At 44.2% G+C, this 89,746-nt stretch carries 69 protein-coding genes, 7 tRNA genes and 1 pseudogene; 35 read left to right on the top strand and 42 right to left on the bottom strand.

Annotation, left to right across the window (positions count from 1 at the left end; all coding sequences use genetic code 11):
• The first annotated feature begins 409 nt into the window (after nt 1-409).
• From RH949_RS05305 to RH949_RS05295, 3 genes are all read left to right on the top strand, one after another.
• Nucleotides 410-922 carry an NfeD family protein gene (locus RH949_RS05305; RefSeq protein WP_446352151.1) on the top strand — a complete coding sequence of 171 codons (513 nt, stop codon included), beginning with the start codon at nt 410-412 and terminating at the stop codon, nt 920-922.
• A gap of 16 nt (nt 923-938) precedes the next feature.
• The gene (locus RH949_RS05300) at nt 939-1,514 is read left to right on the top strand and encodes an NfeD family protein (protein ID WP_446352150.1); all 576 of its coding nucleotides are present in this window, start codon (nt 939-941) and stop codon (nt 1,512-1,514) included.
• 125 nt (nt 1,515-1,639) lie between these two features.
• The gene (locus RH949_RS05295; RefSeq protein ID WP_446352149.1) at nt 1,640-2,581 is read left to right on the top strand and encodes an SPFH domain-containing protein; all 942 of its coding nucleotides are present in this window, start codon (nt 1,640-1,642) and stop codon (nt 2,579-2,581) included.
• Nucleotides 2,582-2,896: 315 nt separating this feature from the next.
• On the opposite strand, the gene RH949_RS05290 is transcribed toward RH949_RS05295, so the two are convergent.
• From RH949_RS05290 to RH949_RS05255, 8 genes are all read right to left on the bottom strand, one after another.
• Nucleotides 2,897-3,802, bottom strand: coding sequence for a Dam family site-specific DNA-(adenine-N6)-methyltransferase (locus RH949_RS05290; protein ID WP_446352148.1), 906 nt, complete (start codon nt 3,800-3,802; stop codon nt 2,897-2,899).
• 250 nt (nt 3,803-4,052) lie between these two features.
• A tRNA-Lys gene (locus RH949_RS05285) sits at nt 4,053-4,125 on the bottom strand.
• A gap of 160 nt (nt 4,126-4,285) precedes the next feature.
• Nucleotides 4,286-4,372 (bottom strand) — tRNA-OTHER (locus tag RH949_RS05280).
• A gap of 7 nt (nt 4,373-4,379) precedes the next feature.
• Nucleotides 4,380-4,454 (bottom strand) — tRNA-His (locus RH949_RS05275).
• Nucleotides 4,455-4,459: 5 nt separating this feature from the next.
• A tRNA-Ala gene (locus RH949_RS05270) sits at nt 4,460-4,532 on the bottom strand.
• Between the two features lie 54 nt (nt 4,533-4,586).
• Nucleotides 4,587-5,030, bottom strand: coding sequence for an NADAR family protein (locus RH949_RS05265; RefSeq protein ID WP_446352152.1), 444 nt, complete (start codon nt 5,028-5,030; stop codon nt 4,587-4,589).
• A gap of 335 nt (nt 5,031-5,365) precedes the next feature.
• Nucleotides 5,366-5,438, bottom strand: a tRNA-Arg gene (locus RH949_RS05260).
• 24 nt (nt 5,439-5,462) lie between these two features.
• Nucleotides 5,463-6,305 (bottom strand): TIGR02452 family protein, encoded by an 843-nt coding sequence (locus RH949_RS05255; RefSeq protein ID WP_446352147.1) that lies wholly within the window; start codon nt 6,303-6,305, stop codon nt 5,463-5,465.
• 220 nt (nt 6,306-6,525) lie between these two features.
• On the opposite strand from RH949_RS05255, the gene RH949_RS05250 reads away from it, so the two are divergent.
• Nucleotides 6,526-10,455 (top strand): DUF2157 domain-containing protein, encoded by a 3,930-nt coding sequence (locus tag RH949_RS05250; protein WP_446352146.1) that lies wholly within the window; start codon nt 6,526-6,528, stop codon nt 10,453-10,455.
• 720 nt (nt 10,456-11,175) lie between these two features.
• Here the strand turns inward: RH949_RS05250 and RH949_RS05245 are convergent.
• Together RH949_RS05245 and RH949_RS05240 are read right to left on the bottom strand one after the other, a co-directional pair.
• A complete protein-coding gene (locus tag RH949_RS05245; RefSeq protein ID WP_044207692.1) occupies nt 11,176-11,805 on the bottom strand; it encodes a hypothetical protein in 630 nt (209 codons plus the stop codon).
• Nucleotides 11,806-11,895: 90 nt separating this feature from the next.
• A tRNA-Thr gene (locus tag RH949_RS05240) sits at nt 11,896-11,967 on the bottom strand.
• A 102-nt stretch (nt 11,968-12,069) separates the two neighbouring features.
• On the opposite strand from RH949_RS05240, the gene RH949_RS05235 reads away from it, so the two are divergent.
• A complete protein-coding gene (locus RH949_RS05235) occupies nt 12,070-12,675 on the top strand; it encodes a macro domain-containing protein (RefSeq protein WP_006101659.1) in 606 nt (201 codons plus the stop codon).
• A gap of 608 nt (nt 12,676-13,283) precedes the next feature.
• Here the strand turns inward: RH949_RS05235 and RH949_RS05230 are convergent.
• Together RH949_RS05230 and RH949_RS05225 are read right to left on the bottom strand one after the other, a co-directional pair.
• Nucleotides 13,284-13,356 (bottom strand) — tRNA-Asp (locus RH949_RS05230).
• Nucleotides 13,357-13,640: 284 nt separating this feature from the next.
• Nucleotides 13,641-13,805, bottom strand: coding sequence for a hypothetical protein (locus tag RH949_RS05225; RefSeq protein WP_157453197.1), 165 nt, complete (start codon nt 13,803-13,805; stop codon nt 13,641-13,643).
• Nucleotides 13,806-14,126: 321 nt separating this feature from the next.
• Between RH949_RS05225 and RH949_RS05220 the strand changes: the two genes are divergently transcribed.
• A complete protein-coding gene (locus tag RH949_RS05220) occupies nt 14,127-15,668 on the top strand; it encodes an FAD-dependent oxidoreductase (RefSeq protein WP_446352145.1) in 1,542 nt (513 codons plus the stop codon).
• Between the two features lie 116 nt (nt 15,669-15,784).
• Entirely contained in the window at nt 15,785-17,446 is a 1,662-nt protein-coding gene (locus RH949_RS05215; protein WP_446352144.1) for an adenylate/guanylate cyclase domain-containing protein, read from the top strand.
• Between the two features lie 39 nt (nt 17,447-17,485).
• Here RH949_RS05215 and RH949_RS05210 read toward each other — a convergent pair whose 3' ends face one another.
• The 10 genes from RH949_RS05210 to acpP form a co-directional block, all read right to left on the bottom strand.
• Nucleotides 17,486-17,704 carry a hypothetical protein gene (locus RH949_RS05210; RefSeq protein WP_446352143.1) on the bottom strand — a complete coding sequence of 73 codons (219 nt, stop codon included), beginning with the start codon at nt 17,702-17,704 and terminating at the stop codon, nt 17,486-17,488.
• Between the two features lie 159 nt (nt 17,705-17,863).
• Complete coding sequence (locus tag RH949_RS05205; RefSeq protein WP_446352142.1) at nt 17,864-18,754, bottom strand: MazG nucleotide pyrophosphohydrolase domain-containing protein; 891 nt, start codon at nt 18,752-18,754, stop codon at nt 17,864-17,866.
• Between the two features lie 3 nt (nt 18,755-18,757).
• On the bottom strand, nt 18,758-19,930 hold the full coding sequence (locus RH949_RS05200; protein WP_446352141.1) for a nucleotide kinase domain-containing protein: 1,173 nt from the start codon (nt 19,928-19,930) through the stop codon (nt 18,758-18,760).
• A 35-nt stretch (nt 19,931-19,965) separates the two neighbouring features.
• Entirely contained in the window at nt 19,966-20,760 is a 795-nt protein-coding gene (locus RH949_RS05195; protein ID WP_446352140.1) for a thymidylate synthase, read from the bottom strand.
• Nucleotides 20,753-21,634 (bottom strand): ImmA/IrrE family metallo-endopeptidase, encoded by an 882-nt coding sequence (locus RH949_RS05190; protein WP_446352139.1) that lies wholly within the window; start codon nt 21,632-21,634, stop codon nt 20,753-20,755. Before RH949_RS05190 ends, RH949_RS05195 begins: the two co-directional genes overlap by 8 nt.
• The gene (locus tag RH949_RS05185; RefSeq protein WP_446352138.1) at nt 21,631-21,981 is read right to left on the bottom strand and encodes a helix-turn-helix domain-containing protein; all 351 of its coding nucleotides are present in this window, start codon (nt 21,979-21,981) and stop codon (nt 21,631-21,633) included. The genes RH949_RS05190 and RH949_RS05185 overlap by 4 nt, the downstream gene beginning before the upstream one ends.
• Before the next feature lie 2 nt (nt 21,982-21,983).
• Nucleotides 21,984-22,277 (bottom strand): hypothetical protein, encoded by a 294-nt coding sequence (locus RH949_RS05180; RefSeq protein ID WP_446352137.1) that lies wholly within the window; start codon nt 22,275-22,277, stop codon nt 21,984-21,986.
• A 260-nt stretch (nt 22,278-22,537) separates the two neighbouring features.
• Nucleotides 22,538-24,556 (bottom strand): transketolase, encoded by a 2,019-nt coding sequence (gene tkt / locus RH949_RS05175; protein ID WP_446352136.1) that lies wholly within the window; start codon nt 24,554-24,556, stop codon nt 22,538-22,540.
• 363 nt (nt 24,557-24,919) lie between these two features.
• Nucleotides 24,920-26,176: a beta-ketoacyl-ACP synthase II gene (fabF, locus tag RH949_RS05170; protein ID WP_006101680.1), complete on the bottom strand. Its 1,257-nt coding sequence runs from the start codon at nt 26,174-26,176 to the stop codon at nt 24,920-24,922.
• Nucleotides 26,177-26,239: 63 nt separating this feature from the next.
• Nucleotides 26,240-26,488, bottom strand: coding sequence for an acyl carrier protein (gene acpP / locus RH949_RS05165; RefSeq protein ID WP_006101784.1), 249 nt, complete (start codon nt 26,486-26,488; stop codon nt 26,240-26,242).
• Between the two features lie 200 nt (nt 26,489-26,688).
• On the opposite strand from acpP, the gene RH949_RS05160 reads away from it, so the two are divergent.
• From RH949_RS05160 to RH949_RS05150, 3 genes are all read left to right on the top strand, one after another.
• Entirely contained in the window at nt 26,689-27,285 is a 597-nt protein-coding gene (locus RH949_RS05160) for a hypothetical protein (RefSeq protein ID WP_446352135.1), read from the top strand.
• 321 nt (nt 27,286-27,606) lie between these two features.
• Complete coding sequence (locus RH949_RS05155; RefSeq protein ID WP_446352134.1) at nt 27,607-28,203, top strand: hypothetical protein; 597 nt, start codon at nt 27,607-27,609, stop codon at nt 28,201-28,203.
• A 484-nt stretch (nt 28,204-28,687) separates the two neighbouring features.
• Nucleotides 28,688-29,194, top strand: coding sequence for a hypothetical protein (locus RH949_RS05150; protein ID WP_006101850.1), 507 nt, complete (start codon nt 28,688-28,690; stop codon nt 29,192-29,194).
• Between the two features lie 202 nt (nt 29,195-29,396).
• Here RH949_RS05150 and RH949_RS05145 read toward each other — a convergent pair whose 3' ends face one another.
• A complete protein-coding gene (locus RH949_RS05145) occupies nt 29,397-30,458 on the bottom strand; it encodes an adenosine deaminase (protein ID WP_006101736.1) in 1,062 nt (353 codons plus the stop codon).
• Nucleotides 30,459-30,637: 179 nt separating this feature from the next.
• On the opposite strand from RH949_RS05145, the gene RH949_RS05140 reads away from it, so the two are divergent.
• Complete coding sequence (locus RH949_RS05140) at nt 30,638-33,751, top strand: protein kinase domain-containing protein (RefSeq protein ID WP_446352133.1); 3,114 nt, start codon at nt 30,638-30,640, stop codon at nt 33,749-33,751.
• A gap of 144 nt (nt 33,752-33,895) precedes the next feature.
• Here RH949_RS05140 and crtA read toward each other — a convergent pair whose 3' ends face one another.
• On the bottom strand, nt 33,896-34,726 hold the full coding sequence (gene crtA / locus RH949_RS05135) for a cyanoexosortase A (RefSeq protein WP_006101826.1): 831 nt from the start codon (nt 34,724-34,726) through the stop codon (nt 33,896-33,898).
• Nucleotides 34,727-34,988: 262 nt separating this feature from the next.
• On the opposite strand from crtA, the gene RH949_RS05130 reads away from it, so the two are divergent.
• Nucleotides 34,989-35,120, top strand: coding sequence for a hypothetical protein (locus tag RH949_RS05130; protein ID WP_006101779.1), 132 nt, complete (start codon nt 34,989-34,991; stop codon nt 35,118-35,120).
• 148 nt (nt 35,121-35,268) lie between these two features.
• On the opposite strand, the gene msrA is transcribed toward RH949_RS05130, so the two are convergent.
• Nucleotides 35,269-35,931 (bottom strand): peptide-methionine (S)-S-oxide reductase MsrA, encoded by a 663-nt coding sequence (gene msrA, locus RH949_RS05125; RefSeq protein ID WP_006101852.1) that lies wholly within the window; start codon nt 35,929-35,931, stop codon nt 35,269-35,271.
• A gap of 706 nt (nt 35,932-36,637) precedes the next feature.
• On the opposite strand from msrA, the gene RH949_RS05120 reads away from it, so the two are divergent.
• The gene (locus RH949_RS05120; RefSeq protein WP_006101695.1) at nt 36,638-37,312 is read left to right on the top strand and encodes a hypothetical protein; all 675 of its coding nucleotides are present in this window, start codon (nt 36,638-36,640) and stop codon (nt 37,310-37,312) included.
• Nucleotides 37,313-37,421: 109 nt separating this feature from the next.
• On the opposite strand, the gene RH949_RS05115 is transcribed toward RH949_RS05120, so the two are convergent.
• Both RH949_RS05115 and RH949_RS05110 read right to left on the bottom strand, forming a co-directional pair.
• Nucleotides 37,422-38,348, bottom strand: coding sequence for a histone deacetylase family protein (locus tag RH949_RS05115; protein ID WP_006101836.1), 927 nt, complete (start codon nt 38,346-38,348; stop codon nt 37,422-37,424).
• A 243-nt stretch (nt 38,349-38,591) separates the two neighbouring features.
• Nucleotides 38,592-38,885 carry an NACHT C-terminal helical domain 2-containing protein gene (locus RH949_RS05110; protein WP_006101625.1) on the bottom strand — a complete coding sequence of 98 codons (294 nt, stop codon included), beginning with the start codon at nt 38,883-38,885 and terminating at the stop codon, nt 38,592-38,594.
• Between the two features lie 371 nt (nt 38,886-39,256).
• On the opposite strand from RH949_RS05110, the gene RH949_RS05105 reads away from it, so the two are divergent.
• Together RH949_RS05105 and RH949_RS05100 are read left to right on the top strand one after the other, a co-directional pair.
• Nucleotides 39,257-39,457, top strand: a complete 201-nt coding sequence (locus RH949_RS05105; protein WP_006101743.1) for a hypothetical protein — start codon at nt 39,257-39,259, stop codon at nt 39,455-39,457.
• Between the two features lie 266 nt (nt 39,458-39,723).
• Nucleotides 39,724-40,338, top strand: coding sequence for an alpha/beta hydrolase (locus tag RH949_RS05100; RefSeq protein WP_044207813.1), 615 nt, complete (start codon nt 39,724-39,726; stop codon nt 40,336-40,338).
• Nucleotides 40,339-40,467: 129 nt separating this feature from the next.
• Here RH949_RS05100 and RH949_RS05095 read toward each other — a convergent pair whose 3' ends face one another.
• Nucleotides 40,468-41,091 (bottom strand): Uma2 family endonuclease, encoded by a 624-nt coding sequence (locus tag RH949_RS05095; RefSeq protein ID WP_044207811.1) that lies wholly within the window; start codon nt 41,089-41,091, stop codon nt 40,468-40,470.
• 478 nt (nt 41,092-41,569) lie between these two features.
• Between RH949_RS05095 and RH949_RS05090 the strand changes: the two genes are divergently transcribed.
• From RH949_RS05090 to RH949_RS05080, 3 genes are all read left to right on the top strand, one after another.
• Nucleotides 41,570-45,670 (top strand): PAS domain S-box protein, encoded by a 4,101-nt coding sequence (locus tag RH949_RS05090; RefSeq protein ID WP_006101662.1) that lies wholly within the window; start codon nt 41,570-41,572, stop codon nt 45,668-45,670.
• Nucleotides 45,671-45,788: 118 nt separating this feature from the next.
• Nucleotides 45,789-47,000, top strand: coding sequence for a hybrid sensor histidine kinase/response regulator (locus RH949_RS05085; RefSeq protein WP_006101822.1), 1,212 nt, complete (start codon nt 45,789-45,791; stop codon nt 46,998-47,000).
• The gene (locus tag RH949_RS05080) at nt 46,993-48,396 is read left to right on the top strand and encodes a hybrid sensor histidine kinase/response regulator (protein ID WP_006101605.1); all 1,404 of its coding nucleotides are present in this window, start codon (nt 46,993-46,995) and stop codon (nt 48,394-48,396) included. Before RH949_RS05085 ends, RH949_RS05080 begins: the two co-directional genes overlap by 8 nt.
• A gap of 70 nt (nt 48,397-48,466) precedes the next feature.
• On the opposite strand, the gene RH949_RS05075 is transcribed toward RH949_RS05080, so the two are convergent.
• Nucleotides 48,467-48,964, bottom strand: a complete 498-nt coding sequence (locus RH949_RS05075) for a hypothetical protein (protein WP_006101824.1) — start codon at nt 48,962-48,964, stop codon at nt 48,467-48,469.
• A 183-nt stretch (nt 48,965-49,147) separates the two neighbouring features.
• Between RH949_RS05075 and RH949_RS05070 the strand changes: the two genes are divergently transcribed.
• From RH949_RS05070 to RH949_RS05055, 4 genes are all read left to right on the top strand, one after another.
• Nucleotides 49,148-50,548 carry a serine/threonine protein kinase gene (locus RH949_RS05070; protein ID WP_006101626.1) on the top strand — a complete coding sequence of 467 codons (1,401 nt, stop codon included), beginning with the start codon at nt 49,148-49,150 and terminating at the stop codon, nt 50,546-50,548.
• Nucleotides 50,549-50,695: 147 nt separating this feature from the next.
• Nucleotides 50,696-52,063 (top strand): protein kinase domain-containing protein, encoded by a 1,368-nt coding sequence (locus RH949_RS05065; RefSeq protein WP_446352132.1) that lies wholly within the window; start codon nt 50,696-50,698, stop codon nt 52,061-52,063.
• A gap of 157 nt (nt 52,064-52,220) precedes the next feature.
• Nucleotides 52,221-53,174 (top strand): hypothetical protein, encoded by a 954-nt coding sequence (locus RH949_RS05060; protein ID WP_446352131.1) that lies wholly within the window; start codon nt 52,221-52,223, stop codon nt 53,172-53,174.
• A gap of 40 nt (nt 53,175-53,214) precedes the next feature.
• Nucleotides 53,215-54,069: a sulfotransferase family protein gene (locus RH949_RS05055; RefSeq protein WP_446352130.1), complete on the top strand. Its 855-nt coding sequence runs from the start codon at nt 53,215-53,217 to the stop codon at nt 54,067-54,069.
• Nucleotides 54,070-54,104: 35 nt separating this feature from the next.
• Here RH949_RS05055 and RH949_RS05050 read toward each other — a convergent pair whose 3' ends face one another.
• The 5 genes from RH949_RS05050 to RH949_RS05030 all read right to left on the bottom strand — a co-directional run bounded on the left by RH949_RS05050 (nt 54,105) and on the right by RH949_RS05030 (nt 62,483).
• On the bottom strand, nt 54,105-55,745 hold the full coding sequence (locus tag RH949_RS05050) for a glycosyltransferase family 39 protein (RefSeq protein WP_446352129.1): 1,641 nt from the start codon (nt 55,743-55,745) through the stop codon (nt 54,105-54,107).
• 17 nt (nt 55,746-55,762) lie between these two features.
• Nucleotides 55,763-56,497 carry an FkbM family methyltransferase gene (locus RH949_RS05045; protein ID WP_446352128.1) on the bottom strand — a complete coding sequence of 245 codons (735 nt, stop codon included), beginning with the start codon at nt 56,495-56,497 and terminating at the stop codon, nt 55,763-55,765.
• A gap of 12 nt (nt 56,498-56,509) precedes the next feature.
• Complete coding sequence (locus RH949_RS05040; RefSeq protein ID WP_446352127.1) at nt 56,510-57,616, bottom strand: glycosyltransferase family 61 protein; 1,107 nt, start codon at nt 57,614-57,616, stop codon at nt 56,510-56,512.
• A gap of 96 nt (nt 57,617-57,712) precedes the next feature.
• Nucleotides 57,713-60,088 carry a WD40/YVTN/BNR-like repeat-containing protein gene (locus RH949_RS05035; protein WP_446352126.1) on the bottom strand — a complete coding sequence of 792 codons (2,376 nt, stop codon included), beginning with the start codon at nt 60,086-60,088 and terminating at the stop codon, nt 57,713-57,715.
• A gap of 415 nt (nt 60,089-60,503) precedes the next feature.
• Nucleotides 60,504-62,483, bottom strand: coding sequence for an AAA-like domain-containing protein (locus tag RH949_RS05030; RefSeq protein ID WP_446352125.1), 1,980 nt, complete (start codon nt 62,481-62,483; stop codon nt 60,504-60,506).
• A gap of 291 nt (nt 62,484-62,774) precedes the next feature.
• Here RH949_RS05030 and RH949_RS05025 point away from each other — a divergent pair, with 291 nt between their 5' ends.
• Complete coding sequence (locus RH949_RS05025) at nt 62,775-63,122, top strand: hypothetical protein (RefSeq protein WP_006101610.1); 348 nt, start codon at nt 62,775-62,777, stop codon at nt 63,120-63,122.
• 124 nt (nt 63,123-63,246) lie between these two features.
• Here RH949_RS05025 and RH949_RS05020 read toward each other — a convergent pair whose 3' ends face one another.
• Nucleotides 63,247-63,627: a lipopolysaccharide assembly protein LapA domain-containing protein gene (locus RH949_RS05020; protein ID WP_006101732.1), complete on the bottom strand. Its 381-nt coding sequence runs from the start codon at nt 63,625-63,627 to the stop codon at nt 63,247-63,249.
• Nucleotides 63,628-63,754: 127 nt separating this feature from the next.
• Between RH949_RS05020 and RH949_RS05015 the strand changes: the two genes are divergently transcribed.
• On the top strand, nt 63,755-64,459 hold the full coding sequence (locus RH949_RS05015) for a PRC-barrel domain-containing protein (RefSeq protein WP_006101777.1): 705 nt from the start codon (nt 63,755-63,757) through the stop codon (nt 64,457-64,459).
• 166 nt (nt 64,460-64,625) lie between these two features.
• Here RH949_RS05015 and RH949_RS05010 read toward each other — a convergent pair whose 3' ends face one another.
• A complete protein-coding gene (locus RH949_RS05010; RefSeq protein ID WP_446352124.1) occupies nt 64,626-65,756 on the bottom strand; it encodes a CapA family protein in 1,131 nt (376 codons plus the stop codon).
• A 10-nt stretch (nt 65,757-65,766) separates the two neighbouring features.
• Nucleotides 65,767-66,648: a LysM peptidoglycan-binding domain-containing M23 family metallopeptidase gene (locus RH949_RS05005; RefSeq protein ID WP_446352123.1), complete on the bottom strand. Its 882-nt coding sequence runs from the start codon at nt 66,646-66,648 to the stop codon at nt 65,767-65,769.
• 15 nt (nt 66,649-66,663) lie between these two features.
• Here RH949_RS05005 and RH949_RS05000 point away from each other — a divergent pair, with 15 nt between their 5' ends.
• From RH949_RS05000 to RH949_RS04975, 6 genes are all read left to right on the top strand, one after another.
• Nucleotides 66,664-66,801 carry a hypothetical protein gene (locus RH949_RS05000; RefSeq protein ID WP_006101631.1) on the top strand — a complete coding sequence of 46 codons (138 nt, stop codon included), beginning with the start codon at nt 66,664-66,666 and terminating at the stop codon, nt 66,799-66,801.
• Nucleotides 66,802-67,362: 561 nt separating this feature from the next.
• Nucleotides 67,363-67,770, top strand: a complete 408-nt coding sequence (locus RH949_RS04995) for a CAAD domain-containing protein (protein ID WP_052307489.1) — start codon at nt 67,363-67,365, stop codon at nt 67,768-67,770.
• 210 nt (nt 67,771-67,980) lie between these two features.
• Nucleotides 67,981-68,364 carry a DUF2358 domain-containing protein gene (locus RH949_RS04990; protein WP_446352122.1) on the top strand — a complete coding sequence of 128 codons (384 nt, stop codon included), beginning with the start codon at nt 67,981-67,983 and terminating at the stop codon, nt 68,362-68,364.
• A gap of 53 nt (nt 68,365-68,417) precedes the next feature.
• Nucleotides 68,418-69,605 carry a TRC40/GET3/ArsA family transport-energizing ATPase gene (locus tag RH949_RS04985; protein WP_446352121.1) on the top strand — a complete coding sequence of 396 codons (1,188 nt, stop codon included), beginning with the start codon at nt 68,418-68,420 and terminating at the stop codon, nt 69,603-69,605.
• Between the two features lie 485 nt (nt 69,606-70,090).
• Complete coding sequence (locus RH949_RS04980) at nt 70,091-71,416, top strand: hypothetical protein (protein ID WP_446352120.1); 1,326 nt, start codon at nt 70,091-70,093, stop codon at nt 71,414-71,416.
• A 58-nt stretch (nt 71,417-71,474) separates the two neighbouring features.
• Complete coding sequence (locus tag RH949_RS04975; protein WP_446352119.1) at nt 71,475-73,322, top strand: DUF6798 domain-containing protein; 1,848 nt, start codon at nt 71,475-71,477, stop codon at nt 73,320-73,322.
• A gap of 74 nt (nt 73,323-73,396) precedes the next feature.
• Here the strand turns inward: RH949_RS04975 and RH949_RS04970 are convergent, their stop codons facing one another.
• The 3 genes from RH949_RS04970 to RH949_RS04960 all read right to left on the bottom strand — a co-directional run bounded on the left by RH949_RS04970 (nt 73,397) and on the right by RH949_RS04960 (nt 77,856).
• Nucleotides 73,397-73,651 carry a hypothetical protein gene (locus tag RH949_RS04970; RefSeq protein ID WP_006101696.1) on the bottom strand — a complete coding sequence of 85 codons (255 nt, stop codon included), beginning with the start codon at nt 73,649-73,651 and terminating at the stop codon, nt 73,397-73,399.
• A gap of 181 nt (nt 73,652-73,832) precedes the next feature.
• The gene (gene metK, locus RH949_RS04965; RefSeq protein ID WP_446352118.1) at nt 73,833-75,089 is read right to left on the bottom strand and encodes a methionine adenosyltransferase; all 1,257 of its coding nucleotides are present in this window, start codon (nt 75,087-75,089) and stop codon (nt 73,833-73,835) included.
• An 856-nt stretch (nt 75,090-75,945) separates the two neighbouring features.
• Nucleotides 75,946-77,856, bottom strand: a complete 1,911-nt coding sequence (locus tag RH949_RS04960) for a pentapeptide repeat-containing protein (protein ID WP_006101754.1) — start codon at nt 77,854-77,856, stop codon at nt 75,946-75,948.
• Nucleotides 77,857-77,996: 140 nt separating this feature from the next.
• On the opposite strand from RH949_RS04960, the gene RH949_RS04955 reads away from it, so the two are divergent.
• Nucleotides 77,997-79,487, top strand: coding sequence for a GAF domain-containing sensor histidine kinase (locus tag RH949_RS04955; protein WP_446352117.1), 1,491 nt, complete (start codon nt 77,997-77,999; stop codon nt 79,485-79,487).
• Nucleotides 79,488-79,617: 130 nt separating this feature from the next.
• Here RH949_RS04955 and ppc read toward each other — a convergent pair whose 3' ends face one another.
• Both ppc and RH949_RS04945 read right to left on the bottom strand, forming a co-directional pair.
• Nucleotides 79,618-82,731 (bottom strand): phosphoenolpyruvate carboxylase, encoded by a 3,114-nt coding sequence (ppc, locus tag RH949_RS04950; RefSeq protein ID WP_446352116.1) that lies wholly within the window; start codon nt 82,729-82,731, stop codon nt 79,618-79,620.
• Between the two features lie 96 nt (nt 82,732-82,827).
• Nucleotides 82,828-83,070 (bottom strand): hypothetical protein, encoded by a 243-nt coding sequence (locus RH949_RS04945; RefSeq protein WP_006101634.1) that lies wholly within the window; start codon nt 83,068-83,070, stop codon nt 82,828-82,830.
• A 270-nt stretch (nt 83,071-83,340) separates the two neighbouring features.
• On the opposite strand from RH949_RS04945, the gene RH949_RS04940 reads away from it, so the two are divergent.
• The 4 genes and pseudogenes from RH949_RS04940 to RH949_RS04925 form a co-directional block, all read left to right on the top strand.
• Nucleotides 83,341-84,624 (top strand): RNA-guided endonuclease InsQ/TnpB family protein, encoded by a 1,284-nt coding sequence (locus RH949_RS04940; protein ID WP_006101765.1) that lies wholly within the window; start codon nt 83,341-83,343, stop codon nt 84,622-84,624.
• 11 nt (nt 84,625-84,635) lie between these two features.
• Entirely contained in the window at nt 84,636-87,722 is a 3,087-nt protein-coding gene (locus RH949_RS04935) for a DUF1574 domain-containing protein (protein WP_446352115.1), read from the top strand.
• Nucleotides 87,723-87,879: 157 nt separating this feature from the next.
• A complete protein-coding gene (locus RH949_RS04930) occupies nt 87,880-89,397 on the top strand; it encodes an MBOAT family O-acyltransferase (RefSeq protein ID WP_446352114.1) in 1,518 nt (505 codons plus the stop codon).
• Between the two features lie 142 nt (nt 89,398-89,539).
• Nucleotides 89,540-89,746: pseudogene (locus RH949_RS04925) on the top strand (photosystem II q(b) protein); the annotation flags it as partial.

Here is an 89,746-nt window from a genome sequence, read left to right as displayed (position 1 = left end):
TGCTCGCTACCCATTCATCTTGCTCGCTACCCATTCATCTTGCTCGCTACCCATTCATCTTGCTCGCTACCCATTCATCTTGCTCGCTACCCATTCATCTTGCTCGCTACCCATTCATCTTGCTCGCTACCCATTCCCAACTTAAATGCGTGACAGCTTAATCAGGACTTACGCAGCAACACTACTTATGGGGGTAAAGGTGCGTTACGCTACGCTAACGCACCCTACGAGTCTTTACCTCCTTAACGGTTAAATAATGACGATTGACTAATGACTGACTTACTGGAAAGTCGATGAGAACTCGATAAGAACTCAAATAACTCCATCACGAACTCAAATCACCACCGGATTTAATAGCAATTAGCAAGAGAAAACCCTTGCTATTAACCGAGTTCACGAGGACATTCATGTGTTATCCCAAGTTTTGGCACAGGCGACGACTCAATCAACCTTTCGGATTACTCCCCCTATATTTTGGCTGATTGTAGGTGTTCTACTTTGCCTAGTTGAATTCTTTATCCCCAAATCTTGGGCGAAGCGATTCCGGTTTATTGCCCTGATGATGGGTGTAGGTGCGCTACTTGTCTCATTTATTGTATGGCAGGGCGCGATCGCACTGGGGTTTGAGTGGCAATTCCTGATGTATGACGGGTTTAGCTTACAGGTGATGTATTGGATGGGATTATCCTTTGCGTTTGCGATCTGGTTGCGCCCTATGTTGATTCGACGTCCTAAATATACTATCCCAGAGGCGACTCAAGCCCAGGTGTTAACCGAGATATTACCAGGAGAAACAGGACGAGTGATGTATGAGGGTTCCTCTTGGCAAGCCTGTTGTGCCGATCCCGAACTTGCGATCGCACCTAACCAAACGGTGTATGTGGTGCGACGAGAGGATAATACCTTGATTGTCATGCCATGAGTTGGTCATTCGTCTTATGTCATTCGTCCTTCTATTTGAAAATAGTCAGATGTTCACATTGCTGTTAATGCAGACAGAAGTGAATCGCATTGATGCCCAAACAATTCTGGCACAAGCGACTACGAAGTCAGCCTTTATCCCTCATCCATCCCTATTCTGGTTAGGTAGCGGTGTTGTACTTTGCCTACTGGAGTTGTTTCTGCCGAAAGCCTTCAGCCAAAAATTCCGACTTGTGCCTCTATCAATGGGAATTATTTCCCTAATCATAGCGTTTAGCTTGTTTAGAATGACAAGATTTGTCGCATTTCGCTGGCAGGTGGCTTACTGGATGCTACTGTCTACCGCCTCGGTTATCTGGATACGTCCGATGTTGCTCAAGCGGAAAAAATTTAAAGTTCCAGAAGCAACGGAAGCCAAAACATTAACGGAAATTTCACCAGGAGAAACGGGACGAGTTCTCTATGAAGGCAGTTCTTGGGCAGCGCGTTGTCAAGAACGGCAAATGAGTATTCCTGCCAATCTAACCGTTTATGTTGTCGGACAAGAGGATAACACATTAATTGTTCTGCCAGAACATTTGTTTCGGTCTTAATTGATTCAAAGTTCATAGTTCATGGTTTATTGTACTCGCGCAATGCCCAGGACTCTACAAGACTGATTGATGCCTGAGGCGTTCACGTTCAATTGAATTTCATTGTACTCAAGAGGAGAATTAAAATGTATCAGTGGTTTTTTATGGCATTTATCGCGCTAACAGGTACAACTTTAGCGGGGAGTGTCAAGATTATTAAACAAGGGGAAGAGGCGTTAGTTGAAACCCTGGGTCGATATGATGGTAAAAAACTAGAACCAGGTCTAAATTTTGTTATCCCATTCCTGGATCAAATTGCTTGTCAGGAAACGATTCGCGAACAAGTTTTAGAAATACCACCACAAAATTGTATTACTCGTGATAATGTGTCAATTAGTGTAGATGCTGTCGTTTATTGGCGGGTAATTAATCTGGAAAAATCTTATTACAAAGTTCAGGATCTGCAAGCCGCGATGGTGAATTTAGTTTTAACTCAAATTCGCTCAGAAATGGGTAAACTTGAACTGAACCAAACCTTTACCGCCCGCACTGAAGTGAATGAAATGCTATTGCGGGAATTAGATATTGCCACAGCACCGTGGGGAGTCAAGGTAACACGGGTAGAATTGCGGGATATTGTGCCATCTAAAACCGTGCAAGGGGCGATGGAATTACAGATGTCAGCGGAACGGAAAAAACAGGCAGCAATTCTGACATCGGAAGGAGAACGAGAAGCAGTAGTTAATAGTGCCAGAGGGGAAGCTGAGGCACAAATTATTGATGCAGAAGCCCGTCAACGAGCCGCTATATTAGAGGCGGAAGCGCAACAAAAGCAGCAAGTTCTCAAGGCGCAAGGGACAGCCGCCGCGATGGATATTCTTAGCAAAAAGTTAAACACTGCTCCCTCATCAGCCCAAGCACTACAGTTTTTATTGGCACAAAACTATTTGGATATGGGGATAAAAATTGGTAGTAGTAACAGCAGCAAGATCATGTTTATGGACCCGCGCACGATTCCAGCGACGTTAGATGGGATTGGTTCGATAATCACAGAGGAGAGTAATGGAGAGTTGAGTAAGTTGGCTTAGAATTAATTTCATCGGGTGCGTTACGCTTCGCTAACGCACCTAAAATGCTGATTTTTTATGGGCTAATTGTAAAGGCTTAATCCCAATGAATATTCATTTTAAGACTCTGCCGATGAGTCGATGAGTTCACACTCTTGAAAGGATGGCTATTTCTAAGCAAACCTATCGGGTTGTTTGCACTCCTTGTTCTTAAACGCCCACTGTTATTGGAACAACTGCATAATGTGATCAATAACCGATCTAGGTCTTTTGGCTGTTACTGACTGACAAATTTTTATAAAATCGTCAGGTAACTGTTGAGAATTATCCATGTTGCTATAGAAGCGTCAATTGCTTAGGAAATCCAAGAATATAATTTTCTATTTCTGGTGAGCAATCCCTGAGTAAAGTTGGTGACAAATATAATGACTCTACTGTTATTTCCTGTTTACCTAAAAGTGTTGCCTGTGATGAACGTCCTACCTCGATTTGAATTTTCTTAAGACCCAGATATTCCGGTAGTTTCTTACCAAATATTTTATTGCCCCGTTTACCATCGTAACTAATTGCAAATTTTATTGCTTTTCTGTTTAATACTTCTATAGCTGAAACAAATTCATCAAAACTAGTCCCAGAGCAGTATCTAGAGTCTCTATTCCCACATACTCCTTGGTAGGGAGGGTCCATGTAGACAAAATCAGTATTGTCAACCTTGGCTAAAACATCTTTATAATCGAGAGCCGTAAATAAACATTTATTTTTTAGCAAATGAGAAACTCCTTCAATATTCTGTCGCATTTTTTCAGGGCGGGTACCTTTCCTACGCTTATCTGGGCTTTGATTAAATAAACCATCGCTATTGTATCGGACAGAACCCTTTACACATCGGGAGAGCAGATAGAGGAACAAGAAAGGGTCATTTGTTTTATTAAATTCATCTCTAATCTTATAATAGTGTTCTACCGAGTTTCCATGTTGTTCATTCCATATTTTTGTATATAAATATGCTATTTTGTCGGGCTGTTCAATAATTAACTCTAGTAACTTAATTAAAGGCAGATTCAAATCATTAATCCAAAACTTTTGACTAACCTGCCGTGCAGCAGCAGCGATACTAATCGCGGCAGTTCCTGAAAATGGCTCTACTAACCTTCCTATTTTATTAGGCAGAAACCTGAGAATGTCTGAGGCAAGATTCCTTTTACTTCCCTGATACTGGATTGGATGCGGAAGATTAGCCATCTTAATCTAAGGAGAAATGCGTGAGTACACTGCGGCAGTAATTTATACCTATCTCTATAGTAATTAAGTTTACCATTTACAGAGGTAGTTCTACGAATTGTCTTTCTGAGAAAAGGTGGAAAATTGCGATCGCGTCCGTGGCTCTCGATGAGTGTATCCCTGGCGTCCCCTGGCTCACGTTTGCCAAACAGGAAATATCGGTCACTCCGTTATACAATTAGCTAGTTAAACTACGCCACACTTGGACAAATGGGAATGACAGGAATCGAACCTGCAACCCAGTGATTAAGAGTCACCTGCTCTGCCAATTGAGCTACATTCCCTGATTAAACCCCTCTGGATGGAATCGAACCACCGCATCCGATATTCGTAGTATCAGTGCCAGAATCCACTGGCAGAGGGATGAATCCACCGGGAAGGTACTGCCCCTTCTACCTCTGCGTTATCAGCACAGCGCCTCACTTTTCGGCTTCCGGTGGATAGAGGAAGATGGAGGAATCGAACCCCTACGACATCGCTGTCGTACCACGGTTTTCAAGACCGCTTGCCGTCCATTCAGCGGCATCTTCCAGTTAAGGGTGTCTGACGGGACTTGAACCCGCTATTGACTTGTTCCACAAACAAGCGCCGCGACCACTTTGGCTTCAGACACCATCATGGATCTGGCGGGGGTCGAACCCGCAACCTCCTGTGTGCAAAACAGGCGTTCTCCCATTAGAACTACAGACCCAGGTTAAATGAATTGATATTCTTCGGCATTAAACCCAAATTTTTACTCAACTTATCATTGACGCAATATCTCTCGCACTGCCATTAAAATCTTTCCCAATTTATTTTGACCACTGCCATCTTTACCGCATCCCCAGTAGTAATCACTGGGGGAATTTTCGACAATTAACTCATCCCCTGTCGCCAAAAGTATTTCGCGGATATCAGCATGAGTTTCAAACTTCTGCAAAACTCCCCGCTTCATAATTTCATCCTTGACCTGTTCCCAATCACTTCGGATAGGGTGTTCCCGACTTCTGCCCATCTTGGCAGCGTCTTTGGGCGTCTTCACCTCGCGGATTTTGTCGAACCAAGGACGATCCGTCTCGACAAATTTCTGTGCCTGGAAGTAATGTTCACTCGTTGCCCACCAACAACCATCTAACTCAAAACCATGGCGAGAGAAGTTGGAAAAGCAACCGTAGGGTTTTTCACGGGTGCTGTAGAAGTAGACAGGCATATTTTTAGTTGGTATTTTTGTACTATTATAATCCATGTCCTGTAATTGTGCGATCGCCCTCGCGTGCAAGTTACTAGAGCGTTGTGATGCGCCTTCTCAGTTACTAGAGGGACTCCGCCGATGAGTTATTACACACTCTTTAAAGGATGGCTACCTCTAAGCCAACCTATCGGGTTCTTCGCACTCCTCGTTCTCAAACGCCCACTGTTAATAGAACAGCGTTACTCTTCCTCTCGTACTAAGTATGTAGGCTCTTAGACGTCAGGACACGCAAGGCGCGATCGCACAGTCTGTTGAGTCAAAGAAAATAACCTCCTTTTTGAACAGTATTTAAACGCCCCCACCAGGATTTGAACCTGGAACTCTCAGCTTAGAAGGCTGCTGCTCTATCCCTTGAGCTATGGGGGCTTATATTTCGTCATTGGTCATTTGTCATTCGGCTGAAAAGCGATTGTGGAATTCGGTGATTATCCTTTTTTGTTGGGTTGAATCAAGGACAGAAAATAACACATTTTTGAATTGTCCCCAAAATTGACCATTGGATAATAAAAAATCAGCAAACATTTGGGCAACTATTGAGGGTTCATTCTGAAAAACGCCACACCCCCAAGCGCCTAAAACGAGTGCATCACATCCCTGCTCAATGGCTAAACTCAATACTTTAGCACCGCGACTATACAAAACATCGCGTATTCTTGCCCCATTTTTCGGTTGATTGCGCCAAATTGCACCCGCATTGGGAGCAGGACTGGTGATAAAATCGACACGATAGGGTTGCTCTAGTAAAGTGCCATCATCTTTACGGAAAATTGGACAACCTGGGGAATAAATGATCCGATCTGAGTAGAGGAGTGATTTATGGGAACGATGATAGTCATAATAGTCTGGACATTTTAACAAGCTTTTATAGAGGGCAGAACTTCTAGCTAGACTTTCTTCCTGGGCTTGTGCGCCCTTGATAAAGCCACCGCCAGGATTTTTAGCTGAAGCAAAGTTGAGGACGCCAATCTTGTGAAACTGTCGGGATTGTGCCATACGTTCTGATCCGATTAACGTCGTTTCATTCCTGACTTCAAATTCAGTTGTAGAGAATTTGGGAGTGCTGGAGAGAACATTTTGTTCGAGAGTCGAGAGGCTATCTGGGTCATAGTATTTTGTCTGCGCCAAACAAGCGTTTAAATCTTGAGTAATATCAACCCGTTGACCCGTCGGAGAGTCGTAATAGCCAGCATTAAGAATCTTGAGTGTATCTTGCGCGATCGCTATCCTGTTCATAAGTAATAATTTATACCTTATACGTCAATTGTCAGAGCGGGTTTAGGGAATCTGTAGGGGCGGGTTTAGGGACTCAATTAGATGGTCACCGATAAATGAACAACAAAACCCGCCCTCCCCACCGATAAATGAACTAGGATTAATTAATCTGTTTGTAGTAAGCGCTTCAGCGCTTCTTCTGGCACGAAGCGTGCCTACTACGAACGAACCCCCGAAAACTATGTCCTCGCCACGCCCTGTGAGAATTGAACTCACTGTTTCAGCCTCCAATCCCAAGTTACTCGAAGGTCTAGATACCTGGTTGCGCTTGGGTTTAATCAGTGATGCCCAAGTGAAGCAACTCGGTCGAATCTATCTATCTTGTCGCCTCCCTGAACCAGAGATTGCGCCCCTGCCCTCTCGCCCCCCATCCCGGAAGGTGGAACCCAAGGTCGAGGAACCCGTTCCTACAGTGTCGCCTTTATCCCGGATATGGCAGTCATGGCAAGAAGAACTGAGTGTACGCTGGCTGCTGTTTCTGGGTGTCTTTCTGGTTGTTGTCTCTTCCGGTGTCTTGGCGGCAACTCAATGGCAGAATTTTCCACCAGCGGGACAGTATGGTGTGTTATGGGCATATACCGTTGTCTTTTGGGGCATTAGCCTGTGGGCGGGAAAACGTTCTAATTTAAAGTTAACCTCTCAAACCTTACAACTGATTGCCCTGCTTTTAGTCCCGGTGAATTTTTGGGCAATAGATGGTTTTGGGTTATGGCGTCATCCCTGGGAATGGATTGTTGTTGGGGTGGCGGCGTTAAGTTTAACGGGAATTACGGTTATCAATCCGTCTATCCAAACCAACTCATTTCGGCTTACCTCCCGTGCTTCTCTAGTTTTATGGTTGAGTTATCTACACTGGGGTTGGAATTGGTCACAGGTTCCATTAGTCGCTGTTTATTTAGGCGTAATCGGAACCGCGATTTTTCTCCCCTCCGCCGCTGCAACCCCTCGCGCATCCCCATCTTTGCCGAATAATGCACCCACAGGTAGTTTAGTGGTTATTTATGCCCTCACGGTGTTATTAGGACGGGCAATTTTCGTGATGAATGTGCCAATTACCCAACTCGGTTTGGCAATGGGAATTTGTGGTTGGTTGTTGGCGCGACAGGGAAAGCCTCCAGCCGTCTCACGAGAGTCTGTTTCCTCCTTTAGCACAAAAGTCTGGGATGGAATTGGTGGCGGGTTACTGTTGATGGGTTGGTTGGTTTCGGTAGGAGAAGACATTCCTTGGCAAGCCACGGCGGTTAGTGGGTTGGCGATTGGGTTTTTCGCCCAGCGCTTACAGTATTCTCGGCGGCGTCTGGATTTAGCTGCTATCTTTATCATTGGCTTGCAAACGCTGTTTTTACTATGGCGATTAATCCCGTTGGCGGTACAAGAGGAGGTAATCAGTTTCCTCTCTCAACAGATGGGTTCAAACGTGGAAGCTTGGTGGGGTGTCGTCCTATTTCCCTACATTATTCTGTGGGTAGGTTTGACCGATTGGCTTTATCGGAAGTCGAACCCTAAATTAGCCCGGTTTGGGGAAGGACTCACATTAGGATTGGGTGTGATGTTAACGGTAATCAGTAGCCTGAATCCGACGGCGCGATCTCTTAATCTATTACTCTCCACTGTTACCCTAGCTATTGTTACTCATCGCCGCCCTCCGCTGCGAATTCCTTTAGTTTATCTCACCCATATCGCCGGATTATTAACCCTCTGTTCGTTTATCGATGGATGGTTTCCAACTCTCAGCGAACCCCTCTGGGCAAGTTTATTGTTAGCGCTAATGGTGGCAGAATGGAGTCTGAGTATAAGGCAGGAAGGGCAAACGGTAGCAGCAAATCCTCCATCTCCTATCCCCCAACAGAGTTGGTATCGCAGTTGTTGGCACATTGGTTTTGTCCTCGCTGGAATTAGTTATGTATTACTGGCTGGGGAAAGTATTACTTATGTAATTCCCTTTCCCATGCACCCTTCGACTTCGCTCAGGGTTAACCCTTGGGGACTTTTATGGTTACTCACCCCATTAACCTTAACTGGAGTTGCCAGTCTTAGTCAGCGATCGCGGCGCATTCAGGCTACTTCGTGGAGTGCGATCGCTTTATTTCTTGCCCAGTGGCTAACCCTATTCCAACCGGAGATTCGACTGATTGGCTTAGGGGTTGCCACAGTGTTAATGTTCCTGAATAGTCGCTATTTACGCCAAACGGTAGCCGCCGCGATTACAATTGGTTTTGCCCTCAGCTTTTTTAGTGCATGGCTGTGGCAAGGAATTCCCGGATTACCTCCCTTATCCGTCGCCGATTGGTATTTGGTTGGTGCGATCGCAAGTTTGGGATTATGGCTGCTACGGGCTAGCTTAATTCCCCAGTCTGGTGATTTAGCCCAGTTATACGCCCAAGCCTCGGATGGATGGGCAATTGCCCTGTCTTCTACAGAATTAGGCTTGCTGACGCTGCATAGTACCCAGAGTTACGTCGAACTAATTCCATCCAGTTGGCATTACCTCGCCGCATCTATATTAATTGGTGGTGCGATTTGGTTTCGCTGTTGGCGATCATTTACAACATTTGGTGTCTATGGCATTAGCTGGACAATCGAATTAGCGATCGCGAATACGATTCTGTTACGAAATGGTTCAACCCTAACCTTAGCCACCGCCAATATTATCCTGGCACTTGTGATACTATTCCTCACCGATTGGTGGTTTGCCCGTTTAGATGGAGACACCGAGGAACCTGTAGAGACGCCCCATGGCGCATCTGGCACGTCTAGGGATGCACTGGAGATTTTACCCTTAATTTATGCCCTAATTGGCATTTGTTTGCGCTGGACGTATTTCACCCCGTATACCGGGTTACTCACTCTTGGTGCAGCGTTAACCGGGATAGGCGTAGGGCGTCGCCGTTTTCCCTGGAAAGGGCTCACCTATCTTTCCCTAGCGGGTATTTCTATTGCTTGGTATGAACTGGTGATCTACCAGATGCTGCAAGCCGATGGCGGCAATCCGGCGGATGGCTTTACCATTCTAGCGGGTGTCGCGGCTGCGATCGCGGTTATTTATCGAGTGTTGGCTTGGTTTTGGCAATCGCGCGATCGTTCCACCCTTCTCAACCTCAGTATCACTGAAATTAAAATCACCGCACATATTCACTGGGCAATTGCCAGTTGTTTGATGGTGTTAACGGTGGGAATGTCTGTATTTACCACACCAAATCTGAGAACCATCGGACTTGTCATCAGTTGGGTACTGGCTATCTATGCCTTATTACAGGGGCGTACAAGACAAAAACGCCAGTTATCTCCCTCATCACCCCCATCATCTAACCTCTGGATATACGCCGGATTAACCGAAGTCGCCGCCACTGGTGTTTATGCACGTTTGACATGGACACAGTTGAGTATATTTGACTCCTGGAGAGGGGTAATGGCTTGTTTATTCGCGATCGCGCTTTTTCAACTACCCTGGCGACGGTGGGGATGGAATGATAAACCTTGGCAACATTACGCCATCATCTCTCCTTTGCTAACCGTTTGCCTCAATTATCAAACCCTATCTTCAATCAATTTACTGGCGGTTGCCGGATTTTATGCCTGGGTTGCCAACCGCCAGTCTAATTTACGCTGGACATATTTGAGTCTATTTTTTGTTGATTGGGCAATCTGGCGGCTTTTAGTTAATCAACAGATCACTGAACCCTTATGGTATGCTGCCATAATTGGCGGCTCTTGCCTCTACATCGCCCAAATTGATCCAGAATTAAGACGTTCCCGAACACGACAAACTCGTCATTATCTCCGCTTACTGGGTAGTAGCATAATTTGTTTAGCTGCGTTCTTTTTCCATCAAGAGACTGGACTCATTCCAGGAATAATTAGCCTGATTGCCATATTTGCCGGATTAGGACTGCGAATCCGGGCATTCTTAATGGTTGGAACTGCCACATTTGTGCTAACGGTTTTTTACCAGTTAGTTGTTTTGAGTTTTCAGTATCCCTTTTCCAAATGGGTAATTGGCTTAATCGTTGGCATCATTTTTATTAGCATTGCCGCTAACTTTGAACAGCGACGGGAGCAAATTTTGGGCATTTTCCAAAACTGGGCGAACCAGTGGCGAGAATGGGAATAGACACAAGCAATTTTAGATCCTCCTTCCATCCCCCTTAAAAAGGGGGAGACCAAAGGATGCTTCGCTTTTTGTTCCATGGGGGAGCCTGAAAGCCCCTCCAAATAAGAAATATAGCAATCGCCATAGCAGTTAGGACGCATCTTATGGTAGAGACGTTGCATGCAACGTCTCTACAACAGTTCGGAAAGTCCTAATCGATGTGTCTACTGCTATATATTCCACTTCCCTCCCCTCGTAGGGGAGGGCTAGGGAGAGGTTCGGGGAGAGGTTCGGGGAGAGGTTCGGGGAGGGGTCTTTCCCCTAGTTAATTAACCAACAGGAGCATAAATTTCCGCGTCAAAGCCAAAGTAAGAATCGAGCTTACAGGGGAAGCCTTTGAACCCGTTTCAACGGGTTTAAGCTTTTAGCCCCAACTTTAGTTGAGGGCTTAAGTGAGTGCTGACCACTCAGCCAGGTGGGAACCTCAAGGTTTTATGGAACCTACAACCAACACCCTGGATTTTATCGATCGTTAACCTTTATGGTTTGAGAGTTAATTGTCTAACCTTTAACGATTGAACTTTAAGCGTTAAGCGTTGAGCGTTAAGCTTTAAAGGTAGTGGTAGATGGAGTCGGTTGCGAATCGACACCTCATGCTTCTAATAGCATGTGCTCTACGCTATTGAGCTATCCATCTAAATCCATAAATTTAAAGGTTTTCGAGTGACCAGCAATTCTAGTTTAGTCGGGAATCTCAATCATGGTGCGGGCATTGCTAATTGACAGTACCCGGTCAACCGTTGATTTAAACTCTTCAACAAACTCTTGTCGTCTCTCAATTGCTTCTGCCAGATTAGTGGGGTCGAGCAATTCGACGCCTTCTCGTTCTAAGAAGCTATCCGCCAGAGATTGATATTTTTCAGACGCAGCATTTTTACCCAACACCTCCTTGGCTAACTTATCCAGTCGATCTTTCACTCGCGTTTGAGCGGCTTTGTACTCATTCTGAGTGCGAGTATACGCCGACACCATCGTGTGAAAAACTGCCTCATAGTACAAGATAAAATTCTTCATCTCGATAGCTTCAGCCACCGTCATTTCTTCACCCGCGACGGAAACCATAGTGGAGGCATTCGACAAAACAACAGCTCGTTTAATAGTGCGTCGTCTGTCAATTAAAGCATCAACTCGTTGTAAAGCCGCGCGTGCTTTAGAGGCATGGTCTTCTCTTGATTTATAGCCTGTTGGCACTTTGCCGACTTCCACAACAGCAATTAACGTATTATTATCTAAATTCGCTCGTGCCGAATCAATCCGTTTTTCCAACAGTGTTAATTCTGCCAAAGTATCAGTTACCGTCATCGTAGTCATTTCTACACCTCCTCTTCTATAAAAATTACGGATAAACAGGTGGCAAGATTTGCCCAGGTAAAAAGGCTTTACTAAACACCTGTATTCAAAAGCAGATGGCGGGAATCGAACCCACATCGAGGATTTACCACACCCTTGTGTTGCCATTTACACCACATCTGCATGACTAGCTATTTTCATAACTGCCAATAACCACTCTAGTACGTTGACACTCCCCTTAGTTTGCCTCTAAAATAGCGTTCTAAGCGGAGGTCAGTTTACAACTTGAAGCTAATACTTGTAGCTCCCAGCTCACAACTGTTTGCAGCGTTTCAACAGTATTTCAGCTATTTACCCAATGTGGAAATCGTCAACGACTATTTCCAATGGTTGCCCGAATTTGACTGTTTAGTCAGCCCTGCCAATTCATTTGGCATGATGGATGGGGGCATGGATGCAGAAATTTTACAGTTTTTTGGTCGTTCCCTGATGACAAAAGTACAGCAGTACATCCTGGAAGAATTCCTGGGTGAACAGCCTGTTGGCACATCATTCATCTTGGAAACGGGTCATCCCAAACACCCTTTTCTGGCTCATACACCCACCATGCGAGTACCCATGTCTATTGCTGGTACGGATATCCCCTACATAGCAATGTGGGCAATGCTTTTAGCCGTTCGACGACACAATCAAAATGCCACCCGAAAAATTGATCAGATTGCCTGTCCTGGGTTAGGCACAGGAATAGGGCGAATTCCCTATGATGAAGCAGCTAGACAGATGGCAGTTGCTTATGACAACTTCTTACATCCACCCAAATTTCTCAATTGTATCGTTGCGGCTGAACGACAACTTCAGATTTGGGAAGGTGAACATTCAAGCTTTGCCTGAGTCGCGAGTCGGTGTGTACTTTGGAGCAGGTGGCGGGGGCAATAGTAGCATTTGCTGATATCCAGGTTATGAAATTGAAAGCCACTCTTGCTTCATCCGTTACATAAGACTTACCCAAAGTTACCTAAAAATAGATTTCTTTGGTGCTTACTTCCTGCTTCATCCTGGCAGTGACGGCACTTAACCAGTCCACTGGCTTAACATTGGGTGTAACTCACCCTAGAAAGATGCCATGCTTGGTTTTTGCTTGTTTCATCTCTTGTGTATTATACATACTTCATGTTTCCAATTACATCACAGGGTTTGAATCTAGACCGTCTGAGTCAAAGTCAGATATGCTGCCAGTTACACTACAGGGCAATAAATGGCTGCCCCAGTAGGACTCGAACCTACAACCCCCGCGTTAACAGCGCGTGGCTCTACCAACGATAGTGAACGGATAGCGACAGAGCCTAAAACTGGCACGCATTCTAGGGTGTCATGACTCAAATAACGGAGTTCCTAATAGGAACTAAAGCTGGTCAACACGGCTTACAATTTCTTGCAAGCCTACGCTATACCCCCAAGGGGTTAGCGTAGGTAGTTGACTAGACGATGGAGCCAGATAGCGGGAGCGACGAGATTTGAACTCGCAACCTCAGACTCGACAGGTCTTTGCTCTAGCCATTGAGCTACGCCCCCACATTGATAAAAAAATGTGTTACATATTCAGTTTTCAAGGTTCGGTATGAGCGCTTGGAGTTAAGCTGTTTGGCTCTTTCACCTTCGCTCTTAAGTATATACTACAAATATACTACAGGTTCGTCAAGGGTTTGAGCAAAAAATTTTTTGGACTTGGCTCAAAACCTGATGGAGAGGACGATTCGAGCGCGATCGCACAACCCATGCCCCCACTAAAAAGCCCGGAACGATTCCGGGCAACTAACAGGGAACTTTTCAGGGTTACAGCTCAACTCGGCGGGTTCTTAGCCCGTTCTCATGATGGCGAACTCTAAACAAAAGTCTTGGCTTTGATAGGAAAAATCAGCTCGAACGTTTCCTGATTCGGCGGTTTTAGTTTCGGCTACAGCCGGAGTCGCGAATCCCATAGAGCCGATAACGATAATAGCTAATAAAAATAGTTTGTTCATTTTTCAGATTTAAAACAAGGGAACAGCGAACAGACGAAATTGAGGGTTCAACTTGAGAGTTTGTAGTCAGCGCTAAAGCGCTGCTGGCACTAAAGTGCCTACTACGAACCCCGTTTAAATCGAATGTCAACTAACTTCAGAGATTGTAGTCAGTGCTTTAGCGCTACTGTCACTAAAGACCCTACTACGAACCCCGTTTAAGTCAGTGTCATTTTGCCTCGGTCATGTTTTACTGAACCGTTATATCATTGCCTTGTTCCTTGCCTCCTGCCCCTCGCAGATTAGGATGTAGAGGGAGCATCTGTGCCAAACGAGAGAGTCATGAGTCAAACTGAACACATTCTTTCCCAACTACCGGGAGACGTCTTGGCAGGCTTGCGGAAGGCTGACCAATTCTGGCAAGCGTTGCGAGACGATACCACGTCGATTCCTCAGGTGGTTAAGGAATCAAAAGAACCTTTAGGAACCGTCGATTGGGATATCGTTATCTGTGGTGGTACCTTAGGCATTTTCCTGGGTGCTGCTTTGCAAAGGCGAGGCTGGCGCGTCGCCCTATTGGAACGGGGAATTCTGCGAGGGAGGGATCAAGAGTGGAATATTTCCCGCCCAGAACTTGAGGTATTCCTGGAACTTGACCTATTATCGCCTGAAGAATTAGAGGACGCGATCGCATCTGAGTATAACCCAGGTCGGGTTAGTTTTTTGGGGGGAGAGGATGTCTGGGTGCGGGATGTCTTGAATATTGGCGTTGACCCGGTTTTCCTTCTAGATACCCTCAAGTCCAAGTTTATCGAGGCTGGGGGTCAGCTTTTGGAAAAAACGGCATTCGAGGGGGCGGTGATTCATCCTGATGGAGTGCGCGTCGAGGCGGCGGGTGGGTTAAACACTCGGTTACTGATTGATGCGATGGGCAACTTTTCTCCCATTGTTAAACAAGTGCGACAGGGGGAAAAACCGGAAGGGGTTTGTCTGGTTGTGGGTAGTTGCGCTCAAGGCTTTACCCAGAATGATACAGGAGATTTAATTGTCTCTTTTACACCCATTCAGAATCAGTGTCAATACTTTTGGGAAGCGTTTCCCGCCAGAGATGGCAGAACCACCTATTTATTCAGCTATCTCGACGCCCATCCCCAACGCCCCAGTTTGGGTTTTTTTATGGAGGAATACTTCCGGCTATTGCCCGACTATCAGGGGGTAGAACTCTCCCAACTTGATTTTAAACGAGTGTTATTTGGCTTTTTCCCATCCTACAAAGAAAGCCCTATCAGAATGCCCTGGAATCGAATTCTGCCCGTGGGTGATAGCAGTGGCGCTCAATCCCCCGTCAGTTTTGGCGGGTTTGGTTCGATGGTACGTCACCTCAAACGTTTAACAGAAGGCATCCAGGAAGCCCTTAGCGGCGACATTTTGACCCAAGACGCCTTGAGTCTACTGCAACCCTATCAGCCGAATATTGCCGTTACCTGGATGTTTCAACGGGCAATGAGTGTGGGCGTTGAGCAAAATATACCCCCCAATCAAATCAATGAGTTGCTGAGTGGCGTTTTTCAAACAATGGCACAGTTGGGGGATGACGTACTGCGTCCTTTCCTGCAAGATGTGGTGCAGTTTTCTGGATTATTCCAAACTCTAACACTGATTTCCCTAACTAAACCCGGACTGGTGACGCCTGTGATTCCCCAAGTTGGGTTAACCACCCTGTTAGATTGGATGGTGCATTACATAAATCTGGGTGTCTACAGTGGCTTATATCCATTAGGACAATTCATGAGTAAACCCGTACATCAATTACCCCCAACCCCCCAATACTATTACCACCGTTGGCTGGATGCATGGCGCTATGGTTCTGGGGGGGATTATTGAGTAGAGACGTAGCATGCTACGTCTCTACAAATTAATGGCTGGGTCATTGGTTATTGGTTATTGAAAGGCGACTTCGGACTAAGGACAAATGACGAAGGACTAAATAAGAAAGGATTATGAAGATATGGAAGCGCCTGACTGGAGGTGGGCGCAAACTTAGCATCACAACCAAGTTTGCGTTGGCATTTATTGCGCTACTGTTGTTGATTGGTATTGTGTCAATGACAGGCTTTGTCTCTCTGCGGCAAATGCGTAATGAGACCAAAGCGGTGCTTCTGACCAGTATTGAAGTTCAACGACGCGGGTTTGAAATGGATGCCGCGTTACGTAATGCTCGTCGCGTGGAAATTGATTTCTTTTTACGGTGGCCCAGCATTAATTTTTCCAGTACCAATCTGAATGAATTTCGCGACAAACACCGCCAAGAAATTGAAAAAGTTATCGATATTAGTAGCCAACTGCAAGAGCTTCTGGCTCAGGTTCAGGGGGGGATATTTAAACGGCAGAGTAATCCGGATTTAGTCGAGTATGTGGAAATTGTTGAGCAATATTCTCGCAGTTTCCAGGAAACGGTGGGTTTGGTGAGTAATTTGGGAATTGATAATGTTGGTGTACTCGAACAACTGGAACAAAATTTAACTCTATTGCGGAATCGCTTGGAACTAGCAGAGGCTCAAGAGTTTCTCGGATTAGTTAATCAAATGCAGTCCTATGAAAAGGAATATTTATCCACTCGTGAACCTGCAAGAATGGAGTTACTGACTAAAACAGCGCAACAATTACGTGAGCAAATTAACACCAGTGCTAAATTTAATGAAACGGAACGGAGACAGGCATTAAGATATCTCGATGCTTATCAATCGGTTGCTAAAGATATCGTTCGACTCGACAAGGAAATTCAGGACAAAATTCGCAATTTTGATCAACAGGCACAGGCACTAGCCGATAAATTAATCGACTTGGCAGATGCGGAGGCGGATCGAGCGCGTCGAACGATTAATGACACTAGTGAGACGGCGACGGTATTATTAGTGGCGGCTGTGTTAGTAGCATTAATTGCGGCAGTAATTATTGCCAGACAGTTTGCTTCGGCGTTAACAACATTGGATCGGGAAACAGCGAAATCAGAACACTTACTACTGAATGTTTTGCCAGCACCCATTGCCCATCGTCTGAAGCGAGAAGAACGGACGATCGCGGATCACTTTAATGAGGTGACGGTACTCTTTGCCGATATTGTCGGGTTTACCGAGTTGGCGTCTCACACCTCGCCGATTGAGTTGGTTGAGATTTTGAATGTAATCTTTTCAGAGTTTGATCAACTGGTTGAGGAACACCATTTAGAAAAGATTAAAACGATTGGTGATGCCTATATGGTGGTTGGGGGGCTACCGATGCCGATGCTCAACCACACGGAAGCGATCGCGGATATGGCGTTGGATATGCAACGGGTGATTGAGCAATTTTGTCAAGAAACTGGGAAATCTTTTAGTATTCGCATTGGTATTCATACTGGACCGGTGATTGCAGGGATTATTGGGATTAAAAAGTTTATTTATGATTTGTGGGGAGATACGGTAAATATTGCCAGTCGTATGGAATCCCACGGCTTACCAGGGAGTATTCAGGTAACGGAAGACACCTATAAGCGCCTCAAGCATCGCTATCATTTTGACGATCGCGGTCCGATTCAAGTCAAAGGGAAGGGGCAAATGAATTGTTATTTGCTCACGGGGAGAAAGCAGAATTCGCCAACGATTGAATATATTGACTTATGAGCATCGATGGTTGACTGAGTATTATTACTTTATGAATCATTAGCGGCGACAGAACCACCTAAACAGGTTGATGTCACCTTGCATTTTTTGGAGTTCCTGTTGGTGGCGTTGGGCAGTTTGGCGATACCATTGGCAGTAGGACTCGAATTCTTGACGATACTGCGTTTCTCGGTGGAACTCTTGAGCGAGTTGGTAGGTGGCAAAACTATCTACAGCAGGCGGAGGGGTGGGGACAATTTGGCGGAATTCCTGTGACATGGGGATGAGAGGGTATGGAGTTGGGTTCAAGTCAAATCGCCCACGGCGTTTAGTTTAGGGTACTCTATATCCGGCTGAGTGTCCAAGGCGCGATCGCTGTTGCTTCAAATCGTGAGTGAGAAATCCTTAAATTTGAACATTCTTTTACGAGTTAAGCTGTCACTGTGGCTGATAAGTTATGGAACGTATATCGAGATCGACAATAACTTCTCCCCCTCGATTTTTCTCTACTTGACGCCATACATCGTAGCCCATAAGAATGGCTTTTTCCCAATCACCGAGCGAACATCGATCAACTTCTAGGTGAGAAGTTATATTTTTAATTGTTTTGAGCAGTTGGTAATCAAGTGCGGAAATTCCTTCCAAGTAATTATGAGCCTTAGCATAACTGAAAACAAGTGCTGATATACCCTCTTCAATTGCCTTAGCGCGACCACCGTCTTCAACCTCATCAACTTTAGGATTACTTTTACGTTTACATCCAAGTAGTTGACGAGTAACCGGAGACCAACCTAAAACCCCAGCATAGGCGAGGTGGAAAACATCGTGAAAGCGGTAACCATCATTAGCGTAGGAGTTGTCAGTGAGGTTGTTTCCAATCTGTTTTTCGTTGACAAATGCTTGCATTTTCACTGAGTTATCATGGCTCACCTCAGTAATCTCTACTGCAAACTGTCTTGGTAAACATTCGTGTTTGGGAAAGTCCCTGTCGAATATATATCCTATAACGTTAATATCTGTATGTTCTGCATCTCTCCATCCCCAACGGTCATGACACTTTTGAAGATTGCTTTCTGCAATTTCTCCTAAATCAAGCTCAAATTTGCTGGCTACGTTGGCAACATACCAAAGTAAATCTCCTAATTCTTCTGCAATACCCTCTTTGAATAGTTTGTGAGCGTCTCCATCACGGAGGTATTTCTTGTATTCAGTAAGCAGTGAACCTGCTTCACCAACTAAACCCAACAAGGGTACGATTATTTCATTTCCACTATTGGTAGGAATCCGATCGCTCTTCAATGCTTGCTCTTGATAAGTGCGAAACTCCATTATTCACTCCTTGAAGTTTGATTTTGATTTAGCTTGGGTAGCCGCTTTGGTTATTCTGTATTCTCTGTATTCTTTAATCGCTTGATTAATTCCCCACTTACGTGGATACCAGTAATCAATTGGTTCTCCACGAGCCGAATACTTTTGCTTTATACGAGTTCGACCTGATATTCCGGAAATTTCTGGATGCCTAATCCGAGAATACTTATCAACTTCACAAAATAGATTTTGGCAATCGATTAACTGCAATGGTCGTCCAAATAGGGACTGAAAATCAAGACCTAATCGCTCGAACTCTGATTGTTGAAGTTCCGCCATAAACTTGATTATTTCTGGCTCATTTAGACCACCAAGATCGGCAAAACATTTCCGAATACCATCAAGCGCACCTGGACCAGGAACGACGAAACTCATTTCATCGAAATTCGTAATTTCGCTGTAATTGACATCTGTTATAAACTGGTATGCCAGAAAGTCACCGATAGTAGGATATTCACGCAAGAGGTCAAATCCTCTGTGCATATTTGCTGCATCTGCGAGTTTCTTTGGTAGTTCATCAACCATCATCCGCTCAATCAACTTGAGATGGTTACGGTGCTTTCTTGTATGCCCCAGTATTTTGCCTCCTGACGGCATTATATAAGCGGCTGAATAGATGCGTTGACTGTTTTCTATGGCTTCGGTAAGAATTTTGTCATAGCGTTTAAAAGAATAGTCTGCGTAGATAATATTGCCAAGCTTATTTTCTAAAAGTTGCCATGTTTCAATCTTATTGAAAATCTTAAACAGAATAATTCTGAAAAAGACTTCTTCCGGAGTGTCAGGAAGATCTGCTCGGTAGATAACATGACGGATCAAGTATTGGCTGGTGCGATCTGATGCTCGGTAGGCATTGGTAAATTTGAAGGTAGAAAGGATTGGATCGTTAGTCCAAGGCATTGGTTCTCCCTGCAACTTTTTGAAAAAGATTTTCTGCCTTTCTGCTGCAAAACGCCAGTATGTATCAAAAACAACGGTGGGTTTTGCAGGCAGAATGTGGGAGTATGCAGCAATATCTATACTGTCATTTATTTTGGGTTTACCATAGTTACCTAAGTCAAGACTTAGTTGTTCATCAATAGGTTTGTTTTGGCGATCGCTTTTCAATTTTCCCCGCGTTGGTTGTTTGGCTGCCATACTATGTTCCGTCCGTTGCTGGCGTCCGTTGCTGGTTAGTCTGTCTTTGAAGACAGTGCTTCTCGACAAGCCTCCTTGACTGGAGCGAGAGTATCTGAAGTCTTGGTAATGTTATCCAGTTTAGCTACACCAACAAAGCAATTCATACGGCTAAACGTTAGTTCCATTTCGTGAGCCATAAAATCCCCCAGCCTGCATAACCCTAAGTAGTTACCATAGGCTTTATTGAATAGCTGCTGGGTAGCATAAAAAGCATTCATCGTAAGCGTTTTTTCCTGTGGAACAAAGCTAACGTGTTGCAGACAGGGAAACGGAAGTTGAGCGTCACTAACATGATCTCTCCGAGGATCAAAAATTGATGCCTGAAACATCGATCTCCTAACCCCTTTGCGTTTCTGATATTCAGAAATAATGAACTCAAGTTGGTTGATTTTAGGTGAATTATCAGAATCAAAGGCAATAAGTCTTTCAAAGTAAAGACCACGGCTATTTTTCTTTTTACAATGTTTTATTGCCTTAGCCCTGGGAAGAAAATTGAGATACCGTTCAAACAATTCATGGCGTTGGTACTTAGACCTTCTCCAAAGGGAATCCGGGAAAATTGTATTGGCAACCGTGTGGATTTTTTGCTCGTCATTATCAGCAAGACACTTATCAAGCGATTGTCGAATATCGATATCCTCATTTGGAATACCATCATTAAAACCTGTGATGCTCACCACAAGAGGGGAAATTTCCTTGCCTGGATTATCAATAATATGCAAAAATGCTTTTGCCCAAGCATGGGAAAGGTTGTTTTCATCAATCAAAAGAGGTGAACTGTTACTCATCTTCCACCTCCTCAAGATGTCGATATTGACTTAGACCAATAAACTGATAGCGCGAGACACGAACAAAGACAGCCCATCCGGTGTCACGGCAATAAACCCGCACAACACCGGGACGGTTAGCCTTGAATAGGCGTCCTTTCGGGTGATTTTCTTCAAAGGTGATAGTATCATTTGCTGCTTCCGCACCAGTTGGAAGCAAAAGGAGACTTCCAACTTCGGCATCAATTGTGGGCATTGACCAGTGTTCGTCAGCGATAATCAATGGGTCACTAGATGGACGCTCAAGCACCTTCTCACGGATAGCCTTGGGCTTTGTTTTGAGAAGCGTACTAGCCCTTGAAGAAGAGAGCATTTTGAGAGAGTAAGCTATGTGAGTAATTAGGGTTTCGTACCCGACACCAAAACTACAGGCAATTGTAAAAACTTGTTCTGGGGTTGCTGAATCCGCATTCCATCCCCGCGAAACAAATGCTTTCCGCACGCCTAAAACTGGCATAAGCAAGAATCCAGCAAATGAGTTAGCTAAAAACTCCTCTGGTTGAAAAGCCGTAGAGCTTTTTGATTCTTCTATCAGTTCATCGATAGTTGAACCATGTCCAAAGACGTGATGACCGAGTTCGTGAGCGCAGGTAAAGATGCGTCTGGGGAGAGGGCGTAATGCAGAAAGCAAGATTATCGGCTCTGCTTCTCGGAGATAGATACCCTCCATGCTAATGTCAACAAACTTGACCCTCACATTAAGCTTATCGCACAAGCCGTAAATACAGAGTGGGCTTTTGTTGTCAAAACCTGCATTCCTCCGCACATCGATTGCCTTCTGCTGGGCTTGTTGTGCCAACACCTTTCTCTGATTTCTCAAAGTCTGATTTCTCAAAGTACTTCTCCCCCTCTACGCATCGAGGCAAGTATTGTTAAAAGTCGATCAAGGTCATCTGGCTTAAGCTTTCGGAGTTCTCTAGCGGCAAGCTGAATCTTGTCGTCATGGATATCAAGCTTGTCTGCACCCTCTCCAAGTAACCATGACACACTTACGTCATAAATTTCAGCCAGCTTCGTGATCTCATCAGCAGAAACCTTTCTATTTCCAGCTTCCGCTTCCGTAATTGAAGGGCGATGAAGACCAAGCATCTTAGCCACTTGAGCTTGGGAAAGTCCCGCCATCTTGCGAGCTTCACGCAAGCGGGCTGCAATAATTGACCTCTTCTGTTCTTGATGACTCATACCTAAGTCTCTCCTGTGTTGACAATCTTACAGACTACCTCAACGGACTCATCAATGGTGAGCCACTGCTTGCCGTCCTGTGAAAGACCTATTTTGTGAATCTGGTTACTGGGAATCTCCACGTTGAGTTTGTCAGATAGCATATTAATCGCCTCAATACACAGGAGACTATCAAACCCTTCCAGGTCAGTCATGGGACAGGTTTTTCCTGAGATTGGTGTTTCTCCATAGCCACTATCTGTCTGAATCTCTGTGAGTACTTCTATAAACTGGTCTTTTACATCCTCTGGATTCATGATAAGGATTTGTCTATTACGCTTAGTAAGATTATCTTACCAAATTAAATATGAACTGCCTACCTCAGGCAAGCAAAAACATCGTAGAGACGTTCTGGCGGTTCAGCAAAACCCTTCCTACGGGGTCTGTCTCTACAAACTGAAGTACAAGGGAGCTATACTACCAGGCTTGGTATTATAGCTCCCACACCCAAAAAGGCTCCCTAGAAATAGAGAGCCTTTGTGATTACAGTAGACTGACTACTGCGAGATAATTATCCCTAAAGCGCCTTAGCCTTAGCCACGATATTATCCACCGTGTAACCAAACTTCTCTAAAGCCACGTCACCGGGAGCCGATGCGCCAAAGCGATCAATACTAATCGTGTCACCTTCAGCGCCAACATAGCGACACCAGCCAAAGCTAGAACCCGCTTCCACCGCTAACCGCTTGGTTACCGCTTTGGGTAATACAGATTCGCGATAGCTTTCATCTTGTTCCTCAAACAGTTCCCAACTTGGCATGGAAACCACGCGAACTTTCTTGCCATCACCCCGGAGTTGTTCTGCTGCATCAACGCAGATGTGAACTTCGGAACCTGTGCCAATTAAAATGATGTCAGGTGTGCCATCGCTATCCGATAAGATGTAAGCACCTTGGGCAACAGCATCAATTGAACTTCCCTCTAAGTTAGGTAGCCCTTGCCGAGACAGTGCTAACAGACTGGGTGTTGCTAAACCCTGGGCAGGTTTTGCCTTCTCAACCGCTACCTTATAAGCACCAGAGGTTTCATTGCCATCTGCTGGACGCAGCACGATTAAGTCGGGAATCGCTCGCAGAGTAGGAATATGTTCAATCGGCTGGTGCGTCGGACCATCTTCCCCTAATGCCACGGAGTCATGGGTCATCACCCAGATTACCCCAGCGTGGGATAGGGCGGAGAGGCGAATTGATGCCCGCATGTAGTCGGTGAAGACTAAGAATGTGGCACCATAAGGAATTAACCCAGACTTATGCAGGGCAATCCCATTACAAATCGCTCCCATACCATGTTCGCGAACCCCAAAGCGGAGGTTGCGATTTTCATAGGCACCTTTTTGGAAATCCTTGGAGGATTTGAGCAAGGTTTTGTTGGACGGGGCTAAGTCAGCCGAACCACCAATGAGTTCTGGTAGTACCCCAGCCATGGCGTTGAGGGTTGCGCCCGATTGATTCCGAGTGGCATCTTTCTTATCCTGGGGGGTGTAGGCGGGTAGGGCTTTCTCCCAGTTTTCGGGCAACTTACCGCTAGCCATCCGTTCCACTACGGCAGCTTCTTCTGCGTATTCAGTTTTATAACGGGTGAAGAGTTTGTTCCACTCTTCTTCGTACTCAGCGCCGCGATCAACTGCCTTACGGAAATGCTTCAGGGCGTCTTCGGGTACCTCGAATTCTGGATACTTCCAATCCAGATGTTCACGAGTGGCTTTCACTTCGTCTGCACCTAACGCCGCACCATGGACACCGTGGGTATTGGCTTTGTTGGGGGAACCGAAACCAATGGTGGTGGTGACTTTAATTAAGGAGGGCTTATCGGTAACTGCTTTCGCTGCTTCAATTGCTTTGTGAATCGCGTCCAAGTTGGTGTTACCATCGGGAACATGCTGGACATGCCACCCATAAGCCTCAAAGCGCTTGCCCACATCTTCGGTAAAGGCAAGGTCGGTGGAACCATCAATGGAGATATGGTTATCATCGTAGAGGGCAATCAGTTTGCCCAGTCCCAGGTGTCCGGCTAGAGAACAAGCTTCCCCAGATACGCCCTCCATATTGCAACCATCACCTAAAATGACGTAGGTGTAGTGGTCGATAATTTGGCAATCGGGTTTATTAAACTTGGCAGCTAAATGTGCCTCTGCCATCGCTAACCCCACACCATTGGCGATCCCTTGTCCTAAAGGTCCGGTGGTGACTTCTACCCCTTGAGTCATGAAGTTTTCTGGGTGACCGGGAGTCTTGGATTCCCACTGACGGAACTGCTTGAGATCATCAAGGGTAATGTCATCATAGCCGGTCAGATAGAGCAAGGCGTACTGTAACATACAGCCATGACCCGCTGACAAAACAAAGCGATCGCGGTTTAACCAGTTAGGGTTTTTCGGGTTGTACCGCATCAGCCGATCCCACAGCACAAACGCCATCGGTGCTGCGCCCATTGGCAATCCGGGATGACCGGAATTAGCTTTCTCTACGGCGTCTATCGCCAGAAAGCGGATGGAATTAATACAAAGTTCTTCGAGAGATTGGGTTGCAACGACCATAGGTGTTATCTAATGACTCCAGGAAACTAGGGTTTAACGCAAAATTTTTTCCGTAAAGCGAGGGTTACTCTTTCCCCAAGGATACACTTATCATCCCATTAGGGGGATCGATGATCAAGACTGCTTGGTATAAGCTTGGCTAAAATTTGGCGATTGGGGTGTTGGGTCAGCTGAGATAGTGCCGATGAATTGACACTCTCCGCCCTTCAAGGACGGAGATTCTTCATTCCATTGCTGGGAAGTGTAAGCAGGATTAACCGCAATGGTTTTCGGTCAAAAAGGATGCGATCGCACAATATTTTTTTTCGCAACGTTTCGACTGACTCATCCCCGAATCACTACGAGACGTAGCATGCTACGTCTCTACAAAGGTTTGTATTTCTTGAAGACTAAGGTGACATTATGACCGCCAAAGCCAAAGGAATTGGATAGCGCCACATCGACGGTTTGCTGACGGCTTTGATTGGGGACATAATCAAGATCGCAGTCTGGATCAGGATTTTCTAGATTAATCGTCGGCGGAATTTGGTCATGGGCTACCGCCAAGACTGATGCCACGGATTCGATGCCCCCAGAACCTCCTAACAGATGACCTGTCATCGATTTGGTGGAACTCACGGCAATCTTGTAGGCATGATCGCCCAAAACCTTTTTAATCGCAGTGGTTTCTGTGGGATCATTAACGGGTGTACTCGTCCCGTGGGCATTAATATAGCTGACATCTTCAGGCTGCAATCCCCCATCCTTGAGTGCCAACTGCATTGCCCGGACTGCCCCTTCACCACCGGGTACGGGTGAGGTTATATGATAGGCATCACAGGTCATGCCATACCCGACCATTTCGGCATAAATCCGCGCCCCTCGACTCAAGGCGTGTTCTAGTTCTTCCAGGATTAAAATGCCTGCCCCTTCACCCATGACAAAGCCATCGCGATCGCGATCAAAGGGGCGACAGGCGTGTTCCGGGTCATCATTGCGAGTAGACAGGGCTTTTGCCGAAGCAAACCCCGCTACGGATAACGGAGTTACAGCGGCTTCGGTTCCCCCACAAATCATCGCCTGGGCATACCCCCGTTGAATCAAGCGAAAGGCATCTCCTACCCCATGGGCGCCAGAGGCACAGGCGCTGACTGTACAGGTATTTGGTCCCTTTGCCCCGGTATGAATTGCCGTAAGTCCGGCTGCCATATTGGCAATCATCATCGGAATCATAAACGGACTACAGCGATCGGGACCGCGATTCAAGTAGACCTCTTGTTGGTCTTCCATGACTTTAATCCCGCCAACCCCGGTGCCAATAACGACACCCACCTGTTCTGCGTTCAGTTCATTAATGACAAACTTCGCATCCGCGATCGCTTGTTTGCTAGCCGCGACTCCAAATTGGGCAAAGCGATCCATCCGCTTAGCTTCTTTGCGATCCATATAGTCATGGGGATTAAACCCCGTGACTTCGCCAGCAATTCGACAGGCATGGCGAGAGGGATCAAACCGGGTAATTGTACTAATCCCATTCCGCCCACCTAAAAGTCCATCCCAATACTCCGCCAGGGTATTGCCGATGGGAGTGATCGCGCCTAAACCTGTAATAACAACGCGCTTGAGTTCAATGTTTGTCATGATGCCAATAAAACAGGGAAACTGCCCGATAACGCAGAACTTGGTCGAGAAGACAACCGCTGATTAAGCCGCCGCTTCTGTTTTTGAGCTGATATAGTCCACAGCCGCTTGGACTGTGGCAATCTGTTCGGCGGCTTCGTCTGGAATCTCGATATCGAACTCTTCCTCTAAAGCCATAACCAATTCCACCACGTCCAAGGAGTCGGCGTTGAGATCATTGGCAAAGTTAGCTTGAGGGGTTACGTCACCGGGTTCAACTTCCAGTTGTTCCGCAACTATTTTTTTGACTCTATCGAAAATTTCTTGGTTCATTTACTTGTATACCTCAACCGAGTTGCTAGAACGTTATCAAGTTATGTTACTTGGTTCCTTTGCACTTTCTCATCTTATCCGAAAGGGGGATCATCCAACCCATCGGTAGTCGCTTCGCCAACTGGCATCCAGTTGGGCTAATCATCATATCATGTTCATGGTACTGGCGAAGCAAAAAGCTAGCGACGTGGCAATTAACCATGAACATCAACACTCTGATTCTGTTCACCGCACTTACGGTCATTCCCTGGCAGACGATTAGGTTTATTCTCGGCAAGCTGGCGATCGCCGCCCTAGGTGCCTGTCTCCTTTATGTCCTCCTATTTTATGGGCTGCGCTCCATTTTTCGGAAGTTTGAGAGCGATATTGCCCTCGTCACCCTGAATGTCTCCGCCTATCCCATCCTGAGCATTTTCATTCTGGTCAGTTTAAAGTTTTCCTTTGCCGATCTTGATTCTGGGGATACCATCGGCTGGTTTGATCGCCTGCTGACAGCCAGCATTATTATCGCAGTCAGTTATTGGTTCATTCAGTTATTTATTCAAGTTTTTGTCTACTACCTCAAAGATTACGCCCGACAAACAGAAGCGATGTGGGACAACGTGCTGCTGCCTCTCCTTGAAGGGGTTGTCCCGTTTGTGATTTTTCTGCTGGCTAGTGCTTTTGTTCTCCAATCTTTTGGTGTTGATTTAACTGGGATTTGGGTCACCTTTACAAGGTCAATTGATCACCAATTTAAGTCTCCCGATCCCCCATTAATTCTACGCTTTGCCAATAGAAATACCGCCGGAATGTGATTTAGAGGCAAGTCAGCATCTCATGTGGGAAATTGTTTTTGCTCACCCGGATACATTAGGAGATTTTGAAAAAAAGTTAAGCCATATCGATAAGTTTTACATTGTTGATAATTTAGGCACAAATTTTGCCTATAAAAAATAAATTGGTCGTCAGCGTCTAAGTCTGGAAAATGATGTCAACCTCAAACTCGAAGATATTGAGCAAGCGTTAAGCTGTTCGGCATTTAAACCTTAATGTCAATAATGGCGAAAGCCTTGTAGTGCGAGCATCTTGCTCGCTACTAATACCCAATTTAAATGCATGACAGCTTAGAAGCTCTGATGGTAATAATTCAATTTGCAGAAAAAGGCGGTCTAAATGCTGAAGAAATTGAAACGATACAACAAGAATATGATGGCATTCTTCAAGAAGTGGGTCTAGAAATTGTGCCAATACGGCAGACTAAACGGATTATTTTTGAATTAGAAGAAAATGAATCGCAAGACACATTAATTGGTTTGGTGCGGGAATGGTATCGCATTTGGTTAAGAGATCCAGATTTGCGCGATGAAGATCAATATATTTTACCTGACGAATGGGAGCGAAAAATTGAACTGTTAAAACGACGATTTCAACGAGTTTTTCAGAAAATTAGTAATCCTCATCGGGAAGAAACGCGGCTCGATGATTATGTCATGGATTTAGTGAAATGGTTGCGGGAGCGATTTAAACAAGCTAGAAGTCAACGGCAAGAACCGAAAATTAGGATGAAGGGAACATCCCAATATGAGGGGTTTACTTTAATTCAATTCACCATTGAATTCTATTTGGATAATGCCAAGCTAGAAGACTTTAGACGGGGTAGTCGCGTAAGTATTGAAATTTATCAAGAAGTGATGCGACATGTTAAAGATAGTTACCCACCGGTTAAACCCTAAACAAAAGCGCAACAATGCAGAATGTTTTAGGACTTTAAGGGAAAATTATTTAAGCCATACAGGAGGTTACTCAGTATCACTTGTAAGTAGTCGGACTTTGATTAATGTTAACGTTTGAGAACAGGAAAAAATAAGGATTTTAGGCTTGTTAACATTGTTGTCACAGCGTACAGAATTTATGTCCAGGTATTTACCAAGGAAAGTAAATCAGTTGAATTGAGGAACTTTTTCCGAAAGGTATGAGTCTAGTGGCTCAGAGTTTTTATCTGTGGCTAGCCGCGACACCCGCCGATAAGTCAAGTTATTAGCTTATAGCTTAAGTCAATTAAAGTTAACTGTTGAGATGAGTGAACAGGGAACAGGGAACAGTAAGGGTTTGAGGGCGATTTACTTGCACTTAATATAGCACCGTTTTCTTTTGTCCAACTACTTATTTGCAAATCAAGTAGGCATGACTATGAAATTAAACCAGAGAATTAGATGGATGGGTATAGCGTTAGCAAGTGTAACCGTAGCCTGTTCAGCAACATCACAGACAATAGGTAACTCGGCGATTCGTACCGATAAATTAATCTACTATGCCGAGATTGTAAATAATCCTCAAGCCGGGGTTGGATTGACAATTGAAACTGAATATACGAATACGACAGGCAATACTGTTTATTTAATAGGTTGTCACCAACCATCTGCGCCTCAATTACAAAAATATAGGGATGGGGAATGGGTAACGGTATATTCTCCGGTAGAGAATCAATGTTTAAGTCCACCTTGGAAAATTCCTCCGGGAGAGACATACCGAGATACTTATCAGGTTTATGGTTATTTGCCTGGATATAATACTGCACCTACGTTTGACGCTACCATTCCGGGTCGGTATCGATTAGTTCGGGACATTTATCAACAATTATCTGATCCGGTAAATGAAGCCGAATTATTACCGTTGTCGGAACGTATATCGAATGAATTTAAAATTATTAATGATGTTGAGTAAGTAGGTGGACACAATTAACGTTAACTGTTGAGATACTGTCTTTGATATTATCTTCGCTTAAACAGGAGGAGAGGGCGACCCGAGCAAATTGAGTGGACTACCGTTGTTAATTGATGCAAGTGGGTCGCCCCTACAGGGTGTTAATTGATGCAAGCAGGTCGCCCCTACAGGGTGTTAATTTATGTCAGCGGGTATCTACCACTTAATCTTTGGTTCTGGGCGTACCATTGGCGGCGACAACCTCATCTCTGGGATTTTTCAACAATCCGGTTAATAGAGAGGCGGGATGCTGTTGATGGGGCCAAGCAAAGGCGTGACGAAAGGCAGCATCTTGACAGGCTTGCATTTGCTCGAAATCAATTATATCTTGAGTTAATAGGTTTTCATACTCAAAGGGTAAGCGCACATTATTTAATCCGGCGTTATCGGTACAAATGGCAATATCCACCCCCGCCTCGAAACAGGAATCAAAGACGACTTTCAGTTGATAAATATCCTCCAGTGTTCCTGTTTTTAGGTATGTCGTGGGACAGACTTCTAAACATTGCTGGCGCTGGGCAACTTCTTTTAACAACTCTGGATACTTCAAGGGAATATGAATTCCATGACCAATCCGCATTAAATAGGGTAACAGTTCCGGATAACAACCGTCGCTGGTTTCGTAGAGATGACCGGTTGTATTCAGACCGAGCGATCGCGCATACTGATAGAGTCCAACAAATTCCGCTAACCGTTCCCCATAATGGGCATCTCCTCCTGCCAAATCCACCCCACAGACATAATCCTTCCTTTGGGCAGCGAGATCCACAATTGCCTTATTCACCGCATAGGGAAGCCGCGCATGCATACAGAGAATTTGACTCGTCACCATCGGATAATCCTGGACTTGACTGGCTTGTCCGACAATCTCCACAATCTGCGCCATCTGATCAATCCGTTCCGATTGACTCAATTGTTCCGATGTGCGTAAATAAGGCGTATACCGCAGTTCTAAATAGGCTAAATTCTCAAAGATATACGCGCCGCGAATTAAGCGATAAATAAAATAGGGTAAGGTTTGCACCGTTTGCACATGTTCGACTAACGTGTGCAGTTCCAAATACTCGTCTAATGTGTTGCGCGATCGCGTGTAAAATTCCTCAAAGTCGTCATAGTCGGCAAATTTATGGGTCAACGGATCAGTTTGGCGTTGAAAATATCGCCAGAGAATCCGAGGAACCACTGAACCCCCCAGATGACGGTGTAATTCTGCGTATAATGGCATACAATCTCCTGGTCATTTTCAGTCTTGGCTGGACAGACATGTCACCACGACTTAGATCAACGGTAGCTTTTGTAAAAAAAAATTGCAGCAACTCTAATTATTGCAACAGTAATTTACAATTCCCCTTTTTCCATTCTCACCAGCTAGAATAACCTCAAGGACTTAGAGAACTGGATGCCATGACCACCGCTAACCCTGAAAACAGCACTGCCTCTCATCCCTCTCAGTGCTATTGCCTTAACCCCGATTGTCAGCATCCAGAGAATCCGCGAGATGCCGTCAGTTGTCACAGTTGCGGTTCAGAGTTACTATTATCCGATCGCTATCGGGCAATTCATCCCTTGGGACAAGGTGGCTTTGGCAGAACCTTTCGCGGCGTGGATGAATCCAATCCCAATCACCCCGACTGTGCGATTAAGCAGTTTTTCCCCAAACACTCAAGCACCACGAATCAGGAGAAAGCTGCTGAACTATTTGAACAAGAAGCCCAACGCTTAAAAACGCTGGGACATCATTCCCAAATTCCCCAATTATTAGATTATTTTAGCCAAGACAACCGTCAGTATTTAGTTCAAGAATTTATCCACGGACAAAACCTAGCCGCTGAACTCGCAAGCGTTGGACCCTTCAGTGAATTAAAAATCCGCCTGCTGTTGCGCGATTTATTACCTGTTCTCCAGTTTATCCATAGTCATCAGGTCATTCACCGGGATATTAAACCGGAAAATATTATTCGTCGTCCGGGTTATGGCAATCTCGTTTTAGTGGATTTTGGCGCCGCCAAGTTTGCCACAGAAACTATTCTGGAACGCACCGGAACGGTGATTGGTTCAGCCGCCTACACCGCCCCGGAACAGGTGCGCGGAAAAGCTGTTTTTGCCAGTGATTTATACAGTTTAGGCGTTACCTGTATTCACCTGCTGACGCAAATACCGCCCTTTGATTTATTGGATAGTCATGAAGATGCTTGGGTATGGCAGGATTATTTAAACGGGAACAGGTCAATCAGTAAACCCTTAGCCAAGATTCTGAATACTCTGCTGCAACGTGCGACCAAACGGCGCTATCAGTCGGCGGAAGCGGTATTAAAGGATTTAAACCCTTCTCAGCGTGGAAGCAAGGTAACACAATGGTTGGTGGCGAGTACGGTATTGATTGTGGGATGGGCGGGAATTCGGTATCTGGTATCACCTGTCACCCAGCAGGTTTCTACCCGTAACCCAGTGGTTACGAATCCGATTCAGGAGAAGTCACCAACACCATCATCGACTCAAACAGGGGGACTTTTCGCCACAATTAATGGACAACAGCAGGTATTCCCTTTAGAACATACCCAAGTCGCCACAAAAATTACTGGGAATGTGTCGCGGGTGGAAGTTACCCAAACCTTTACTAATCCCTTTGATCATCCCTTAGAAGCCGTCTATAAATTCCCCCTCCCTGATGAAGCGGCGGTGGATGATATGGAAATTCAACTGGATGATCGGATTATTCGCGGCGTGATTAAGAAACGCCAGGAAGCCAAGCAAATTTATGAGAAAGCGAAAAAAGCAGGAAAAACGGCGGGGTTATTAGAACAAGAACGGGCAAATGTGTTTACTCAGTCGCTGGCGAATATTAAACCAGGGGAAAGTATTCAGGTAACGATTCGCTATACCGATAGCCTGAAATTTGAGGGCGGGGATTATGAGTTTGCGTTTCCGATGGTAGTCGCACCGCGATATACGGCTGGGAATAGTGTGGGTAGCGCTAAAGCGCCGACTACAAACTCTGTTGGTAGTAAGCACTTTAGTGCCAGCAGCGCTAAAGCGCCGACTACAAACAAAACGCTGATGACAAACGTGGCTTATGCAGCGGAGGTTAATCCCCCAATTGCACCGCCCGGACGATCCGGTCATGATATTGATGTGACCGTCGAAATTGATGCAGGTGTACCTATCAGTAATGTGCGATCGCCCTCTCATCCGGTTACCACCCAACAGACGAGTTCCACGGTACGGGTAGAACTGGCAGATCAAGAGACGATTCCGAATAAAGACTTAATTTTACGCTATCAAGTCGCAGGTGCAGACACGCAAGCCACTGTCTTAACCCAAGCCGATGAACGGGGGGGTCATTTTGCCACCTATTTAATCCCGGCGATTGAGTATCAACAGGATGAAATTGTCCCCAAGGATGTGGTGTTTCTCGTGGATACCTCTGGATCACAATCCGGTTCCCCCATTGTCCAATCCAAGGAATTGATGCGCCAGTTTATTCAGGGATTGAATCCCCAGGATACGTTTACGATTATTGATTTTGCCAATAGTACGACTCAGTTATCGGATAAACCGTTAGCGAATACACCCCAGAACCGGAAAAAAGCCCTCAATTATATTAATCGCCTCGATGCCAATGGCGGCACCGAGTTAATGAATGGGATTGACACCGTATTGAATTTCCCGGCTGCACCTGCGGGACGGTTGCGGAGTGTTGTATTATTAACTGATGGCTTAATTGGCGATGATGAACAGATTATTGCTGAAATTCGCGATCGCCTCAAGCCAGGAAATCGCTTGTATAGTTTTGGCGTGGGGTCTTCGACGAATCGCTTTTTAATTGAACGGTTAGCGGAATTGGGGCGCGGAACCGCTGAAGTGGTTCCCCCGAATGAATCGGCGGAGGTTGTCGCCCAGGAGTTTTTCCAAGAGATTAATAATCCCGTCTTGACGAATATCCAAGTCAGTTGGGAAGGAACCGGAAACGCACCAGAATTCTATCCTCAAAAGGTACGGGATTTATTCGCCAACCAGCCCTTAGTCGTATTTGGGCGCAAAGGCGATCGCACGAATGGCAAACTTAAGATTAGCGGCACGGTGGCGGGAGGTCAACCCTACGAAACCAGCTTAGATGTGAACTTTGACGAGGTACGCGGGAATGGTGCGATCGCGCAACTGTGGGGACGGGCGCGGATTAAGGCATTAATGAATCAAATGTATGGTCGTGAAACGCCAGAGGTAGTTGAAGCGGTGACGGATACAGCACTCAATTATCGCTTAATGTCCAAATATACGTCATTTGTAGCGGTTACCGAAGAAATCCGAGTCGATAGCAAGGATGGTAAAAAAGTCGATGTACCCGTTGAGACTCCTGAAGGAATGGATAATCAAGGAACAGATACACCATCGAGTGGAAACACCGCTAGTGTACCAGAACCGGATCAGATTATCGGGAATCTCTTTACCCTGCTGTTATTGATAGTTGTCTTTGGGATCAAGCCGTTAAAGAAGGTAATCATAAAAATTCGTTCGTAGGGGCGCACAGACGTGCGCCCGAAAATTCCCCAAGGGAATCCCAAGAATTTGAATTAGGACGTTGTTTTGTCAATTTAATCAGGGCGGGTTTCGTTGATAAGTTATCGGTTTCCCCATTAATTGAGTCCCTAAACCCGCCCGATGTCATAAAAAGTAAGGATATTTACCCCCTGCAACCTTATGGCAGACTAAACCAAAAATCAATACTGCAATCAGCGAAAATAGTAAAGAACCCTGTCCCAAATGCCAGTAAGCAAATGCCTCTTGCTCTGATAGGGCGACAAGTACCGCCATCAGCGCCACCCGCATCCCGTTAATCACAAAACCGATAAAAACGGCAAAAATGGGTAGTAAAACCTTCTGTTTTAATCCCGTTGGCACAAGAACTAAAAAAATCAAGGCAATGCCTAAAAGCTGAACCATAAGCTTTAAACCAGCACAGCCATTGTAAACTTCAATACTCCCCGTAGGTAAACTAACAATAACCCCTTCACGCTTAACCTCAAAGCCCAATAGCCAGAGAAAACCACTGGTAAACTTAGCGGTTAACAAGGATAAGTTAAGAACTGGATAAACCAGTTGTCTCCAAGGAACTGCAATAAACCCCAGCAGTAGCCATTCTTGATTGTATTGTTTTAATCCCTTAAACCCAGATGCTAGTAACGCTAACGCCAATCCTGACATCAACGGGAAAAGTGGCAGAAAAACGTCATCGTCAACTACGTTTGTACTTTTAAACAGAATCCCAGCTATCAGCAAACCTGCCAAACTACTGGATAATGGACTGCTGTGCCAGGTTATTTTATCGCGCTTCATCCACAGCAACCCTAAAACCACACATCCAAACAGGAGGCTGGCGCTGAATAGATTATTATTATTGCTTCTCGATACTAACGTGAAATGCAGTGTGATTAAACCCGTGGCGATACCCAATAACCAAAATTGGTTAGATTTCAGGGGATTGAGTTGAGTCATGATTCAGCAACTGGGAACTCAAGCGGCTTCGATGCAAATACCCATAAGTTAACACACAAAACAATAAATCATGCTTTTCCTTTGTGGCGAAAGTATCAAACTGTAAAGCTACTATTTTCACTCATCCCATCAATGGTGTAATCTAGTAGCGGCACCATGATACTTTCCATGTCATCCAGCGCTCTCTCACGCTGGCTTTTCTGAGATGGCGTGCCAATTTTTTGTCAATAATCGCTAAAATACATGGCGGTTATCACCAAATATGTCCCAAAAGCCCAGCGATCTCTCCTGTTGGTTTCTTAGAGTTCACCAGGATGGAATTAGCCTGAAGGTGAAGCGTTCCATCGGTGAAGTCGCCGAGTTTTGGAAGCGCGATCGCTATCATGGCAAATGAATACTGGGTAGAAGGTTCCAAGCGGAAGACAGAAGACAATGGGTAGAAGGTTCCAAGGGCAAAAAAACCAAAGCTATTTGAGTTCCCTCCCCTTGGTAAGGGGAGGGTTAGGGAGGGTCAAATCAAGGTAACTTGAAAGTTTATAACACTACAGAGCCACGGGCGTCGGACAAGCCACATTAGTTCCTCCTAGACCACAATAGCCATTGGGATTCTTGGCTAAGTATTGCTGGTGATAGCCTTCTGCATAGTAAAACTCTGGAGCATCAACAATTTCTGTGGTGATTTCTCCATGACCCGCCTCGCTCAACGCTTTTTGATAGGCGTCTCGTGAAGCTTCTGCGAGTTTCTTTTGACTATCGGAATAGGTATAAATTCCCGAACGATATTGAGTACCCGTGTCATTTCCTTGGCGCATCCCTTGAGTGGGATTATGACTCTCCCAGAAAACTTTCAGCAATTGCTGATAATTGATCACCTTGGGGTCAAATACGACGCGCACGACTTCATTGTGACCGGTCATCCCGGTACAGACTTCTTGATAGGTGGGATTAGGCGTTATCCCGCCTGCGTACCCCACAGCCGTGACAAACACTCCCTCTTGTTGCCAAAATCGGCGTTCCGCCCCCCAGAAACAGCCCATGCCAAACATCGCCATTTCCATACCCTCGGGGTAAGGGGGTTTAAGAGGATTGCCGTTGACATAGTGGTTGGCTGGAACGGACATGGGTTCTTCCCGCCCCGGTAACGCCTCTTCGGGTTTAGGCAGGCTGAGCTTTTTGCCAAATCCGCCAAATCCAAATAACACCATAAAATTACAACTCCGATTTTGCTGCTATATCTTTACTTTACTTAATATTCGTCATTGGTCATTGGTCAAGTCGGGGCGGGTTTAGTTACATCTGGGTGTAACCGAAAAGATAGTAGTGAAACCCGCCCCTACACAATTTCCCCATCTTCCCCATCTTCCCCATCTTCCCCATCTCCCCCATCTCCCCCTGCTCCTGATAACTGATAACTGCTTACTGTAAAGATTTAATGAAGCGTCCTGATAGACACCTTTGTGAATGTAGTTTTGTAAAGACCCCGGAAAAAGTCCTGATAGCTGTCAGCCGTCTGGCGGTGGACACCTAATCTGGATTCTGACCCCGGAGCATTCTACTGATTGAGGTGCGTACTACGATGATACTCCATTCGCTTTGTGCAACGAATCATCCCCAAAAACCATTGAAGCTGATCATTTGGGAACCGGCGGAAATAACGACCGAGCGTCTTAAGCCTTTTTACTTCAAAACCAACTATCTTTGTGAGAATTTGACAGAAGCGATGCAGATTCTGGCTCAAATCCAACATAGTAGTAGAGATTTACTACAACCCGCTTGACATCTTCCAGGGATGAAGACTGGAGATTCTAGACGAGTGTTAGGTGGGGATGCAAGGTTCAATTTCTCTATCTTCACTTTCCAATGTGGGTTAAATTGTGGCATGATTTTCTCAATATAGAAGAGTAAAAAATCATGCAACCGAACTTGGCAAAACTTTTTTTCTGGCTATTCGGTTTCACCGCTTCGTCCCTGCTGTGTAGTGGTTTATCCGCTCAAGCCCAGACGCCAGATTCCGCCTACTATGGTTATATAACCGTTACTCCCTCTGACTCGGCTCAATCGTCTGGCTCAACGACCGATAACACCCAACCCACACTGGTTTTGGTTCAACCCCAAACTGTCGCCGCCACTCCAGAGGTAGCACAAGTCCCTGTGGTTAATCCCCTAAAAATATTGGGACGTAGCTATATCGGCGTAGGTGGGAATATTGGTCTAGATGGTGAGGAAACCAACTTAGGGGAAGGATCTGTCGTCATTGTCAGTAAAGCCGGGTTTGCTGAGAATTTCTCCTTGCACAATGCGGTCATGTTTGGTGACGAAACCACCACATCAGTTACTCTTAGCCTAAATTTTCCGATCAAGACTCCCGTTACTGGACAAACAATTGTGATTCCTTTTGTTGGAGGGGGTGTGTTGCTGCAACCCGATGACGACTGGAAAGCTGATCCGTTGGTTTCCGGGGGTGTCGATATTCCCATCCCTCCCCGATTTACTGGAACAGTGCGTGTCAATGTGGCATTTCCTGAGGCTGATGAGACGGATTTGGGACTGGTTTTAGGGGTGGGTTACAATCTAAAACTGTTTTAGGGGTTGATTGTTGGTTGGTGATTGTTGATTGTTGATTGTTCTTTGACGAATGACGAATGACGTAGCTTGCTTCTCGCGAAAGCGAGTATGACGAATGACGAAGTGGCAACTATTCACCCAAGTTTAAACAGGGTTCAATGGTGGCAATAACGGACTTGGCTAAGGCAGTCAAGTCATAACCTCCTTCTAAGCCAAATAAAATACGGTGAGTCACTTGCAAACAGTAATCTGTGAATACGCCAAAATCCTTTGGTTTCAGGGCGACGCTGGCGAGGGGATCATCGGCGTTGGCGTCGTAACCAGCACTGACGATGAGTAAATCGGGCTGAAATTCATTGAGAAATGGTATCACCCCCTGCTCAAACATGGGTTGGTATTGTGTGAATGTACTGCCTGATGGTATGGGTATATTCAGGACATTATTGTACGCGCCGCGTTCGCGAGGATGACCGGTACCTGGATAGAAGGGATATTGATGGAGTGAACAGTAGACAATTCGGGCATCGTTTTCCACTAGGCTTTGGGTGCCGTTACCATGATGAACATCCCAATCTAAAATGGCGACTTTTTGGATACCCGCTTGTTCTAGGGCATAGTAAGCCGCGATCGCCGCATTGGAAAAGAGACAAAATCCCATCCCCCGTGGACCTTCGGCATGATGTCCAGGAGGACGTGCGAGGACAAATGCCGGGTTGTTGCTGGTGAGGACACGATCAACTCCATCTAACCAAGCGCTGATGGCTAACAGGGCAATATCATAACTGCGGGGAGAAACCCTGGTGTCGCCATCTATCATCCCTCCACCTTCATGGGCGAGTTGTTTGACTAAATTGATGTAATCTTGGTCATGAACTTTTTGCAACAGAGGCATTACCGGACGACTTTCTACAGGTGTAGGTAGCTGCCAATCAACTTGATCTGCCCAAGGTGCAGCGTTTAAGGCGTTGACAATGGCTGTCAATCGTTCCGGGCGTTCGGGGTGAAAACCACCGTTGTCATGATTGAGAAATTCATCAGAGTAAATAACTGGAAACATAGGTTCAGCAGAATTGGCAGCAAATGAGTGCTTTCTATAATTGTATAATTATTGGTTCGGTAAGTAGTCGGATAAAATTAACGTTGACGGTTGAAATTAGGGAACAGGGAACGGGGAACTCTTAACAGTAAGGATTTGACGCTTGTTAACATTTGTTAGTATTAGTAGCGAGCAAGATGCAAAGCCTGCGGCATGGCTTCGCTAAACGCACTACAAGGATTTCGTCATTATTGACATTAAGGTTTAAATGCCGAACAGCTTATTTTGCTGAGAGTTAAATTGCCAAGGATAACCAATCTGGCGATACTTAATAATCACAGCCGACAATTGTTCTGTCCAAGAGATACCATGAGTTTGCCACCATTGCTTAAACTGCCACTCATTCCCATCTAGATTGAAATCTGGATTAGGGAGTTGTTGCTTGAGTTCCTGTAAGGCTTTGTCCAACCTGGGGTCAAGATTCAGGGCGCGATCGCAAGCCTGTTTAACGGCTGTGATATACTGGGACGCTACTTGGATTCCACGTCGTCGCGGCATAGCAGAATTCTGGAGACGTTAATTTAATCCTAGTCAGTAGACCTACTCCGCCCAAGCGCCTCCTCAACCTGGGCTAGGCATCCTGGAGCCACGCTAAGTGAAGGCGACTTAGCATAGTTTGACAAGATTTTTCCAAATCTTATCATTTTTTATTTTTCTTCAAACAGGGTATAATTTAAAAAAGTTTACATATAAATTGGGGAATCTCAAGCATTTCTCAATCCAAATTTCAATCAGCCGTAGGGTTACATTGAAAAGAACAGACGCGATCGCACCTTAAATCTACCGCGCGATCGCACAGTCCGACTATCCTATAGAGGGCTAGGACATCAGCTTGGCAAACCGTTTAATTCGTTGAGGAGAACGACGAAATGTTTGGGATACAGCCTAACAGAAGCAAAACTGACCAACAAATTGCTGAACTTCAACAGCGTATCAATGAAGTCGAGAGACTTTGCGAAGCCACCTGTGATGAGATTCAAGATAAATATGGTGCGGCTATACTGGCTACTATCCTACGTTCTCATCTAATCAATTCCAGAGTACCTCGTTCAAGGCAGGTTAATTCCTAGACAGGCGAACCACTCAATTGTCCTAACTCATCACTGAAATCCGCGATCGCTAATTAACGTCTGAAACATAGTCTTCGTTAATAGGTGCAATATATTTAACATTGGCACGCACGTAGCAAATGCCAGAGTCTCGATTGAAATTAATGGGACGGCGATTTTTCTTAAAAGGCTGTGCCACACTGGGAACAGTTTTGGGGTTGAACGCTTGCCAAAACCGTTCTCCATCTGCTAGAAATCCAACAACCTCTGATTTAGGATCTCAGTCTTTGTCTTTAGAATCCGTCACTATTGGACCCACCAATGGTCAATCCCCAACCCACTTGATGGTGTGCTTACATGGCTGGGGGGCTAACTCTCAGGATTTAGTTCCATTAGCCTCAGCATTAGACTTGCCCAATGTCCAGTTTCTATTTCCCGATGCTCCGTTTCCTCATCCCAATGTCCCCTGGGGCAATGCCTGGTATGCGCTGGAAAGCCAAGATAATCAGGGGTTAGAGGAAAGTCGTCAAAAGTTGCTCGACTGGTTAACCTCTCTGGAAGAAAGTACAGGCGTTCCCCTATCCCGCACCATTTTAAGTGGATTTTCCCAAGGGGGAGCGATGGCGTTAGATGTGGGGTTAAGATTACCCTGCGCCGCCTTAGTTGCAATGAGTGGCTACTGGCATGATTCGGCTCAACTGACACGGGAATCGTTACCCCCAGTTTTGATCGTGCATGGTAGACAAGATCCGGTTGTGCCTGTGAGTAAAGCACAACACGCCAGAGACAATTTAAAGGCGTTGGGAATCGCGGTGACGTATCAAGAATTTGATATGGCGCATCAGATTTTGCCAGAGGTTTTGGTGTTGGTAAGGCGTTTTGTTCTGGATGTTATTGGCTGAAAATGTTACTCGTAAACTTTTCACCCTCATCCCCTAACCCCTTCTCCAACCCCCCTCATTCCCCCTGCGAGGAGGGAGGACAAAGGATGCTTTGCTTTTTTTGCAGGGGAGAAGGGGAACTTACTGCTCTTACGTCGCCGTTCCTAATGTGCTACTATTGAAAATTTGTTTCGCTGTGAGTTGTAACTCTGAAAAGATAGAGGATACGAGCAAATCATCTCCCCGAAATAATTGCTTTTGATACTCATCTTCAACTAAGTTGCAAATAGTGAGAGTTGGCTGTTTGGGTTTACCAATATACTCTCTACCACCAATTCCCAGATAGTCCACAATCCAATATTCAGGAATTCCTAAAATGGCATAATCTTCAACCTTTCGAGCATAATCATTTTGCCAATTAGCACTGACAACTTCAACAACTAGCTTGATTGTTTTTCCTAGAGTGATGACAGGTTCCTGCTGCCACAATGGTTCATGGATTAATTGAGTTTGATTTAAAACGATTACGTCAGGACGAAAGGCGGTATCTGTTCCTAAAAGTCTGATCAGACAACGATGGGGAATACAATAAGGATTATCGTGGCGGTCAATCTCAACGTTCAGCTTGCGCCCAACAAAATCTGCAACTTGTTCATGGGGTCCTGTGGGTTCGATTTCGATTAATTCCCCATCAATGAGTTCATAGCAATTATCGTCACCATAGTGAGTGATGAATTCATCAACGGATATCAGTTTCGCTGGTGATTGAACCATAGTTAGGGTCTGCTGAATAAGTGGTGAGGTGAGGGGGAGCTGGGGAAGCTGGGGAAGCTGAGGGAGCTGAGGGAGCAAGGGTACATTTATAAATCGACTTGCCTGGGGATGGTGCAAGACTTAATTCATACGTTGCTAAGTTACTGTATAGTAGTTTACAAATAAGGGTTTGTTTTCCCTCAAATCGAGGAAAATGCTCACCATTGTAGCTAGCTGCTCAAGCTGGGGACACCAGGGAGATAAATTCGCTCTTGCACTAGGGAGACATAAGAGAGCAGGAAAACAGGGACTGGACACCCCCAATTTTTTGTCTTTACCGCTAAATCGTTTTTTGGTGAGAATTTCTCTACCAACGTTGGCAATCAACTCAAATTAGACCTTATCCGATATGTAGGGTGATGATGCTGTAGTCAATAGGATGAGCAGCGGTTGTTCACATCACATCCAAACCGATGAGAGTCAATCAATAGTATACGCTATGTATAGCCACAGTGACAGTCACTCTTTATCCCTATTTCAGGCACTGTTTAATCAAGCGCTCGACGCCATGGCGATCGCGGATGATCAAGGACAGTATGTTGAGGTCAATCCGGCGGCTTGTCGGCTGTTTGGTTTATCTCGTGAGGAACTCTTAGGATGTCGCATCTCAGACTTTACTGACTTGGAGTTTGATTTCCAAGAGGCGTGGCGTATTTTTCTGGAACAGGGACAGGTAAAGGGGGAGTTTCGTCTCCGGCGTCGGGATGGGACAATCCGGGAGACGGAATATGCCGCAACCGCTAATGTGATCCCCCATCGCCATTTATCCATTTTGCGAGATATTACCGATCGCAAACAGGTAGAAGCCGAGTTGCGCCAAAGTGAAGAACGCCTCAACCTGGCTCTCTATGCGGCTCAGATGGGCATTTGGGACTGGAATCTGTTGACAAATCAGATTCGTTGGTCAGAGCATCATGAAGTGCTGTTTGGCTTGACTCCGGGTACGTATGATGGCACATACAAGACGTTTGAGGCTTGTATTCATCCGGATGACCGAGAAGCCGTTAAACAAGCGGCGAACCGTTCTCAGTTAGAACAACATGAGTATGATCATGAATTTCGGGTAGTGTGGTCAGATGGGAGTATTCACTGGATTGAGGGGAAGGGAAAATTTATTTATGATCAAACAGGTCAAGCGGTGCGGATGCTCGGTACAGTTATCGATATTAGCGATCGCAAACAAGCTGAAACCCAAATCTATCGCTTGAATGCTGAGTTAGAACAACGAGTCATTGAGCGTACCCAAGAACTTCAGCGTACTAACGACAACTTAAACCATGAAATTCAGGAACGCCAACGCGCCGAAGCTGCTGTGCATCTGCAAGCTCAACAAGAACGGTTAATTAGTGCGATCGCCCAACAGATTCGCCAGTCTTTAGATCTGAATCAGATTCTTAACACCACTGTAACCCAAGTGCAGCAATTGTTGGCTTGCGATCAAGTGGTGATTTACCAAACTCATGACGATGGTACGGGAAACCTTGTCGCCCAAGCCTTAGCGTCAGACGGTTCAGTTCCCCAGGAACATTCCCTGCCTGAATTAATCTTTCCCCCAGCTTGTCATCAATTTTACTGTAGCGGGGGAATTCATACCATTGCTGATGTCAAACAAGATGACATAGTACCCTGTTTGGCTGATACCGTCAGGCGGTTTGGGGTTAAATCCAAACTCGTGATGCCGATTCTGGAGAATGAAACCCTTTGGGGATTACTGATTGCTCATCACTATACCACCATCAGACAATGGCAGCCGTGGGAAGCTGAACTCCTCTGTTCATTAACAACTCAAGTCACGATCGCCATCCAACAAGCCGAACTCTATTCCCAGCTTCAAGCCGAATTAAGGGAACGTCAACACATCCAACAAGAACGCGATCGCTTGTTTAACCTTTCTGTAGATATCCTAGGGATTGTTAACTTTGAGGGATACTTTATTGATGTCAACCCAGCGTTCGAGAAAATCCTGGGTATCTCCTCTGACGCCATTAAAGCCCAACCGTTTATCGAATGGGTTCATCCCGAGGATCGGGAAGCGACTCAGGCGCAAATGAGAAAACTGGCATCCGGGATTACCATCAAGTCCTTTGAGAATCGGTATTGCTCTCAAGATGGATCATACCAATGGTTTTCTTGGACAGCGGTACCGTTTGTGCAAGAACGATTAGTTTATGTGGTTGCTCACGATATTACTGAACGTAAACAAGCAGAACAAGCCCTACAAGAAAGTGAACAACGCTTTCGCACCGTAGCCGATTTTACTTATGATTGGGAATATTGGCGAGATCCCGATGGTAGCTTTATTTATGTTTCTCCCTCTTGTCAACGGATCACAGGCTATCAGGCTGAGGAATTCCTCAATGATCCTAGCTTACTTGAGGCAATTATCCATCCCGATGATCGCCAGAGAATGACTAAACATATCCGTGAACAGTTAGACAATCCCCATGTCTACTCAACAGACTTTCGCCTCATTACTCGCACCGGATCGATCCGTTGGATTGCCCATGCTTGCCAACCTGTTTATAGTAAGGATAGACGATGGCTAGGTCAACGAGCCAGCAACCGTGATATTAGCGATCGCAAGCAAACGGAAGAAGCACTCTATTACCGCGAACAACAATTTAGGGCGTTGGTGGAAAATTCACCGGATATTGTTGCCCGATTCGATCATCAATTGCGTCATCTCTATGTGAATCCAGCAATCGAACAAGTCGCAAAATGTTCCGCTCAAACCTTTATCGGTAAAACCAATGAGGAGTTGGGAATGCCGCCTGATAAAGCCCAGTTTTGGGATGAAGCTTTGCGATCTGTCTTTACCACTGGACAAGAACAACTGATTGAGTTTGACTTTCCCACCAGCAAGGGGATGAAATTTTTTCACTCTCGCATCGTCCCTGAATTGAATGCTGATGGTACAATTCGCTCTGTGTTGAGTGTTACCCGGGATATTACGGCGCATAAAGAGATAGAAGTGGCACTCCAACAAGCTAAAGACGCCGCCGAAGTCGCAAATCGGGCGAAAAGCGAATTCCTGGCAACGATGAGCCATGAACTCAGAACCCCTCTCAATGGCATTTTAGGCTATACTAAACTCCTGCAAAACGATACCAATTTAACTGAAACTCAACGAGAGAGTTTAAACATTATTTACCACTGTGGCGAACATTTGCTCACGCTAATTAATGATATTTTAGACTTCTCTAAGATTGAATCCCAGAAATTAGAACTTGACCCCAGTGAGTTTCATTTGCCAACCTTTCTCAGCAGCATCAGCAGTCTTTTTCGTCTACGTGCGACGCAAAAAGAGATTGACTTTACATACAAACTCTTATCTCCTCTACCCCAGAATGTTATCGCTGATGAGAAACGGTTGCGACAGGTTCTGATCAACTTACTCAGTAATGCCGTGAAGTTTACGGATCAGGGTAGCGTGACGTTTAAAGTTGGTTATGTTGAAGATGTAGAGACGTGCCATGGCGCGTCTTGCCATGGCGCGTCTTGTCATGGCGCGTCTCAATGCGTAGGGGCGAGTTTGACGGATAACGTTACCCAAGAAACGGCTAACGTGACTAAACCCGCCCGACTTAAGGAACGGGATATACTGTCCCAATCCCCAATCACCAAGATTCGTTTTCAAGTCGAAGATACAGGGATTGGCATCGATCCGCAACAATTAAGCGAAATCTTTTTACCCTTCCATCAAGTAAGCGATCGCACTCATGCTGTTGAAGGGACAGGATTGGGATTGGCTATCAGCCAGAAATTGGTTCAACTGATGGATAGCACGATTCAGGTTAGTAGTATTTTGGGTCAAGGCAGTGTATTTTGGTTTGATTTAGAGTTGTCTGACGTTTCAGGAGGACAAGCCTCGGAGTCATTGTGCGATCGCCGACTCATTGGCGTTAAAGGACAACAGCAAACTCTTCTCATTGTTGATGATAATGCGATTAATCGGTCTTTCTTACGAGAATTACTCCAACCGTTCAACTTGAACATTGTTGAAGCCGTCGATGGTCAAGATTGTTTACAAAAGGCAGTCGAGATTCAGCCTGATCTGATCTTAATGGACTTAATCATGCCGGGACTAGATGGTTTGACCGCAACGCGGCGACTGCGCCAATTGCCTCAGCTCGCAAAGACGGTTATTATTGCCATATCCGCTAATGTTTTCGAGATGACCCAGCAGGAGAGTTTAACGGCTGGATGCCAAGACTTTCTCTCAAAACCTGTGCCAATCCAGCAACTCCTGGAATTATTGATGGTTCATTTAGGTGTGGAAGGCATTTATGAAAAACCCAGAAATTTAACAACTGGTGAATTGGAAACCAATACCAAACCACTGGTTAGTCCACCTGCTTCAGAACTAGCGATTTTGTCGGAATTATTGGCAATGGGGGATATTCAAGGAATGATCGATCAAGCGCAGCATTGGCAAGACGTAAACAGTCAATGGATTCCCTTTGCTACACAAATTCATCATCTCGCTAGAGGGTTTCAGTTAAAGAAAATAGAGCAAATTATTAATCAATATACCTTTTGAATAAAGCTTAAATTATAAGCCATAATTCACAAGCCATAAAAATACTCTAGCTTAGAGTCGTTTAATTTATATATTGTATCAATTGCTAAATAAATATAGGTTTAAACCGTTAATATTTATGGACAATTTAACTCCCAAAACTCCCAAGCTATTGATTGTTGACGATCAACCTCATAATCTAGGTATTTTGTTTGACTTTTTGACGCGATCTGGCTTCAAAATATTTGTGGCGTTAGATGGTGAAAGTGCCCTTCAGCGAACTGAAGTCACTGAACCTGATCTAATTATTTTAGATGTGATGATGCCAGGAATTGATGGCTTTGAAACCTGTAAACGATTAAAACAAAATCCATCCACTCAAGATATTCCAATCATCTTTATGACGGCACTTTCAGACACAGTAGATAAAGTTCAAGGCTTTAAACTAGGTGCTGTCGATTATATCACTAAACCCATCCATCAAGAAGAAGTGCTGAGTCGAATTCAGACTCACATAAAGCTATATCATCTGCAAAATCAACTGCAAACTAAAACCGAAGAACTTGCCCACTTAAATCAGAATCTAGAAGAAATTGTTCAAGCGAGAACGCAACAACTCATCGAACAAGAAAAAACCGCTTTAATCGGACGTCTTACTCAGGGAATCGTGCATAATTTACGAAATCGTATTCAGCTTATCTTATCTTATAAATGTTTAGCTACGGGAGAAATGACCGAAGAAGCTGTTTCTCCAGAAACGACATTCGCTTATCTTGAAAAGATGGCTGAAGTTACCTGGGATATGAGTCAAATTCTGGATAATCTTATGCACAAGAGCAAAATGGATCACTCCTTGCAGTTAACTTCGCTGAATGTTAATGATATCCTAAAAAAGGAACTCGATTTTTGGCAGGCTAACCTTCAATTTAAACACAAGGTTAAAAAAAAATATGTTTTGGATGAGCATATTCCCTTAATCCCTTTAGTTTATACTGATATCTCCCAAATCTTGGATAATTTAATCGGTAATGCCCTAGATGCTATGTGGGATAAGGAAGAACAAACCTTAACAATTATCACCCGGCAGGATGAAGACAATCTTTACATTGATGTCCAAGATACAGGATGTGGAATACCCCCAGAAAATCTATCCAAAGTTTTTGATCCATTCTATACCACTAAACCATTGAAGGGTGAGGAAAAACAACGAAATCAACCCACAGGCACAGGACTCGGTATTTATACTTGTATGCAGATCTTAAAAGGTTTCGGGGGGGATATTAAAGTAACCAGTGAACTCAACAAAGGAAGTATTTTTACTGTGAGAATACCCAAGCAAAACAATGGATAAAAAAGCAGCCCAAGGAAATTTATTAATTGTTGAAGATAATCCCACGAATCTAAGTTTTCTGTTTAATTATTTGACCAAATCCGGTTTCAAAGTACTGGTCGCAACGGATGGAAAAACAGCGATTCAGCGCGTTGAAGCCGCTCAACCTGACCTGATTCTGTTGGATGTTATGATGCCGGGAATGGATGGGTTTGAGGTATGTAAACGACTAAAAAGTAGTCCTTCAATGCGGGATATTCCAGTCATTTTTATGACAGCACTTTCAGATACCCTTAACAAGGTTCATGGGTTTGAGATTGGCGCTGTTGATTATATTACCAAACCGATTCAGCCGGAAGAGGTTGTTAGCCGAATCCAAACTCACCTGACGCTACGGAACCTGCAAAAAGAACTGCAAGCCAAAAATGAACACTTATTACAATCCCAACAGCAAGAGAAGCAAAGATCCTTGGAACTTGAAGAGGCATTACACAAGCTGCAACAAACGGAAGTCCAATTAATTCAAGCCGAGAAAATGTCTTCCTTTGGCAAAATAGCGGCAGGTATTGCCCACGAAATTAACAATCCCGTTAACTTTATTTATGGCAACCTGTACCACGCTAATGAATATATTCAAGATCTCTTTGAGCTAATTACACTTTACACACAAACGTATACACATCCAACTGAGAAAATTAATCGCAAAATTCAGGAAATTGAGTTAGATTTTATTCAATCTGATTTACCTAAACTTCTAGAATCAATGCAGGTGGGTGCTGAACGAATCCGCCAAACTGTATCGTTGCTCAAGAATTTCTTCCATTTACATGAGGCTGAGTTGAAGTTCGTCGATATTAATCAAGATATTAATAACACGCTCTTGCTCTTAGAGTACCACTTAGACGCTAAAGCCGGACGACCAAGAATTGAGGTGATCAAAAATTATGGTAGTTTGCCTCTTGTGAAATGTTATGCCAGTGAACTCAATCAAGTATTTATGAATATGCTTACCAATGCTATTGATGCTTTAGATGAGAAGTATGGCAAACTCAAACGAGAGGGTGAGATGTGGTTAATTAGAGGGGATAGGAAAGCAGGGGAAGAAGAGGAAGAATTTGTGCGATCGCCACTCACTCCCGATCAATCCCAAAGCCCTACGATTGAGATTAGTACGGAGAGTGTAGACGAGGCGAAGGTGATTATCCGTATTGCGGATAACGGATCAGGAATGACAGAGGAGGTAAGTCAGAGGCTATTTGATCCATTCTTTAGCACCAAACCCGTCGGTTCTGGAACGGGTTTAGGATTGACGATTAGTTACCAGATCATCGTGGAAAAGCACCGAGGTCAATTAGATGTCACGAGTGAGAGGGGAAACGGTACAGAGTTTGTAATTGAGATTCCGATTCAGTCGTAAAAGGCAATAGGTAGAGGGGGAGCGGGGGAAGCTGGGGAAGCTGGGGGAGCAATGAGTAAGTTTTGAAGACTTAACGGGGAAAATCCTCCGCATCAATACAGGTAGCTAGCGCACCCTCTACAGAAAAATCAATTTCGCGACTCAAACCAATCACGCATTCAGAAAAACGCAAGGGTAGAAGACTGCGACGACAGTTTGCTAGCACCGAAACCGGATCAGAACCTTGAGTATGCTGGTTAATATCAACAGTACAGCTTGCCAATTCCTTGGGACGCCGGACACGCATACAAGCGAATAACGCATCATCAGCCGCAATTGGGGTTAACTCTTCGATTTTTAGGACACAGAGAGATAAATCCTTAGGTTCAAGCGCCTCAGCACAAGTTCTGGCTGCATTTTCCCTAGAGATACCCGCACGCAATAGTTCTGCGGCGCAGATTTGAAACTGATCGACACCAGCACTGACAGGACTAGCAGGAAAGGCTAGGGTAAATAAACTTGCTGTAACGAGCTGACTGGCACAAATTTGCCAAAAATGACGACTACCAATACGATTTTTCCTGTTCATGGGGTTTTCTGGTGAACGATATCCTACGCTAGGATAGCTGATTTACAGCCGTTTTCAAGCAGATGGGGGGAAAACGCGGGGGAGATGGGGGAGCTGGGGGAGCAGATCATCTCCTGAGAAAAGATAAACCGATAGGAATACGGTTAAAGTAGAGAAATAGGCTTGATCAGGACTTACCGGGAAATGCTGCAAGCAGAACAGGTCTTATGCGATCGCTATCACCTTCATCATCCCTTTGGCAATAACTCTGGACGCCAAACCTGGTTGGCGTTTGACCAGTCTGTATCCCCGCCAGAATCAGTGATTGTTAAGCTATTGGCATTTAACCCTCAGATGCAGTGGGATGAGTTTAAGTTATTTGAACGCGAAGCCCAAGTTCTTCAACAGCTAACCCATCCTCAAATTCCCCGCTATCGGGATTATTTTTCCTTGGATAGCCAGGTTGGAGAGGGTTTGTATTGGTTCGGATTAGTTCAACAATACATTCCGGGGGCTTCCTTACGGCAATTATTGGATCAGGGTAAACGGTTCACTCAAGAAGACGTGAAGCGTATTGCTGAGTCAGTATTAGAGATTCTCAGTTATCTGCATGGCTTACAACCGCCAGTGCTACATCGGGATATCAAACCCAGTAACTTAATTTTGGCGGATGATGTGCCCATTTATCTGGTTGATTTTGGGGCGGTGCAAAATCGGGCGGTGACAGAAGGAGTAACGTTTACGGTAGTGGGAACGACTGGCTATACTCCTTTAGAACAGTTTTGGGGAAAGGCTGTACCCGCCTCTGATTTGTATGCTTTAGGCGCAACCCTAATCCATTTACTCACCGGGATTACCCCGGCTGACTTACCCCAACAGGATTTACGGATACAATGGAGCGATCGCGTCTCGGTTGATCCCCAGTTGATTCGTTGGATAGACATCTTGACTGCACCGGATTTAGACGCACGATTTAGTAGCGCGGCGGAGGCGCTAGAGGCGCTGCATCACCATCGTTATCCCCAACATTCCCTAACCAATCGCTCTCAACCGAAGGGTAGCCGCGTTCAGCTTAAGCAATCGCCCCAGCAGCTTATTCTGAAAATTCCCCAACCCAAGCGATCGTTCCGGGATATTCTCAAACTAGGAGGTGACTTACTGCTCACCGCTTGTTCACTCCCGCTTTTATTACTATTCGGGTTAATCTTTTTAGGCTTAGGTATCGGGCTATTTGCCACATTATCCCACAATGGCACATTGTTTCTTGTCTTGCTCCCCCTGGTGGCGTTTCTAGGATGGCTCTGGCGGGCTACCAATCAGGAATTAGGTAAAGTCCAAAATGAAGTGGACTATAATTTGCGTCATCTGTTCGGAGGTTATTGTCTTTATTTGACTCCAGAACACTTCATTATTGAACGAGAACTATTGGGGTTAACCTATCAGCGTCATATCGGTCAATTGACTGATATCAAAAATATCCAATTAATCCCTTTTACCGAGATACGGTTAGAGACTTGGATGATTAGCTATTCCTTCGGTGAAACCTTAACCGAAAACGAGCGGCGTTGGTTAGTTGAGGAACTTCAAGGATGGGTAGAAGGGTAGGAGGGGAGAAGGGGAGAAGGGTAGTAAACAAAAATTATATGGTATTGTGGGGGCGGGTTTAGAGATTTAATTGACGGATCTACCGATAACTTATTAACAAAACCCGCCCTCTCGTCGTTTATATTTGAAGAAAATGACGAATGGCAAATGAAAAAACAAATGTTAGCGGAACGTTATCAACTCGAAAGAAAATTAGGACAAAATGCGGGACGTCAAACTTGGTTAGCCCAAGACATTAGCCTGTCACCGCCGCAACCTGTCGTGGTGAAGCTGTTAGCGTTTAACCCTCAGATGCATTGGGATGAGTTAAAGCTATTTGAACGAGAAGCGCAAGTGCTTCAGCATCTCAATCATCCCCGAATTCCGGAGTATCGTGATTTCTTCACCATTGAAAAGCAATTCGGAGAGGGATTACCGTGGTTTGGCTTAGTCCAAGATTACATTCCTGGTGACTCTTTACAAACGCTATTAGATCAGGGGAAACGATTCACAGAAGCAGAGGTTTGTCAAGTTGCCGAGAGTATTTTAGAAATTCTTATTTATTTGCATGAATTGTCGCCCCCTGTATTTCATCGTGATATTAAACCGAGTAATTTAATTTTGAGCCAGGATGGACAGGTTTATCTGGTTGATTTTGGTGCTGTACAAGACCGAGCCACAGCAGAAGGTGTAACATTTACAGTAGTGGGAACTAGTGGCTATACACCACCAGAACAACTTTGGGGAAAAGTCGTTCCCGCTTCAGATCTCTATGCATTAGGGGCGACATTAATTCATTTATTAACGGGAATAGCTCCTGCTGATTTACCCCAACATCAGATGCGCTTTCAATTTAGCGATTATGTCAATCTCACTCCCCATTTTGCAGAATGGTTGGAATGTCTGACCGAACCTGCACCAGAACGACGGTTTACGGGGGCGCGTCAAGCGCTATCGACTTTAAAATCAGGTGGAGACTCCGTGAAAAAGTCGGGGCAGTCTCGCGTGCGTTATGATCATCAAGATGGTTTGACCTTCCGCGATCGCGTGCGCTATGGTCGTCTTGCTGGCTTGACTTTCCTTCAGTTTATCATTGCCAGTATCGCAATCAGTCTGATTGTGCCAAATTTTTTGTATACCAAAAAAACTCCTGAACCAGATGCTAAGGATTATGTAAATTCGATGAACCGCAGTCAGCAAGCTTACTATTTAAAACACTCAGTTTTTGCCGATTCCCTGTCTCAACTGAATCGAAGTATTCCGAATCAGACGAAGAACTATCGCTATTCCACTTATAATGATGGTGCTTCTGTCTTTAATTACGCCATTTCCCGTAAACCTAACCGGAAAAGTTATGTGGGTGGCGTTTTTCGTATTCCTACCACTGACTTGGATATCCATGAAACACCGGGTACTCTGACAACTAGAGAAATTCTCTGTAAAGCCAATGTTTCTGGTAAGATAAAACCTCCAGAACCGACCTATTCCCAGGGAAAATTTGCCTGTAGTCGTGGCACTCAACGAGTGTATCATTAATGGCAGTGGGCTGAAAAATCGTCGTCTAAACTCTAGTGACAAATAAATCAGTTAAAATTAAGCCTATACTTTTCAACAAAGAAAACAAATTGGGAGGAGGGCGATGAATGTTCCCGTGTCACTATGGCTACTGGTAGCTAGAACAGATGTACCCTACATGCTACAAACAATTCCACATCTGATTCGTGCCTGTCATTATCCCTTTACCGAACGGGTTTTGGCGATGGATACGGCACCGCTGAGTGGAGATAAGCGCTATCGATACAATACAGGAACTCAACAACAATTAGAATTAGCTTGTCAAACTCTAATAGACCAAGGGTTCATCGACAAAATTATCAAAGTTGATTATAACCCAGCACAAATTAAAAATGTCTATCAAAAGTATTTTGGCACTGAGCAAGCCCAGCAGATGCTCAACCATACACACAATTGGAAAGGTTCAACCGTTTATGCCTCGCTGTACTGTATAGAAGCATCCGCCACGGATCATTACCTCCATTTTGATGCGGACATGCTTTTGCACCAAGACGCCGATTATGACTGGATTAGCCAAGCCATACAGTTAATGGAATCAATCCCCACCATCGCGGCGATACGTCCCCGTTGTGGTCCTCCTCACCCAGAAGGTAAAGCCTTTCACCCCAATCCTTTTATCAAAGATGAACGTGGTTTTTATGCCCATAAATTTTTTAGTATGAGGGCATACCTCGTTGACCGAAAACGCTTTGTCCAACTTGCCCCCATCCCCTTGATGTGGAAATATTACCCGATGCTGTCTAGACAGTTACCCCAGCCATTTCAATCATTATGTGCAAAAGTTGAGCGCAAGTTACGCCGTCAAGTTAAAGCCATTCAAGGCGCTATTGAATCCTTTGAGCCGATGACGAGTCAAAAGCTACGGGATACAAGTTTTGTTAGGGCAGATTTATCCTCAACTCAAGCCTGGACGTTACATCCGCCCAAACACGATTCTGACTATATCCAAGCGTTGCCTAATCTAATCAAACTCGTCGAGCAAGGAAAGTATCCCCAGGGACAAGCGGGTCACTATGACCTGCTTCTAGATGAATGGTCGGAATTACTGAACGTGGAAAAGGCAGAGGAATAATTCTTTGGCTTAAACTTGAATAAATGATTGAGCATTTTAAATGAAAGATTCAAACCTACGTCAACTGATTCGGGTGACAAAAAACGAAATTATTCAGAATTATCACCACTATCGAATTGATACAACTCAAAGTCCTTTTCATATCGTTGGCAGAAGTCAACCCTATCGAATTCTTTTTATCCTCAGCCACATGCGGTCGGGTTCTTCCTTATTAACTCATATTTTAAATTCAAACTCTGACATTATCGGCTATGGGGAAACTCACATTCAATATACTTCAGAAGCGGATTTTAAGTGTTTAATGTTAAAGGTTTATTGGCAAGCACAAGAATTTAGAAAGCTCTCGGACATAAAAAAATTGAGTATGCACCAAAAATACATTTTAGATAAAGTTCTACACAACAACAAATTTTTGAATGAAAGCTTTTTGGTTTCCGAAAATCTGTACAGCATTTTTTTATTAAGAGAACCCCAAAGAAGTTTGGCGAGTATCGCTGAACTCAAACCCCATTTGAGTGAAGAACAAGTCCTTGACTATTATGTCAAACGGTTATCCATGTTAGAACATTATGCCCAGCTAATCAATAGCAAAGAGCGTAGCTTATTTATCACACATAACCAGCTTTTAGAGCAGACAGATTTAGTTTTTGACGCTTTACATGATTTTTTAGGCACGAGACAAGGATTTTCCGAAGACTATCAAATTCTCCGAACAACCGGGATGCGGGATGTGGGAGATCATAAAGGCAATATTAAAGCAGGTCATATAATACGAACGCCAAGAAAAATAAAAAACAATATTTCTCCAGATTTAGTCGAAAAAGGAATGCAGTCCTTTAATCAGTGTTCGGCAACACTATCTGAATATTGCACTCCTGTAGGAAAAATGATTTGATTTTTGAATTGAGTCATGTCAACAATAAATTATCATTATTTTTTCAACTGCCAAAGCTGACCCCGCTCATGAATATTTTTTAGCTCAAAACCAGCTTGATTAATGTCTTTTTGAAAGTCTTTGCTAGGATTATATAAAAATATATCTTGTTCAGGACTAAAATTTAGAGATATTTGCTCGACTTCAGGTTCTGCTAATAACTGAAGCTTAACTTTTGGTTCGAGAATGTGGCTCATAGAGAGCAACTGAGTCGAGTTATACCAAGAGTAATTAACCACTAAGCGGGGATTGTTGGCTTGATTAATAATCTCAGCCACTTGAGCATTATAATAGCTGTAAGATTTACTCCACCATGTCTTGGCGGGCAAGCTAATTGCACAAGAGACAACTCCAGCAGAAATTAATACGACTGTAATTAACTGCCATAACTTTTGATGTGAAACATTAGCCGTAAAGCACTTGGAACTTAGCAAATAAGCAACGGCTAACTGTATAGCTAAATAGGACGGAAAAAAATATCGAACGACAGTTGAACGAATTCCTTCAGAAATTAAATCTGGTAATGTTAATGCTAGTATTGGTACGACAATTAATGTACAAATAAATAACCATATCTGTTTGGGAGTACGACGAATTAAATAATAGATCGAATAGACGATTAATATCAATATAGGTAGGTAAACTAAATAGTGAAACTTATTATCTTTTCCTTGACTTAAATCAATAAAGCTAGAACCCTTGTAATCCAAAAATAAAGCACTAATCTCCAGAACCCAACTCTTGATGAAAAAAGATAAACTGCCTTTCTGTTCAGTCAAATAGGACATACGGAAATTATCGCGGTGATCCCAGATAAACTTAGCCCAAGGTGTAAAAGTTATTAACCCCAAAAAAGTCGATAGTAAGTAATTTATCCAAACTTGAGGTAGCCAAATTTTTCGAGTATTTTCTTTCTTAGCAAAAATGTTCGATACGTCTGGATAACCTATGATTAGTACATAAATTGCATGGGATAAAATAACCAAATTAAATAAAATATGGGTATAAATCCCCAAAGCTATAGATAAAGCGTAAATTACCCAACTTGCTCGATTGTTTAAACGCATTGCTCTAAGTAATGTCACGCTTGACAATAAAATAGTAACTGTCCAAAGAGTATAGGGACGAGCTTCTTGGGCATAGAGAACAAATACCGGAGAAACAGCCATTAAAGCTGTGGCTGTTCCCGCTGTTAGATTTGAGCCAAATAGTTCAATCGCTAGCCAATAAATACAGGGAAATCCTAGCAGGCTAATTATGGCGGATAAAGCTCTGACTGTACCTACTGAATCACCAACAATTCTGCCCCAAATCCCGACTAAGATATAGTATAAAGGTGAATGCTTGGGATCATCCTTCGCCATGACGTAAAGACTGTCAGTTAAGCTTCTTTGAGGTTCAGCTTGCTGGTATTTTTTTATATCTTCAATCCCAGTAATCCGGTTATCAAAAACCGCTTCCGGACTGGTTGGCATATAAGCTGCAATTGCTCGAATAGAAGTACGGGTTTCGTCGTACCAGTAAGCCTTGCGGTCAAGATTAGCAAAGCGAAAAAATACACCTAATGTTAATAGAATTAGCAAACAAAATAGCAAAACTTTAGCCGTTGAATTAGGGATCAGATGACGGTAGTGCATTCTGTGAATCATTTTGTCTAAAAAAGAGGTTTTACTGGACTAAAATTTACAAATAAAGCATTACAATAAGTTAAGAGAAATTGCCCCTTGTTATTCGAGTGATGCAAATCATAGAATCCACAAAATCTAAATTCTTTTTCAATTAAATAATCGTTAATTTCTGAAAACAATATATGTCGTTTATCAGTATACCTGAAACCTACTTCTAAAAAAATAAATCTTATAGTATTTTCCTCTAAACATTCTTTTGCTCCCCTGATAACTTCAAGCTCAAATCCTTCGGTATCTGTTTTTAGTATATCTATTGTTTCAATATCGTTTTCACGGCAAAATTGGTCAATAGTTTTTACCTTGACGATTTCACTCTCTGGGGAATAATGGTTGACTTCATCGGCTAACGAATTTAGCAAAGAATTGGACTGTCTATAAATTTTTAAATTATCCTCTTTAGAACCAAAAGCATGATGATAACAATTAACTTTAGGCAAACGAGCTGTATTTCGCTCAAGCTGATCAAATGTGGTTTGGATTGGTTCAAATGAAAAAATATTAGCATGAGGAAATATTTTATAGAAACGTAATGCTGTCTGACCAATATTGGCACCAACATCAAAAATAGTCTTAACTTGTAAGTCTCTAGAAAATCTGACGATATCAGAGTCAAAATCTACACCTATAGGTACATGCCCTTTTTTGTAAACTTTGTACCCTAATCGGTCAATGAATTGCTTAAGATAAAGTTTTATGTGCATAGGTTTAAGCTATTATTCAAAGCTATTTAACATTGATTCAATCTCTGAAACATTGACCTGGAAGTTTGCATCTCTACTCTCTTCTTCACCGCACCAGTATCGATAGCTATGATCCAGTGCTTTTGATAGATAATAGTAATGTGGTAATACAAACTGTGTTGGAAATAACTCTAACAGTTTAATTGCATCTGAAAAAATGATATTAGATAAGCCGGCTCCATGGGCGGCTACAACATAGTCAGCATCGTAAAAAGTTTCTATTTGTTCTTCAATTGACATCCTTTCCAGATTATATTTTTGGAAACCATGATTTTTCAAAACATGAAAAAGATCATCTTCATTTAAAATACAGCGTAATTTCCCTTTTTTTGTTTCTCCTCTAGAAATAAAAATGCGATTTTTTTTCCGCCTTGAACGTTGGGGAATAACTTTATCCAAAAAATACTTTAGGTATACTTTTGGTAAATAACCAGCACAGGGTTGACTCATAAAACTGGGAAATATAACCTCTTCACAGGAATAAAGTTGATGAGGATTAACTACGACAGGTTTTACATTATTAGGACAGCATTTATCTATAAAGAATTTTTCAGCTTTGGTCAGTTCATTAGAAAAGAGGAGTTTAATTTCAGGGATTTTACTATACTCGGGTTGAGCGAGCAAGTACAGCCGGGGAATATTATCAATTAATGTGTGATAGTAGCTATTATTAGTTGATCTAAATATACTACAAAATCCAGGTATTTTTTTAACTTTTTTAAAAAATAAATGAGAAAGACTAAATTGTTTTGGATCTTTAAAAAAATCTGTATTAATGGAATCTGATATTACTTTCCGTGAATTAGTCAGAATAATGTTGTATTTAGGAGAGTAGATTACATTCCTGAGAGTAACTGAGTAGATAGGTGGAAGAGAGTACGTTTCCTTTTGCAGGTATTCAGCTCTCCAGTGAAAAAGAGTATGCTTAACTTCTGGCGTAGTAATGGTTTCAGGAGAAACTGGATGACTTTTCTGAAGATTACTGTAGAACTCATCAATCGTTCCTATCCGCACTAAAATTTTACGCAAATATGGGTTGTCTATATACTGCAAGAAACTCCTCAAGATTTTTTTTAGCATCTTTATTACTGCCAATTAAGATAGTCTGTTTTGCTGATGGTATTTACAAGAACATTAGCGACGATTAAATGGAGACAGGATTAAGGGATACTTTTCCTAGGTATATAGTACAAGTAACACTGCCAGAAATACAACAAATGCACCACCGCTTTTAATTTGCCATTTATGCAAGGGTAATTTTTTTTCTAAGCCTAAATATCCGAGCAATAAGTAACTTGGCAAAGCTAACACTAGAGCAGCAATAAATCCCAGGAAAGGATAGATGTGGAAAACCAAATTTACAACTTTTAAAGAAGTAACAAAATTATCGATTTGGCTTTCAGATCTGGGAACTGAAATTATTTGCCATGTTTGACCTCCATCTGTTGATTTCAACACATCTGCTCCAGCCGTACCAAACCCATAAATAGTGTTATCAGTTGCGTAGGATGGAGAAAATTTGATCGGAACTGATGAAGTGGATATGGTGAGTAGAGGTGACAATGAATGGTTTTGCTCGATCAGAGCATCAATCTGACTAAATGTTTCCCCACCATTAACAGTTTTAAAGACTCCTTTTCCTCGAATAGTAACCAGGAAGGTTTGATCGTTTTTAAAGTTGGGTGAAAAAGCTATTGCTTCTACATAGCCGTTACCGCCGTAAGCAGAACCGACTATTTTTTCCCACGTTGTTCCTGCATCTTTAGTTTTGAAGAGACCTTTATCACTCCCGGCTATAACCGTTTGATCAGCCTGATAATTCGGGGAAATCGCTAACTGTGACCACGTTTTATCTCCTAACTCAGGACTATCCGTTGTTAATTCCCAAGTAGCCCCCCCATCAACGGTTTGGTAAATCCCGTCAGGACTTGATGCATAAAGAGTTTGATCCGATGAAAAATTGGGAGAAATTACCAAAGCATTTAGGGCATGATCTATCTTACCTGCGACCGAAAAGTTTTTACCTCCGTTCGTTGATTTGTAAATAAGCCCGCCATATTTAGTAGCTAAATAAACTGTTTTATCTTTAACAAAATCCGCTGAAATAGCCATAGTCATTCCCCTCGTTGAATACCCATGAACTGGTTTTATAGGAATTAAATCCCAATTGTTTCCTCCATCTGTAGACTTTAAAACTTTATAAGCCAAAACAGCAAATAGAGTTTTGTCATTACGATAATTGGGAGAAAACATAATTTCGTAAAAACGGGGGACTTCTATGAAAATTGGGTTGGCTAAATCTTTTTTGTAACGAGGAATAGTTAAACCTTTGTTAATTGGACGCCAGCTATTTCCTTGATCGTTGCTGATATACGCCTCCTTATTGTAAGCCGCGATAGCAATTGTCGAATCATTCTGATAATCTGGTGATACGTCTAAGGCGATAATCGTTCGAGGAGACAATGTTTCTAGCTCTTGCCAAACCCGACCCCCATCTGTCGATTTAAACAGCCCATTAAATCCCGCCAAAAATACTGTTTTATCTTCAGTAAAATTTGGCGAAATTCTCAAATAACTGAAATGATCTCTATCCTCAAAACTTGGTGAATCGGCTTGAACATCTTTAGTCAGACTTTGACTGTATTTCTCCCAAGTTTTTCCCCCATTTTTCGAGCGAAAAATTCCTTGATTTCCGGCGGAAGCTAATAAAGTCAAATTATTTTGACTATCCGATACAACAGCTATATCCTTAATCAAGGGATCTGAAAGTCCTTGATTGACGTTTAAAAAAGACTGACCCTGATCCACCGTTTTGTAAATTCCCGCTTTTTCCGTTCCTACAAAAAAAGTAAGGTCTGAAGAAAAATTAGGAGAAAATGCGATAGCAGTTACTGCACCACTTTGGCGGAAATTAGCAAGTTGCTGCCAAGATTCGCCTCCATCGCTAGACAAGTTAAGTTTTCCTTGATTATTACCGATAATAACTTTATTTTTATTTTCCGGCAAAAAAGCGATCGCCGTAATTTTATCGTTCTCTATCACTTTCTGCCAATCTTCACCACCGTTATTAGTTTTATAGAGTCCTTTTTGACTACCAGTAGCTAAGACAACGTCAGCGTCGTGAGGAGATATAGAAATTAAGTCAATATCTAAACTATCCAATCCCTTGTTAGTTTTCATCCAGGACTCTCCGGCATCGTCTGATTTGTAAATCCCATCTCCAAATGATGATAAAAAGAGAGTTTTATTAGTTTGAGCATAGGTGGATAACGCCGCTAAGTTATTAATATTATCCAAACCTCTCACGATTCTCTTCCAGCTCTGACCCCCATCGGTTGATTTCAAATAGATGCCTCTGACTATAATGTACAAGGTTTCATCTTGGTCATAGGTGGGAGATAATTCTACCTGATAAATATCATCGTGTGGAGTATGAGCTAATGCCGCTTGAACATTCCCGAAGCAGAAAATAAAACTGAGCAATAACAAGTAACAAATACTTTTAACAATAGCTAAAACCTTATTTATGTTCTTTTTTTCAAAGACTTCCATAGTATAAAAAATCCTAATAAACTATTAATAAAGACAACCATGCGTTTATCGGCGGAGACAAGGGAAGGGTACGTCTCGACTTGCTGATCGACCGGAGATTACTCACTGATTGCAGCAGGTTGCTACCCTAAATTGTTCTGACTATCATAAAGGATATGACAAGATTGGATAAAATTATACATCAAATGTAAATAATTGCTAACAATAAGTGGGATGGGTAAGTATCGCAGGCTACCTGGGTTGCTGAAGGAAAGAATTGGCAAAGGTTTTGGCTTACTTAAGTTGACCCGGCTGTTCACCAACCCGCCCCGACAAATCTGCCTGTTGCGGTTTTTCATCCGCTTGAATTTTATCGGCTTCCTCCAGGGATGTCTAGACCCATCCTAGAAAAACCAGGGTGCAGCCAATTCCTGGCTTATGAACTCCTGAGCCGATCGCGAAAATAGCGGCGATACATCTGACACAAGGGTGTGACAGCGTTTCCCTGAAACTTCACCAGTCCCATACTGCGTAACTTAAACGCAGCGGCAGCTTTAATTTCAACAGACTGATTCGCCGCCACAACTTGCTGAATCGCTGCCACCAATTCGGCATTTTCTTCTAAATTTAATAAATGGCGACGTAAATGGTCATAGAATGGTCCTTCTTCCGTCGGCGCAACTTGCAGCAATTTCTCCAATGTCATCTTCCCTCGGGCGATTTGATAAAGTGCGACTCGCACCAGATAGGGATGTCCTCCAGTCATACTCATTAATTCTTCAACCTGGTTGGGTTGCCAATCTAGAGAATGGCGCTGGACTAAATCCCAGACTTGTACCGGATTCAGTTCCGGGAGTTCAATCGGTATGCCAACGTTAAAGGGGGATTGATTAATATTCAGGGGAATATAAACTTCTTTAGAATGGACAAACACTAATCGCAGTCGCTGCCAAATTGCCTGGTTCTTCCCCTGCTCATGCCATGCTCGCAACAGTCCAAAAAAGTCTGTGGCGATGTCTGGATATTGGAAGATTTGATCCACTTCATCTAATCCCAATACTAAAGGACGAGTGGTTTCTGATAATAAATAGCGTTGAAAATAATCGGTACATTTATTCTTACTGCCTAAAATTCCTCGCCAATAGGTGTCTAAGCGATCGTCTAAGCCTAAATTCCAGCTCACACTGGCACAAAACCATTGTAAAAATTGATCTAAACTGGTGAGAAACTCTGCATCAGCCGATTGAAAATTCAGGCAAACGGTGCGATAGCCTTGCTGACTGGCATAGTTGAGAATCCGTGAGAGTAATGAACTTTTGCCCATTTGTCGCGGCGCTTTTACCCGAATTAAAGCACCGGGTTTGAGAATAGCATTATAACAGTCTGATTCTACGGGAGGACGCTCGACGTAAAAGCTAGAATTCAAACTTACCTGTCCTTCGGGTTCATCTAGCGTCTGAGGTGAGGAAAGGGGTAATGTGGGGGTTTGGTGATCAGTGATGGGTGATTGAGGATGAGTGGTGGGGACAACCAGGGTTTGCGGATGAGTAATGGGTTCATCGCCTTGGGTATCTTGGCGGAATTGCTCTAAGGCTTGCAGGGCTTCACTGGCGTCTCGATATCGCTGTCGATAGTCATAGCGCACCATCTTATCTAGAATAGTGGCTAAACCGGGGTGAATCGTCATGCGATCGCGCAGTAAGGTGCAAGAAAATTCTCCATACTGATCACGAGGGAGTCTCTGAGAGGTTTGCTTACTGGTGGGACTTAATCCGGTTAAGGCTTGCAACACCACCATTCCCACGGCGTAGATGTCGCTACTAAAATAGGGTTGACCCGCTTGTTGTTCACTGGGCATATAACCGGGAGAACCCACGGCTACGGTGATACTGGTTGCGCCATAAAGGTTAGAGGCGGGCGTACTAACGGCTTTAACCACACCAAAATCAATCAACACAATTTTGCGATCGCGGCGGCGGCGAATCAAGTTGGCGGGTTTAATGTCGCGGTGAATCACCTGCTGTTGGTGAACAAAGGCTAAAACCTGTAAGATATCGTTAAGCAGTGCGATCGCTTCTGACTCAGTGATTTTTTGACCCAGAGCAAATTCTTGGTTCAGGGGTTGACCCTCGACAAACTCCTGCACCAAGTAAAACTCCTCATCTTGCTCAAAGTGCGCCAGCAATCGGGGGATTTGATCGTGGGTTCCCAAGCGATACAGGGTTTGCGCTTCTCGTTCAAATAAGCGTTTTGCCGTTTCCAAGGCTTGCGGCTGGTTTAGCTGAGGTTTGAGTTGCTTAACCACACACAAGGGATTCCCCGGTAAATGGCTATCTCTAGCCAGAAACGTTTGACCGAAACCGCCACCGCCTAAGTATTTGATGATTTGATAGTGACCCGCCAGGAGTATGTTCATTTTAGTTATTGGTCATTTGTCATTTGTCATCAGCGGCGATGTTTGATAGCACCATCGCTTGAATCATTAAGGTTTTGCTGCTCATTGGCTCTTTCAGTTGTTGCTAAACTACCGAATTGGTTCTGGTTTTTATTAGCACTCAATGGCATCGAGTGCTAATTTTACGACTTACTTTAACTTACCCTCGACCATTAAATAAAATTTTCATAAAACTGTTCACAATGATAATCTATAATCAATTTCTTTGATTAAGATTGGGGATAACGGTTGTAAAAGTAGAGGCTAAATTCCATGAACTATACATTTGATATCCTTGGCGTTTCCCCTATCCTGGACTTTTTTAATCATCAACAGCGGATCGGTGAAAAAGCCAATCCCCCAGGCGTTGAATATTTGGGAACCTATCAATGTACCTTGGATGCCTTCTTAGAATCGGTTGAAACCGTTCCCACTCAGAAGGGATGGAATATGGATAGAGCGGTGGATACCGTGATTCAATTCTGGATGAATCACCCGGATCGGATTCGCTATTGGAAAAATCGTCTAGAGGATGCCGGGAACGCCAGTGTACTGGTGTCACGAATCGCAGATATGCCATCGCTTAAAGCCCAGTTTAACTCGCTGTTCAAGGAAAAGTAAAAGGCAGAAGAGACTGATACCGCGATCGCATTCCTGGTATTGGTGAAGATTATTGCATCTACTATAGGTTTATCGCTTTCGATTCTCTAGGGATATACAAGGCAAAACCTACCCCATAAATAGCCTATGCATTTAAATCCCGATCAGATGATTCAGATGATTCAGATGATTCAGAATAATCCAGATTGAACTTTAAACTATTTTCCAGATATTCAATCCGTTTTTGCTGATTCGCCAGTTGCTGAGTTTGTTCATTTAATTCTTTCTCTAAGTCTTTGTTGTGTCGCTTCTGATGGGAAAGTTTCCAATTTTGCCGCATCAGGGATGGTACCGATACCAATAATCCCACCACAACGCCAACTCCTAGAGTTAAGACGAGAACTAGCGCCAAAGATATCTCTAGTCGCCAAATCCCTAAAGTTACGGCGATAGGCACAGTATTTTGCAACGCAAAAATAATTGCTAAGATGGCGATAATAACTGCTATAATTAAAAATAATCGCATCCGTCATCAATTAAAATTATAAAGTATACAACAAAAAACACTCTATCCGTAGGTAACATTGTCTCATTGTAACATTGTCTCATTGTCTGTCTACATTGTCTCAAGCATAGCGCAAGTGAGGTATCTGATGTCTGCAAAAGTCGAAGTTCTCAAGCAAAGTGAACTCTTAAACCGATTAGTCTTAGATCGTCATACAACTGAAGAAGTTGGTCGAGTGACACAGCTATGGCTTGATTGGCAAGCTCACCGCGTGGTTGGGTTAACCTGCAAGTCTGGGTTTCTCGGCGGCAAAAAACACCACATTACCTGGGAACAAGTCAATACTGTTGGCAGCGATAGCATTCTTGTCAACAGTCTGAAGGAAGAAACCGAGTCTGAAACCCTTGAACTTCTCGAGTCTCCCATTGGTGTAGAAGTTTGGACGGATGCTGGCAACAAAGTTGGCAAATTTGTTGATTATATCATTGAACCAGAAACGGGAGCCATCGTTAATTACTTATATTCCTCCAGTGGTTGGCAAGGAATGATGGACGGGATTTATACCCTTGCACCCGTCGCCGTTTCCAGTGTGGGAAAAAAGCGAATCATTGTGCTAGAGGAAGCGGTTAAAAACAGTGATCAATATACCGAAGGCATTCATGAGCGCATGAGTCAAGCCGCCGAATTTATTCGCAGTGACTATAAAAAAACCCTTGAGGATATGGAATCTCTAAAACAAGGTGTTCCCCAGGTTACAGAGAATCTTACCGACCAAGCCAAATCTGCTGGTGATAAATTCAAAGAACAATTTTCTGATGGTAAAAATTCGAGTCAAAAAAAGGATGAAGAATGAAAAATATTTAAATGTTGAGTGTTAATTATTCACCCTTCACCCCCTTCAAAAACTTTTCCTTCAAATCCTTTAACCCCCTCTGCGCCCTCTGCGTAAACCTCTGCGTCACTCTGCGTTAAAAACCATCTAATTCTGATGCTAACAGATTGAGTATAACCAATCATCATTACTGAGGCAAAATTTTACCCGTTGAATCAATCTGTAAAGGAGTATTCGGAAAATCACTCTGAGTAAGCTGGCGCATCAGTCGAATCGTGCGCCCTTGAGAATCCGGATAAGGAATCCCCTGACGATTTAACATAATTGGAATAATTTGACCCGAAACCAAATCACCCTGGTTATCCAACTCTACCTCCAATACCAAAGAATACGCCAATTGAGCTTGAGTCGAGAGAGTCCGATACCCCATAAAATTGCCCAAAGAATAGGCAATTAACTTTCCCTTATACATTTCTAAGGCTCTCGGAACATGAGGTCCATGTCCGAGAATTAAATCAGCACCGTGGTCAATCATCGTCTGAGAAAACTTAACCAAATTGCCGCGATTTTCGCCAAAAAAATACTCCGTTTGATTGCGAACGTGCATCGCCCCAGTGCCTTCCGCCCCTGCATGAACAGAAATAATCACGATATGGGCATTTTGACTGGCTTCTTCCACTAACGCTATAGCGGCAGGCAAATCATTCAACGAATTGTGATAATTAAAATAACTAAAACCAATCCAGGCAATCCATAGGTCATTGATGTTAGCATATAAAATTTGATTCTTTTCGCCTAATGCTTTAACTCCAGCCTGTTCCAAATTATTAATAGTATCTGCAAATCCTTGACGTGAGAAATCATAAGAATGGTTGTTGGCAACGCTCATAATATCAAAGCCCACCTCTTTTAACAAAGAGGCATAATCAGGCGGCGTGCGAAAGGCGATAATTAATCCCCCTATCGACTTAGCAGAATAGGGATAATTCGTTAAAGTACTCTCAAAATTGCCAAATAATAAATCAGCACCTTGCAGGCTGGGTTGAACCGCTTGAAAAAGAACCGCTTTATTGGGATGCAGTTTATTCTGAGGATAATTCGTACCCGGAATAATATCCCCCACGGCTTTAATCTGAACCGTCGCATTCGGCGGCGGGGGTTCTGTGGGGATATCCGATTGAGGTTGAATGATTGGTTCTGCTGGGGGTTCAGGATAGCTTTGGACAACACCATACCCCATACCGCACAAGAAGCTAACCGTACCCACTGACAGCAACAATGCTCCGCTGCGACGTAATGATATGATAAAGTTCGTCATTCGTCATTTGTCATTCGTCATTTATTGGTCTTGCCGTCAAATGCAACTCTGGGTCTTGCGCTACCCAACCCGCAGGCGCATTGAAGCGAACTTCAAAATGCAAATGAGGTTGGTCAATGTCCGGACTTCCTGTAGTACCCACCGCCCCTAAGGGTGTTCCCGGTTTGATCCGTTGACCCGTTCTCACCGAAAGACGACTTAAATGGGCATACCGGGTTTGGCGTCCACCTTGGTGATTGATCACAACTAAATTACCATAGGTTCCCTGTTGACCCGCAAAGGCAACTGTACCCGAATCCACCGCTAACACCGTGGTTCCAGGGTCTGCCAATAGATCAATACCACTGTGAAACTGAGTTTGTCCATCGTCATTTTGATGCCAACCGTAATTAAACCCCATGGGCGCTAATGCGGGCAAGGGATAACCAGGAAATCCAGTATAGTTTTCCACAGGTTTACGATTTGCCAGTACCCAATTCACCCCTGAGACAAAAACCATATCGGGTGGTTGTGGTGGACAGCCATTGACCTCAAATAAAATATCAGCCCGGATACCATACGCCTCAGCTAAGTCTTGCCAGCTAGCCCCAGCCGGAACTTGCACCCGAATTCCATTAAAGGGAGGAATCAGAATCTCTCGACCCACAGGCATGGATTTTTGTGACAGGCTGGGATTGATTTCTGCTAAGGTTTCTGGGATTAGGCTGTATCGTTGAGCAATACTATCTAATGTTTCACCGGGCGCGACTTTGTGTTTCTGCAAGCGGGAAAGGGCAGGTGCTGGACAGCTATTTTCAGACGGTGAGGATGATTGTGCCGTTGCTGGATTGGAGATTGGGGCAACGAGGCAAATCAGGGTGGAAACGATAGGCAGCCAGCGATGGAACGTCATAGTTGAGAAGTATGAATGGCTAATGGTATAGTATTTAGTCTTTTATTATTATGGCTTGCAGCAGCAGAACGTATCGGGCAGGCGATCGCACTCGAACTCCAGCTTGATCAATTAACTGAGATGATGATAGCGAATCGCGATCGCCATGATTGACAGCTAGGTTTTTCCATTAAGATTTGTGTAAGTAACTTGACACCAGACGTAGCGTTAATCCTAGTGAAGGAAGGGACGAAGCTCCCTCTGCTTCCCCTACTCCTTACCCCCCCACAAGACTATTCAATTGGCTTCCCCCTTTTTAAGGGGGACGGGAGGGGGATCTAATAGGGGGACGGAAGGGGGATCTGAAGGGGGACTTTGATCTACTGTACTTTATTACAGCGCAAAGAGCTGTAACGCCAAGGACACAAGATCTGAGTAAGTACCTGGACATAAATTTTGTCCGAATACTTATAACCATTCAAGAGAGATTAACTTGCAGCATAATAGTTTGAAGCAATGATAAATAAATAGCTAAGTTTTTATGTTGATTCATCAATACTATTGACCCGCATCGCTCCTCCTAAATACACTAAAAAAAGCTAGGGAGTAAAGTAATAGATTGAGCCAACATCAGAGTTTAACGCTTAACCTTAAGACACTCTCCTTGTTCTCGACATTCCCTCACTCCCATCATTCACGCATTGTCGTTCTCCAAATAAAAAAATGACTGCTAAAATGGCAATCCCTGAACAGCCAGTTAACCCCAACTCGGAAACCTGCCATCCGGAAATCACCAGCGAAGTTCTCACCAAAGAAAAAAAACAGCCTTGGGTTCAACTCATTTCCACCTTGATCGAGACGATAGAGACTCTCTCTGATCACCTAAACAACCGAGTTACGAACACCAAGCAAATTTTTATCGCGGTTGCTTGGATTATAGCTGCCCTAACCAGTCTCAAACTAAGTCTGGCTGTCCTGAATGCGATTAATACGATTCCCTTCTTAGGCTTATTCCTAGAGATAATTGGCATTGCTTATGTAAGTTGGTTTATTTGCCGCTATTTGCTCAGTGCTGCCAACCGTCAAGACTTAGCTTTACAAGTGAAGTCTTTCAAGGAACAAATTTTTGGCACGATCTCCTAAATAAACCGTCAGTCAACTTTTAAACTCATTCCACATCAAAGACTCAGTGGGATGAGTTTACCATTATAGGAATTAGCTGGATATACATTCGGTGCGCTGGACTAAGATCAAATCCTAACTGTTCCCTGCTCCCTTGTTCTCACGCTTAAGTTGAATTGTGTCCGACTACCTATGATATCGTTAAAAAAAATAACATATCAGCGATAATAAATGACAAATAGAGACATTATTGAAATCCTCAAACAGGACTATCAACGCTTTCCTGTTGACCAAACCTACAGTATCTACGCCAACACTGTCTTTTTCAAAGACCCACTTAACGAATTCCGGGGACTTAATCGCTACAAACAAATGATTGGATTCATCCAAACCTGGTTCATCAATCCCCAACTTGACCTGCATGACATTTCCCAATCCGGCAATACCATCAAAACGCGCTGGACTTTAAGCTGGACAACACCCCTCCCCTGGAAACCACGAATTTCTATCCCCGGTTGGAGCGAATTACGTCTAAATGCAGATGGACTAATTTCTTCCCATATCGATTATTGGGATATCCCCCGTTTGGATGTTCTCAAGCAACTGTTTCGGTGAAAACCCGATACAGTGAATAAATGTAAAGGTTTCTCAGGTGAGCGGAATTATCTATGCGAGTAATTTTAATGACAGGCAAAGGCGGAGTCGGTAAAACCTCCGTAGCCGCAGCCACAGGTCTGCGTTGTGCCGAATTAGGGTATAAAACCCTCGTCCTAAGTACAGATCCCGCTCATTCCCTCGCTGATAGTTTCGACCTAGAACTCAGTCACGAACCCCGACTCGTCCGTCCTCATCTTTGGGGGGCGGAACTGGATGCGCTGATGGAATTAGAAGGGAACTGGGGTGCGGTGAAGCGCTATATTACCCAGGTACTGCAAGCACGGGGACTCGAAGGGGTTCAGGCGGAAGAATTAGCCATTCTTCCGGGAATGGATGAAATTTTCGGTCTGGTGCGGATGAAGCGTCACTATGACGAAGGGGAGTACGAGGTGCTAATTATCGATTCAGCACCCACGGGAACCGCCCTACGACTCCTCAGCTTACCGGAAGTGGGAGGGTGGTATATGCGCCGCTTCTATAAACCCCTGCAAAAAATGTCTGTGGCGTTGAGACCCCTGGTTGAACCTATATTCAAACCCATCGCGGGATTTTCTTTACCCGATAATGAGGTGATGGACGCTCCCTATGAATTCTACGAGCAAATTGAACAGCTCGAAAAAGTTCTTACCGATAACACCAAAACCTCAGTCCGGTTAATCACCAATCCGGAAAAAATGGTGATTAAAGAATCCCTCCGCGCCCACGCCTACCTCAGCTTGTACAATGTTTCCACCGATTTAGTCGTTGCCAATCGGATTATCCCCGACGAAGTGACTGACCCCTTCTTCCAACATTGGAAAGAGCATCAGCAAGAATATCGCCAGGAAATCCACCAAAACTTTAGTCCGCTTCCGGTTAAAGAAGTTCCCCTCTTTGCGGAAGAGATGTGCGGACTTGAGGCGCTAGAACGACTCAAACAAACCTTGTATGCAGACGAAGACCCAACTCAGGTTTACTACCAGGAAAACACAATTCGGGTTGTTCAAAACGAAAACGAGTATAGTTTAGAACTGTATCTACCCGGTATACCGAAAGACCATATCCAATTGAATAAAACTGGGGATGAGCTAAATGTACGGATTGGCAATCACCGCCGCAATCTTGTCCTCCCGCAAGCCTTAGCTGCACTGAAACCTGCTGGTGCCAAGATTGAGGACGATTATCTCAAGATTCGCTTTGCGGATACGGCGAAGGTTTAAGATTTAGGGATGAGGAAGGAGGGATAATTGTTGTACCACTGTTGTGGAACTTGCCTTGGAACTGGAGTTTAGACTAAATCCCAAACGATACTACATTTAGGGAGGTGAATCCAAACTTTTCGTAAAATCACCGCTATCTGTGACATTAGTTTAAAGCCCAAGTGAAAGTTTCGCATTCAATACAGACGTTCCGATGGAACGTCTGTACAAAGACAAAAGTCTTTTGTCATACCAAATTCTCCCTAATATTGCGCCATATCCGACCCCCCTTTAGTCCTCCGATTCCTTGGGGAACGGCGGTAGCAGGGGGGTGTATTCGTTGCACGATTACAGAGATATGGTATCACCTCACTCAAGCTCGGATCAGGTATATAACAATACATTTTATTAAGTAAATAAATGTAAAATATTCACCCATTATTGATCAATTTTATATTATAATCCCCCAAACAAATATATTGATTATTACAAAATCACAAACAAGGATGGACAACTCAAACAAAGTTTTGCTTAAAAAACTGTTAAATATCATACTAATTGTTTCTATATTTATATCAAGTTTTGGTTTTATTGTCGATATAAAAAATACTATTGAATATGGTGGGGTTGATTTAAGGCAAAGAGTTGTTGGCGCTAGACTTTTGCTGAATAAAATAGATCCTTATTATTTTAAGTGGCATCTTGGTGATTCCGAACTATTTTTAGATCCACAAGACAATAAAGATTGGGATGTTTCTAGAGTTACTGTAACACCTACTATCCTGACTTTTCATGCAATAATCGCTAATTTTTCCTATCAAAACCAAAAAATAATATGGTTGATTTTACAATGGATATTTTTGGGTGGTAGTTTAGCGATATTTGTAAAATGTGAATCTTCACAAATTAAAAGAAAATTGATTTTGATTGTTGGATTACTGTTTATTTCTGGTAGTTACTTCTGGCGCTATCATGTAGAACGGGGGCAAATTTATGTTCTATATATATTCTTATTGGCGCTTTCCTATTGGATGGCTAAACAATCCCTTCATTATCGGTCATTAAAAATAGATAACCTATTATCTGGTTTTATATTAGGAATTTCAGTTAGTTTTAGACCTCCTATTTTAGTGGCAACTATTCCCATGTTGCTTTACAAAAAATGGGAATTATTACTTGGAACTGCAATAGGTATAATAGCTGGATTACTTTCATCATTTATACTTGCCGATCTTTCAATATGGAAAAGTTATTCATCTGCCATGAAAATACATGGATTGATCAAATTAGGGGTAATAAAAAGTCAACTAAGAACTGATGTTGTTTATCCAAAAATTATTGAAGGAATGACAAACCTGCCCGATGCGATGAATGTACCCAAATTGACTACATCACTGATGTATATTTTTAATAGATTTTTTAACATTAAACTCTATCCTAATATGTTGATTATATTACTAGCATTAGTATTTGTCATTTTATGTGGTTTTATTTTTAAATATCGAAAGTTAAAGAGTTCGACAGATTTAGTATTTTTGTTGAGTTCATTCATGGTTTTAATTAGCGAATATTTTATTCCTGCCTATAGAAACTCTTACGCTGATGTGCAATGGATAATGCCACTAGCTTTGATAATTATTTTATCTGAAGAGGAATTTATATTATCCAACAAAATCAATGTATTATTAGTATTAAGCTTGCTTTTAAGTAGTGGATTTAATTGGGTATCTTGGGGTTTATTTATTGGTTCTTTTTTATTGGTTATTTATGCAACTATAATGACAGTGTCTATCGTTAAAAAAAGTACAAATAAAGCAATCATTAACCACTAATAAAAGCAAAAAAACACAAATTAATACACAGTAAATTAATTAACTAAAGTTTATAAAAATGAAGAACCACTCAAAAAATGTACTACTAAAAACCTGTCTATGGATATTCATACTCTCGGCTTCACTAATAGCTTATGGTTATAAATTTCCTTCATCCAATAATCTTATAGAAGTACCTCCGATTCTATCTTTATTAAATCCAGATTTATACCCAAAAGATTTTTATGTTCAGGATACACTTCAGATAACACCACGATATTACTATCAATACTTAATATATTTTACAGCAAAAATTGGTCTAGGATTACCGTTAACCTACTTTTTATATTATCTTATATCTTTTTCTTCTTTCATCTTGGGGTTATATTCTCTTGGGAAGCGGTTCAGTCACGCCAGTTTGCCAGCAACAGTATTAGCATTTTTGGGTCTAGTTGCTGTAGATGGAACTATTGGGTATGTCTCCCTATTTAGATCAGAACCTATCCCAGCCATCTTTGCCATGGGTTTTACAATATGGGGAATTTATTTTTGTTTCTCCAAACGGTGGATATTAGGCTATTTATTTTTCGGACTAGCCTGCATTATCCAGTTTCTCGTAGGAATCCTTCCAGGATTATTGATGGCTCCGCTGCTTTTTATTGAGGCAAAGAAAACAAATAAACTGCCAAGTATAGTATTTCCTTTTATAACTCTAGGTATTTTAGCCTGTTTAGTTTATGTACCAATGATAGTTAGCGGAAATACTGGTAGTGGAATAATTGACAATGCAGAATTTGTATACCTCTACGGACACATCCGTCAACCCCACCATATTATTCCGTCCTTTTGGCCCCCGCGACTCTGGAGAAATTTGGTCTTCTTTATGGCTGGAGGTCTACTATGTATTAAAAGTTCAGAATCTCTAAGTTCAGAAGATAAATTTAATCTCGTCACCGTTATTTTTACATCATTTTTCGCAATTTCACTAGGTTACCTTTTTGTAGAAATATATCCTTTGTCTTTATTCGCTAAGCTACAGCTAGCAAGAACAACTCCCTTCGCACAGCTTATGGTACTCATCGCTATCAGCGTGTTGGTCTATGAACATTATCGACAAGGCAACAGGGCGGTTAGTTTACTGTTACTTATAACTCCAATACTGCATAATGGTGCTATACTTCTATTTTGTGTAGCTGTCAGTTTAATCATCCTAAAAGCTACGAATTCTTTTCAATTAGTACAATCACGAACAGTTACTTGGATTACTGTATTTGTCTTGCTACTTCTTGTTGCCTTCTATCCGCTTCCCTCTTCCCTAACAGAGGCATTAAATCGTATATTCTGGAAATCCGCTCTTTTCTTGGTTCTTGCTTCCCCATTTATTTGGGAAGAGCTTTTTTTAGCAACTCGTCGAATTAAGATAATTACTACCTATGCACTAGCGTTCACCAGTTGCACATTCTTAAGTCTTGGTTTATTGGAAGTTTTGCCTGGTAATTTATCAGATGTCTTTCAAAAAAGAATTACTCTATATCAAGTTCCGGGAGATAGCTTGACAAAACTAGCTTTACGATTTCGTCAAAAGAGTAGTCCAGATGCCCTTGTCTTAGCTCCTCCTTCCTTGACAGAGTTTAGATTCTACTCTCAGAGATCCCTTGTTTTTACATTTAATAGTTCTCCTTACACAGACAGTGGACTTCGAGAATGGGCAAATCGGATAGAGACTATTTTAGGCTCAACAAAACCTCCACTCTCCTGGCGTAATGTAGATTCACTCTTCCAAAAACGGAGTAGTTCCGACTTGGTAAAGATTGCTAAGACGTTTGATGCCAATTATATTCTTACCCGCTCAGATTGGCATTCCAATATTCAAGGTGTGGTAGTAGATAGGGAATGGAAATGGGTTCTCTATAGAATTGATAACTAATAGATTGCCCACTAACCAGAAGTTCCTCCATCTAGGGGAACTTCCGACAAGCGAAGGATTCTCCTATTGTTGCGTTAAAGATTGGTTGGTGTTTCCGGAGCAATAACTTCAGTGTCACCTTTAATTCGAGCCTGCTGCTCAGTCATTAAATCGCTGACTTGATCAATTTCGATACCCATACCCTCACAGGCTTTCTTGAGTTCCGCTGTAAAAGTTGAGATATCGTCTCCGTAGCCACAGAGTTTCGCTGCTGTTTCCGGTCCCTGCTTGGCGTTCGCTTTAGCACAATCAACTAAATCAGTGCCTTTGAGTGGATTTGAAGCTGCCATATTATAACCTGTCCTTCTTTTCTTTAATTCTCACTCTCAAGCTAGTGAAAACGTTGTCAAGATGCATCTATCAATAGATGGAAATCTTTTCTGATAGAGCCTAAAAATAAAGTCCTACTCTTGTACAGATCCCCGACTTCTTAAAGAAGTTGGGGATCTCAATCATTAATTCTTAATTGGCTCACACGGCGGCTAACGATGATTTGAGAGATTCTTTCAGCAATTCAGCTTTATCCGTATGTTCCCAAGGCAAATCCAAATTAGGACGTCCAAAATGCCCATAAGCCGCGACATCTTGATAGAAGCGACCCCCTCTTAATTTAGGGAGTTCCAGCAGATTAAAGGCTTGAATAATCCCGGCTGGACGCAGTTCAAAATGCTGTTGTACCAGTTCTAGCAATTTTTCTTCTTCAACTTTACCCGTACCAAAGGTTTCCACCATAATACTGACGGGTCTAGCAACACCAATGGCATAACTGAGTTGAACTTCGCACTTTTCGGCTAAACCTGCTGCCACAATATTTTTGGCAACATAACGACAAGCATAGGCTGCCGAACGGTCTACCTTGGTGGGATCTTTGCCTGAAAATGCCCCGCCGCCGTGACGGGAATAGCCACCGTAGGTATCAATAATGATTTTACGTCCGGTGAGACCTGAATCGCCTTGGGGTCCACCAATCACAAATTTCCCAGTGGGGTTGACTAAGAACCGGGTATTATTATCGGGCTTAATCTCAATATCTCCAAAGGCAGGTTCAACCACAGCTGACCAGAGATCCTCTTTAATTTTGTCTCGCACAGCCGCTTCCTCGGTAATCTCACCAATGGTGGCGGTGTGTTGGGTGGAGATTAAGATGGTATCAATGCCGATGGGTTTGCCATCTTCGTAGATTACCGTAACTTGGGTTTTGCCATCGGGACGCAGGTAAGGCAACTGTCCTGACTTACGGACGGCGGTTAACTGCCGAGATAAGCGATGTGCCAGACTCAGGGGCATGGGCATCAATTCTGGGGTTTCGTTGCAGGCAAACCCAAACATCAACCCTTGATCCCCGGCACCAATCGCATCGAGTTCATCATCACTCAACTTGTCTCGTGTTTCCTGGGCGGTGGTGACACCTTGAGAAATATCTGGAGATTGTTCATCCAGGGCGACTAAGACGGAACAGCTATTGGCACAGAAGCCGTTATCGGCGTCGGTATAGCCAATTTCGGCAATTTTTTTGCGGGCTATATCAACGTAGTTTACATTGGCTTTGGAGGTAATTTCACCTGTAATCAATACCAATCCGGTATTAACTACCACTTCTGCAGCAACACGGCTACGGTTGTCTTGGGTGAGTAGAGCATCTAAGATCGTATCGGAAATCTGATCGCAGATTTTATCGGGATGACCTTCTGTAACTGATTCGGACGTAAATAGGTAGCGACGAGGCAATGGACTAATCTCCTTAAGAAACGAGTTTAGGATAGTTCCTGAGGGTTGTAGCTTGTTATCATCGAAAATTGGGGTTGGTAAGGGGACGAATGGAAACCCCTGTCATTTATATATGGGGAGGAATTCGTCCCCTTACATAAACAGCAGTCTGACAGGACTTCCTCTTTTAGAAAGTGCATCAGCTCCATTTCCCGTGTACACGACTGCGATGTAAAGTTGAAACCCCTACCGCCTTGGATGTACTTACCGCGTTCGATGTATTGCATTCACCTTTCGCTTGGGCAGTGTAGAGACGCGCCATGGCGCGTCTCTACGTTCAACCTGTACGCATAGGGGTGGGGTATGGTTGCCCCTAACTCCCATTTCTGGGGTGACGTTAGCCTCGCATAAGTTAACGGTCGGTACTTTCCAAGCAGCACTGGCTTAACCCTTGTAAACCTGTTTAACCACTTGGTTCTAGAGCATGGGACTGGCTTACGCGCTACGCGCACGAATACCAAGGTAGGAACTTTTCCTCTTGCGGTTAACGTAGTTCGTTAGGCACTTAGGCTGGTCAGGTACGGGCTTTATTCAAGCCCCCGGCTTATAGCGGTGGGGTTCCTGACACACGATACATAGAGGGGATTACCCACTGATCACAGAACTTTAACAGAATTTGCTCTATTATCCATCCAGAACTGTTGAATGTTAAAAAAACTTTACCGCCTCTCTCTCCTAAGACTGATCATTCTTATACTGAAAATTCGCTTATTTGTCAAGTGTTAGTTAAGGGTTTCCTGAGACAAACGCTTTATTTTTTTAGGGTTTCCGGTTTGGACAACACGCCCTAATTCCGAATTAAGTCAGGGACAGTTATCTAAGGAGGCTGGACTTGAGACAGGATAAGAGCGATCGCGCTATGCATAGCTTGCCCGGTTAAAGACAGACGAGCCGCTTGATCCGCCGTTTTTTCCCATGCCAATAACTGGGCTTGAAATAAAGGATCGCGTTTCGCCCGCCTGAGCATGGCTTGACGAATAATTTTTTGCACAATATCTTGGGTGGGAATATTCTGTTGACGTAAAAAATCCAACAGTCGCTGTATCCCTTCGGCGCATTTATCAGGCGGCTGGAATAGAATAATTTGTTGGATTTGATGAATAACTTCCTTATAGATACGGCGGCGATTATTGGCTAAAACTTGAGTTGGATTGGGTGAGGTAGCAGAATTTAACGACGAGTTGACTTGGGAGTCTCCAGATTTGTCTATCTCTAGCAATTGCCAAATTGTTAGACGGTGATGGGTAAAACGCTGGTACATTTGGGGATAAAGTTGCAGGATGCGTTGATTTACCGCTTGGGAATTGACTCCCGGTTTTGTCGATAGGTAAAGAATATAGTGATCGCATTGTTTACTCAAGGCTTTCAGCGATAGTTTTAGATCAGGATATTCCTGTTCCACTTGGGCAAGGGTAAATACCAATACCTCTCTATTTGGCATCTCCGAGAAAGGAACCTCGATTAAGAGCAAATCAGTCGTTTTCTCTTGACTCAGTTGTCCCGGCATCAAATCACCTGTAGGCGGATAGCGTTTATTCGGCGTTTTCGTTTCCCAATTAAACTGGGTAAATAGGTAACGACAATTCACGTTTGTCAAATCTACCTCTTCTAAATGCCAGTTGTGGATACAGCATCCAGTGAGTTGGGCTTGCTCAAGTTTGGGGCGAATTAAATAACTACCAATCAAATAGGCATCGGTTAAATTTGCCTCAGTTAAAATCGTTTCATTTAAATAAGCCCCACTTAAATCAGCCTGTCGTAAATCTGCCCCTTGCAGATTAGCCGCCGTCAAATTCGTCTGTAAACAATAGACATTCTGTAGAACCGTGCGTCGCAAATTAGCGTTTACTAAGCTGGCTCTGAGTAAATACGCCCCCATCAGATTTGCCCGACTTAAATTTACGCGATCGCCTGTGACTTCACTGAGATCTGCATCAGTTAAAATAGCTCGATAGAGTTCTGCCTGAGTGAGGTTGGCACGGCGCAAACAAGCCTGACGCAGGTTAGCTTCGGTTAATGTCGCACCGACTAATATCGCGTCTCGTAAATTAGCTTTCTCTAATAGAACTTCCCGCAGGTTGGCTGTGGTAAGATTGGCAGCAATGAGACTGGCTTGGTAGAGATTAGCCGCCATTAACTGTGTGCTAATAAGCTGAGTTTTATCCAGGGTAGCCCCTGTAAGATTACTATGATTCAACTGGGCTGCCTGGAGATTTGCACCACTCAAGTTACAGTAGGGGGCTTCTACCCAACTTAAATTGGCTTGGCAAAGACTAGCGGATTGCCCATCCACCTTGCTGAGATTTACACGGGTCAAGATGGCTTGGTTAAGATTACTATGTTTTAGGATCGCGTTGTGTAAATCTGCCTGATGCAGACAAGCACCACTGAGATTAGCGTAGTCAAGGGATGCCCAACTGAGGTTGGTATTCGTCAGGTTAGCCCCACTTAAGTTAATCGTCCGCAAATCTGCCCCCTTCAGGTTAACACCACTCAGGTCAACCTGGGCGAAATCACGGTCTCCTTGGCGGTAACGAGTGAGAAAGTTCTGGACTTGCATTATTTCCAGTTTGCCATTTAAGGGGATTGGGGGAGTTTTGAGTTTTGACCCTTCGCTTCGCTCAAGGGAACCTGGTTTTGAGTTAACGCCCTCATCGAAAATTGTGGTTGGTAAGGGGGCGAATGCTCCCTCCGCTCCCCCAGCTTCCCCTGCCCCCAGACGTGCCATGGCACGTCTCTACATGCTTTTACGAATTATGTTGGTTTTTCTACCTCACAGGGGAACCTTATGTATGAAGCGTAACATTATAGGTTGGCTTAGATACGTTGAATTTGTCTATTTCTAGAGTCTATAGGGAAAGGGGAGTTATGGCAGAGCTGGAAACAAGAATTTATTGTCCTCTGAATGGTTTAAACTCAACCGCACAAGACCAAAAACGGCTTGCTACTCTCCAAGAACTCGGTTTACTCGAAGCCGAAGGGATCGCCGTTTTCCAGGAAGCGACTCAGACGGCGGTGCGATTTTTAGAGGTTCCTATAGGTTGGTTGGGTTTCCTGACAACTGATCAACTCTTGATTCAATCAGCCGTTGGTTTATCGAGAGTGGGTTTGATGAATCCCCTTGCCCAATCTCGTCAATTACACCGTCAGGAAAGTTTCTGTACTTATGTGGTCGAGAGTCAGCAGGTTTTAGCGATTCAGGATACGGCAAGTAATCCAGTTTTTGCCCAAAGTTTGCTCGTGGGTTACTACGGTATCCGCGCTTATTTGGGAGCGCCTTTATTCACAGCCGATGGATTGTGCTTAGGTACGTTGGCGGTGATGGATTTAGTTCCGCGTTCTTTTACCCCTAGAGATATTGAGTTTCTGGCAATGACTGCTCGATGGTGTCTGAGTGAATTTGAGCGAAATTATCAGTTGCGATCGCACGCCTCAATTCTACCTGATTTTCCTCAGGCGAGTGCATCCCTAACCCCCAATGAGTCCAATTTTACTCAGGGGATGGTTAGCGAATCCTCTGTTCCGTTCTCCTCAACTCACTCAATTAAGCTGCAACTACTCACACATCTAACCCAAGAACTGCGAACTCCATTAACTTCAATTATGGGCATGGCAAGTGTTCTCAATCGCCAAATTTATGGTGAACTAACTGACAAACAGAAAGAATATTTAGAAATTATCCATCAAAGTGGTCAGCATCTCGTCTCCCTGGTTGAGGAAATTATGGCTCTGGATGTATTTGATGAAATTAATAACCCACCGTATCTGAATTTGAGTCCGGTCGATATCGAAATGCTTTGTCAAAAGGCAATTCATTCTCTGGTTGAAACCGCAGAGCAAAATCAGCAACAAATTCGTTTGACCATAGAACCGGGAACTCGACTTTGGTTACTCGATAAAGAAAAAGTGCAGCAAATGCTGTACTACGTTATCCTCAGCGTGATTTATTCGGCAGAAGCGGGAGGAGAAATTCGCCTTCATGTTTCTCGCAAAATTGATACGCTGAATATGGCGGTTTGGGTGTCTCATCCGTGGCTAGGAGAGGGCGTCCCCACCGTCTATGAGGAATTGACTGATGTATCCTTAACGGGGCGAGACAGCGAGAAGCCAAAGCAAAACCGTGAGGCGGCTTTCCCTGTGTCTTCGACATTGAAAAAGCCCGTGATTTCCAGTGTCTCCATGTCCAAAACCTTGATGGTGAATGGGAAGGAAATGCTGCTGAAAACCGATTCGCGTGAAAGTTTGGGCTTATTCCTCAGTTGTCATTTAGCCGAACTCCACCACGGAAAACTGGCGGTACAGGGTTTGTCGGAATCAGGCGATCGCTATATCATCAGTTTGCCTAAGTTAGATCTGTAGCCCGGTGGTGACGAGACTTCTGTAGGGGCAACCCGAGTTTATTGAGTACATTGGTGTTGTTCATTAGTGCAAGCGGGTCGCCCCGACAACGACCAATGACCAATGACCAATCACCAATCACCAATAACAATCAACCCGTATTCCGCATACCCGCAGCAATCCCGTTAATTGTCAACAACGCACCCCGCAGTAACTCACCTTTACTATACCGAGATTGGACAAACCCCGATGCCATCTGACTGCTATGCTGGCGCAACCGTTTCAGCAAAGAGACTTGCAAGAAACCCAGGGGAACAATCGTACCATTCCGCAAGTGCACCGATCGCTGTAACTCTGGATCACCATCCAGTAACTGCTTATGCCCGGTAATTAACGAGATTAACTCACAAGTCAGGTTAAATTCCTGGCTAATTTGCTGGAATAACCGATCAAACCGTTCTCGATCATCGGGATGGGACAATTTCTCCACATAATGACCCGCAATTTGCAGATCCACTTTTGCCAACGTCATCTCTACCTTAGAGATAACCATCTTAAAAAAGGGCCACTTGAAGTAAAAATAACGCAACAGCTTCAAATTTTCTTCGGGTTCTTCATCCAAAAACCCTTTCAACGCCGCACCCACACCATACCAACTGGGTAATAAGAAACGACTTTGTGTCCAACTAAACACCCAAGGAATTGCCCGTAGACTGCTAAAATCTTTCTTACCACCGCGACGAGTGGGACGGGAACTGATTTGCAACTGGCTAATTTCCTGAATTGGCGTCACTTCATTAAAGAAATCCAAGAAATCCGACTGCTCATACACAAACCCCCGATAATGTTGGCGCGATCGCACCGCCAATTCTTCCATGATTTCGTTCCAGGGTTCCAGGTTATCAAAGCCGCTTCCCAGCAAACTCGCTTGAATCACCGCCGTGGTCACAGTTTCCAGGTGATACAGTGCCAACTCTGGCAGAGAATACTTCGACGCCAGCACCTCGCCTTGTTCCGTAATCTTAATCCGTCCCTGGATACTCCGCCCCGGTTGCGCCAGAATCGCCTCATAGGTTGGTCCACCGCCACGCCCCACGGAACCGCCGCGTCCGTGGAAAATACGTACAGCAATCCCATAGTCTTCGGCAATTTGCTGTAGGGCTTTTTGGGCTTTGTGAATTTCCCAATTACTGCTTAAGAACCCAGAATCCTTGTTACTGTCTGAGTAGCCCAGCATTATCTCCTGTAACGGTTGAGGATAAGATGGGAAAGCCGGGGAATTCTCGTCACCCATCGCTCTTTCGCAATCCTCTAGCGCCTGATAACCGCCAGCTAAACATGCCCGATACAGGGGTAACTCAAATAGTGATTTCATCACCGTTGGCGCCCGCTTCAAGTCGTCTACCGTTTCAAATAAGGGGACAACCTGAATACTACTCCTCCCCGTTGCTGGATCATAGAGTCCAGCTTCCTGAGCCAAGAGCAACACTTCCAACAAATCACTAGCTTCGTGGCTCATGCTAATAATATAGGTTTGGCAAATTTGTTCACCAAACTCTTGGTGCAGCCGCCGTAACATGCGGAAGGTTTCTATGGTTTCACAGGCTTCGGGAGAAAAGGGAAGTTCAGCCGGAATTAAAGGGCGGCGCGTGGGTAACTCTTTCGTTAGCCATTCGGTGCGTTCGGCTTCAGATAATTCGTTATAGGGCTTGGGTAAAATTTGTAAATAGTCGGTAATCTCGTGCATCGTATCACTATGACGAGAACTTTCCTGACGAATATCTAGGTGTGCCAGATTAAACCCATAAATTTCCACCTGACAGATCAGCGTTTCAAGTTCCTGACAACTTAACCCTGTCTCGGCTAGGTTACGTTGAATCAGTTGTAACTCTGCCAGAAACTCTTGGTCAGAGTTATAAATGCAAGGGTTCGTTGTTTCCAGACGAACTGGTTGTAGGGGTTGACTCTGAGAAAGGTGGAGATTACGCGCCAACGTATTTTCCAGTCGTTGCTGAATATAGGAAAGTTTGAGGCGATAGGGTTCTTGGCGGTAACGAATCGCCAGTTGTTCATAAACCTCCGGTATTTGGGAGCGATCTTGCTCCAGAGAGTCCAATAGTTCCGGTAGGACATCACTCCAGTGCAATGACAAGCTCAACAAATTGGTCAGATGTTTAACCGAGTGGATATATTTTTCCAGAACCAGATTTCTCTGATAGCAAGCCGTTTGCCAGGTCACTTCCGGTTTAACTGAGGGGTTTCCATCCCGATCCGATCCCACCCAAGAGCCGAACTTACAGAAGTTTTTCCGGGGTGGATTCAGCCAGGGAAAGGACGATTGTATACCCTGTTTTAAGCGTTGATAGAGTTGGGGAATGGCATCAAATAAGACTTCTTGAAAATAGTGGAGGGTGTAATCCACCTCATCCAGAACCGTGGGCTTAAATTGATGCAGTTCATCGGTACGCCACCACAGCCGAATCTCTTCTCTAAGTTGTTCGGTGTAGTCTTCTACTTCCCAGGATGAGTTCAACCCTAAAGCCCGTGATGCTTCCTCGGCTTGGTCAAGCTGTTGCAGGATTGTAGAAATACGCCGTTGTTTTTGTCGAATCGTATGTCGGACAATTTCTGTCGGGTGTGCGGTAAAGACTAGGCGAATATCCAGATTATCAATTAGCCGCTGAATATGCTGGGGGGGTACGTTGAGGTTGCGTAGATAAGGAAATAGCCAATGGAAGGTACTGTTGGTATTTGCGGCTTTTCTATCGTCCTGCCAACGTTTTTCTAATAAATCCGCTATCGGTTCACTCCCAGATGGTTTAGCCTCGTCACCGTTGTTGGATGCTTGGAGTGAACTGCCATTAGCTTTCATCGAGGTGCGAGAGGTGCGATCGCTCCCCGCTAATGTATTGTAGGTAGCCCGTCGTAAAAGTTGTTGATCGCGCTGTTCGTAATGTTGTTCGACACCATTAATCAGTTGGAAATAAAGCGCAAAAGCACGAGATGCCCGAATCGCGGCATTAAGGTCAAGCCCTTCGATCACTTCCGGAATCGATGAAAGCGAAAACCCTGTGGCTTGTCCTTCTGGCGAACTTAATTGGCGCAAAGACGCCAGCAAATCGACCAGTTCTTGACCACATTCAGAAAGGAGAACCGACTCCCACAACTGTTCCACAACTTTGATGCGGTGACGCAACAGGAGTTTTGATTGGGATGTAGATGGGATGGTCAATTCCTGATTGGATGAGTGGAGGAGAGAACTCATAAGGTCTGTTGGCAGTAAGACAAGGATGATCCATTGTACGGGGTTAATGCTACCCTGTATAGTTTCATTATTGACAAATTCGTTGAAGTTTCCCACCTACACTTCGTTAGAGGGGGAGGGAGGCGTCTCTGGAAAGGGAAGAATCGGTAAGCGATCGCCCCGAAAGACTTCCTCGCTGGCTTCCCCTACCTGTTGCAGCCATGAGCCAATCGTGTTTAGGGAAATCACCCCTACAATCATTGGACCTGTGGCTAAACTTAATAGGAGGTCTGCTGAATGTTTAGCAGACTCCGGTAAGGGGTTGACTGCTACCTGTGGATCTGGGTTCACTGACGCCATAACTAAAATTCAACCTCGCACGAACAACAGTTAATTGTTGACAAAGACCAAGACCGATCCCAATTTGATACTAGACTATAGTTGCTCCCAATTTCCCAGCTCCCAGACTTTCCACCGGAGAAGTCTCTACCCCAGCTTTCCCGTTTTTTGCTGAATGTGCAATCATGAGCTATGGGCGACAGCCCCACGCTGACCTTTCAGGTACAGCGTCGGGAATTCTGACCTCAAGCGACGACTAGTTATAGACTTGATGTTGCCAATGAATTAGCGATGATTACCTCCTATCAATACCGTCTTAAGCCTACATACGAACAGCGATGTCGTCTGACTCGTTGGCTCGATATGTTGCGCTACCAGTACAACTGGCTATTGGCGGAAAGATTCGACTGGTGGGAAATGAACCGTAGTCCAATCAACGCTTGCTTTCTAACTTGCAGTATTGCTCAACCAAAAGAACAGCCAGAATACTACGGGCAAAAACGTTCTTTGGTACAGCTAAAGCAGGAACGTCCTTGGTATAAAGACATCCATGCTCATGTACTTCAGGATGTAGTGAAGCGGGTCGATTTAGCTTTCAAACGATTTATAGAAGGCGATAGCAAGGGAAAGCGTAGTGGCAAGCCTCGATTCAAGGGGAAGAATCGTTATCGAACGATGGCTTTCCCTTCTATTAAGTCTGAGTGCATACAAGGGAATCGAATTGTTCTGCCAAAGATGGGAGCCATTAAGTTCATCCAACACCGACCAACACCGGATGGTTTTGTGGTTAAACGAGCCCTAATCACCCAAAAAGCTGATGGCTGGTATGTCACCTTAATTCTCTCAGACAAGTCGGTTCCTAATACTCCGACAAGATACATTCAGCCAACAGAAGAGAATAGTATTGGTGTGGATGCAGGGCTGGACTATTTTGCGGCTTGTTCTGACGGGACTTTAGTTGAACCTCCAAAGTTTTATCGCCAAGCTGAAGACAAGCTCGCCCAACTTCAAGTCAAAAGGGAATTAAGAGCAAAAGGGACTAGAGCCAGGCGTAAACTGAATCAGCGCCTAGCTAGACTCCATCAACGTATTGCCAGACAGCGTAGGCAATGGCATTACGAGTTAGCCGGAGAACTACTAGACAAGGCTGATGTGGTTTTTGTCGAAGACCTCAAAATCTCCAATATGAATCGGCGCAATAAGCCCAAACAAGATGAACAAGGCAACTTCCTTCCCAATCGGCAATCTCAAAAGTCAGGCTTGAATAAAAGCTTGGCTGATGCGGGGATAGCGGGATTCCTCAACGATATATTGCCTTACAAAGCTGAAAAAGCTGGTAAGCAAATTGTCAAGGTAAATCCTGCGGGTACATCTCAACATTGTGCAATTTGCTTAAATCGGGTTTCTAAATCTCTATCTGAGAGGTGGCATGAATGCCCTGATTGCGGTGCTTCTATGCCACGAGATCTGTGTTCAGGTATTTTAATCAAAAAAGTGGGGTTGGGCATCGCCTCACTCAAAAACGCGAAGTCTCGGAAACGGGATGGAGAAGCTCGCGCTCTATCCGTAGGATGAGCGTCGGGAGTATGTCACAGGAAAAATCAGCCGCCATTATCAATTCAGGTAACAAATTTGTGATGTTGGATGTCGAAGAGCGCAACTACAACAATCATCCGTCCTCTTTGGCTCAATGGGTATACGATGCCATCGGTCAACCGGGGGTGTGCCTGAGAGTCCGGTTACGAGGGAATAATTTACATATTCTTTGTGAAAGCCGTGAACGTATTCCCGCTCAAACAGTCGTCAATCGCTTACTCCAAGCTCTTAAAGCTCAGCCAGAAACGACGAGCTTTCCGCTCGATCTGGAAACTCCGATCTACCAAATTATTATCTACGGGCGTCAAGTTTCCCAATCACGTCCGGAATGGGTCAAGGAAATTCGCCTCAACACCGATACCCATGACACTGAATCTCGTCCTGAGTCCTCGTGGGAAACAACACCCGCTCAGTCAGCGTTTGTCATCTCCCATGAAAGTCTCGCCCGTTCGGGTTCCCCAGACGCGATCGCAAGGTATCTCAGTGCTAATCTGAGTCATTTGGGTGTGAGTGTCAATGTCCAGATTCAGGACTTGCCAACGAAGGACAATCGAGAACAGTCCCTCGTCAAGCAAAAACCCAAAATTCCGTCCCAATCCTCACAACCTGATCATCGGCGGCTGTGGGTGATCTGTACGTCGAACTATAGCCCGGATGTGGCATTACTGTCTGAACCTATTGTGCAGCAGTTACGCTCGCTGGAACTGACTGAGTTTAAAGACGCCGCCATCAGCGCTCAAGTGCGCGGAGAAGCCAAACCAGAATGGATGGTGCGGTTGGATTTGACGCCCTCTGACGTGATGCTTAAGGATTGGGCGCGTTGGGGAGATGTGGAAGCGATCGCCACCCTATCAAATCAAATGCTAGCGCGAGTGGGGATGACGGTGCGGGCTGTCTTGAAAGAAACTACCCTACATCTGTTTTGCAGTGCCTTGGATCTGGGCAAAACGCCAGTTCCTGACCAAACCACTGCCATGAATGCGATCGCGCCTCTGCTCAAATCATTAAAACCCCAAGGGATTAAAGCGGCAACCATTTATGGCGTTGAATCGGATTACTTTTCCCTCGAACCTGAACCGGAAAAACCTGTCTGGGTGGATTGGGTAACCTTACCCGCGAGTGAAAAACCCCAACTCGCCTCTTCTAGCTATACCTTAGGGCAACAAGGCAATCTAAATGCCCTCACCTTTTTACTACAACGGTTGCTCAATCCCGATTTGGATCAGCGACTAGCCACGGGTGGGATTCAGCTCAAAGTGCGTCGTCAACACGACTTGCTGCACATTATGAGTGAAGCACCGCTATGTCCCTCTAAAGCGCAAGTGAGCCTACCCATTGTACGGCTGCTGCGTCAGCTTGCCATCCATAATATCGCTGGAGCCCGGATTTACGGACGTTCTGCTGGCTCAACCTCTCCCGCCTGGAATTATGGGGTAGATTTTAGCGAACGCCGACGGTTGACCTCAGAATCCACTCCCGAATTTGTTACCTCTAATACAGACATTAGCGAGTTAGTTGTTCCCACCGAACAATCGTTATCGCGTCAGCATAAACCAGACACAACGCTTAAAGATGATTTACAGCGTAGGTCAAAAACCGCCGTTGGCACAATTGGACGCTGGTTGTGTTCGACCCAGCTTTTTGTCCCCACCCCAGACAATCAACGTGTCACCGTCGATACCCAACGTACCAGTTCTGAATCGTCACAAGCGGTTAAAGTGTCATTGGTGTGGGGGATTATGGGCTTATTGCTGATGTTTTTGATTGATCGACCCGTTGGTCGCATCCTGCAACCCCAAGGCAGTTTACCCCGGCGAGATGCGGCATCAGCCGCAGAGGAGTCACCGATTCCGGTAGATTTGACTGAACTCTCGTTGCAACAGGATAACAATCAGGATGCCGAAGACTTCAACGCCTCTGGGTTTACCCGCGAAGGAGATAAAAGCATTATCATTGATGATTCCTTACCCTCGGAGCGAGGAGATGCCACGCAAGCGGCGATGTTAGCCCTCGCCCGTTCCTCGAATCCCCCGTTTAATAACCAACTGCTCGACCAAAAGTTAGCCCTTTACCAAGAGCGCCTGCAACAAGGAAATCGCCCTGATGTGTTAATTATGGGCAGTTCCCGAGCCATGCGCGGTATTGATCCGGTGGCATTAGAAGAGGCATTAGCGGTGGAGGGATATTCAGGCATTGATGTGTTTAATTTTGGCATTAATGGTGCCACGGCTCAGATTGTAGACTTAATGACGCGCCGGATTCTCACCCCGGATCAATTGCCGAAATTAATTATCGTGGCAGATGGCGCTCGCGCCTTTAATAGTGGTCGAGTGGATGCTACCTTTGAGGCGATCGCAGATTCAGAAGGCTACCGTCAGCTTAATGCTGGCACATTCCCCAATACCCCAGGTCAGCAATCCGCCCAAGCCAACCAAACCTCCCAGCCGTTGGCAGCATTAAGCAGAAGTTATCAATCCCTTGACGAGGGAACGAATCAACTTTTGGCAGGACTATCCTCAACCTATCCCCAACGAGATCAACTCAAATCCCTATTGAGAGATCAGTTTGTCTCCTTGGTGAAAACCTTGCCCAATGTCTCCAGTTCTACTGAACCCGAGCAAGGCTTAGACCAGGATATGTCCATTGATATGGATGGCTTCCTGCCCTTATCCATTCGCTTTGACCCAGAAACGTACTATCAGAACCATCCCAGAGTGGCGGGGGCGTATGATGGCGATTATCAATCCTTCCAGCTTCGGGGTAAGCAAGATCAGGCATTTGATGCCCTGTTAACATTTGCTCAGGAACATGACATTACTGTGGTTTTTGTGAATCTACCCTTGACCAACGATTACTTAGATCCCGTTCGTCTTAAGTACGAACAGCAATTTAAGCAATACATGCACGCGAATGCTGTCGAACGGGAACTCATTTTTCGGGATTTAAGTGGATTATTACTCGGCAAACCCGATCATTTTTCTGACCCCAGTCATCTGAATCGTTTCGGCGGGTATGAAGTGTCTAATCAGTTGGCGAAAGACCCGATGATTCCCTGGGCATTATTAGTTGGGGATTAGTTATTGGTCATTGGTCATTTGTCGTTTGGAAACTGTAGGGGCGACCCGCTTGCTCTAATTTCCAACACTAATCCTTCAATTAGGTCGGGTCGCCCATTGCCCATTGCCCATTGCCCATTGCCTATTCCCCATTTCCTATTCCCCATTTCCTAAAAAAATGGCATTTATCTCCATCACTTACGGGTTGTTTCTGCTAGGTGTCCTGCTTATTTACTGGAGCCAGCGTTCTTCATCGTGGCGATTATGGGTACTGCTAATTGCCAGTTTGCTTTTTTATAGCAGCTTACAAATTCAATACATTCCGCTGCTCTTATTGGTGGTTTGGCTGAATTTTTACTTGGGGCAGAAAATTGCGGTCAATACATCCCCTGGATCGCATCTCAACAATAACCATCTCTCCAATGAAGAGTGGTTAATGGCACAAGAGCTTTGGAATCAGCAACGTTTGAGACTCTTGTGGCTAGGGATTGGATTAAATATTATCTGTTTGGTCAGCTTCAAGTATGTCCCATTTATCCTGACAAATATCTCCGCCCCCTTGAATTTACCCGTGGCGCGAGAGGGGGCAAGCTGGATTAGCGATCGCTTAATTGCTCCATTGGGACTTTCGTTTTTTGTTTTTGAATGTATTGCCTATCTAATTGATGTGTATCGAGGTGCACCCGCGACGCGCCAAGGTTTACAATTTGCGACCTACAAATTGTTTTTCCCGAAACTCATTTCAGGACCTATTACTCGTTACCATCAGTTTGCTAGCGAATTTAAAGATATCCAATTTCCCAGTTTTGATCGCCTGAGTGAGGGGCTATGGTTGATTGCCAGTGGTGCAGTAAAAAAGGCGCTGTTGGCGGATCGCATCGGAATTTTTGTTGACCTGTGTTTTGGCAACTTAGAACGGGCGGGTAGTGGTGATTTGTGGCTGGCTATTTTTGCGTATGGATTACAACTGTATCTGGATTTTAGCGGCTATGTCGATATTGCCCGGGGGAGTGCTATCCTCATGGGATTTAACCTGCCCGAAAACTTTAATTTTCCTTACTTTAGTACCAGCATTGCTGATTTCTGGCGGCGCTGGCATATTACGTTAGGGGATTGGATTCGCAACTATCTCTATTTTCCCTTAGGTGGGTCACGTAAAGGATTAGGGCGAACCTGTCTAAACTTGTTTGTGGTCATGCTGATTATTGGCATTTGGCATGGTGCGGCTTGGGGATTTGTCGTGTGGGGAGGATTGCATGGTTTGGCTTTGGTGGTGCATCGCTTAACCCAAACCCTATCAGACCGCTTTGTTTGGTTAAAAGGATGGTGGCAAACGGGATTCGGGATGCTAATGGCGTGGGCAATTACTCAATGGATGGTGTTCATGTCTTGGATTTTCTTCCGGCTACCTAATCTCAAACAAGCTGGCTTTGTCATCCAGAACCTCTGGGGTCAACCCGCTGATGTGCAGTTTGCCGAAAATGTTTATTTGACAGCCTTTGGCTTAGAACGCTTCGAGTTTACACTGCTGTTAGTCATCGTTGCCCTGTTCATGGCGGGTGTTTATGGGATTCATCGGGGTTTGAAGTTACAACTCAACTGGCCCCTGAAGTTGCTCTTGGTACCGCTGTGCCTTTATGCCGTGTGGTTATTAGCGCCTGAAGGCGGTTTACCTTATATCTACTTTGATTTCTAATCTATAAGTCTAGCTTATAAAAACTATTCAATTAATTAATAAAACCAGTGGAAGATTCAAATGAATATGAATACCATTAAAGATGAGGCAAAAGTTTTGCCTTGCTTCAATCGAATCATGAAGTAATAGCACTAATCGAATTATGACTACCACAGTACAACGTCGCGAAAGCGCGTCTTTGTGGGAACGGTTCTGTAGCTGGGTGACTTCCACCGAAAACCGCCTCTATGTAGGCTGGTTTGGTGTACTGATGATCCCCACTCTCTTAACCGCCACCACCTGCTTCATCATCGCCTTCATCGCCGCTCCCCCCGTGGACATCGATGGAATCCGCGAGCCTGTTGCTGGA

Origin of the sequence: Coleofasciculus sp. A1-SPW-01 (assembly GCF_040217205.1) — a bacterium.
Lineage (GTDB): Bacteria > Cyanobacteriota > Cyanobacteriia > Cyanobacteriales > Coleofasciculaceae > Coleofasciculus > Coleofasciculus chthonoplastes_A.
The sequence above is the reverse complement of the archived record's forward strand: the minus strand, read 5'-3'. Positions and strand labels throughout refer to the sequence as shown.

Coding starts and splice junctions, on each gene's coding strand:
- RH949_RS05300 (WP_446352150.1), top strand. CDS start 939: ATGTCATTCGTCCTTCTATTTGAAAATAGTCAGATGTTCACATTGCTG.
- RH949_RS05295 (WP_446352149.1), top strand. CDS start 1,640: ATGTATCAGTGGTTTTTTATGGCATTTATCGCGCTAACAGGTACAACT.
- RH949_RS05290 (WP_446352148.1), bottom strand. CDS start 3,802: ATGGCTAATCTTCCGCATCCAATCCAGTATCAGGGAAGTAAAAGGAAT.
- RH949_RS05265 (WP_446352152.1), bottom strand. CDS start 5,030: ATGCCTGTCTACTTCTACAGCACCCGTGAAAAACCCTACGGTTGCTTT.
- RH949_RS05255 (WP_446352147.1), bottom strand. CDS start 6,305: ATGAACAGGATAGCGATCGCGCAAGATACACTCAAGATTCTTAATGCT.
- RH949_RS05250 (WP_446352146.1), top strand. CDS start 6,526: ATGTCCTCGCCACGCCCTGTGAGAATTGAACTCACTGTTTCAGCCTCC.
- RH949_RS05245 (WP_044207692.1), bottom strand. CDS start 11,805: ATGACTACGATGACGGTAACTGATACTTTGGCAGAATTAACACTGTTG.
- RH949_RS05225 (WP_157453197.1), bottom strand. CDS start 13,805: ATGAACAAACTATTTTTATTAGCTATTATCGTTATCGGCTCTATGGGA.
- RH949_RS05220 (WP_446352145.1), top strand. CDS start 14,127: ATGAGTCAAACTGAACACATTCTTTCCCAACTACCGGGAGACGTCTTG.
- RH949_RS05215 (WP_446352144.1), top strand. CDS start 15,785: ATGAAGATATGGAAGCGCCTGACTGGAGGTGGGCGCAAACTTAGCATC.
- RH949_RS05210 (WP_446352143.1), bottom strand. CDS start 17,704: ATGTCACAGGAATTCCGCCAAATTGTCCCCACCCCTCCGCCTGCTGTA.
- RH949_RS05205 (WP_446352142.1), bottom strand. CDS start 18,754: ATGGAGTTTCGCACTTATCAAGAGCAAGCATTGAAGAGCGATCGGATT.
- RH949_RS05200 (WP_446352141.1), bottom strand. CDS start 19,930: ATGGCAGCCAAACAACCAACGCGGGGAAAATTGAAAAGCGATCGCCAA.
- RH949_RS05195 (WP_446352140.1), bottom strand. CDS start 20,760: ATGAGTAACAGTTCACCTCTTTTGATTGATGAAAACAACCTTTCCCAT.
- RH949_RS05185 (WP_446352138.1), bottom strand. CDS start 21,981: ATGAGTCATCAAGAACAGAAGAGGTCAATTATTGCAGCCCGCTTGCGT.
- RH949_RS05180 (WP_446352137.1), bottom strand. CDS start 22,277: ATGAATCCAGAGGATGTAAAAGACCAGTTTATAGAAGTACTCACAGAG.
- tkt (WP_446352136.1), bottom strand. CDS start 24,556: ATGGTCGTTGCAACCCAATCTCTCGAAGAACTTTGTATTAATTCCATC.
- fabF (WP_006101680.1), bottom strand. CDS start 26,176: ATGACAAACATTGAACTCAAGCGCGTTGTTATTACAGGTTTAGGCGCG.
- acpP (WP_006101784.1), bottom strand. CDS start 26,488: ATGAACCAAGAAATTTTCGATAGAGTCAAAAAAATAGTTGCGGAACAA.
- RH949_RS05160 (WP_446352135.1), top strand. CDS start 26,689: ATGAACATCAACACTCTGATTCTGTTCACCGCACTTACGGTCATTCCC.
- RH949_RS05155 (WP_446352134.1), top strand. CDS start 27,607: ATGGTAATAATTCAATTTGCAGAAAAAGGCGGTCTAAATGCTGAAGAA.
- RH949_RS05150 (WP_006101850.1), top strand. CDS start 28,688: ATGGGTATAGCGTTAGCAAGTGTAACCGTAGCCTGTTCAGCAACATCA.
- RH949_RS05145 (WP_006101736.1), bottom strand. CDS start 30,458: ATGCCATTATACGCAGAATTACACCGTCATCTGGGGGGTTCAGTGGTT.
- RH949_RS05140 (WP_446352133.1), top strand. CDS start 30,638: ATGACCACCGCTAACCCTGAAAACAGCACTGCCTCTCATCCCTCTCAG.
- crtA (WP_006101826.1), bottom strand. CDS start 34,726: ATGACTCAACTCAATCCCCTGAAATCTAACCAATTTTGGTTATTGGGT.
- RH949_RS05130 (WP_006101779.1), top strand. CDS start 34,989: ATGTCCCAAAAGCCCAGCGATCTCTCCTGTTGGTTTCTTAGAGTTCAC.
- msrA (WP_006101852.1), bottom strand. CDS start 35,931: ATGGTGTTATTTGGATTTGGCGGATTTGGCAAAAAGCTCAGCCTGCCT.
- RH949_RS05120 (WP_006101695.1), top strand. CDS start 36,638: ATGCAACCGAACTTGGCAAAACTTTTTTTCTGGCTATTCGGTTTCACC.
- RH949_RS05115 (WP_006101836.1), bottom strand. CDS start 38,348: ATGTTTCCAGTTATTTACTCTGATGAATTTCTCAATCATGACAACGGT.
- RH949_RS05110 (WP_006101625.1), bottom strand. CDS start 38,885: ATGCCGCGACGACGTGGAATCCAAGTAGCGTCCCAGTATATCACAGCC.
- RH949_RS05105 (WP_006101743.1), top strand. CDS start 39,257: ATGTTTGGGATACAGCCTAACAGAAGCAAAACTGACCAACAAATTGCT.
- RH949_RS05095 (WP_044207811.1), bottom strand. CDS start 41,091: ATGGTTCAATCACCAGCGAAACTGATATCCGTTGATGAATTCATCACT.
- RH949_RS05090 (WP_006101662.1), top strand. CDS start 41,570: ATGTATAGCCACAGTGACAGTCACTCTTTATCCCTATTTCAGGCACTG.
- RH949_RS05085 (WP_006101822.1), top strand. CDS start 45,789: ATGGACAATTTAACTCCCAAAACTCCCAAGCTATTGATTGTTGACGAT.
- RH949_RS05080 (WP_006101605.1), top strand. CDS start 46,993: ATGGATAAAAAAGCAGCCCAAGGAAATTTATTAATTGTTGAAGATAAT.
- RH949_RS05075 (WP_006101824.1), bottom strand. CDS start 48,964: ATGAACAGGAAAAATCGTATTGGTAGTCGTCATTTTTGGCAAATTTGT.
- RH949_RS05070 (WP_006101626.1), top strand. CDS start 49,148: ATGCTGCAAGCAGAACAGGTCTTATGCGATCGCTATCACCTTCATCAT.
- RH949_RS05065 (WP_446352132.1), top strand. CDS start 50,696: ATGAAAAAACAAATGTTAGCGGAACGTTATCAACTCGAAAGAAAATTA.
- RH949_RS05060 (WP_446352131.1), top strand. CDS start 52,221: ATGCTACAAACAATTCCACATCTGATTCGTGCCTGTCATTATCCCTTT.
- RH949_RS05055 (WP_446352130.1), top strand. CDS start 53,215: ATGAAAGATTCAAACCTACGTCAACTGATTCGGGTGACAAAAAACGAA.
- RH949_RS05050 (WP_446352129.1), bottom strand. CDS start 55,745: ATGCACTACCGTCATCTGATCCCTAATTCAACGGCTAAAGTTTTGCTA.
- RH949_RS05045 (WP_446352128.1), bottom strand. CDS start 56,497: ATGCACATAAAACTTTATCTTAAGCAATTCATTGACCGATTAGGGTAC.
- RH949_RS05040 (WP_446352127.1), bottom strand. CDS start 57,616: ATGCTAAAAAAAATCTTGAGGAGTTTCTTGCAGTATATAGACAACCCA.
- RH949_RS05035 (WP_446352126.1), bottom strand. CDS start 60,088: ATGGAAGTCTTTGAAAAAAAGAACATAAATAAGGTTTTAGCTATTGTT.
- RH949_RS05030 (WP_446352125.1), bottom strand. CDS start 62,483: ATGAACATACTCCTGGCGGGTCACTATCAAATCATCAAATACTTAGGC.
- RH949_RS05025 (WP_006101610.1), top strand. CDS start 62,775: ATGAACTATACATTTGATATCCTTGGCGTTTCCCCTATCCTGGACTTT.
- RH949_RS05020 (WP_006101732.1), bottom strand. CDS start 63,627: ATGCGATTATTTTTAATTATAGCAGTTATTATCGCCATCTTAGCAATT.
- RH949_RS05015 (WP_006101777.1), top strand. CDS start 63,755: ATGTCTGCAAAAGTCGAAGTTCTCAAGCAAAGTGAACTCTTAAACCGA.
- RH949_RS05010 (WP_446352124.1), bottom strand. CDS start 65,756: ATGACGAACTTTATCATATCATTACGTCGCAGCGGAGCATTGTTGCTG.
- RH949_RS05005 (WP_446352123.1), bottom strand. CDS start 66,648: ATGACGTTCCATCGCTGGCTGCCTATCGTTTCCACCCTGATTTGCCTC.
- RH949_RS05000 (WP_006101631.1), top strand. CDS start 66,664: ATGGCTAATGGTATAGTATTTAGTCTTTTATTATTATGGCTTGCAGCA.
- RH949_RS04995 (WP_052307489.1), top strand. CDS start 67,363: ATGGCAATCCCTGAACAGCCAGTTAACCCCAACTCGGAAACCTGCCAT.
- RH949_RS04990 (WP_446352122.1), top strand. CDS start 67,981: ATGACAAATAGAGACATTATTGAAATCCTCAAACAGGACTATCAACGC.
- RH949_RS04985 (WP_446352121.1), top strand. CDS start 68,418: ATGCGAGTAATTTTAATGACAGGCAAAGGCGGAGTCGGTAAAACCTCC.
- RH949_RS04980 (WP_446352120.1), top strand. CDS start 70,091: ATGGACAACTCAAACAAAGTTTTGCTTAAAAAACTGTTAAATATCATA.
- RH949_RS04975 (WP_446352119.1), top strand. CDS start 71,475: ATGAAGAACCACTCAAAAAATGTACTACTAAAAACCTGTCTATGGATA.
- RH949_RS04970 (WP_006101696.1), bottom strand. CDS start 73,651: ATGGCAGCTTCAAATCCACTCAAAGGCACTGATTTAGTTGATTGTGCT.
- RH949_RS04960 (WP_006101754.1), bottom strand. CDS start 77,856: ATGGCACGTCTGGGGGCAGGGGAAGCTGGGGGAGCGGAGGGAGCATTC.
- RH949_RS04955 (WP_446352117.1), top strand. CDS start 77,997: ATGGCAGAGCTGGAAACAAGAATTTATTGTCCTCTGAATGGTTTAAAC.
- ppc (WP_446352116.1), bottom strand. CDS start 82,731: ATGAGTTCTCTCCTCCACTCATCCAATCAGGAATTGACCATCCCATCT.
- RH949_RS04945 (WP_006101634.1), bottom strand. CDS start 83,070: ATGGCGTCAGTGAACCCAGATCCACAGGTAGCAGTCAACCCCTTACCG.
- RH949_RS04940 (WP_006101765.1), top strand. CDS start 83,341: ATGATTACCTCCTATCAATACCGTCTTAAGCCTACATACGAACAGCGA.
- RH949_RS04935 (WP_446352115.1), top strand. CDS start 84,636: ATGTCACAGGAAAAATCAGCCGCCATTATCAATTCAGGTAACAAATTT.
- RH949_RS04930 (WP_446352114.1), top strand. CDS start 87,880: ATGGCATTTATCTCCATCACTTACGGGTTGTTTCTGCTAGGTGTCCTG.